The following is a 115343-nucleotide window of genomic DNA, read 5'->3' as shown; positions in this document are numbered from 1 at the left end:
AATGTAATTAGTGGATATACGCATAACGATCTCCTAGACCGCGTTGATAAGCGTATCAAATATCGTGTTGGAGACGACGATAATCTGAGACGCTGCCTGATAAGCCTGCTGATACTTAATGAGATCCGCCGCTTCTTCATCAAGATTGACACCGGACACACTGTCGAAGCGTTGTTTGGTCTGTTGCAGCAAAGCCTGCTGGGTTTCCTGACTGACTTCGGCCTGACGGGTACGGGTCGCGACATCTGACACAATAACTCCATACTGATCTGCCAGAGAGCGGGTCACCGGTGGGGGGCCGGGACTGACCTGAACCAGTGTATTGTCGGTTTGCAAATCAGCCAGGGCCAGGGCATTTTCATTATTACCGGTACCAGTATTGGTCCCGGATGAAGCGGCAATCTGACGCGGGTCGGTCAGGACCACATTGATATCCGCTGCCGAGGTACCGGTGGGGTCAAAAAAGTTACCGCCGGCATTGCCATCCAAATCAAAACCATTACTGTGCGCTGCATTAAACGCAGTCACCATTGATTCAGCCAGCAAGTCCAGTTCAGCGCGTGTGTTATCGATAATATTATTGCGGAACTGTAAGGCGCCTCCCAGGCTGCCACCGGTGATCTGGTTAGTGATATCTGTCTGAGTCGGACCAAAACCAATATTCAGACGTGGCGGATCAAAAGAACTGTCGCTGATCGTGTTGAGGTCAACCTGAGTGGTGCCAACCACCAGCCCCTGACCATTACCGACGAAGACATTCACGGTCCCGTTACTCTGCGGTACGGTAGTGACCGAGACATATTCTGAGAGCTTGTTAATCAGTTGATCCCGCTTGTCCAGCAGGTCATTGGGACTGCCTTTAGCCCCTTCCGCCTCCAGAATCGCCTGGTTCAGTTCGGCAATCCCACGGGTGATGTTGTTAATATCATCAACACCAACAGCGATATCATTATCAACATCGCTGGTCAGCTGAGTCAGCTGTGAATCCAGGGTGTTAAAGCGACTGGCCAGTAATTCACCCTGGGTCAGCATGACCTTGCGTGCAGAAATTGACGTCGGATCATTGGCGACTTCCTGCACCGCACCAAAGAACGCGTCCAGACCGCCGTTAATACCTAACTCTGAGGATCCCAGCAGATTATCAACCTGACGCGAATAAGACAAAAAGGTGTCCTGCTGCGCCTCCTGCGAAGTATAACTTCTCACCTGTGTCGCCAGAAAACTGTCATAAATACGTTCAACACTGTTGACCGTGACACCGGCACCAAGATAGAAATTGCCTTCGAAATTGGCTGGCCGCGTGACCTGCTCTGCACGCTGACGGGTGTAGCCTTCTGTGTTGATGTTACTGATGTTGTTACTGGTCGTCGACAGGGCTGTTTGTGCCGCCGACAACGCCGATGTGCCAATATTCAGAATACTCATCGCTCAGTTCCTCGTTTCAGACTCAGCATCTGTCAGAACAAATCCATATCGAGTGACATCTGCGCCAGCGTGTCACTGTTCATAATGCGTTTAATCTTATCGGCATACTGCGGGTCAGTGGCGTAGCCGGCTTTGTGTAACTGTTCAATGAAGGCATTGGGGTCACCCACATGCTGCAACGCTTTGCTATAACGCGGCTGAGTCTGTAAAAACTGCACATAATCATCAAAGCTCTGTTGATAGGAATCGTAAGCACGGAACGCCGACTGCTCATGCAAGGCTTTACCGTCACGATACTCAAGGGCATTTTTCGCCACGGTATCGCCTTCCCAACGATGCGCCTTGATATTGAACAGATTGAAGCTGCTGCCCTGTTGATCAGCCAGAATATATTTACCCCAGCCGGTTTCCAGTGCGGCCTGAGACAGAATGACTTCGGGGGCAACGCCCAGTTTTTCTGCAGCGCGTTCAGCATAAGGCCAGAGTTTTTCAACAAACTCATCAGGCGAGTTAAATCGTTTCGGCATATTGGCCATATCGAGTTCCACCACCTCATTTTCTTCCGCCTGCGGCTGCGGTCTGGCTTCCCGGATCTGTTCGATAATCTTCTCGTTAACTCGGATACCCAAGGACGGTCGCACGGTGACGGTGTCAATACTGAAGGTCTGACCCGGAATCACTTCAGCATTGTTGCCATACCGAGCGCCACCCAGCTGACGCATGATCACATCCTGCAGCCCGAGACCGCCACGCATCGACAAGTCAGAAGCGAGTTGCTGATCGGCCATGTCCTGATACATTTTGCTTTGTTCGGAATCAAACAGGCCTTCAGCCAGACTCGCTTGACGCATCGACTTGAGCATCATGTTGACAAACAGAGACTCGAACTGACCCGCGACCTGACGCAGGGTCTGCTGTTCATTCTGGCCCTGCCCCGCCTGCTGACGAAGCTGGTTCAGACCATGAAAGTCGATCGCGGACTGGGCGATTTTGGATTCCAGCGCCATGCTTAGATCACCACGAGCTCAGCACGTAAAGCACCGGCCTGTTTCAGTGCTTCCAGTATGGCAACCAGATCACCGGGCGCGGCCCCCACCTGATTCACTGCACGGACAATCTCATCCAGCGAGACACCCGGGTCAAACACGAACATCCGGCTGTCTTCTTCACTGATTTCGACATCGAAGTTAGGCGTAATCACAGTCTGTCCCTGTGACAGCGGGTTAGGCTGGCTGACCTCGGGATTCGCTGAGATAGTGACGGACAGGTTGCCGTGGGTGACCGCAGCCGGCGTGACTCTCACATGCTGGCCTATCACCACGGTACCACTGCGTGAGTTCACAACCACACGGGCCGGTGCTTCACCCGGACTCAGCTCCAGGTTTTCTACCAATGACAGGAAAGGCACACGCTGACTGGGGTCACGCGGCGCATTCACTCTGATTGAAGACGCATCCACTGAATTCGCCGTACCTTTACCCAGCGTGTGGTTGATCGCATCAGTCAGACGACTGGCGGTGGTGAAATCAGGACGATGCAGATTCAACACGATATGGTCGCCGACATTAAACGCATTCTTGACTGTCCGCTCGACGGTGGCACCGCCCGGCACCCGACCGGCACTGGGGATATTGACAGTAACCCTTGAACCGTCCGCAGCATCGGCACCAAAGCCCCCCACGACCAGATTGCCCTGCGCCATCGCATAGATATTGCCGTCAGCCCCTTTTAACGGTGTCATCAACAGACTACCGCCACGCAGGCTCTTGGCATCCCCCAATGAAGAGACGGTGACATCGATGGTTTGCCCCGGTTTTACGAACGGAGGCAGTTCAGCATGCACGGACACCGCTGCGACATTTTTACTCTTCGGGTCGGTGCCGGGTGGGATGTTAATCCCCATTTCCACCAGAAAGTTACGCAGGCTCTGGCCAGTAAACTTGGTTTTATCACCACTGCCATCCAGACCAACGACCAGACCGTAACCAATTAACTGGTTGGAGCGGACCCCGGCAATCGAAGCCAGATCCTTGACACGCTCGGCCTGAGCCAGGCCGGACAGCATCAAAAGCAAGCACGCCAATACAATTTTGATATTCATCTTACTTACCCTCAGAACGGCATCAGCGCACTGGCAAAGAAACGGCTGAGCCAGCCCATCACATTGGCGTCATTAGTGGGACCGTCTCCAACGTAAGCGATTTGCGCATCGGCAATTCTTACCGATGACACGGAATTATCTGCCTCTATATCCCGCGGACTGACAATCCCGGACAGACGGATGTATTCGTTACCTTGATTGATGGTGATAACTTTCTCACCACGGATGACCATATTGCCGTTGGCCAACACCTCAACAACGGAGACGCTGACATTGCCTGACAGCAGGTTGTTCTGTTCGCTTTCTCCCTCTCCCTCGAAATCGAGCTCAGACCCAAACCCAAAAGCCAGATTGTTATTATCTGTATTATCGAGCGGCAGTTGGCCTGGCAGGCTGAACTGGGGGCTGGCACCGAAAATAGTGGGATTGGCAATACTGGTGTTATTGCTCTTGCTGAACGTGGTTTCGTTCTCTTTCTCAGCGTCAGTTTGCTCTTCCAGTCTGACCGTCAAAATATCGCCGACACGACGAGCTCGGTAATCTTCAAACAGCGCGATGTTATTACGGACGTCAAAAATCGCCCCATCACTACGTTCTTCTATCTGTGTTGGTACCGGGCGCACGGCGGCATAGGCCGGATCGCGCTTGACGGTATTGCTGTTGCAGCCGGCCATCAGGGCCGCAGACAACAATATAAATGGCACCGTAAATTTCATCGTGACTCTCCACAAAAAAGCTTTGCAGAGTGATACTTGCAGACTTTGTGCCAGAACTTGGCAGTGAAAGAAGAAAAAAAGCCGGCCAAGAATGGCCGGCTTAAATGAGAGAGAAATTAAAGATTTTGACTAGCGTATTGCAACATCTGATCCGAGGTTGAGATGGCTTTTGAATTCATCTCGTAAGCTCTCTGAGTCTCGATCATGTTTATTAGTTCCGTCACCACATTGACGTTGGAAGTTTCCAGCGCACCACCGACAGTGGTACCAAAGCCGTCCAGACCCGGTGTACCCAGAATCGGCGGACCACTGGCTCCTGACTCTCTGAACAGGTTTTCACCGATGGGTTGCAGCCCCGTCGGGTTCACAAAATCGGCCAGATCCAGGTTGCCGACAATGGTCGGTTCAGCATCACCGGCCTGGAGCACACTGACGGTGCCGTCAGAACCGATAGTAATGCTCTGGGCATCTTCCGGAATGGTAATCCCCGGTTCCAGTGGATAACCGTTGGACATCACCATCTGGCCGGTGTTATCCAGTTGGAAAGTGCCATCACGGGTGTAGGACAGCGTGCCATCCGGCATCAGAATCTGGAAAAAGCCACGGCCCTGGATCGCGATATCCAGCGCATTCTGTGTTTGCACAATATTGCCCTGAGTATGCAGCTTCTCCGTTGCCACAGTGCGAACACCGGTCCCCACCATCAAACCCGAAGGCAGTTGGGTGCTGGCAGATGACTGGGCGCCGGGCTGACGAATGGTCTGATACAAAAGGTCCTCAAACACTGCCCGGTCCTGTTTGAACCCGGTGGTATTCACGTTGGCCAGGTTATTGGAAATCACTGACATCCGGGTTTGCTGGGCATCGAGGCCGGTTTTTGCAATCCATAAAGCCTGATTCATAATTTAACTCCTACTCTCGCCGGGCGGTAAAAATTGCCGCCTATGGCGGTTAACCATTCATCTGCATTAAACGCGCCGAAGCGGCACTGTTTTCCTGCGTGGTTTTCATCATCTTGACCTGCATTTCATACTGCCGCTGCAGTTCAATCATTTTGACCAGGGCGCCGACAGCATTGACGTTACTGCCCTCCAGCGTGCCTGAAGAGACCGTCACCGTGGCATCCAGCGGTGCATCGCCACCATCACGCATCCGCAACAGACCATCACTGTCTTTGAACACCTGTTGCAGATCCGGTTTCACCAGTTTGATACGGTCCAGCACGGCCAGCGCATTAGCGGCTTCACCGATAGGCCGGATGGAAATCGTCCCGTCACTGCCGATCTCGACTTTTTCTGCGGGTGGAATCGCAATCGGTCCGCCCTCGCCCATCACCGCGAGCCCGGTGCCGGTCACTAATTGGCCGGTTTCGGTGATCTGCAGGTCGCCGGCTCGGGTGTAACCTTCACGACCATCTTTACCCATGACGGCAATAAAGCCCTCGCCCTGCACCGAAATATCCAGTTCCCGGCCGGTGGATTGCACCGAACCCTGCTGATAATCCGTGCCTGGTCGCTCAGTCATCGAATAAACCCGGGTCGGCAACCCCTCACCAAACACCGGCATACTGCGGAACTGTTCAAAGTCCGCACGAAAACCGGTGGTGTTGATATTAGCCAGATTGTTGGCATTGGTCGCCTGTGCCTGCATGGTCTGCTGAGCGGCGTTCATGGCGATAAAAAGACTACGGTCCATAGCAAGTGCCTCTGATAACGAAAAGACTGGCAGTCAAAAAAAAAGTGCTGTATTACCTGATGCAGTTTTCGTTCCAGTTTGCTGAAAACCCCGCTCATTATTTGAGCGGGGTTATAGCCGAACTTAACGCAGATTAATAATGGTCTGGGTGATGGCGTTGTTGGTCTCAATCGCTTTCGAGTTGGCCTGGAAGTTACGCTGGGCGGTAATCAGCCCAACAAGCTCCTTGGTCAGATCCACGTTTGAGGTTTCCAGCGCCCCTGCCTGCACTTCACCGAAGCTACCGGTAGAAGCTTCACCGGCTATGACCGGACCGGAGTCGGTGGTTTCTTTCCAGGCGGTACTGCCGATTTTATTCAGTGCCTGCGGGTTGGCAAAGTCGCCCAGGGCAATTTTGCCGATGGGTACAGCCTGACCATTACTGTAGGTGGCACGAATCAGCCCTTCTTCACTCACATCCACCCCGGTCAGCCGACCAGTCGGGAAACCATTCACAGTCAATGCTCCGACATTAAATGCCCCGGAGTTCTGGGTTGAACCATCCAGAGACAGGGTAATTGTCTGGGTTTCGGCACCGCTGGCCCATTCAGAAGCGGTGGTATCGGTAAAACTCAGCGTAATCGGATCCAACGCAGCAGTCGCGGGGTTGGCATCTACCGTATCAAGGGTTCCATCAGCATTAAAACTGACGCGTACATCGGTTTCCAATGCGAATGGCGTACCCGGTGTACCACCTTTGACTTCACCGCCGTCTATATAAGCGGCCATCTGCCACTGATTATCACCCACTGCCGGTGTGCCTGCATTGGAATCAATGTGTTGATAATAAGTCGTGACCACATGCTCATTACCCAGTGAGTCATAGACGGTGGCTGAGGTCGAGAAGCTGTAAGAGTCAGGATCATTGGGATCGATCGCCAGAATGCCCCCCGCACCATCGTCAATACCTGGCGAAGTCGATGGCAGGTTGGTAGCAATGCCCAGGTTAGTTGTCGCTTCCGGTGCCCCCACTGACGGTGGCAATTGAATCGGACCGGTGGCATTCATACTGGTCGCAGAAATCTGACCGGAACTGTCGACCGGAAAAGCCCGCAGATACCAGCCTTCATTGGAGACGATATATCCGTCTTTGTTGACACCGAACTCACCCGCACGGGTATAGATGACTTCACCACTATCCAGTTCCGGTGCCATGGCAAAGAATCCCTCACCGCTGATGGCCAAGTCTAAAGCGTTATCAGTAAACTCCAGGTTCCCCTGACTGAACTGTTGTGCCACTTTCTGTAGAACGGCACCGTTACCGATCGCTGTGCTGCTGGTTGTGCCGAAGGCTGAGATAGCAAAAACATCACCGAACTCTGCACGGGACTGTTTAAAACCGGTCGTATTCACGTTGGCAATATTGTTGGATTTAACATTCAGGTCCGCTGTGGCTGCGTTCAAACCGCTTAATGCTGTGCTAAAAGACATAGTGATGTCCTCCTTAGATAATTTCTTGTACTTCGCTGAACGGCACGGAACCGATACCTGCGAGATTGACTGTTAGACCCTGGCTACCTGAGCCGACCAGAACGCTGGAAACTTTGGCAATCGTGGCGGTGGCAAAAGCGGTGTTTTCACCGTCAACCGTTCCGGTTGCCTTGAACTGATAGATACCTTCCGGCATCGCATTACCGTTATCGTCAAAACCATCCCAACTGAAGTTGGTATAGCCGGAAGCACCGCCCATCTCGATCGTTTTCACTGCAACACCGGCCTCGTTATAAACCGTCACTTTGAGGTCTGAAACCGGCTCAGCTACGTTAATCTGGCCGGTCAGCCCACTGTCCGGCGACATATAGCCGATGGAAGATGGCACCAGAACAGAACGCCCCACCAGAGAAGAGCCCTGCAAGGCCTGATCAGATTGCATCGCCTTGGCAAAGCTGGAGAAAGAATCCTGGAGATCAGCGATGCCGCTGACCGTTCCGAATGAGGCAATCTGCCCCAGAAAATCGCCACTTTCCATGGGTTTCAGCGGATCCTGGTTTTTAAGTTGGGTGGTCATCAGCGACATGAAGTCTTCCAACGCCAGCTCACCGGTATCCTTGGCTTCATTGCCGGTGCTGGACGTTTGACCATTAAGAAAGGCATATGGGTTATCACCTACTCCGTTGACTGCCATGATCATTTACTCCTGTGCTTGTTTACCGGCCCAACTGCAAAGTACGCAGCAGGAGCTGTTTGGATGTGTTGGCGATCTCAACATTGTTCTGGTACGAACGTGAGGCAGACATCATATTGGCCATCTCAGTGATTGGATCGACATTGGAATGGAACACGTAACCATCCTCGTTGGCGAGTGGATGGGTGGGGTTATATTCAGTTCTCACCGGCGCCTGACTCTCAGTCACGCCATGAACCTGTACCGAACCTTTTTTGTAGCCTTCCTGTGCTTCATCCAGCACAGCCGAAAAGACCGGCTGGCGGGCGCGATAAACTTCATTCACGCTACTACTCACACTATCGGCATTGGCGAGATTACTGGCGGTCGTATTGAGTCGCAATGACTGGGCGCTCATGCCGGTACCGGCAATATCAAAAATATTAAACAGAGACATCTTTACTCTCCTTTAAGCGCCTTGGTCAGGCTACTGAACTTGCCACCCAGCCACTCAAGGCTGGCCTGGTACTGGACTGCGTTCTGCATGAACTGTGCCTGTTCTATTTGTTCATCCACCGTATTTCCATCCAGTGAATCCTGCATTGCAATACGGTATTGAATCGGCGCCATCAGCCCTTCACTGCCACCACCACCGGTAAATGGCATGTGATTCTGGTGAGTGGTTTTCATCATCGATGCATTACCGCTGTCCATGGCGTTGTTTAATGCTGACCTGAAATCAATATCCTGTGCCTTGAAATTAGGCGTATCGGCATTAGCCAGATTGGCTGCAAGCAATTCAGCTCGTTGCGAACGCACCCTCACAGCATCGGCATGAATTCCCAGCGCAGAATCGAAATTGATTGGCATGTCACACTCCACAAACGGTTTCTTCAACTGGGTAATAGCAGTTTGCGTGCCAACCATCCAAGCTATTGATTTATCATCGGTTCACATCAAAAGCGGCAAGCATCAGGCGGCACAGCGGCAAGCATTGCCACCCCCGTCACTGCCGGCTTGTTGCACTAAAGGTCACGATATCGGGAGTCGATACATTAAAATAGAGAACTAGCTCTCAAAATTATTCTGCTAGTTGCTTGACTCAAAAAGCTTTTGAGCATAAGAATTGAATCATCGGAGGAGTACCAGTGATCAGGACAACGCGCAGCGGCGGGTTCACGCTAATTGAACTCATGATAACCCTATCTGTGGTGGCCATTTTGGCCGCTATTGCTGCGCCCAGTTTTTCACAAATGCTTCGTGACCACAGAATTACGACCCGGGCCAACGACCTGTTAGCTGAGTTCCAGATGGCAAGGAGTGAAGCAATAAAACGGGGCGTTCAAGTCACCATGATGAATCGCGGCAACGCATCTGAATGGGAAAGCGGCTGGGATATATTCACTGACTGGGATCGCGATGAAGCCATTGCAGACGTTGGCAATGACTGTGGCGTGGAAGGACAGGACTGCTGGTTAAGACGTCAGGCAGCACTCGAAAACGGCTTCACAGTCAGAACGGGGGGCACCTTTGCCAATTGGATTGCATTCAGTCCGACGGGGGAAGTTCGCGGTTCAGGCGGCTTTGGTAACGATACTTTTCTGGTTTGTATTACTGGCTCAGCTGATGGCAAAGAACTTGTCGTCAACAGCTCAGGGAGTGCGAGAGTTAGAAATGGGGATGGCGATTGTTAACTTGCAGAAATAAATTTGAACGCGGCTTCACCCTGCTTGAGGTCATGGTCGCCGTCTTTGTTTTGAGTATTGGCCTGCTCGGCCTGGCTCACCTCCAGGTGGTCACGTTGAAAGCAACGCAAAGCGCCGACTTCAAAACACAGGCCACCATTCTTGCGATGGATATGTTCAGTCGGATGCGAGCCAATCAGGATGCGGCTTATGGCAACAACTATGCGATTGGTCTGGCAGATGCGGTACCCGGCACCACCAGTCTTGCTGATCGCGACATCACCGAATGGCGTAACAATATCAGCAATCAACTTCCCGGCGGCCAGGGCGCAATTGCCTGCCCCGGTTTCGTCAATCTCAATACCTTTATCTGCACTGTTACCATTGCCTGGTCTGATGTTCAGACCGGCACAGCAGCGGACACCGAGTACAATCAGCGTGCGACCACCACGCTGACAATGGAGACAGCCATATGAAACGACAAAAGGGGCTATCTCTGGTCGAATTGATGGTCGCCATGGTCCTTGGCCTTGTGGTAATCGGGGCTGTGATTGAACTTTTTATCAGCTCACGTCAGCTCTACCGGGTCCAGGATGTGAAAGCCCGTATGCAGGAAGATGGACGCTATGCACTACACTATATAGGTGAGTTTCTCAGCCGAGGCGGTTACAGAGGCTGTGAGTCTGTTTCTCAACAGCAATCGGATGACTACGATAATGCTATTGCCCTAAATGACGGTACGGAACAGGGCAGAAAAGGCTTTCTGAATGTTTTGACTTCGGAATCAGATTATTTCTGGCAGCTACAAAGCCCCGTCATTGGTCATGAAGCCACCGGCAACAATAGCTGGACACCGGCAAAACCTGGCGACATTACTGACGCTGTCTCCGACAGTGACATTCTGACGATCAGAACCGTCGGTAGCTTTTATCTGCATGTACAGTCCCATGATGCAGATAACTTTTCGGCACCACTTCAAATAGGCCCGGATAATGGCCTTAGTGAATGTGACCCTGCCACGGAAGATACTTGTGCCAACATCATGATGGTCAGTACTTGCGATGCGGTCGCTGTTTTTCAAGTTACAAATGAAGACGCGTCTGAGACCGGTGTGCTCGAGCATGCTACAGGAATAGGCACACCCGGTAATTCCAGAGCTGATTTGGGTGGCAACTTTGAGGGTGGCTGGGTCAACACGATTGCCTCACAATCCTTTTACGTTCGCAATAATCCTGAAGGTATCCCCTCTTTATACCAGAAAACACTGGATAACGATCCTGAAGCACTTCTTGAGGGGGTCGAACAACTTCAGGTTACCTACGGGGTGGACTCGGATGGTGACCTCTCTGCAGAAGAATACCGTACAGCAGACCAAATAACCGGAAATATCAGTTGGACCGATGTAATCAGTGTTCGTATAAGTATGGTGATGATAAATATTAACCCTGATAATGATGACACCGACACTAACCTTGCTCTGGGTGATGGTCAGTACTTCCTGGAGGGTGTACAGGTGACGCCTGATGATGGCCGCCTGCGTCGAGTCTACACTCAAACTTTCATGCTTAAGAACAGAGCATCATGAATCAATACCGCTTTAAAGCTCAACATGGGGCAGCATTAATCGTCAGCCTGATTATTTTATTGCTGATGACCTTGATAGGTATTTTTGCGATGCGAACCAGCGTCATGGAAGAGCGAATGGCATCAAATCAGCGTGATCGAGAGCTGGCAACCCAGGCAGCAGAAGTGGCTTTGCGTGATGCTGAAAATGCTATCACTCAACTCACCACCGAACCGGTGGCCACCGCAGCTGGCAGTGATAACAATATACGAACATACAACTCTATGGATCCTGATCCCAGTAATGCCAATCCCTGGTGGATGGAACGCAATGCCGCATGGTGGGCAGCCAACGGTGTTGCTGCCACACGCCCTGATAATGTCGCCACGGCCCCACGCTACATCATCGAAGAAATAGTCATGGGTACAGAATCTGAACTAAGCGGTGTTCCACAGGATGGTGGCTTTAAAACTTACTACCGGGTCACCGCCAGAGGCACAGGGGGCTCAGATTTAGCCAGGGTGCTGCTGCAGACCACTGTGATCAAGAGGTACTAATCATGAATAAACTCACATCGCTCACGGTCGCAGGCTTGTTATTCACCACCCACCAGATTGCCTCAGCAGCCTCTCTTGATATCAGTAACGTTCCACTTTATCTGGGGGGAAGCGTCGAACCGAATATCATGTTCACACTGGATGACTCAGGTTCAATGCAGTTTGAAGTAATGCCGGATGAGATTCGTAACTTTGCCTACTACATGTTCCCACGACCTTCCGGTCTCTATGGCGCGAGTGTTTACACGAACCAGGTTCCCAATTTTGATGATGACAACATTCACAATTACTATCTGAGATCAGCAGAGAACAACAAAGTCTTCTACAACCCGGACATTGACTACGTGCCATGGAGCACCGCAGACGGTGGTAGCAGGGGTAACGCTAACCCTTACGCAGCATATTACAACCCTGAAGATACATCGCGTGGCAGCATGAACCTGCTCTCTGCTCAAACACAGTATGCCTGCTGGTACCGGGATGATGATAATTTAACCCAGGCATCCGGTGACCCCTGTTATGGCAACCACTCCTTCTGGCCTATCACCTACTACAATTACGATGGCAGTGGCAGTCGTTACAGTCGGAGTAACTATGATCGTGTCCAAATAACCAATAGCACACCTTCAAGTGCGACATTCACCAGCCCCGGCGGTATCACCCGTAACAGAGATCAGGAAATTCAGAATTTTGCCAACTGGTTTCAGTATTACCGCTCAAGGGTACTGATGGCCAGAGCGGGTGTTGGTCAGGCCTTTGCGACTCAGGGCACCAATATGCGGGTGGGATTTGCTGCCATCAACCAGGGCGGTAAGACTGTTGACGGAGTCTGGAGCAGCAGTGCGGTCATTGACGGTGTGCGTGGCTTTTCAGGTACACCTCGAGGTGACTTTTTCGATCGCCTTTATGGACATACGATTGATGCCAATGGCACACCGCTTCGCTCTGCAGCCAAAAATGTCGGCGAGTACTTTGAACGCGATGACGACCGGGGACCATGGGGAAATGTCCCGGGCAGCAACGATCCCAGCGCACACCTGACTTGTCGCCAGAGTTACCATATTCTCACCACCGACGGCTATTGGAATGGCGGTAGTCCAAGCGTAGGTAACAGTGACAACACGGCTGGGCCCGTCATATCCGGTCCGAATCAAGCTGATTATCAATACCTGCCGACAGCACCCTATGCTGACAGTCACAGTAATACGCTCGCTGATGTTGCGATGGACTACTGGAAACGTGACTTAAGACCTAACCTTGATAATGAAGTCACGACAAACCAACTCGATCCAGCCTTCTGGCAGCACATGGTCACATTCACTGTCGGTCTGGGTGTGAATGGTACCCTCGATCCGGATAGCGACTATGCTGACCTGGCAGCCGGGAACATCAACTGGCCTCAGCCCGGAGATGACCGAGAGGAAAATATTGATGATATGTGGCATGCCGCCATCAATGGACGCGGTTCATTCTTCAGCGCGGCCGACCCCAACACTTTCGCTGATTCTCTTGGCTCGATTCTATCTAATATCAACTCCAGAGAGTCATCAGCAGCGGCTGTAGCACTCAATTCCGGTTCGGCTTCATCCGGTTCCAGAATCTATCAGGCACGATTCAATAGTGGGGACTGGACCGGTCAACTATTGGCATATGGCATCAACAATGATGCGACCCTCACCGGAGAACTCTGGGATGCGGGTACGCTGATACCCAACCCTGGACAAAGGAAGATTATCACTTCTAATAACAATACAGGACAACCTTTCCGCTGGGCATCATTGAACGCTTCTCAAAAAGCAACGCTAAATAATAGCAGTACTTTACTGAGTTATCTTCGTGGTAATGCATCAAATGAATTAAGCAATGGCGGTAGTTACAGAAACAGAACCCGTAAACTGGGCGACATTATCAACTCTGCTCCTACCTACTCAGGAGCTCCCTCATCCCGTCATCCGAATGGCTGGGGAACAGGCCAGCCTGAGAATAATGTTCCGTATTCATCATTTGTGCTGGCCAATAAGAATCGCACCCCATTGATTTTTGTTGGTGCAAACGATGGCATGCTACACGCTTTCAATGCGACTTCGGGGGTTGAAGAGTTTGCTTATATCCCCTCGACCCTTTTCGAAAAATTACCGGCCCTCTCAGACCCGGATTATAGCCATCGGTATTATGTCGATGGCAGCCCCACTGTTATCGATGCCTTCTTCAGCGATAACACATGGAGAACCGTACTGGTTTCTAGCTTAGGCGCGGGTGGCCAAGGTATTTTTGCACTGGATGTGACTGACCGAAGTGCATTTGCATCTGAAGCCGGGGGGGCAGCAAAAGTATTGTGGGAATTTGATGATGACAACGACCGTGATATGGGCTTCACGATTGGACAGGCCAGCATTGTCAGACTGAACAATGGTCAATGGGCTGCGCTTTTCAGTGGGGGCTATGATAACAACGATGACAATGGTCTTGATGGTAATAACACCGATGACAGTCTGACAGGCAATGCCGTCATGTACCTGGTAAACATCCAGACTGGGGCGCTTATCAAGAAATTTGATACGCTGGCAGGGACTGCGGATGACCCCACTGGTAACAATCGTCCTAACGGTCTTTCATCACCCTCAGCGATTGATATCAATAATGATGGCAGTGTCGATGCCGTTTATGCCGGTGATCTATTCGGCAATGTATGGAGTATCGACCTGACGGGCAATGATCCTAATGCCTGGGACTTCAAGTATAAATCCGGTAGCGACCCTGTTCCTTTGTTTACAGCCTGTTACGGAAACAGCTGTTCCGGTAGTAATGTGCAGCCTATAACCACCCGTATTGAGGTCGTTAAACACCCGCGGGAAAGTGGTTATCTGTTATTGTTTGGCACCGGCAAATATTTTGAAGTCGGTGACAACGCCACATCCGGACAAGTCACTCAATCTTTTTATGGTATTTGGGACAAGCGTCAAAGCACGCTGACCCCGTTTGGTCGTTCAACACTGCAGGAACAGAAAATTATTCAGGAGAGTGTTTCCAATAACACGGAATATCGCGTGACTAGTAACAATGCGGTCGATTGGAATACAGAAAATGGCTGGTATCTGGATTTGTATAACCAGCAAAGCGGGAACACCACTAACTATGGTGAGCGTCAGGTAAGCAACTCGGTCATACGTAACGGCAGGGTCATCTTCACCACGTTAATCCCGTCTGATGACCCCTGTGATGCAGGCGGTACCGGCTGGTTAATGGAGGTGAATTACGCCTCTGGCTCACGCCTGTCCTATTCACCTTTTGATGTGAATGGTGATAACAGTTTTGGTGTCAGTGACTACATTAATGTCGGTGACATTGATGGTGATGGGAATGATGATTATGTGCCGAGCTCCGGCAAAAAGTCCAAGGTCGGCATTATAGCCCGCCCAAGCATCATGGATGACCCGTCAGGCCAGCGTGAGCTCAAATTCAACAGCGGTGCTGACGGTAATATTGAAGTCACCGTTGAGAATCCCGGACCTGGCACCGGTGCCAGGCAGTCGTGGCGGCAACTGGATTACTAAATCGGGAGTTCATCATGAAAAATAAACTCTTTATCCTCGGTTTAATGATAGCCTCATCTGCTGCTGCAGAGCCCTATCAGCATGAGGGAGTTATCACTAAAGAGCCTGAGGCTGGCAATACCATTATCATCTCTAACCAGACTTACCACATCGACTCGGAAACCCGTGTGCATGGCATCATCGCTGGTAATGAACTCGGACCTCAGCCCCAACTTGGCAGTAAGGTCGGGTTTAATTTAGATCTTCGTGATGAGACTCATTACATTACTGACATCTGGCCATTGGAAAATAATGAATAATAAATTCAACAAATTGCAGTCTGGTTTCAATCTGGTTGAGTTGATGATTGTGGTTGTAATCATCGGCATCATCGCCGCTATAGCCTATCCCTCCTACCTGGAACAGGTCAGGGAAACGCGCCGCGCCAATGCTCAGGCAGATATGCAGGAGCTGGCCAGTTACCTTGAACGTTTTTATGGTGAAAACTTTACTTACCAGGGAGCCGGTGGTGGCAATCAACCCTTCGGTCAGTCACCCAAGACCGGACAAGCTTATTACAATTTGAACCTCAACAATCTTTCAGCTACCGGATTTGATGTTCAGGCGGTGCCACAAGGCTCACAAGCTGATGATAGTTGCGGCACCATGGTTTTGGATGAGACGGGTGCCGGTACCCCTGCTGGTTGCTGGAATTAGTAAGCAGACCGCTAAACCTCAGCCAGTGACAACCTTATAACAACGCCAGGCTCTTGCTACGACAACCAGTGCTGAGCATTAATATGGCTTCAATAAGCCAGACATGACTAAGGTTGATAAAAGAAAGGCCGGCTAAAAAGCCGGCCTCAATGTTTTAACCCCGATAGTTATCAGCTTTCATCAGTCTGAATGGCGCCATTGGCCAACAGTTGACCGATGATCTCAGCCTGCGTTGCCCCGGTGACACCCAGATCAGTGAAGCTGGTGTTTTGAAGCGTGATGGTCTGGTTCACAGCACCACTGCCATCCGTGCTGACACTGATCACCACATCAGCCCCCACTTCCTGAACGTTGAGGTAATCAAGGATATTGCCGCCGTTGACCTCATCGCTGCCGGATAACTGGTAACTCTCACCATCCAGAATATCCCTGAGGTCTATGGCATCAGACTCTCCACTGGTATTGAAGTCAGTAATGATGTCCATCGCTGGTTGTGCCGCAGTACCCTCATCACCGGCTCTCCAGAGGAAAATATCATCCCCATCACCGCCAGTCAGCAGGTCATTTCCACCGCCACCTTGCAGGATATCGTTACCGTCGCCGCCATCCAGCATGTCATCAACAGCAGGCTCTGCCACCGGCGAGCCAACAGCAGTGGCATCACTCGTATCACTGTTACCACTTCCAGGGCCATCGGTGTAATTACCATTGATCGTCTCACCATCACTGAAGCTGATGCTGTAGGGGATAGATTCGTCACCAAAGTCTCCACCCTCGTCGATATCATTACCATCGGTATCAATACCAAAACGCAGAGTTTCACCCGCAACGAAACTACCTGGGACGAAAGTGATGACCAGTTCTGTCGTATCACCCGCTGTCACTGTGTTGATATCGGCCAACAGCACCGTGGATTCATTGCCGATGGTAAAGGGATAACTACTACCACCGGATTGGTCAAAGAAACCCTCACTGGAAATATCAATTCTGATTTCAGTGATATAAAGTCCCGCGCCTGAGGCAAAGGCGAAACCAAACTGGTTACTGTTGCCGAATGTTGAGCCGGATCGCACATCAAGATTGACCTGGCGGGCAACGGGGCTGGTACCGGTCGTGCCATCTCCCCCAATCAGGATATCGTCGCCGGCTCCGCCATTGAGTATTTCAGCGCCATCGCCACCAATCAGGATTTCATCCAGATAATCGCCCTGGATGGTATCACCGGACTGCCGTTCAACTGACACATTTGCGTCATCTGAGCGACTGCCCGCGGTATTGGTGTAATCAAAGCTGCCGCCGTCACTATCATTGTCATCAAACATAACAGAGCCGGGGTTATCAGTTACGCTGCCGTCATTCGCATTGGACACTGCCGATATGACCTGGCTGTCACTATCCGGCCCGCTATCATTGGCCAGCAATGCCCAGTCGGGAATGTCTACCGGGTCCTGATTGGTGAGCACAAAGTCATCGCGGACAATCATCGGACCCGCAGCCGGATCGATGGTCACCGTCAGTGTGCTGGAGGCCATATCGCCGTCATAGTCGCTGATGGTAAAGCCAAAGATTTCCTGCACCACAGTAGGCACCGCATCCGGTCCAAGATACTCATAATCACCGCTGACCATATCAACGACGAGGGTACCGCCTTCTGGGGTACTGATAGTCCAGGTATTGCTGACAGCGTTGAACGTGCCGTTTGCAGCACCACCGCTGACCGACTGGGTGTCAGTCGGCTCATCATATAGGTAGCTCACCCCACCTACAGTGACCGAATAGACCCAGCCCTCATCGGCACCCGCTTCCCCTTTAATCAGATTGCCGGAAAGTGGCGGTACATCAATGGTACCAATCAACGTTGCCTGCAGATCAGCAAAGTCAGAGACCACGATTGAGTCAGTATTAACCGCTTCCACACCATCATAAGCAATCGGGTCGAGTTCATCTTCATCGACACCGGTTCCCATTCCCAACGAGAAGGACTTGATATTGTTGGCTTCAAGGAAACGTATCCAGTCACTTTCCTCATCGGACTGAATACCATCTCCGCCCCCTAGATCATTGTCTCCGCCCGGAATGGTTGCAGGGTTGCTAACACTGTTTTCGTTAGGCTCACCATCGGACATGAAATAGGAAATGTTCTGCGCTCCGGGAATTTCGCCAGACTGGGCGAAGGCATTTATCGCGTCATTCAGGGCATCGTCATAGTTGGTATTGCCACTTGCCGACAAGTCGAGAATTATGGATTTGGCCTGATCAACCGTCACCCATCCACCACCTGGATTAGCGGCACTGGAGGCAAAGGTGATGATATTCACCATCACATCGCCATAGGCATCATACTGATCCAGCAGCTCCAGGCTGGATTTGATCATGACTTCCAGCCTTGTCATACCCTGGAAGTTGGCCGGATCATTCATACTGCCGGATACGTCCAGAATCAGCATCAGGTTAGTATCGATTTCAAGCGTCGCTTCACCGCTATTGGTCTCAGGCGTCGCCAGCGGCAGGTCATCATCTATACTGACATTAAAACTGGTCAGCCCCTCACTGCCGTCATTATCCTGCACCGTGACATTGACACTGAAACCGACATTGTTTTCATTATTAGCATCCGGATGTTTTACCGCTTGCAATAATGTCACGTCATAGTCTGCGCCAGTCGCATTGATATTGGTCAGTGAGACAGTAAACACATGGTTTGCGGCATCACTGCTGTCCGTGCCAGAAACATAGCCAATCAATGTATTGCTGCCACTGTCCCAGGTGGTATCAACGGCATCGCCGTCATGTGTCATCAGACCCGTTGTATCACCGGTTGTGGACAAACTGACACTGTCAAAACCATCTGCACCGACGCTGTAGCTGATAGTGCCACTGCTCACAGGGTTGTCATCACCGGTGGCACTGTCATTATTACCCAGCGGCAGATCATCCTCATCGACGAGCGCATTGCTCGCGCTGAGTTCGGTAACACCGGTATCGGTAATACTGACGGTAACCTGTCTGGTGACACTGTCATTGTCTTTGTCGGTCACTGTGTAGCTAAAGACATCATCGACAGGATCGCCATTGGTATTAGCCACATTGGCAGGCGGAGTGTAAATCAACTGACCGCTGCCGTTAATGAACAGCGTGCCCAGGCCGCCAGTGAAGCTGATTGCCTGCAGGCTGCTGTTCAGGCCGTCTGCGCCACCTGCGATGCCCAGTGTTGCAGCGGCATCGGCAGCAACCACATTATTACTACTGCCTTCGGTGTAGTTACCACCGATGTAGTCCTGAGCTGATGGCAGATCATCCGATACCTGCACATTAACCATTCCGGTCGCGGTATCACCATCGATATCGGTGGCGACCACGCCCACACTGCCCAGTGCCTGTAGGTCATCCGCAGTGAAGCTTGGATGACTGTCATAGTTATCATTGAGCGTGGCTTTAACCGTCGCGGTATCGCCTACGACATTCAGGTCGAGGGTAACGATATCCACCCCGCCATCACGACCCACGATCTGGTTATCACTCACCCGGATCCAGTCGAGGCTGCTGTCCAGACCGGTCAAGTCAGTGGCAAACACAATGCTGGCAATGGCATCACTGCCGGCGGTGAAGACGATATCGTCTGAGTCTTCCACCGGTACGGCCGGGTTAGAGCCATCGGCCAGGTTTTCATCATCCACGGTGAGGGTGATGGGATCACCGGCCATCGGGCCGGCACCATCAGTAATGGTAATGGTGTGATCGTCACTGGCGATATCGTTATCCGCATCGGTGACTTCCACGCTGAAGGTGAGGCTTTGCGGATCGTCCTGATCCAGACTGTTCGGATCAAAAGTCCAGCTGCCGTCTGCATTGACCCGCAGCGTACCCTGAGCCAGGTTGATATCTGTGTCCAGCGCATACGCATCGCTGCCGACTTTGACCACGGTACTGGCCGCACCATCAGCGCCGGCACTGGCATTATCCCAGGTGCCGTCAATCGGGCTGGCCGCATCCTCAGCCACGGTATCAGTACCACTGACGGTCATATCCGGCACGTCGTCAGAGACTTCAACATTGACCGTTCCGGTCGCGGTGTCACCATCGATATCGGTGGCGACGACGCCGACATTGCCCAGTGCCTTTAAGTCATCCTCGGTAAAGCTCGGATGACTGTCGTAGTTATCATTGAGCGTCGCTTTAACGGTGGAGGTTGTACCGACAACGTTCAGGTCGAGGATCACGATATCCACGCCGTCATCACGGCCTACGATCTGGTTGTCATTCACCCGCGTCCAGTCGAGGCTGCTGTCCAGACCGCTCAGATCGGTGGCAAACACAATCGTGGCAATGGCGTCGCTGCCGGTGGTAAAGACGATATCGTCTGAGTCTTCCACCGGTACGGCCGGGTTGGAGCCATCGGCCAGGTTTTCATCATCGACGGTGAGGGTAATCGGATCACCGGCCATCGGGCCTTCACCATCAGCAATAGTGATCGGCTGATTGGCCTCTGCAGGATCACCATCGGCATCTTTAATGCGATAGTCAAAACCGGCATCCACATCACCTTCGGAGTTATCAACACTGTCAGCCGAGGTAAAAGTCCAGCTTCCGTCTGCATTAAAACTATAGCTGCCGACACCGGCCACATCAAAGCCATAGTCGCCATCGCCAAGGTCGCTGCCACTATCAATAGCAACAAAGCCACTGCCAAGGTTGACGTGAGTCAGTGTTATGGTTTCGTCAGCACCGGCGATATCGTTATCCAGTACATTGCCATTGATGGCTGGATCGCCTTCCGTCAGGTTGCGCGGTGTTTCATCATTGGCCACGGGCACATCATTCTGAACACTGATAGTGAATGCACCAGCGGATAAACCGTCCAGCGTGGCTGTGTCACCATCGGCATCTTCCACCGTGGCAGTCACGACCGATGAGAAATCAATGAATGCAACCGAACCACCGTCAGTGACCAACATGGTGCCCGTATCGCCGTCAGCATCAACATGATCCAACTGGTCATCCAGATCAAAAGCCCAACTGCCATCGGCATTCACAGTCAGGGTAAAGACGACAGTATCGCCCGCCATGGCCGTCAGTACATTACCGCTGGCAGAATAGGTCACGGCAACATCGTTGGAATACAGAGCAGGCAGACCACTGGTATCAGCGAGCAAGCCAAAGGTCAGGGAAGCCGGCTCATCGGCACCCTCAGTGACATTCACCAGGCTGGTCAATGAACCGGCAACACCACTGGCGCTATCATCATCAGTGGTCTGCCCCGCATCTAGAATACCTTGTGAACTATCGCTGGGTTCCACCGTGGTGGATAAGGCGTCTTCCACCACCATAGCGGAAACTGGATTAAAATCGCCCTCAACAGCAACAATACTGGGCACATCATCCTGAACCTGAATGGCGAAGACTTCAGTGTCGTCATCACTCCAGACGAGTTCATCACCATCGGCATCGGTCACTTTCAGCAACTGAGTGAAATCAATATTGCCAACCGTGGAAACATCATACCCGCCATCACCGGTCAGCAAGGTGAAGTTTTCCCCTTCACCCGCGGCATGATCCAGTTGATCATCCAGATCAAATTTCCAGTGACCATTGCTATAAACGGTCAGAGTAAACACCACGCGGTCGCCGGCCATGGCAGTCAAAACGGATTCACCCGCACCATTGCTGACGCTGTAGGTCACTGACTCACCTTGTGAGTACAGGCCCGGCAATAAGTCATTCACTGCTACATTGTCATCAATCAGACTGAATTTGGCTGGCGCATCGGCACCGACAGATATCAAACTGGTCAACGAACCGGCAGTATAACCGTCGGTTTCATCTTCCATCAGCGAACCACCATTGCGGTTGCCTTCTGACTGATCACCCTCATCACCCAGCGCTGTGGACATACCCTCTTCATGCACCTGGGCAATAATCTGCGCCATTTCCTCATCATCTTCAGCGCGCACCGGCACATCATCATCGACATTCACGCGCAGCAAACCATTGGCACTGTCACCGTCGCTATCAGTGATGGTGTAGCTCAAATCAACAAAGAGGTTGTTTTCTGTATCACCCGGCGCATGATCCAGCGGACCATGCAGGCTAAAACTGTAGTTCAGCGCATCCAGTTCGGCAGTGAAAATAATTTCTGCCATTTCACCATATTCATACTCACTGAACTGAAGCTGGGAAAAATCGCCGCCGTCGTCATAGTCATACCCGGATTTTAGGATATATCCGACCAGCTTCGAGCCGTCAGCAGACACCCAGATCAACACCGGCTCGCCACCGGAAGTCAGTCCCGAAGGCTGAGCAGCCTCAGGCTGAAAAACGACATTACCCGGCCCATCCGGCCCAAATCCGGCATTCAAAGTGCCCGACTGGGTCGTGGATGAATTGGGGGGTAAGTCGTCGCCGGATGCTTCATCGTTGTTGCCGAATTTAAATGGATAATTCCAGCCGTAACCGGTATCCAGTTCAAAAGCCGCGAGAATGGCAGATGGGCCGACAAAACTGAACAGAACTTCCGCCCCCAGATCGTCTTCATCCACAAATACCTCGGTGCCATCGGTGAACGGGGCGCCGCCTTCTTCTTCAATAAAAATCAGGTCTTCTTCCGGCAGATCGTATTCATTCGTGACACCAATGGTGTCAAAGCCGGCTTCAGGTGTAACGGCAGGATTGAGATAATCGACAAACACCGCTTCGTGCCCTTCATTGCCACCTTCTACACCAGCACCCGCTGCCGTGGCTTCTGCTGTTTCAGTCGGATCCTCGCCTTCCAGCAAAGCCTGCTGAATCGCAGCAACATCAGCCGGCACCGTCTCACCGTCTTCGCTTGCTGCCGTCGCGGTGGCAGGATCAAATATATCTTTATCCAGCATGGCCTGAGTGTTTCTGCCCAGATCCATCACACTGCCATCGGTGAATTGAATTTCAATCGCAGCATTTGGCCCGGTCGCAATGAGATCATCGGCGAAAACACGGTCACCCGCTTGTAGCGTTCTGATTGCACCATCCGCAGCAGTCGCTGTGACTGCACCTGTTGTTGCTTTTACTACACCAATTTGAATAGCCATATCCTCGCCTCCTTAAAAGCTAATGACTTGATGGGCTGTAGTCAGCAGTCCATTTGTTTGTTATCTGGCTACCCGCATTGGCGGCAACCGGGAATAACGCATCACGCCGCTGATCTCGGCGTGAAAATAAAAATTGTGCCTTCCTCTGTCAGGACACATCACTGTTATCACCTGCATTCAGTATTCGTGTCAGCAGTGATTGGGCTGCCATATCATCGGTTGCAACGACATCCGTTAGGTTGATTAACTGCACCAGCCCTTCAGCATTACTGACTTGAATCTGAAGATGCCCCTCATACTCCACGCCGGCAATGTGATTGTCGGCCTGACTCAACACATCTGTCAGATCGAGAGAACTCAACTCAGACTGTCCAAACCCCGCGAGATCATGCTGCCATGAGCCGTTTTGTTCAGCAGGATTAGCGTTATTTTGAAGCGGCTCATTACCGCTCAGAATGACGTCGCCATCAGCATCCACCAGGATACTCACGTCACCGCTGTGGCCCGACAGGTTCAGGTCAAAGAAGTCCGTGTTGAGCAGAAGTTGTGAATCGTGGCCCAGATCCATCACGCTGCCATCGAGAAAACGGATTTCAATAGCGCCGTCCGGGCCAGACAGGATGAGATCGTTGGCATAAGCGCTGTCGCCAACTTTGAGAATTCTGAGTGAACCGTCAGTTGAAAATGCGGTGACGGTACCCATCAGCAGATTAACTACACCAATTTCAGTCGCCATGATTTCCCCTCCTCAAAGACAAAAACATGGTCAAAAATTAACCGTTAAGTCTGTTATGCGCTTCTTTGAAGGAGTCGGCTATAGTACCTTGGTACAATGTAATAAAGACGTTACAAATTTTGTAAACAATTGTTTACACTGACTTAAATTTTGGCTGAGTCGATATCAGGCTTTATAGATACGAAGCCTTCGGCCATGGCGGATATAGTCTGTTTCCAGAATTTTCTGCTGGCTGAAACTGACCTTGGCCAGGGTTTCATAGTCTTGCAGTGAGCGTTGCGTTCCCAGACCATAATGCGCTATCTGTTTAAGTGCATCAGGATTATGCGGCTTCCGGCCTGCTAGCAGATACTGAATCCTGTCGACACTCAGCCATTCCAACTGCTCCGCCTGTGTGTGATCATCCCAGTGACGGGGACGGCCGGTCTGTTTTTCATAGTTGTGATACGCCAATACATCGTTGGGGGCATAAAAATCCCAGCCATGGGTCCATAGCCTGGCTGAGAGCGTAATTTCCTCGCCAAAAAAATACAGGTAGGGATCATAAGGCACCTGTTTCAGCGCCAATGCCGGTGCATAGAGAAAGTTCCCGGAAACAAAGGCTGAAGACAGCGGCTTTGAAGGCCTGTTTTTATAGGGGAATATATCTGACTGATACACCAGTGTGCCGTGCGCATTAAAGCGGCCGGGTTTTAACCGCGTAATGGCTTTTTCCGCCAACTGGTCAGGTGGCACGTAGCCCAGTGGGTAGTGACTGATAATCGTCTTATCGCCCTCACATTGCTGCCACATTTCAAACAGTCGGCGATCCCACGCCGGCTCAAAACGCATATGACTATCAATCTGCAGCACAAAAGCTTCATCGCCGGACAATGTCTGATACAGGTGACTCCTGGCCCAACACACGCCCCGGCTACTGGCAGCATCTATCACGACTTCCTGAACTTGCGGATGCGCTGGCGCACGACAGGCCTCATCCCCCGGCATAAGCTGAGACAGCACGCCCACCCGAATCAGCTCCGGTCTGGCAGCCCGCCTGAACAGGTCGCTGATGGTGGCCGTAATTTCCCGGTCACGATAATTCGCAATCGCTACAAACAGAGTGGGTGGGTTCTGGCTCATCGTCTCTCAACTCGTTTTCTGTTCACTCAGCATACAAAAAGGCCCGCGGTATGCCTACCGCGGGCCTTTTGTTTTAAGAACGCTGACCGGTAACAATGTGTTGTTACCGGCCACCAGCATGATTAGCTGGGATCAACGTCCAGATTATCACCACCCAACAGGTTCTGGATGATTTGCAGGTCAGAGATTGTGCCTCCCTGAGTTAAATCGACACCCTGCAGAACGATTTGCTGTGTCGAATCACCACCAGAGGTGGGTGATACGTTGATCACAGTATCCGTACCATCAGACTCGAAACTCAGGTAATTGGTGAGGTCATTCGCATTGTCACTCTCACCAACCAGGAGATCGGCAAGATCCAGCACATCACCTTCGCCAGCGTTAAAGTCGGTGACGAAGTCGACAGCAGGTTCGCTGCTTGTGCCGTCATCGCCTGACTCCCACTTGAAGATATCAGCACCATCACCCCCTGTCAGGATGTCGTTACCGGCACCGCCAATCAGCGTGTCGTCACCGTCATTCCCCATCAGGTTGTCATTGCCGGCACCACCCATCAGTGTGTCAGCCTGGTCGGAACCGATAAGGACATCATCGCCGTCCAGTGCATTGACAGTACCTCCGGCAGCATCTGCTACAGCGACATTATCGTTATCATCCACCACATAGTTATGGTCGTTGATATCAATAGTCAGCGTCGCAGTATCTTCACTACCATCTGCATCAGTCACCGTGTAGGTAAAGCTGTCGCTCATCCCCGCAGGCAGGTCTTCAACATTTGGTGTGTAGGTGTAGTCACCGTTTTCATCGATGGTTAATGTGCCATACAGCCCATCGATATTGGTGCTACCACTGACCGCATCCCCATTCACCTCAGTCACAGACAGGCCACCATCAGCCCCCGCATCATCATTGGCTAAGACATTGCCGGTAGCGGCAGCCAATGCGGCGAGTGCAGCGGTATTGACTGTGGTTGAGTAGGTATTTTGAGTGAAGTCAAACGCGTTGACTCTCAAATTACTCATAGAGGCTCTTAAATTGCCATCCCAAGTATTGTCACTGCCATACAAGCGGACATAATACTGACCACTCTCATCGATTCCGTTGAAACTGACTGTTTGGTCATAATTAATACCAACATTCTCTACCAACTGGTCACTTCCTCCATCCACAACTTTATACAGTTGAGCGAGAATTTGATCACCTGACCTGTAACCTGAAATATCAATGTCTATCAAAATACTTGCTTGATGGTCATTATCGGCGTCGATGTCGATATTGTTGGTTGTTGATGCATCAGACCACCAGCCTGGGTTTATATTCTGATTGATATTGTAAGAATCTTGGTCAGGTGTATCACTCCAGTTTTCAGTCGTAACAGTGGCAAAGTCAGTCCCATTAATTGACCATGTCGCTTCATCTACATCATCCACATCATTTACAGCTGTTGGCACACTATCCTGTGTAGTAACAACCAGATTACTGTTGGATTGATCGCCATCAGCATCCTGGATGGTGTAGTTGATAACGGCACTAACATCGGTATTGGTGTCAGATAAGCCGGTGAACTCATAGCTACCGTCACTGTTGATGACAACCTCACCGGCCACCGTATTAAAGGTTGCTGAGGTGGTGGTGCCACTGAAGGTCACGGTATTGCCGTCGTAGGTCACATCAACCAGGGCTGGTGTACCAAAGCCATCGGCACCGGCATCATCGTTAGCCAGCACATTACCCGTGACAGGGTTCGGAGTGGCCGTGACCGTCGAGGTTAAGGTATCAGCCAAGTCTTCCACATTATCCAGAATAATGACATTGTCATCATCTGAACCTGAGTGTGTTGAACTACCTTCACCTTCGGTCCAGGCAATCGGTTCCAAGAAGCCAGCTCCAGTGCTATCCAGTCCGTTGTAACCAACGGCATAGGAATTATCGAAGTTGTTGGCTTCAAGGAAGTCTATCCAGGCACTTTCTTCACCACCGATAATGCCGTAGCTACCTGTACCATTGGTCTCGTTTGGTTCACCATCCGAGATGAACATAGACACTAACTGATCACCGCCAGCAGGTGGTGCCGTAAAGTTATCGGTGACAGCTTCCAATGCAGCATCATAGTCCGTGCCGTATGTACCGGTACCGGATGAACTCAGGCCATTGATGGCTGCCATCGCATCACCCAGGTCGGTGTACCAGCCACCATTGGCACCTGAATCATGGAACTCACCGCCTTCAGCAAACGAAGTGATGAACACAGAATGGACCGAGCCACTATTGAACAGGTTTTGCAGTGAGGCCTTCATCGAGGCCAGCTGACTGCTGGACACACTGGCTGAGGTATCAATCATCAATACCAGATCTGAGCCCAGTGTTTCGCTAGAGCCCTCTTCAGCCTGTGCGTTGTCGGCAACAGCTGTTGGTACATCATCAATGATTTGCACTGACAGCGTATCGTTGGCGACATCACCATCGACATCACTCAAACTAACAGCCAGGTTCTCAAACACACCATTTTCACCATTATTGGCAGGGCCATGGTTTAAGGTATTGTCTGCCAGCTCATAGGTATAAGTGATCTCACCCGTATTGGCATCATAGCCAGTCACAGACAGCGTATTACCCAGCGCCGTGGTGAAGCTGGTTGTGCTGAATGTGCCATCAGTGATGACTGCATGACCATCAATTGTCAGGTCATCAATGGCATCGCCACTGCTGATGGTGAATGTACCTTCCTGCGTGGTGGATTCTTTAGTTGTGTCTGACCCCGTAGGCAGATCATCCTCATCCACCGTGACATCACCACCATTAGCGGCTGGCGTCAGGTCAGTGATTTCAGGATCGTAATTTACATCGACTGAAGTTTCACCCGCAGTCTGCAGATCTTCGTACTCACTGCCGCCAGACGCAATACCACTAATACTATTGGTGATAGCCGATTGATTAGTAATCTCAGCATCAGTGTAAGTGCGGGTGAACGAACCTGAGGTATCGCCAGCAGAGATAGTGACCTGCTCACCATTAGCCAGGGTGAAGACAAGATCGGCATCCGGGTCGATATCGCCAGGGCCACCACTCAATGTGATGGTGTAGGTGATATCACCACCGTCTTCACTCACTTCTGTGGTTGAAGTGGTCAGTGTGGCAGTCACAGTATCGCTAGTGTCGCTGACCGTTACCGTGGCTTCATCAGAGGTATCCAAAGAAGAGTACTGGCCACCCGAGGTACCCGTAATTTCTACTGAGTAGCTTTCACCATCAAGATAGACATCATCACCCTGAATAGAGAATGGTGTGGAGTCTGCACTGGTATGACCTACAGGGATAGTGATTGTGGCACCATTGCTCAGACTAATCACCAGTGGGCTTCCGGTAACAGGATTTTCAACACTACCGGTAATGATTGCGGTGCCATCACCTTCATTGACACTGACATCACCCAGCGTCACTACATCAGACACCAATGGCTCAAGCAGCGTTACTGTCGCAGGTTCACTCACTTCACCATCCGGATCGACCAGGGTGTATTCAAACTCATCACCACCGTCAGCATCCTGAGCAGGTGTATAGGTGTAGCTACCATCCAGGTTGATGACCAGCGTACCGTTATCAAGCTCAATCTCGGTACCGTCTTCAGTGATGATGGTTTCATCACCATTAACAATGATTGAGTTGATAGACAGGTTGATGACAGGTGTGTCGTTGTCGTAATCACGACCCGACGCGGCACCACCATTATCGTCATCATCAGTGATGATATTACCGCTTGTTACACCGTCCACCTGGTAGGTGTTGTCGGCTGCGACAGGCGCGACTGGCTCAAGCTGACCTTCTTGAGGTTCACTGTTGCCATTCAGCGTCAATGTGGCTGAAGCGCTGTCACCATCACCATCAACGATGGTATAGCCGAACTCATCCTGATAAGCGTTATCCTGCGAGTTGAACACTTCATAGGAAGTGACATTCACAAAGAAGTCGGAATCATCAGAGGCCGCACTGCCATCATCGCTGTATGGCACACCTTCGAATACCAGTGTACTGAATGCACCAATATCGCTGATAGTAAATGAACCCACGTTATTGTTGCTGTAGGTTGCATCTGTGTTGCCTGCGTATGGGTCTGTTGCATCGTTGTCGCTGACAATACCACTGCCGATACGGTTACCATCAGCATCAAACGCATGCCAGCGCATAGCTTCACCGCCGTTCTCGTTATTAAACAGATTCGAGAACTGGACAGTGGCAGCAGTGACATCACCAGCAAATTTGAATGCCAGCGCTTCGCTTTCGCTGCCAGACTGATTAATTTGCTCAGGGACTGACGTGTTGGCACCCGATGTACCAGCAACACCAAAGCCCGGCGCGTTGCCACCTGTGCTCACGGTGCCTGAGCCGGTATCGCTGAATTTACCATCAGCAGTCAGGAACGACTCACCCAGGTTAAAGGCGGTCATATTGCTGCCAGTGTTAGTCCAGCCTTCTACCGTTTGGGTATTTTGCGGCAGACTGTCAGGATCGGCGGTGTAGGTATAGCTACCATCTGAATGCATGGTCAGCGTACCGTAGTCACCTTCAATCTCGACCGAGCCATCGGCTGGGACTTCTACTGTGGTATCACCAAATGAGACCGAAGTGACACTGCCAGCGCCATCGGCGCCGTAGCTATCGACGCCAGCTTCACCGTCAGTGCTGTCAGCCGTGACAACGTTGCCTTCGGCAGTGCCATTGTCGATGGAATCGACATCATCGGCAGCCACTGGACCGTCATCTTCAAAGGCAAACAACACACCGACATCAATGCTGCCGTCAGCGCTATCGCCATCAGCGTCAGTGACAGTGCCTGTCAAGGCAATCGCACCGGCATTCAGTGTGGCCGGAGAATTTGCTTCATCCGGATCTGTGGCATCGTCGTGCTCAACCGCACGCAGTTGAGTGAGCGTGACCACACCTTCATCGTCAACACTGGCTGTGAAAACAACCAGGTCCATGTTGTCATCGGTTGTGATGTAACCTTCGACGACACCATCGCCGTTAACACGCAGTTCAACATCTTTGCCACTCAGTGTATCTACCAGACCGGTTTCAACATCTGTATCAACGGACAAAGCGTAATCGACATCACCTGGACCATCTGCACCGAAGTCAGCAGTAAAGCTGCCTGACAGATCCAGCGTCGCTGTGGCGTTGCTTGGGTCACCATTGCCGATATCGGTTTCATCAACTGTGATGGCACCGAGCTGGTTAATGCTGACATTGATGTTAACGTCATTGAAGTCGTTATCACCGCCAATGATGTCTTCCCAGTTCTGGTTACCTGTTGCAACATTATCTTCCACTGCTTCAGCATTACCCGGGTTCAGGTCAGCGTTATCGAACAGGACACTCGTACCCTGTCCAGTCAGTGGCTCACCATCCAGCAAGACTTGCCAGTTACCCTCACCATCCTGCTCAAAGGTAACAGCATCACCATTGTTCAGGTCATTCAGGTCAGCACCATCAGGAATAATGAAGAAGCCGATATCAGATGGGTCGGTCACTTCTACAGTGATTTCATCAGACTCGTTATCTTTCACATTCGCCCAGATGATTTCACCGCTGACCGGTTCACCATTTTCACCTTTGATGTAGAAACCATAGGTGTTGTTGTAACCGGCGTCACCGCCTTCATTGGTCACAGTCAGCAGGTAAGGCTGTGCTGGCTGTTGTGCTTCAATGGTTGGCGCATCATCTTCAAAGTTGAAGCTGACACCACCCAGATCCAGCGTTGCTTCAGCGCTGTCTTCATCAGCATCAGTAATGGTTTTCACCAAGGTCAGCAGCTCTGAATCCAGCACCATACCCTGACTGTCGTCCGGGTTAGTGGTATCTGCATGCCAGATATTTTCATGCTGTGTCAGTGTGACTTCACCGGTTTCAGCATCAACGCTGATAGTGAAGTAATCGACACCGCCAACTGAGCCGACGATATCATCACCGACCTGGTTCAGCAGAATTTCTGCGCCCTGTCCGAAGCCATCGCCGTCACCGGCATCGGTATCAGTGTTGTCTACAGCATAGAGACCTGAAGCAATATCTTCTCCGCTCAGGTTCAGACTGTAGCTTTCACTGTCAGCATCAGCAGGGCCGTCAGCACCGAATGCACCGGTGAAGAAGCCACTGAAGTCGAAGCTGGCCGTAGTTGAAGCACCGGCTTCACCGTTACCATCAGTCAGTGCAGATTCATCAACAGTCAGGCTCGCTACTGCGTCCAGACTGATATTGTCGATGTAGGCACCCAGCGTATTTGCAGCCCCTTGACCTTCAAAGCTCAAGGTTTGTGCACTGCTAGTATCCAGACCAGTGAAGGTCAGGGTGATTGTTGTCCAACCACCAGCACTGCTTGTTTGTGATGCAGTCACACCGGCAGGCAAGGAACCAAAGTCAATAACACCAGCTCCGTCGACATTGATGTTGACAGTTTGATCACCCAGCGACACGCTCATGTCACTGCCATCCACATCGCTTGGACGTGGTTGGAAATCAAAGCTCAGCGTAGCTTCAGAGGTCGGTAATTCAACCTCGGTAGACAGTTGCGTCAGGGTGCTACCACCATCGCCATTACTGTCGTGGGCATCCAGTTCCGCATGGACATCACCATCAGAAGCACTGGCGCCACCGGCGTTACCGGATTGAATTTCAATACCCGCAGCGTTAACAGTCCATTCGATACCGTTGTTACCGATGATGGTACCGCTACCTTCACCCACCACGGTCCAGTTGTTGCCGGACAGATCAGGCGCAAAGTCTTCAAACGACTCTGTCAGCAGGTTGATTTGCTGGCTGGTAATAACCGGTGTGTCATCATCAATTAACAGGGTCAGGTGACCATCAGCAGTATCTCCATCACCATCGGTGACGGTGAAGCCCAGTGTAAACGCAGCTTCGTTTTCATTGTCACCCGCGGTATGCAGCAGGTTGCTGGTTTGGGTGTAGTTATACTCACCGGTGTTGGCATCCAGGGTGATCTCTGCGACTTGCACCGGAACACCATTTTGCATCTGAGTGATGATCAGAGAGCCATCACCATTGACGCTGAAACTGATACCGGCTGTAGCATCATCGACAGAGCTGTTATCTACGTTCCAGGCAACAGTGCCGCCATCAGCGCCAGTAGAGAACTGCAGCGTTTTGCTCTGGTTGTATTCTTTACTGTCTGTGCCAGCACCGTCATTGGTATTGGTGCCTTCACCCGGATTGCCATTGAGGCCAGCAACCGTGTCATCATCACTGATGATGCGCATAGTGTTGACTTCATAAGGTTCTACCGTTGGCGTGTCGTCATCGACATTGATTTGCAATGAACCGGTTTCAGTGTCGTCATCATTATCCGTGACCAGGTAACCCACATTGAAAACCTGATTGTTTTCATCGTTATTACCATCATCTTGATGGTCGATTGGCGCGTTCTGTGTAACAGAGTACTCACCGGTTTCAGGGTTCAGGCTCAGTGTGAGAACGGTTTCACCGCCTTGCTTGATGAGCAGGTCGTCACCGCTGGTTTCATAGGTGAAGCCACTCGGTGCACCTGATGTTTGCCAGCTAATGCTGCCACCATCTGCGCCAAAGCTGTGCGACAAAGTACCAGTCACATTAGAAGCATCTGCATCGTCAGCGGGTCCGCCGGGGTTACCACCTTGCAGGGCATCGTCATCCAGAAGCACAGTGTCGTTGGTACCAACTTCCGGAGAATCATCGATAACCTTGATGTAGAAGTCCTGATTCAGCGTGATTGTGTCACCGTCAAAGTCTTCCGCATTCACAATGCCAGAGAGGTCGATATAAAGCAGGTTCTCTTCAATCACACTGTCAGCATGATCCAACGGGCCTACCAGTGTGAAGGTATAGTCGCCATTGCTTTCCAGTGACAATGTGAAGACAGGCGTCTGTCCTGCTGTTGCAGTCAGCGTATTACCATTCAGTGAATAGGTTAATGGCTCACCATCAGAAGTCAGGTTCTGAGCAATCAGTGATGTGTAATCACCGGACAAGGAGAAAGTTGCCCCTTCATCGGCACCGACTGACACTTGATCTGCAAGTGAACCTGTTGCGACAGCAGTATCAGGCCAGACATCGTATCCTTCCTGATTACCTGCAGGCAGGGCTTCTTCTTCAACAACACCGATATCAGGCAGACCGGTTTGCTCAGGTACATCATCAGTGACATCAATCGTGAAGCCGCTGTCCAGTGTGATTGTGTCTTCATCACTGTCAGTGGCCTGAATCACTGAAGACAGATCCAGTGGCAGGTTGTTTTCACCGTTACCCGCCGCATGATCGAGCTGATCATACAGACTGAAGGTGAAGTCGCCGTTATCATCCAGTTCCAGGGTAAATACTGCTCTGCCATCAGCAGAGGCAATCAGGATATCACCCTGAACTTCAAAGCTCAGTTCGTCACCTTTCGAGGTCAGCCCCTGGGCTTCCAGGCCAGCAAAATCACTGCTCAGGCTGAATGTGCCATTTTCATCGGCACCGAAGCTGACCAGTGAAGCCACAGAACCCGAAGTGGTAGCCGGGCCACCCCCATTGAAGATATTGAAGAAGTCAGTGGTGTAGCCAAAGATAGTGACAGGCTCACCGGTGTAAGAGCCATCATCCCCATTATCGAAGGGATCATTACCTGTTGAGCTGTCGGTAACAATGTCGTCTTCATCCACCGTGACAGTAACGCTTTCTCCAGTAGCCACTGGCATATCATCAACAATCTTGATGAAGAAATCATTATCAAGCGTGATTGTGTCACCATCAAAGTCGGTGGCTTCAACGATTGAAGAGAAATTAATCACTTCAAGGTTTTCACCCTGTAGCGGAGAGTGATCCAGCGCACCTTTCAGCATAAAGGTGTAATCACCGTTACTTTCCAGCGTCAAAGTGAAGACTTCGCCGGACTCTGTAGAGGCCGTCAAGGTGTCGCCATTCACTTCGTAGCTGACAGGTTCGCCATCAGATGTCAGCTCTGGCAAGCCGGACAGATCGGTGGCAAAACCAAAGGTCAGTCCTTCATCAGCACCGACAGACACCTGGTCTGCAAGTGAACCCGTTGCGACAGCGGTATCAGGCCAGACATCATAGCCTTCCTGATTACCTGCAGGCAGGGCTTCTTCTTCGACAATGCCGACGTCTGGGAAGATACCATCTTGTTCAGGCACATCATCAGTCACATCAATCGTGAAGCCGCTGTCCAGTGTAATGGTGTCGTTATCATTGTCAGTAGCCAGAATGATAGAGGACAGGTCTATTGTCAGGTTGTTTTCACCCTCTCCTGACATATGATCAATCTGATCATAAAGCTTGAAGGTGAATTCACCATTTTCATTCAGCTCGAGCGTGAATACCGCTCTGCCATCCGCAGAGGCAATCAGGGTATCGCCCTGAACTTCAAAGCTCAGTTCATCGCCTTTGGAAGTCAGTTCCTGAGCTTCCAGACCGGCAAAATTATCACCGAGGCTGAAGGTGCCTTCCTCATCAGCACCAAAGCTGACCAGTGAAGACACAGAACCGCTAGTGGTAGCCGGGCCACCGCCATTGAAGATATTGAAGAAGTCAGTGGTGTAACCAAAGATAGTAACCGGTTCACCCGTGTAGGAACCGTCACTACCGTTATCGAACGGATCATTACCCGTTGAGCTGTCGGTAACAATGTCATCTTCATCCACAGTCATATTGACCGTTTCTTCAGTTGCGACCGGGATGTCATCCTGAATGGAGATGGTGAACATACCCGCATCATCTTCAGTGATGACCAGTTGGTCGCCATCAAAGTCACGGATTTGCAGCAGTTGAGTGAAATCGATGCTGTCGACAGAACCATTTGGCTCACCGGTTTCAGGATCAAGTGTAATCAGGCTGAAGTTTTCTTCAGCGGTTTCACCAGCAACATGATCCAGTTGATCATTGAGATCAAAGGTCCAGCTGCCATCTGCGTTGATGGTCAGGGTGAACACTTCACGTGCATCTTCACCGTCACCAGCCGAAGCCACAAGCACAGATTGATAACCATTATTAGTGACAGCATAGCTGACCGCTTCGCCTTTAGATGAGAGGGTAGGCAGTGAGTCTATACCAGCCTGGAACAGAGCCTGTTCTGCTTCATTTTCAGAGGATTGCAACAGACCAAACGAGCCAGGACCATCTGCACCCATGTTAATGATGCTATTGAGGTCACCGCTGGCTACATCAGCGTTGGACGTTACTGTGCCGAGGGTATCGAAACCCACGACGACTGGGTTGCCGTTCAGCGTCAAATCAGAGACTGATAGGCTGGAATCTGCAATTTGATCGCCCACATTCATCTGACCGAAGCCGATAGTGACGACACCATCAGCTGTGACTTCGTAGGTAAACGGATTTGAGGCGAGGTTACCGCCATTGCTGTCAGCCAGTTCGAAAACTTCACCATTGATAACGACGAAAGCAAAGTCGTTATAGGTACCGCCATCATTATCATCAAATGACCAATTAAAGCTGATGATGTCACCCGCTTCAGCATTGAAAGTTGTTTTGGAAGCTGAGCCGTTATAAGCAGTGCCATCCCCCCCGTTGCTGTCAACCGCAGGCTCCAGCGCACCGGCTGACAGGCCCAGGAAACTCTCGATATCAGATTGATCAGCATCGCTGTCATCAGAGGTAATGGTCATGGTCACCACGCTATTCGGGTTGCCATCAGAGAGATCGCCATCTTCGAAAGACAGGCCATCTTCAAGCACAGTGCCGGTTTGGGTCGCCAGACCTTCTTCTTCATCACCCGTACGAACCGGGCTGTCATCATCGACATTGATTTGCAGGGTACCGGTGGCGCTGTCGCCATCCGCATCGGTGATGGTGAAGCCGAGGTTGAGGAACATATTGTTCTCAAATACAAACTCACCGTTGGCGTAATCAGGGGCTTCGTGATCGAACTGGCCGAAGATACCAACCAGGAAGCTACCGCCATCAACGTTAGGCGTCAGTTGCGCGGTAAAGATGATTTCTGCCATTTCCGGCATATCATCTCCAGTACCTTCACAACCGTCAAAGGCTTGCTGTTGCTGGGCAAGTTGTGTAGGGGGTTCCTGACCACCTTCGGATTGGCCGTCAACAATATAGCCAATCACGGTCAGGCCATCTGCAGAGACCCAGTATTTAACTTGCTGGCCTTCTGAGGTAACAGGGTTGCCTTCACTGTCAGTGACGTCAGCGCCACTGGTGACATTAAAGACAATGGGGTTGGTTTCGCTGGGGCCGTCGGTGCCGAAGTTGGCAATCAGACTGCCACCCAGGAAATGGCCATCAGGAGAACCGGTGTCATCACCCAGTTCAGTGCGTTCGTCGCCCACACCAGCGGGGGAATCAAAACCAAAGTTGTAAACGCCATGTTCGGAATTCAGATAAGCGATAAATTCGGCACTGACACCACTGAGGTCGATATCACCTCCGGTGATCAGATCATCTTCATCCAGCAAGACTGTGGTGATACCTGCTGTTGGCACACCGTCAATCAGTTGTTCATCTTCAACTTCATCAATGGTGTTGTTAACACCAATCGTTTCAAAACCGGCATCCGGCGTGACTTCTGGATTCAGGTAGTCGACGAAAACCGCATCGTGGCCTTCATTACCACCTGCGACACCGGCACCGGCTGCAGTCGCTTCGCCGGCCTCAGTGGGGTCTTCACCTTCCAAAATGGCCTGTTGAATAGCGGCCACATCATCTGGAACCTCTTGACCTTCGGCTTCAGCAACATCGGTAGCTTCGGGGTCAAACACAGCCGTATCGAGCATGGCCTGACTGTCTCTGCCCAGGTCCATGACGCTACCGTCTGCAAATTCAATCTCTACTGCGCCGCTGGGGCCAGTACTGATAACTTCATTAGCATAGACGCGGTCGCCTGCCTGAAGCGTTCTAATCGATCCATCTGCCGCGGTAGCGGTTACTGTTCCAACAATTGCCTTAATCACGCCGATTTGTGTTGCCATGATTGTTCCCCTTGTTTTTCATCCATTAAGTAAGAGCGCTGTCCTGCTCCTGTTGATGCGCTCTATAGCCAGTCTCAACTGGCACTTTTACGCAATTCGAGGTCCATTCTCAGGGATTTCAAGGGGGGAAACTATTGTACTAAGGTACTAATTTGGCAAAAAACCGACAGAAAAAACGAATATTAAACTCAAAATAAACGGATTTAGCGATTATTACTCAAACTACTGACCACGTTGGTCATGTCTTATCGTTTATTGACCAGTTTCGGTCTGGTTTTACTTGTCGCGTGTTGGCTGGCCAGTTGGTTGAGCACGGTAGTGACCAATTTACGAGACAACCAGGCTTCACCGTCGTACATAACGCGAACAGCCCGGACGATAGCGTGACGCTGCTGATGCAGCATAAACCCTTTGCAGCTGAAGCCGGTCGCTTCCAGCCTGGCGTAGTCAGCTTCATGCTCAGTGATAATCAAGGTTTTGATATCCGGTGCACGCAGATAGGTGTGCATACAGAGTTCATCGGCTGATAACTGCCCGCCGACATCGGATACAATCAGGATATCAGGCCGAATGTCACAGACAGCCTTCAGCATAACATCTGTCTCAGCAGTGGCGATCACGTGCAGCGCAATGCCGGGCTGACTCTCCAGCAAGGCTTTTTCTTTAGCGGTGTCTTTACCGATGAGACAGACTTTTATCATGCGTAGGCTCTCAAAACATTGGTCAGCAAGCGCCACTGCTGCTCCCAGCCCGTCAACGGACTATGCCGATAACTGCTGCGCACATATTGCTGCATGTGACCTTCTATAATAATCAGGAGGAAGTTGGCGGTCTCATTAACCGGCCGACCACCGGCTTCGGTCAAGCTGAGTTCCCGCTCACGCAGTATTTGTCGGAACTGCGTTTCAAGCCTATCAAAAAACTGACTGACCCGCTGGCGAAGTCGTTCGGTTTCGCCCGTCAATGCCGCACCGACCAGCACGCTGGTAATGCCCGGATTTTTGGCACTGAAACCGAGAAGCAGTGTCATGATCTTTTCAATCCGCGACAAGGCGTTCTGATCTTCTTCCATAATCCGTCTGATCAAGCCAAATACCGTATCTTCAGCAAAGCCTATCAGTCCTTCAAACATTCTCGCCTTGCTGGGAAAGTGTCGATATAGCGCCGCTTCAGAGACACTCAAACTGGCTGCCAGTTTTGCAGTAGTAATGCGTTCACCGGGGTGTTGTTCAAGCTGACTGGCCAGGGCTTCCAGGATCTGCTGGCGACGAGAGCTTTTTGTTTCAGCTCGAGTCGGTTCTACATTGTCATTCATCGTGCGCCCCCGCGAATCAGGGTGCCAACCCCTTCATCAGTAAACAGTTCCAGCAATACCGCATGCTGTACCCGGCCATCAATGATATGCGCAGTGGTCACCCCTGCCTGAACCGCATCAAGGGCACAGCCGATTTTCGGCAACATACCACCATATATAACCCCATCATCAATTAACTCATTGACTTGTCTGGCATTCAAGCCGGTCAGCAATTTGCCGTCAGCATCCAGTAGTCCGGCCGTGTTTGTCAATAAAATGAGTTTTTCCGCCTGCAGCACTTCGGCAATTTTACCGGCGACCAAATCCGCATTGATGTTGTATGACTCACCATCACTACCAACCCCGATAGGGGCGATAACGGGAATAAAATCACTGTGTATCAGCATGTCGATCACACTGGTATCGATACTGGAGACTTTACCGACATGGCCCAGATCGATCATTTCAGGTGCTTTGACTGCAGGGTCGTCACTAGCTTGTGAGACATGGAGCTTCTCAGCATAAATCAGGCTACCGTCTTTACCCGTCAGTCCGACAGCACGACCACCATGACTGTTAATCAGGTTGACGATGCTTTTGTTGACCTGACCGCCCAATACCATTTCCACAATGTCCATGGTCTCGCTGTCGGTCACCCGCATGCCATTGATAAACTCACTCTGTTTGCCGACCCGTTGTAACAGATCTCCGATCTGCGGACCACCGCCATGAACGATAACCGGATTCAAACCAACCGCTTTCATCAACACCACATCTCGGGCAAAGCTGTTTTTAAGGTCCTCATCGACCATCGCGTTACCGCCGTACTTGATCACCAGCGTTTTGCCCGAAAAGCGCTGGATGTATGGCAGCGCCTCAGTCAGGACCTGAGCGATGTGGGTGGCACGTTGTGTATTCAGACTCATCTAAAATTCATACCATCAAAATTTAAATCGGGAGCGGGGAGAAATCTGCTGCAGCGTCTCCAGGAAAGACTGTTTTATCGCATCCAGTCTCTGCCTGCTCTGGGCTTCAAAACGCAAGGAAATCGCCGGCATTGTATTCGAGGCTCTCAATAAGCCCCAACCATCGGCAAAGTCGATGCGGACACCATCAATGGTGGTTACCGTTGCCTGATCAGCGTCGTACTCCTCGGCAAAGCGCGCAACAATAGCATGAACGTCTGTTTCAGTCATACGTACAATAATTTCCGGCGTCGACTGATATTCAGGGATGGCAGCAAAAACCTCAGCGCTGGCGCCTGTTGCAGATGACAGTAGCTCAACCAGTCGACAAGCCGCATACATCCCATCATCAAAACCATACCAGCGGTCTTTGAAGAAAAAGTGGCCTGTCATCTCGCCAGCCAGTATGGCACCGGTGCGCTGCATTTCCGCTTTGATCACTGAGTGTCCTGAGGCCACCATTTCTTCCTGGCCACCGGCCTCACGGACCACATCCGAAATCAACTTGCTGCATTTCACATCGAACAAAACCGTGGCGCCCGGCTGTCGGGCCAGCAAGTCCCGGGCGAACAGAGCAAGTAAGCGGTCCGGCCAGATTATTTTGCCCTCGTTGTCCACCACACCAAGCCGATCTGCATCACCATCAACAGCAATGCCCAGATCCGCCTTGTTGGATTTGACCATCTGCTGCAGGGCGACCAGATTCTCGGGCTGGCCCGGATCGGGATGATGATTAGGAAAACGGCCATCGACTTCGCAGAATAGCTCAATCACTTTGCAGCCAATGCCGCGCAACAACCGGGGCAAAAATTGACCCGCAATGCTGTTACCACAATCAACCACCACTGACAGTTGGCCCTGGGGTCTGATTTCCTCCTGAACTTTTTGCAGGTAGCTGTTGAAATACTCAACCTGTTGCAGCATCCCCTTACCAGTACTGAAACGTCCCTCTTTGATACGTTGATACACAGCCTGGATCTCATCGCCCAGCAGGGCTTTACCGTTAATGACCAGTTTCAGGCCGTTGAAATCTGTCGGGTTATGACTGCCGGTGATGATAACGCCAGAGCGCACGTCGCTGATGACATTGGCATAGTAGATTAACGGTGTCGGTACCTGACCGAGCTCATAAACATTACAGCCTGTACTGAGCACACCACGAATAAAGGCCTTGGTCAGGGGAGCACTGCTCAGCCTGGCGTCACAACCGACATTCAGATCAGCGATATTGCTCTCCACCAGCATGCTGCCAACAGCCCGGCCTAACTGGCGCATCACGGGGACGGTCAATTGCTCTCCCACCACACCACGGATGTCATATTTTCTGAAAATGGCCTGATGCGGTAACACATCATCAGCCCCGTCACTTTTGGCCGTGGCCGTATCCTGCGCATTCAGTTCGGCTGATAAAGTCTGTTCGGCCTGGGTTAGCTCGTCATCCGGCTGGTCTTCAATGAAATCCAGGGTTTGTGTTTCATCTTCAGGTTCAAGATTGTCAATATCAATCGTTTCAATGCTGCTATCAAAATCCACCAGTTCATCTTGTTGACGGGTTTCATATTCATCTGACTGCGTTTTGTTACGTGCTTCAAGGCTGGCCTGACGTGCGTCATCCGGAGAAATCTGGTCATATTCGATAACATCATCACGCAGCCGGGTTTCCGTCTCGTCTACATCAATGAGCCCATCGACTTCCGGCTCTGGCTCTGCATAAGCAGGGTTCGCACTGGCATACTCATCCTCAACAGATGCATGGCTTTCCGGCGAACTCTCCTCGCCGGGAGCCGTTTCTGCTGAAGCATCGGTATTTTCCTCAACTGTCAGGGTCGGTTCGGAATCGACTCTCACCGGCTGTTTATTTCTCTGGGGAATACCAATCTGATAAATCGTCTGGCTGATATAGCCGAGTTCAGTATTTATCACCGGGTAAAAGTTACGCATTTTCAGCTGCTGCAGGTCTGACAGTTGTTCTTCTAAAATCTCGCTGTCATGCCGGAGGGTCCTGTTATACCACCACTCTCTGATTAACCAGGCAATAGCGATGAGGAATAAGATGGAGAGCGGAAATGACCAGTTGTGTGAAGCATTCGCAGCACCAGTCCAGAGCCTGAACTGCCATTGACTGCCGGCGACTGACTGCACTTTATGCGGTGTTCCCTGCTTGAGGCTGACATCGCCGGATGATTTGAGCGCTTTCGCTGAATCCTGCCCTTGTACCATTTCCAGGTAGATGCCACTGACCGGGTTCTCTATCATTCCATCCAGCAAGACTTTTGGCTCAAAAGCAAGCATGAGTTTGAGAGGCTGAGGTCGGCTGGTTGAATTCAGCGCAGTGGCGAGCAGGATATGTGCTGGATCAGGCGCCTTATTGATTAACACCAAATCTGCGTTCGGATTCTCATCCAGACTGCGCATCACATCAAGTGAAACGTAGCTGAGTGGCATACAGTCCGACTCAGGCGTCAGTAACTCCTGCTCAAAAATACAGGCATGCTGAAGTCCGGGGACCAGTTGCTTGAGCTGTTGTTGCCACTCAGCAGGACTCAATCCTTCGCCGGAGAGCATTGCCCGGGTCGAGGGCGAGGCCACGATAGATTGAAGCCAGTCACGGTAAACACTGACCTGATGCGCCAGTCGACTTTGATTTGCCAGTAACAGCGACTCACCATACTGTCGAAGTTGTTTGTTTCTTGAGGTATCTTCAGCACTAATCTGGCTGACGAACAGCATGAACATTAAAACCAGGGTGACCAGTAACAGCATCACACTGAATGGTCGTGCCCGCAGCTTCATAGCGAGGCTCTCAAACTTTGTCATGCCATGCCCCCTTCTCCCTGAGACTGATTCTATTGTCTGCCCGTATGCCCGAAGCCACCACTGCCACGTTCGGAAGTGGTGAACTCATCGACTTGCTCAAAGCCAACCTGAACCACCGGTACAAAGACCATCTGAGCGACCCGCTCGCCAATACTGATCTCAAATGCGGTGTCGCCGCGGTTCCAGCAAGAAACAAATACCTGCCCCTGATAATCGCTGTCAATCAGACCGACCAGGTTACCGAGCACAATACCGTGTTTGTGGCCCAGTCCCGAGCGTGGCAGCAACATCGCAGCCAGGCTGGCATCATCAATATGAATCGCCAGTCCGGTAGGAATTAAGATTGTTTCGCCAGGATTAAGCGTCACGGGTTCATCCAGACAGGCACGCAAATCAAGCCCCGCGGAGCCGGTGGTCGCATAGTTAGGTAGTTCAATCGAATCGCCCAGTCGGGAATCAAGAATTTTGAGTTGAATTTTTTGCATCGAATTGTCTTATGATTAGAGTCATTAAATCCCTCGCCAACTGGGCCTTTGGCGCCTGTGGCAGAAGCGCTTCGCCATCAGGCCAGAAGACCTGTAGCGCGTTGTCATCGACCGCAAAGCCCTGTCCTTCACCGACCTGGTTGGCAGCGATCATATCCAGATTTTTACGCATCAGCTTATCACGGGCGTAGTCAGCCACGTGGCGGGTTTCTGCCGCAAAACCAACTACAAAAGTCTGCTGACTCATATCACTGGCCACGGCGGAGACGATATCGGTCGTCGGCTCCAGTTCGAGCAGGAGGCGATCATGGGTGGTTTTTTTGATTTTCTCAGTTTCCCGGCTTTGCGGGCGGAAGTCTGATACCGCAGCACAACTGATGAAAATATCGCTCCCGACAACGGCACGCATGACGGCCTCATGCATCTGATCCGCCGTTTCGACATCGACACGGCGAACACCACTGGGTGACGGCAAGTGTACCGGCCCGGCCACAAGCGTGACCTCTGCACCAGCCTCTTTAGCGGCCTGTGCCAGCGCAAACCCCATTTTGCCTGAGCTGCGGTTGCCGATAAACCGGACCGGGTCAATCGGCTCATAGGTTGGGCCAGCCGTAATCAGCACATGCCGTCCAACCAGCCCGCCCGGCACTACCAGCCGCTTCATCTCGGCCACGATATCCAGCGGTTCCAGCAAGCGGCCTTCGCCCTGTTCGCCACAAGCCTGGTCACCACTGGCAGGTCCGATGATCTGCACGCCGCGCTGCCGAAGCTGAGCGAGATTGTTCTGCGTCTGGGCATTTGCCCACATTTTATTATTCATCGCCGGTGCCACCGCAATGGGAGATTCGGTGGCAAGACAGAGCGCCGTCAGTAAGTCATCACCTCGTCCTTGAGCCAGTCTGGCAATGGTATCGGCACTGCCGGGGGCAATCAGCACCCAATCCGCCCAGCGGGCCAGCGCAATATGCCCCATGGCAGACTCCTGATCCGCATCCAGCAGTTCTATGGCGACCGGATGACCGCTCAGTGTCTGCAGGGTCAACGCTGTGATAAATTCAGTTGCCCCGCGGGTCATCACAACACGGATTTCAGCACCTTCATCACGAAGACGACGAATCAGATCTGCACTTTTATAAGCGGCTATACTGCCGCTGACAGCCAGCACGATGTGTTTGCCAGCCAGGGGGCTGAGATTCATGATTTTGCTTTTCCCATCGCCAATTGCTTCAGCGTCATATTGCCGATCACCTCTGCCTGGGCATCGCTGATGGATTTCAACAGTCCATTTACCCCGTCATCAGCAAGACTTTTCAGCGTGTAATTACCATTTTCCTCCGTGGTTCTGAGGCAATTTAAAATGGCAGCAACACGAATCAGATCGACATCCTGTGCCGGTACATAGCGGGTTTCATCGCCTGCCACTTCCACCAGCAGGCCGCCTTTTTCCATGGTTGTGAGTAAATCCTGAATCGCATTATTGGTCAGGCCGGTCTGTTCCTCGAGTTCCTGTACGGTCAGTGGCGGTTGATTTTTACAGAAACGCTTGGCGATCACCGTGATCAACCACAGCCCTTCTTTTTCCCGTAAACGCGGGCTCAGCACCAGCGGCTTGCCAGCCAGCTTCACCAGCTTGGGATGTTGCAGATAAAAGGCCACTTGAGAGCCTGTCAGCAGAATAAACCAGGCAAGGTAGAGCCAAATCATGAAAAAGAACAGGATCGCAAAACTGGAATATATCGCGGTGTAATTCGACGAAGAGGCCACAAACGAAGCAAACAGAGTACCAATTGAAATCCACAAGACCCCGGCCACAGTTGCGCCTATCAGGGCGGGTGTCAGCTTGACCTTGGTGTTGGGAATAAATTTATAAAGAAATGTAAAAGCCAGGATGATCATCACATAAGGCAGTAGCTTGGTACCGATCACTATCAAGGTGCCAAACGGCTCAATGCCGCGAAGCGACTGCACGACCTCATGGTTAAGCACCGTCGCCGCCACACCCAATGCTGAGAACACCAGCACGGGCCCAATCATGATGACACTCAGGTAATCGGTAAAGCGACGGGTGATCGAACGGGAGCGTTTAACCCGCCAGACGAAATTGAAGGCATTTTCGATTTTCTGCACCAGTGCGATGATCGTATAGAACAACATTGCCAGGCCCACCGAGCCCAACACACCGACTTTGATGTTTTGAACAAAGCCGATGATATTCGAGGTAATCTCCGGTCCCCGTTCCCCCAGGGGCTCAAGCAGCCCCAGCAAGACCGGTTCCATCTGATTGTGAACACCGAAAGCCTTGAGCACGGAAAAGGCAACGGCTATCAGTGGTACCAGTGAGAGCAACGTGGTGAAAACCAGACTCATGGCACGCAGATTCAGTTCACCCGCTGCCAGCTCACGGCCCATAATGTAGCTGACCCTGAGAAAATTAAGCCACAGCTTGTAGAGTGGGTTGGTCTCGGGCGGGATATCCTGCCACAAACCGGTTTTAAAGAAATACTTGAGCTGGATAAATTTGGCTTCCAGTTGTTTCTGGTAGTGTTGCATCATCAGTTCAGACCGGATTATCGATATCAATGAAATGATGACGGATATTGAAGCGCTGCGCCAGATCTTCGCCCAGTGCCTGTACGCCGTAACGTTCGGTAGCGTGATGCCCGGCAGCGATATAATGAATGCCCAGTTCGCGCGCCATATGCGTGGTCGGTTCGGAAATCTCGCCACTCAAAAATGCATCCAGCCCCAAATCCGCCGCCTGCTGCAAAAATCCCTGCGCGGCGCCGGTGCACCAGCCGATAGCACTGATCGGTCGCTCATGCCCTTTAATCACCAATGGTTCACGGCCTAATGTATGGCTTACATGGATGGCAAAATCAGTCAGTGACTGAGGTTCAGTAAGCACGCCGCAAAGCCCAATTGCCGGGTCGCCGGTACCGGAAATACGACCATCAATTTCCAATCCTAATCTGAGTGCCAGTTGCGCGTTGTTACCCAATGTCTGGTGCGCATCCAACGGCAGGTGGTAGGCAATCAGATTGATATCATTCTCTAATAAACGTTTGAGCCGGCGTTGCTTCATTCCCACAATTCGTGGGTCTTCACCGCGCCAGAAATAACCGTGATGCACCAGCACCGCATCAGCGCCTGCTTCTATCGCGGCGTCGATAAAAGCCTCGCTGGCGGTCACACCGGAAATCAGTGTCTGGATTTGGCTCTTACCCGCTACCTGCAGACCATTGGGGCAGTAATCCTTGAAGCGCCCCGGCTCCAGGGTCTCATCAATGTAGGCGAGAAGCTCTGTTCGGGTTATCATCCAATTAATTCCTGTCCTGTAATGCGTTGTCATTGATTGGCACATGATGACGCCAGCCTGCCCCTCCGCCACTGGCGTCCGGGGTATGGGACGCAGATCGTCCCCTGAACAGTCGCCACTATAGCAAAACGGAGACAAAAGCGATGGAAGCGGTCAATATTATCGCGCTCAGCATGGGTGCTGCCTGGGCCAGTGGCATTAACCTCTACGCCACCATCTTTATGCTGGGCTACATGGGGCTGACCGGCAATATCGTGTTACCGGATGAGTTGCAGGTACTCAGTGATCCCCTGGTGATGACGGCAGCAGGCTTTATGTACTGCGTGGAATTTTTTGCTGACAAAATGCCCGGTGTCGACACCGGCTGGGACAGTCTGCATACCTTTATCCGCATCCCGGCTGGCGCGATGCTTGCTGCCAGCGCTGTTGGCGATGTGACACCGGCGGTGGAACTCAGCGCTGCCCTGCTCGGCGGCACATTGGCTTCAGGCAGTCATGCCACCAAGGCGGGAAGTCGTCTGTTGATCAACACCTCGCCGGAGCCTGTAACTAACTGGGGCGCCTCGATTAGTGAAGACTTACTGGTGATTGCCGGTTTGTGGACAGCGCTGAATCATCCGGTGCTGTTTTTAATCGCCCTGGCTGTATTCATTATTCTGATGATTTGGCTGCTGCCAAGGTTGTGGCGCTTGATTAAAGCACTGTTCCGCCAAATTGGCAGCTGGCTGGGCCTGTGCGAACCGCCGTCGCCAAAGCCAACGGTATCAGCAGATAATCCGGCGCGGATTGAAAACAGCCCGGATAAGCATTTATGAGAGTTGATCTTTACGACGGTAAACCGTACTGAATGGGGTGCGTGTTAATTCAAAGGCATCGCTGTAACCGCTGATTGTCTCCGAAGCCCCCAGAAACAGGTACCCCCCCTTGTTCAAAGACAGCGCCATACGTTTAAGAATATCCTTCTTGCGCTCAGCGGAAAAATAAATCAGCACATTACGGCAGAAAATCACATCGAACTTACCCAGGGTTGAAAACCCCTGCAGCAGATTCTGTTCACGGAAGCTGACCCGGTTGCGAACTTCATCAATGACCCGCCAGCGCTCGTCGACCTTGGTAAAAAATTGCTGCCGGCGTGAGTCGGATAAGCCCCTGCCCAGCGCCACATTTTCATACTCGGCTTTTTTAGCCTGAACCAGCATAGAAGCGGAAATATCAGTGGCAATGATCTGACTGCCTGTCAATTTGGACCCCGGATTCTTGCGCAGGTACTCACTCAGTATCATGCTGATGGTGTAGGGTTCCTGACCCGATGAGCAGGCTGCAGACCATACCCGCAAAGCGCCATGAGCACGTTGGTCTAACTCTGGCAACACAATCTGCCCCAGTGTTTCGAAGGGCTGAACGTCACGAAACCATGACGTTTCATTGGTGGTCATGGCATCGATCACTGCATCACGCAAATGACGGGGCTGTCCTTTTTCAATCGCTGACATTAATGCCGTCAAGTTGACGATATTTTCTTCTCTCATCAAGCGGGTCAAGCGGCTGACAATCAGGTATTGTTTACCCTCACCCAGCAAAATACCGCAGGCCTGCTCCAGGAATTCCCGGAAGCGCTGATAATCAAAACTGCTGATTTCTTGGGTTTGCTGCATGTCGGCCTGGCAAAAAAGTCAGTGAATATATAGCAATTATCGGACAGAATGCTTAAACATTTACCTTAATATTAGATACATTGACGAACATATGAAAAAACAATCACATCACTCGAAAGTCAGAAATGTGCTGGTCACAGGCTGTTCCAGTGGTATCGGGCTGCGTGCCACCGATATGCTGCAGGCCCATGGTTTTAATGTCGTTGCTACCGTACGTAAGCCTGAAGACATGCAGATGCTGGAAAAGCGCAATGTCAAGGTCATTCTAATGGATTTGGCTGATGAAAACAGCATCAATCTGGGCTTTGAACAAGCACTGAGTTTACTGAACGGTCGACTGGATGGTCTTTTTAATAATGCGGCTTTCGGCCAACCCGGTGCCGTCGAGGACCTGAGTCGTCAGGCACTGCGTGAGCAATTTGAAACCAATGTCTTTGGCACCCAGCAATTGACGAACCTCGCTATCGCCCAGATGCGCAAGCAGGGATTTGGCCGGATTGTTTACAACAGTTCCGTACTCGGCTTTGTCTCCATGGCTTATCGTGGTGCCTACAATGCGAGCAAATATGCCATTGAAGGACTGGCGGATACGCTGCGCCTGGAACTCGCCGGGACCGATATTTTCGTTAGTCTGATCGAACCCGGCCCCATTACCAGCCGCTTCCGTGCCAATGCGTTTGCCCGCTATGAAAAGCATATTGATATCAACAACAGTGCGCACTTCGAAACCTACGAAGCCATGGAAGCCCGACTACAGAAAGAGGGCCCCGCAGCCCCTTTTACACTGCCGCCTGATGCGGTTGTAGCCAAATGCCTGCACGCTTTCGAATCTAAACGACCAAAGATTCGCTATTATGTGACTTTCCCCACCTATCTCTTTGCCACGCTCAAACGCTTACTGCCCCAGGCTGCGCTTGACTGGTTTTTGAGAAAAGTGTCTGATAACGAAAAACGCGGCTGACAGCACTTTTTTTCAAGTTTGTGATTGACCGAAGGCGGATAATGAAATAATGCGATCTATTTCGCGTAACAGTCTGCGGTGGTTTGCCGCGGTCAATATGTTTAGCAGCGTATTGGTCGCGGGCCTGGTGGCGCTGATCGTCTTTGCTTATCTTTTCCGCACCCAGGCCCTGCCCGACCATTCCAACCTATACAGCGCCATGATTTATTACGGTCTTGCCGCTGTAGTACTCATTATCCTGGCCCTGCTTTTCGCCGTTCGTCATTACCAGGCACTGTCAAAGCCGCTGAATAATCTTGACCAGATTACACAAGCCTTGCCGCTGCTCTCAGCCAAGAAATACGACGAAGCAAAGCAGATATTCCAGGCGACTGAAAATCACACCCGCTTATCAGAAATCGGCGAGCTTCTGACTGTCTCCACAGAACTTTCAAGCGTGCTGGAAAAACTGGACCAAAGTGTGGGCAAACGTTCAAAAATGCTGCACGCCGCTAATGAGCAGCTTCGCGGTGAACGCGACTTTGTCAAAAACTTACTGGATACAGCGCAGTTGATCATCTTCACTGTGGATGATGACTTCAAAATCACCATGTTTAATGACTTCGGCGAGAAATTGACTGGCTTTGCTGAAGCCGAGGTCATCGACTCTGATGTTGCCCGATTTTTCCCTGCCGGCAACTGGACCGAGGCCCAGACACTATTCCGGGAACTGGCTGCAGGTAACATGCAGATTGCTCAGCAGGAGTCGGAATTGATCGATAAGCAAGGTCACATCCGCAATATTTCCTGGTTACATTCCCGTATCGAAAATAACGTGAATCATGCCGTACTGATGTCGGTTGGTCTCGATATGACGGACAAAAAAGAAGCAGAAAAACGTATCGTCTGGATGGCGGAACACGACCCTCTGACGGACTTGTGTAACCGGCGTAAATTCATAGAAGAATTTGAAAAATCGTTGCGTACGGCAATGCGCTATACCCACAGCAACTCGCTGTTACTGCTCGATCTGGACCAGTTTAAGGATATCAACGATATCAGTGGTCACCGGGCCGGGGATGAGCTGCTCAAGCTGGTAGCGAAATGCCTCAAGCAAGTGGTCCGTTACACCGATCTGGTGGCGCGACTGGGCGGTGATGAGTTTGCGGTACTGATGCCGGAAACTGACGAACCGGGTGCGATTACCCTGGCAAATAAAATCCTGCAGCAACTTAATAAGATTCAACTGGAATACGGGACCGTCAAACACAAAGTCACCGGCAGTATCGGTGTGGTCGGTTTTCCACTGCATGATGCCACCATTCACGAGTTGATGGGGTTTGCCGATCTGGCCATGTACAAAGCCAAATCTGCCGGAAAAAACACTTATCACGTCTTTTCCGCAGATGATCAAACCCGGGAACAGTTGGAAACCCGGGTTTTCTGGAAACACAAAATCGAAGAGGCGCTGGAAAATAATCATTTTGTGCTGCATTACCAGCCGATTCTCAATATCGAACACAACACGATTCAGCACTATGAAGTCTTGATCAGAATGCGGGATCCGGGCAGCGGTGAGATGCGCATGCCGGGCAAGTTTATCGAGATTGCTGAGGAGGTCGGTCTGATTCAGAGCATCGACCAGTTTGTTATCCAGCACGCAATCAGCCAGCTCAGTAAACTCCATAAAGACGGCAAGGACGTCAAATTTGCCATCAACCTGTCGGGCTCGATGGTCGATGCGCCGGTCCTGCTGCCATTTCTTAAACGTGTCATCAAAAAATACGAAGTCGATCCAACGAAGCTGATTTTTGAGGTAACCGAAACTGCCGCGGTGTCCAATCTACAACAGGCGAAGCTGATGATGACCGCCATCAAAGCACTGGGCTGCCAGTTCTCGCTGGATGACTTCGGGGTGGGGTTTGCCTCATTCAGTTATATGCGCCAGTTGCCTATCGATATCATCAAAATCGATGGCATCTTTATTAAAGATTTGGATAAAAATGCGGATGATCAGTTGTTTGTTAAGGCACTGATTGATGTTGCCAAAGGCCTGGGGCGTAAGACCATCGCTGAGTTTGTTGAAAACAGGGACATACTGACGCTGCTGCGCCAATATGGTGTCGATTATGCACAGGGCTACCATATCGGTCGTCCTGAAGGTCGTATTTTGCCTGACGTTGAATGGCAACCCATGGAAGAAGAAGCGCGTATTACCATTGTTGATGAGCCGGATAACAACGACGCGTCATAATCGTGCATCAACAGTGATGCAACACATCAAATTGGTGCAATGGGGCGCTCACCCAAAACCTCAAAACACAACAAAGCATTGTTTTTATTAATTTTTTAAATTTGGCATAGTATATGCCCATTATCAACGAGCAGCGTTTCTGATTGCGTTTCTTATTGATGATGGGAGTTTCTGATGTCTTATGTAAAACCCAATGAGTTTGTCAAAACCATGGTGGATGCGGGTGAGTCCAAATTGTTCATGCACCCGCGGGATGTATTAATCCGCGCCTTTATGGCCGGCGCGATTCTGGCGATTGCCGTTGCCCTGGCGGTCACTGCCGCGGTGCAGACCGGTTACCCGATAGTCGGGGCCCTGATTTTCCCGGTGGGCTTTTGTATCCTGAATCTGCTTGGTTTTGATCTGTTAACCGGGGTCTTTGCACTGGTCCCACTGGCGCTGTTTGATAAACGTCCCGGTGCCACCATGTCCGGTATGTTCAAGAACTGGGGCCTGGTCGCCCTGGGTAATCTGTTAGGGGCCCTGTTCTCCGCGACCTTGATTGCTATTTCCTTTACCTATGCCTTCACTGCAGAGCCGACGGCCGTGGGTAAGGCCTTTGCCGGTGCCGCTGAAGCACGCACGCTGGGATTTGCCGAATATGGTGCGGCCGGCTGGTTCACCGTATTTGTCAAAGGCATTCTGTGTAACTGGATGGTCTCCATCGGTGTCGTCGGTGCCATGTATTCGAAAACAGTCGGCGGCAAGGTTATCGCTATGTGGATGCCGATTCTCATCTTCTTCGGCCTGGTATTCGAACATGCTGTGGTCAATATGTATCTGTTCCCGCTGGGCATGATGATGGGTGCACCGATCACTGTCGGTGACTGGTTGTTCTGGAATGAGATTCCGGTCATTCTCGGCAACCTCGTTGGGGGTCTGCTACTGACTGGCAGCGTACTGTATGCCACTCACCTGAGACCGGGCCAGTTACGTAAACCGGCTGTAAAAACTGATTCTGCTGACGCAGTGAAAGCCTAAACCGTTCACCTTCTCTGCCGGCGCTGACTCAGCGCCGGCTTCTCTCGCTAATTAGGAGTCAACATGGATAAAGTCGCCATGACCGAGGCCATTATTGTGGCCAAGAAAAGTAAAAACCTGAGCTGGGAACAAATCGGTGAAGCCATTGGCATGTCCCCGGTCTGGACCACCTCAGCCTGCCTGGGTATGAACAGCATGCCGGAAGATAAAGCCACCGCGCTGTGCCAGTTTATGGAGTTGCCAGCGGAAGTCAGTCAGGCCTTACAGGATTACCCGACCAAGGTCTGGGATCAGGCTGTGCCGACTGATCCCCTGATTTATCGCCTGTATGAAATTGTCGGCGTTTATGGTCCGACTCTGAAAGAAGTGATTCAGGAAAAATTCGGCGACGGCATTATGAGCGCGATTGATTTTAATATGTCGGTTGAGCGTAAGGCCGATCCCAAAGGCGATCGCGTCGTTCTCACTATGGATGGCAAATTCCTGCCCTATAAGGCCTGGTAAAAAAAGGGCGCTCAGAACTCGGCTGAGCGCCCCTGTGTAACCGGTACTGCCCCGCAAAAGCGGGGCTTTTTTAGTGCAGTACCAATTCCTTAAACACCAATTTGTCGCCTTCCACATCAACGTTGACGGTATCACCAGCCTTGAACTTGGCTGACAACAGATCCTGTGCCAGCGGGTTTTCAATCTCGTGCTGAATCACCCGTTTCAAGGGCCGTGCCCCGTATACCGGGTCAAAGCCTTCTGCGGCAATCAAGTCCAGAGCTTCTTCACTCAACTGCAGCTTGATGTCCCGCTCGCCCAGACGGGCCCGCAGATGGGCCAGTTGAATATCGGCAATCGCCCGGATCTGATCCTGCTGCAGCGGATGGAATACCACCACATCATCAACCCGGTTGATAAACTCAGGACGGAAATGCTGACCAACGATCTCCATCACCGCTGACTTCATTTCTTCATAATGCTCCTCACCGGCCATTTCCTGAATCACGCTGGAACCCAGGTTGGAAGTCATCACAATCACCGTGTTACGGAAATCCACGGTTCGGCCCTGACCATCAGTCAGACGACCGTCATCCAGCACCTGAAGCAAAACGTTAAAGACATCCGGATGCGCTTTTTCTACCTCATCCAGCAGAATCACCGAGTAGGGTTTGCGGCGCACGGCTTCGGTCAGATACCCCCCTTCCTCATAGCCTACGTACCCCGGCGGAGCCCCAACCAGACGGGCGACCGAGTGTTTCTCCATAAATTCGGACATATCAATCCGGATCATCGACTCTTCGGTATCAAACAGAAAAGTCGCCAAAGCTTTACACAGCTCGGTTTTACCGACACCGGTCGGTCCCAGGAACAGGAAGGAACCGTTAGGCCGGTTGGGGTCGGATAAGCCGGCACGACTACGGCGAATCGCATTAGCGACCGAACTGACCGCTTCATCCTGGCCGATAACCCGCAGGTGCAGAGCCTCGTCCATTTTCAACAGTTTTTCCCGCTCACCTTCCAGCATTTTAGAGACTGGAATACCGGTCCATTTGGACACGACTTCAGCAATCTCCTCCTCACCGACTTTGTTACGCAGCAGGGTAAACTCCTGCATTTCGGCTTCGGTGGCGATATCGAGCTGCTTTTCCAGCTCCGGAATACGGCCATACTGTAATTTCGCCATTTTCTCGTAGTCGGCATTGCGATTGGCAGACTCCAGTTCCTGACGGGCTTTTTCCAGCTCTTCCTTCACATGCTGACTGCCATGCAACGCAGCTTTTTCCGACTTCCAGACTTCTTCCAGGTCGGTATATTCGCGGGCCAGCTTTTTCATCTCGCTTTCCAGCGTGTCCAGTCGTTTTTTCGACGCGTCATCACTCTCTTTCTGCAATGCCACCCGTTCAATCTTGAGCTGAATCAAGCGACGTTCCAGTCGATCCAATGATTCCGGCTTGGAGTCAATTTCCATACGGATGCGGCTGGCCGCTTCATCAATCAGATCGATGGCTTTATCCGGCAGTTTGCGGTCGGTAATGTAGCGATTGGACAGCGTGGCCGCCGCCACAATCGCCGGGTCGGTAATATCGACCCCATGGTGGAGTTCATAGCGTTCACTCAGGCCGCGCAGAATACCAATGGTGGATTCAACGGTCGGTTCACCCACCATGACTTTCTGGAATCGACGTTCCAGTGCCGCATCTTTTTCCACATACTGACGGTATTCATCCAGCGTGGTGGCGCCGATACAGTGCAGTTCACCGCGAGCCAGCGCGGGTTTGAGCATATTGCCGGCATCCATCGCACCTTCGGCTTTACCGGCACCGACCATGGTGTGAATCTCATCAATAAACAGAATAATCTGACCTTCCTGTTTCGACAGGTCATTGAGCACCGCTTTCAGACGCTCCTCAAATTCACCGCGGAATTTGGCGCCGGCAATCAATGAGCCCATATCCAGCACCAGTACCCGTTTATGCTTCATGCCGTCCGGCACTTCACCATTGACGATACGCTGTGCCAGACCTTCCACAATCGCGGTTTTACCGACACCGGGCTCACCGATCAGCACAGGATTGTTTTTGGTCCGGCGCTGTAACACCTGAATGGTGCGGCGGATTTCATCATCACGGCCGATGACCGGATCCAGTTTGCCTTCTTCAGCGCGGGCAGTCAGATCAATAGTAAATTTCTCCAGCGCCTGGCGCTGTTCTTCGGCATTCGGATCAGTCACGCGTTCTCCCCCACGCATTTTATCGATAGCAGCTTCAAGGTTGGCCTTGGTGGCGCCATGTTCACGCAGCAGTTCTCCCGCTTTGTTTTTATCGTCCACCAGCGCCAGCAAAAGCAGCTCACTGGAAATATATTGGTCATTACGTTTTTGTGCCAGCTTATCCGTCTGGTTCAGCAAACGACTGACATCCTGCGAGACGTGTATATCACCGCCAGCCCCCTCTACGGTTGGCATCCGCGACAGTTGCTGTTCCAGTTCCGCCTGATAGGCGGGCACATTAACCCCGCTTTGCTGCAAAATCGGTTTCACGCTGCCATTCTGCTGTTGTAGCAAGGCCAGCATCAGATGTACCGGTTCAATAAATTGATGATCGCGACCGACGGCCATACTCTGTGCCGCTGCCAGCGCTTCCTGGAATTTGCTGGTTAATTTATCGATCTGCATGAACAATTTCCCTTCAAAAAGTGTGTTATCTGGGAAATGGGGGAGAACATTCCGGATTTCAAGACTGAAATCAGTGAGATAAATCAGCTGGTGTTTCGATTGCTGAGCGAATCTGCTCCAGACTGGATTTGGAAGCCGTGTCTTTTACCTGCAGGGCAGGATGCAACGTCAGCGTCACGCGGTCGGCTATAAATGGAGCCAGAAAAACCTGGCCTTCAGCGCGGACACCATCTATGCGCACCGGATGAACCGGCGCGCCGGTCCAGGCTGCGAGACGAACCACCCCACCCTTGATGGGTCTGGGCGGATCGCTGTCGAGATGAATCTTGCCGTGTGGAAACAGGGCGATGACTTCACCCTGCTCTAAAGCCCGTCTGGCGGTGCGCAGAGCCTGTTCAGGCCGGCCTTTACGATCCACCGGAATACAACCCGCCAGTTTAAATATCCAGTGTAAAACCGGACGCTGATATTCCTCGGTCGCAATCAAAAAGCGTAACGGCCGGCGGCTGGCCGCGATCAGCAGCAAAGGATCCAGGCCGGACACGTGATTGGCCACCACGATGGCCGGGCCGCTCGCAGGCAAATCGAGCTTGTGCTCAGGTTTGAGGCCGTGCAGATAGCGACATATCAGGCGGGTCCAGCCATCCAGCCAGTTCACATGGGCCCCGCCCCAGTCAGCACGGGCATGAAACAAGCCAATACCCACAACCAGACTGACGCTCAGTCCTGCAAGCCACCAGCCCATATCAAGCCTGGAACGGGGCAGGGTCTCCCATGCCGATACGTACAACTTCCGGCAAGTCGTCGATAAACTCGACAACCGTGGTTGGTTCCGCGCCGCAGGCACCGCCGTCGATAATCAAATCGACCTGTTTACCGATGGCATCTTCGATATCCATCGCTTCTGTCATCGGCAAATCATCTCCAGGCAGTATCAGGGTCGAACTCATCAGAGGCTCGTCGAGTTCTTCCAGCAAGGCCAGTGCAATGGGATGGGTTGGGATCCTGAGACCTATCGATTTCTTTTTAGCGTGCTGGAGACGACGCGGAACCTCTTTGGTGGCCGGCAGAATAAAGGTATAGGGACCGGGCGTGTAGGCCTTCAGCAAACGAAACACGGCATTATTGAATCTCGCGTAGGTCGACAATTCCGACAGATCGCGGCAAACCAGGGTGAAATTGTGATCCGCATCGAGCTCACGCAATCGTCGGATCCGCTCCATCGCGTTTTTATCGCCAATGTAACAGCCGAGCGCATAGCCGGAGTCGGTGGGATAGACCACCAGACCACCATCACGGATGATTTTGCAGGCCTGCTTAATCAGACGTAGCTGCGGGTTTTCAGGGTGGATCTGGAAATACTGACTCATGTCTCTCTCTTTTTCTTGTTGTTTGCCTGGCTGGCAGCCTGTACGCTCAGTGCCACTGTGTCCATATGGGTGTGACGAAAGGCGGCAATGTCGTCATTTTGCCCAGTTCGATCCAGTTATTATCAGGACTATGAAAATCTGAGCCACAGGAAGCCAGTAAGCCAAAGTCTTCCGCCAGTCTGGCCATCACCCGGACTTCTTCAGGATGCTGATTGCCGGATGAGACTTCAATCGCCTCGCCGCCCAGTGACTTGAATTCGTCGACCAGTCGCCGGCGCTTGCTGTTAGTCATTTTATAACGGGCTGGATGGGCGATCACCGCCTGGCCACCGGCAGCACGAATCCAGCCGACAGCTTCCTCCAGCGTTGCCCAGTTACCTGTGACATAGCCGGGTTTGTTTTTGACCAGATAACGATTGAACACATCTTTCATATCTCTGGCATGCCCCTGTTCAACCAGAAAGCGGGCAAAGTGGACGCGTCCCAGCATGGTTTCCGAGGCATACTTTGCGGCGCCTTCCAGCGCGCCGGGAATACCGGCTTTATTGAGGTGCTCAGCGATTTTCCTGGCACGCTCGCGACGATAGTCACGCAGAGCGCTGAGACCCGATTGCAAAGTCTCATTGAGCGGATCCAGTTGCAGGCCGACAATATGGACCGTGGCGCCGTGCCAACTCACCGAGACTTCGACACCGGGAATCAGATTGAGACCATGGTGTTGCGCTGCGACGGTCGCCTCATCCAGCCCCTCCGTGCCATCATGGTCGGTCAGTGCCAGGTGGGTCACACCCTGCTCACTGGCTCGGGCAACCAATTCAGTCGGAGACAGGGCGCCGTCAGAAGCCGTCGAGTGTGTATGTAAGTCGTATTGGGTCATACCTCATATTTTACGATAGAATGTTTTTGTACCCTAATTATCTGAATTTTCGATGAAACTATTTTTTGATTTTTTACCCATTGTGCTGTTCTTTGTCGCTTACAAACTGGGTGGCGGCGTCTACAGTTTCAATGGTGAAACTTATGAGATAGAAGGCATTTACGCGGCAACAGCGGTGATGATTGCTGCCACCTTATTCCAGGTCAGCTATACCTGGCTGCGCCACCGAAGAGTTGAACGTGCCCACCTTATCACCCTGGTGCTGGTTGTACTGCTGGGTGGACTGACTTTGTGGCTACAAAACCCCGATTTCATCAAGTGGAAACCCACTGCGGTTAATTGGCTGTTCGCACTGGTCTTTATCGGGGCTTACCTGTTTACAGACAAATCCCTGCTCGAACGCATGATGGCCGAGCACATCCAGTTACCGATCAAAGTCTGGGCAAGACTCAACCTGGCCTGGATTGTGTTTTTTATTGGCTCCGGTGTCGCCAACCTGTATGTGGCGTTTAACTTTGATGAGGCCACCTGGGTGAATTTCAAACTATTCGGAATGCTGGGGCTGACACTGGTGTTTGTGATTGCTCAATCGATTTACCTGGCGCGCCACGCCGTTGAAATTTCCAAGTAGGAACGCTTTTTATGCCTATGCTTTATGCCATTATCAGCGAAGACCAAGCTGACAGCCTGTCCCGCCGACTCGAGGCAAGGCCCGCTCACCTAGCACGCTTAAAAGCGCTACAGGATGAGGGCCGCTTGATACTGGCCGGCCCACATCCCGCCGTAGATAGTGAAGACCCGGGCCAGGCGGGTTTCAGCGGTAGCCTGGTTGTCGCCGAATTTACCGATCTGGCTGCCGCTGAAGCCTGGGCCAACGCCGACCCGTATATGGCGGCGAATGTTTACGCCAAGGTCACCGTCAAACCCTTTAAAAAAGTTTTACCATGAGCACCGTCAACGCAATTGAACAAGCACTGCAAACACTGGGCCCGGAACTGATTGAAATTGAAGATGACAGTGCCAGTCACGCTGGCCATGCCGGCAACACTGGGGGTGGTCACTATAATCTGCTGATTGTCAGCGACGCTTTCGAAGGCTTATCGCTGATCCAGCGGCACAAGCTGGTCTTCGCAGAAGTGGGCGATTTGATGCAAAGCCAGATCCACGCCCTCAGTATCCGCGCTAAAACCCCGGCCGAATTTCACCGGAGCTGACCAGCCACATGGCCGAACTTCCAGACCGCAAGCAGCAAAACCAGGCATTTCTGCAGGAGTTGGAAAGACAACGGCTTAACAAGGACTGTCTGCGTATCATCGACCTCCGCGGTAAAGTCGCCGGCGAGTGCCAGGCCTATGAGTTCGGTGGACGTGTGCATCACCTTGATGACCGTGCTTATCTGCTGGTCAAACAGCTGATGAGTCGCTTTGATGGCCGATACACCATCGGTGTATACGAAGCATTGTTTAAAGCACTGAAACAACTGGCCCCCGCAGAGGACGCTGTGGTCAATGTCGAGCCGCGGCCAAAGATTTTGTCACTGGATAAATCCATTCAGCGCGCTGAAACCCGCATTGTCTACACGACACCTATCGCGCTTCGTCTTGACGATGTGCTTTATCACGGCCATACGATTGATATGGCAGTCAACGCGATTCGTGTTTCTCTGCGTCGCAGCTACACCCTGCAGTTAGAGGATGAAGTGGCGGTCACTTTTATTGATTTTGCAGAGCAGAATGAAGGCAGTCTGATGAGTCAGTTGCCGTACCGGGTGATCAAGCTGGATCATGATGCCAGCTACACCACCGCAGTATTGAGCCGCATCCGTGACGGCGAGGATGCATTCGCTGAATGGATGCAGCAGTGGCTGGAAGCACAGGCCGGCCATCGGCAACAGGATATAGATAATGACATTCTCAATTTGCAGGCCGGCTTCTATCAACGTTTGTGGTTAGCTGAGCTGAGTTGCCCTCTGCTGTGGCTGGCTGAAGGAAACAGCCCGGAACCGCTATCCGCCTTTCACCTGATGCCATCAGCCCGGTCGCAATTAGCTGGCTGGCAGACATTACAAGCTGACTGGTTGCAAAAGCTGCCCTTGATGGCTTTGGCGAAAGGCGCTGGCACGATCCTGGCCGCTTTTGATAACGCAGTCAGTTTCAGTGCCCCACTGGCGCAGACAGACTCGGTGAAAAAGCTCATTAACTGGCACCTGGCTCAGCCTCTCAGTCGTCTGCTGTTACTGAATGCGACTGAAGTCAGCATCGACAAAACGGCTGCCCAGTATGCTGCAGAGGTAATAGCCGAGGAGGATCCAGAGGAGAGTCGCCAATGTCTCTATCGTGCTGGCCGCACACAACGACGGGTCATGGTCACCGATTTGCAGCCGGCAATGCAGCATCTTCAACCCACGGAGACGGTGACTGCAGCTCAACTCAATCCTTTGCAAACACTGAAACCGATCATTGATAGCCTCAACCTGACCCCAGACACGCTGGATAGCTATATTCAGCGCGACAAACCGCGTTTTTACATCCATACTCCGGTGACGGTCAGTGTCGGAGCGCAGCAATGGTCGGTAACAACCCTGGATGCCTCTGCCGATGGCCTGGCTGTCAGTCTGCCGGCAGACTGCGGCATTAAACTGCATCAGCGACTCCTGATTGATTTCACCCGTTGGCAGACACTGACCGACAAAGTGAAATTGTCAGCGGTTCCCTATGAAGTCAGAAACTCGCTTTATTGGCAGGGTACGCTGCGTCTGGGCCTGCAACGGATAAAAAGCAATTGTCCGGAAAGTCTGAATCAGTTCTTCAACTGGGTAATCAAAAAGAATCAGCAAAAACTCAATGCTAACCAGGATCACAAGATCAAGACTGCCCAGAACCGGCTCTACAGTCAGGCGCTGCTTCCAACACTGGAAAGCATACCGTTATTCATAGGAACAGACACCGATGGCCAGCGCCAGATTCAACTGGTTGGTGAGACCCGACGTAACCAGGCGGCATCTTTGCGGGGATTGTGGCAAGCACTGAACGCCGAGCCGCTCCGGCTCACCGAGCAATTGAAGCAACTCAACACTAGTGAATGTGGACTGATTCAGTCGACCCTATACGCCTATGCCGATAATCATGATAGCTGGATGCTGGCATTTGAGACAGACTTTCAGACGTCGCGCGACAAAGCCGTATTTATCCAGCGTGGGCTGGCTGCCACGCGTTTCAAGGTCTTCATCAGCCAGTTAACACCGGTTAAAAGTCAGGATACGGAGCAGCAGGCTGATTTAATGGCGAAACTCCTTCAGTGGCGGCCGCAACGTGCCCATAAAGTCGCCGCCATCCGCCAGCAGTTGAGTCATTTACAGGGCCTGCTGCAACTGACCGATATCACCGCCTCAATAAGCGCATTTTACCGCGCCTAGGCAGCAGCAATCATCATTTTATCCAGCAGCACCGAGCCACAACGGGTGTTGCCTCTGACGTCGACATCGCTGCCAACCGCCTGCAGCCCCATAAACATCTCCTGCAGGTTGCTGGCGATGGTAAATTCATCGACCGGGTATTGAATTTCACCGTTCTCAACCCAAAACCCGGCCGCCCCCTGGGAATAATCGCCATTGACGATATTGACCCCCATGCCCATGGTTTCGGTGACGATGATGCCCTTGTGCAGGCGTTTTACCAGCGAATCAAAATCGTCATCACAGGTACTGTCGATGGTCAGGTTATGCACGCCACCCGCATTGGCCGTGGTTTTGAGGCCCAGCCTGCGAGCGGCATAACTGTCCAGAACATAATCCTGCAAGATTCCATCGCTGATAATATCGCGATTACGGGTGGCGACGCCCTCTGCATCAAATGTCGCGCTGCCCAGGGCTTTGGCTAAATGAGGCTGCTCGTGGATATGAAGGTAATCCGGGAAAATCTGTTCGCCTTTTTTATCCACCAGAAAGGAAGCATTGCGGTACAACGCACCACCACGAATTGCTGCGATGAATTGACCAAACAGTGACGGCGCCACCTCGGCTGCGAAGATTACCGGATAGCTGCCGGTTTTGACTTCACCGGCGCCCAGTCTGGCAAGGGTACGCTGCGCTGCTCTGAGGCCGACATGGGCTACATTGTCGAGATCCGCGACATCACGTGTCATGTCATACCAGAAGTCCCGTTGCATGCCACGACCGTCTTTCGCAATCAGGCTGGCAGAGACGCTGTGGCGGGTACTGTTTGTGATCCCCATAAAACCATGGCTGTTGGCGTAAATACGTTTACCGCCATGGCTGCTGACGGTAGCCCCCTCCGAGTTACTGATTCGGTCATCAGCATCCAGTCCCGCTGCCTCACACTCGGTCGCCAGCTCAATGGCCTGTTCCACACTCAAATCCCACGGGTGATAGAGCGACAAGTCTGGAAATTCGGTCGCCATTAACTCAGGATCGGCCAGACCGGCGGCCGCATCCGCCTGGGTATGGCGGGCGATGTTGCAGGCGGCTTCCACCGCTTCACGGATGGCGGGCAGACTCAGATCAGAGGTACTGGATGAAGCTTTGCTCTGGCCGAAAAAAACCGTAATCCCCAGCCCGGTATCGTTATTATGTTCGAGGGTTTCGACCTCCCGCTGACGCACTGTCACTGACAGTCCCTTACTCTGGCTTAGGCCTACTTCAGCGGCACTGGCACCACGCTTTTTGGCCTCTTCCAGCGCGATCTGTGCTGCTTGTTCCAAATCCGGTTTTGTCAGTTCACGGCTCATAAGATCAGTTCAACTTCCTCGGTTTGTCCGTCTTTCAGATAAAAGCCGCGCATTTCCAGCACGCCTTTGGTGTTCAGCGAAATAATCAGATACAGGGCATCACTGTAGTTAGTATCTTCAATATCGATTTGTGAAGGCACAGCCGGGCTGCTGGGGTGTGAATGATAAATCGCAAACAGCTGCTGCCCTTTTTCTTTCATTTGCTTGAACGCAGCCAGTTGTTCACTGGCATTCAGTGCGAACAGTACACTGGCATCGGTGGCGACGTTTTCAATCGGGTAGCATTCACATTGCTGGCCTTTTTTCCCCACCAGGCCACAGACTTCCTGAGCCGGTGATAATTGCGCCTGATGCAAAAGCTGGTTTGCCAGCGTTCTGGGAATTTGAATGGTTGTTTTTGTCATTGTGTTACTCAGCATTTTGACATACCGGACAGGTCGGATCCTGCCTCATTTTGATTTCGCGCCAGCCCATGTTGAGCGCATCCAGAATCAATAAACGCCCGGCCAGACTATCTCCCAGTCCCATCAGCAGCTTGACAGTTTCTACTGCCTGCACACCACCGATGACCGACAGGATGGGCGACAGGATACCACTCTCGGAGCAGGTTTCTTCCAATTCACCCTTGTCTTCATACAGACAGCGATAACAGGGCATACCCGGCTGACGTGGATCATACACTGTGACTTGGCCTTCAAACCGAATGGCTGCGCCCGACACCAGTGGCAGGCATTGTTGCTGACTGACTTCGTTGAGCAAAAACCGGGTGGCAAAATTGTCACTGCAGTCGACCAGCACATCAACATCCGCGGTGGCTTCCAGCAGTGCGGTTTTATCCAGTCGTTGTTGAATTAACCTCAACTCAACATCGGAATTGATGGCTTTGAGACGCGCCGCCGCCGAGCTGACTTTGGGTTGGCCGATCTCTGCTTCACTGTGGACAACCTGGCGTTGCAGATTGGACATTTCGACAACATCATCATCCACCAGCGTTAACCGACCGACGCCAGCCGCAGTCAGGTAGGTGGACACCGGTGATCCGAGTCCGCCCAGACCAACGATCATCACATGTGCATCCAACAGTCTCTGCTGACCTTGAATATCGACTTGAGGCAGCAGAATATGGCGGCTGTAGCGTAACAATTGATCGTCGTTCATCAGCGTTTCTATTGATTTAAAACCACATTATAACGGTTGCCCGAAACAGAAGACATGTCAGCCCACTTCAGGGCGCTGTGCCATCACCGCACGGTTATTACCGCCAAAGTCCTGATGCGCACTGATTGCTTCAAAGCCGGTCAGTTGCAGACAATACTGAACCTGGGAAGATTGGTCGTGGCCATGCTCGATCAGCAGCCAGCCACCCGGCTTGAGTCGATCATAGGCCTGCCCGGCGATGCAGCGGATATCGTCCAGCCCCTCTTCGCCTGACACCAGTGCGCTACGCGGCTCAAAACGCACATCGCCCTGCAACAGATGCGGGTCATCGGCACGGATATAGGGTGGATTGGAGACAATCAGATCGAAACAGCCAGGCTGAAAACCTTCAAGCCAGGACATTTGCAGGAAACTGACATTGTGCAAATCATGCTTGTGCGCATTCCTCCTCGCCAATGTCACAGCAGCAAACTGCAAGTCGGTAGCAACGATAGTCACATTCGGCTTCTCGCAGGCCAGAGACAAAGCAATGGCACCGGTACCGGTACCCAGATCGGCCACGGTCATACCCGCCTCTAATTTGGCCAGTGATAAAGACACCAGTAATTCGGTATCGGGTCGCGGAATTAGCGTGGAATCATCGACATCCAGGTCCAGACTCCAGAAGCCGCGGCTGCCGGTAAGATGGGCGACCGGTTCTCCCTGACCTCGCCGGGCAATCAAATCGACAAACTGCTGCCACTGTGACTCGGTAAGCTCTGCTTCCGGCGTGGTCATTAATCGGGTTGGATGACAGGCCAGCACATAACAGAGCAGGAACTGGACATCAACATCGGGACTCAGCGAGCCTGACAGCGCGGCGTGACCGTAGGCCCGGGCTTCCTGGATAGTCGGCATCATCCGGATATTAGATCAGCGCCAGGATGATAGCCACGACGGCCAGCAGTCCCGCACCGATGGCGATATTGCGCTGCAGTGTCAGTTGGGATGTCAGTGATTCACTGTCCTGCGTCTGTTGTTCGTTTTCCGCCTGTTTTGCCTGCCAGTGCTGTGCAATCACTTCCGGCACCCGCTGGTCGAGTTGCTGTTGTATCTGGCTATTGATATCAGCCTGTAATGCGTGCCTGAGCTCCTGTTCCAGTTGTTCGCGGATCTGGTTTTGTTGCTGCAGCAGCCAGCCGGCGGCTTCATCACGCAAAACCCGATTGAGTTTGTCGTTCAGGCCGAAATTATTCAGTGCGGAATCAATCGCCGACTGGGCCAGCTCTGAAATACGCTGCTCGGTGGTCGCCGAAAAGCGCTGACTGAGCTCGCCAAACTGCTGTTGGACTGAGTCGCTCAACTGCCGACTCAGTTCAGTGAGTTTATCCAGCCCGGTTTGCGACTCTGACGCCTGTTGCTGTTGCGCCAGTTGCTGTTGTATTTCAGCCAGCGAAGCATTCAGCTTTTGCTCGAGTTCCGGTTGCAGTTGCGCCCGCAACTCGGCAACCAGGCTGTCTGTCGGTATTTTCTCTGCTGGCGTTGATGCCGACGCCTTTGACACAGTGGGTGCAGGCGCAATATCAGCCAGCAATGCCTCAACCGCCTCCGCAGCCGGCGGTTTCGCCAGCACCGCAGTGGCGCCGCTTGCCAGGGCCTGTTTCAGCTCTTCCTCTGTTTCTTTGCCGGTACAGATAATCACGGGTATGCCTGTCCAGTCAGGGTTTTCCTTGATTTGACGGGTGGCTGTCAGACCATCGATACCGCCCATCATCACGTCCATAAAAATGATGTCAGGCAAAGCGTCTGTTTCCTGCAGCCATTGCATGGCCTCTTCTGCACTGCCTCTCTCGGTCAGGGTGAAACCATGACTCTGCAACAGTTTGCTCAGGGTCAATCTGGCGACTTTGGAATCATCAACAAGCAACGCGGATTTTGTCTGCATGATAGTCCTCTGTGGTCGGATCAACTGACGCGGTAGGCATCGAGGCTGATCGATTCAACTTTTTTACCCAGCATGACGATATGTCCACGATAGCGCTGTTGCATATCACTGGCAAACTCGAAGAAATAAGTACGCTGCAGACTGACACGGCCGGCACGGTTACGTTTGAGGCGGATCTTCTGCCACGCCACCGTATCATTCAGAAAGCTGACCCCGGCATTGCCGCAATAAGCCCGGGCAGCCGTTGTGGCGCGTTCAGCGACGCCCCGGCTGTCCCACCACAACCAGGCTATGATAGCCAGTAACAGAAACAGAAAGGTGCTTTCATTCATGCCAGGTCCCCCCACAAGGTCTGAACCACCGCCAGTGCGGCAGTAGCGGCAGTCTCAGTACGAAGAATGCGGGGACCGAACTGCAGGGCGGTAAAGTCGTTTGATTGTGCCAGTTGAATTTCAGAGTCTGATAAGCCGCCTTCAGGCCCTATTAACAAGGTAAGCGTTGAGGGCTTGTTCAGATCATGAAACCCGGTTGAGGCTTCCGGATCCAGTACCAGCCTGAGATCGTCAGAAACCTGAGTTAATGCTTGCTCCAGCGAAGTGACTTGTGCAAGTTCAGGCAGATAACTGCGCCCACTTTGCTCGCAGGCACTGACCAACACCCCCAGCCAGTGCGCCATTCTTTTCTGGGCACGTTCATGGCTGAGCTGAACATTGCAACGCTCGGTTACCACCGGGACGATCGTTCTGACTCCCAATTCCACCGCTTTCTGGATCGCAAAGTCCATGCGTTCACCACGGGAAATACCCTGAAGCAGGGTGATCTGCAGCGGCGACTCGCTGACTTGACTCAGTTCTTCCCCCAGACTTGCCTGCGAACGCCTTTTTTCCACTTCTGTCAGCTTGGCTTCAAATTCCCTGCCCTTGCCGTCAAACAGACGTATCATTGCTCCCGGTTTGAGCCGTAATACCTGAACAGCATGGCGATGCACCGCATCAGGCAAATCAAAAAGAGCTTGTTCAGAATCGAGTTGGGGACAGTAAAATCGTGGCACTCGCATGCAAATCGCAATCAAATATCATCTTAACAGTCCCGCAGTTTACCCTGTGCCCGCCTCAGATTGAATTAAATTCTCAAGGCGCTGTTATACTCACCGTATGGAAATTGACCGGCAACAGTTACAGAATATCGTCAGAGAGGTGGCGCAAGAGACGCTGTTGCCGCTTTATCACAACGTCCAGCGCGAATACAAAAAAGACGGCAGTATCATCACCCGCGCCGATAAGGCCGTGCAGCAGGCATTAACCCAGCGATTAGCCACTGTTTGTCCGGAAGTTCTGTTGCTGGGCGAGGAAATGCCGACTGAAGCACAACAGTCCCTGCTCGATTCGGGCAAACCTTTATGGTGTCTCGACCCGGTTGATGGCACCAGTAATTTTGCCACCGGCTTACCCTTTTTTTCGATCTCGCTGGCATTGATAGAGTCCGGTGAAGTCAAAGCCGGTATCGTACTGGACCCGGTCCGGAATGAGCTGTTTTCCGCTGTTCAGGGTCAGGGTGCCTGGCTCAATGATTCACCGCTGCAGACAGAAGAAACCGGCCTGCCGCTCAAACGCAGTATCGCTTTTGTCGACTTTAAGCGGCTGCCCAAATCCCTCGCCAGCCGTATTGTCAGTGACAGACCCTATGGCTCCCAGCGAAACCTCGGCTCTATCGCGCTGGAACTGTGCTGGCTGGCCGCCGGACGCGGTCATATTTATCTGCATGGCAGCCAGCATATATGGGATTATGCGGCCGCCGATCTTATCCTCGCCGAGGCGGGCGGTTACGCCCAAACCCTGCAGGGGGATGCCCCCTTCAGTCATTCCCTGCAAACCCGTTCAACCTATGCCGCCGTCGATCACGCGCTTTTCAAACAATGGCAGCACTATCTGGCTGAGGCAGTTGAATGACAGTAAACGCATTCATACAACCCGACTGGCCGGCCCCGACCCCGATCAAAGCTTTATCGACCACCCGTCTCGGTGGCATCAGTCAGCCTCCCTATGACAGCCTGAATCTTGGCCTGCATGTGAATGATGATCATGACAAGGTGCTCAACAACCGCCGGTGGCTGACCCGGTCTGCCGGACTCCCTTCCTCGCCTTTGTGGCTGGAGCAGGTCCATGGCACCCGGGTGATTGATGCCAATGACTGGCACGCAGGCATTGAGGCCGACGCCCTATTCAGCCGCCAGGCCGGGCAGGTCTGTCCGGTAATGACGGCAGACTGTCTACCGGTATTGTTTTGTGATGATGACGGCAAGATGGTGGCAGCGGCCCATGCCGGCTGGCGCGGCCTGCTCAATGGCGTGCTGGAAAATACGGTGTCACAGTTTTCCTGCTCTGCGAACAAAATCCTGGCCTGGTTAGGCCCCGCTATTGGCCCGCAACAATTTGAAGTCGGCAGCGAGGTCTTTGACGCGTTCTGCTCACACTCGGCAGCGGCCGGGCAGGCATTCCGCCCGCACCGCAGCGGTCATTATCTGGCCGATATTTATCTGCTTGCCCGCCAGCGCTTGAACCGGCTGGGCGTTGACAAAATCTATGGTGGTGAGCATTGCACCGTAGCCGAAGCCGATCAATTCTTCTCTTATCGCCGCGATGGTGAGACCGGCAGAATGGCCTCACTTATCTGGATTGAGCATAAATAAGGTATCATTATCCGCTTAATTTTTTAGTAGGTGGTTATGGATTTACTTATCTGGATTATCGGCTTCAGTCTGCTCGGCGGACTGTTGAGCGTGGCGATCGCATCGTCCTTTCTGATGCTGTCAGAGAAGCATCGCGGCATCGCGGTTCCGCACCTGGTCAGCTTCGCTATTGGCGCACTGTTGGGGGCCTCTTTTCTGGGCCTGTTACCGCACGCCATTGAACACACTTACGCTGTAGATGCCCATGAAATCGGCCTGACCCTGCTGCTGGGTCTGCTGCTGTTTTTCGTATTGGAGAAAATGGTGCTCTGGCGTCACTGCCACAGTCACCATGGCGATGAGCATATCCCCGAACTGGACCGCCCCGACCATCATGGTGGCCACCACCATGAAGCGGCTGGCCCTTTGATTCTCGTTGGCGACACCATCCATAACTTTGTTGACGGCATTCTGATTGCGGCTGCCTTTATGACCGATATTCATCTGGGTATCGTCACCGCGCTCGCTATCGCCGCACACGAGATTCCCCAGGAGCTGGGTGACTTTGTGATTCTGCTGCACAGTGGCTTCACCCGCCGCAAAGCCCTGTATTTCAATATACTTTCCAGCCTGGGCACAGTCGCCGGCGCCTTGCTGGCCTATTTCACGCTGGGTGATATGCAGCACCTGCTGCCTTATATCCTGGTCATTGCCGCCTCCAGCTTTATCTATGTCGCCGTGGCCGACTTGATTCCGGGCCTGCATACCCGCATCAAGCCGCGTGAAACACTGCAGCAAATCGTGCTGATTGCGCTGGGGGTCATATTTATTTTCATTACCCACAGCACGCTGCACTGAGAGCCGATGCCTCAACAGCGGATAAACAAAATTCTGATTGTCGGCCCATCCTGGGTCGGCGATATGGTGATGGCGCAGTCATTATTTAAGGCGCTGAAGTCAGACAACCCATCGCTGCAGATTGATGTGCTGGCGATGGCGTGGACCAGACCTTTGTTGCAGCGCATGCCTGAGGTCAGTAATGCGATAGCCATGCCGCTGAGCCATGGTGTGTTCGGCTGGTCGATGCGCAGAAAACTGGGTAAAGAATTGGCCAGGCACAACTATGATCAGGCCATCGTGCTACCCAACTCCTGGAAATCGGCATTGATTCCCTGGTTTGCCGGTATTCCGATCCGCACCGGCTGGCGGGGTGAGATGCGTTATGGGCTGCTCAACGATATCCGCAAACTGGATAAACAAGCGTTACCCATGATGGTCCAGCGCTTTGTCTCCCTGGCCTATCCCGCCACAGAATCTCACGCCGCCCCCAGTTACCAGGCACCAATGATGGAACCCTTTCCGGTCAGCGATGATATCAATCCGTATCTTAAACCCGATCAAAAGCGCCTGATTCTCTGTCCCGGCGCTGAGTTCGGCCCGGCTAAACAATGGCCACCCGAATATTACGCAGAAGTTGCCAACAACTTGCTTGACCAGGGCTGGCAGGTAATAGTACTGGGCTCCAAAGCCGATCAAAAAACCGCGGCCCAGATCGAGAGCGCTATCGCCCAGGCGCATCAGTCTGAATTTGTGAACCTGACTGGGCAGACACAACTTGAACAAGCGATTGACCTGTTAGGTACCGCTGACTGGGTCATTTCCAACGACTCCGGCCTAATGCACATCGCCGCAGCACTGCAACGTCCGCTGGTCGCTATCTATGGTCCCACCTCAACCGCTTTCACTCCGCCACTTGCGGACAATGCCCATATCGTGCAGATTGATATTGAGTGCAGTCCCTGTTTTGAGCGGGAATGTCCACTCGGGCATCATCGTTGTATGCGGGACCTGACTGTTGACTCTGTCAAACAAGTCATAACCAGCTAGTAACTCCACTCTCAGTTTAGAACACGCAATGGAAGCACCTGATAATCAAACGACATTTCAAAAGTACTGGGATATGACCACCGAATGGTTTGAACCCCCCAACAGAGAACGCGGTGGGTGGAGCGGTGTCATAAAGACGGATGTCAGTATCAATGGCCAGCAGATTCCCGCCTTCATCAAGCGTCAGGAAAACTACACGACGCACTCCCTCAGGTTTCTGTTATTCAATCAGCCAACTTACGAGAGAGAGTTCTGTAACATCCGGCTGTTACAAAAAAAGCATATTCCCACTCTTGATCCCCTGTTTTTCGGTAAAGAGGGTAAAAAGGCCGTCTTGGTCACCAAGTCACTTGAAGGCTTCGCGCCGCTGTCATCGCAAATCATTAAAGCCCTGCCGAACCTCGAACAGTACGCCTTAATGAGCGTGATTGCAGAGACATTATCTCAATTGCACCGGCATCGACTGGTTCACAATTGCCTTTATCCAAAACATATTTTTGTAAAAAAAGAGCAAGCCTGGTGCGTCAAGTTAATCGACCTGGAAAAAATGCGAACGACGCTGTCAAAAGGTCTCGCCCGAAAGCGTGATTTCGACGCTTTATTCCGAAAGAGATACGGTGTCTGGAATGTACGTTTGATAACACAGTTCATCAGAAGCTATTATTCTGAGAAGCACCTGTCACCGTCTTCCAAAAAAATGGTCAGGCAACTTGCAACTCGCATTTGATTAAATCAGTTCCGCTGTTAATGCTTCCTTGTTGAGAATCTTCTGCAAGTTGACAGCGATTAATGCAGAAGGCGCGTTAATATCACCGACATGATATTGGGCAAATTGTCTTGTTTTCTGTTGGAAGTGTTCCAATTCAGTCGCGATCGCCTTAAACCTGAGTTCGAGCTCTGAAGGCTGGTTTAAAATTCTGCCTAAATATTGTTCGTAGCAAAAATAATCTTCATTGTCAGCCGTACTCACCAGCAATGGGACAATGCCAAGTATCGAGACATCCAATATGGCATTGGTATAGCCACATATCGCCACTGCAGCCTGGTGAGACGCCCCAAGGTCCTCAATCAGTCGGAACCGTGCTGGCTCAAGCTGCTGAGTAAGCGAGTGCCATAGCTGTTTATTGCTTCTGGGGTGGGGCTTGAAAAGCAATGTCATTCGAGGATTCGCATTAACAAAGCTTATCGCGGACTGGTAGACCTGTCTGATCTCATCCTTCTCTTCATGCCCAGGGCCACTACCCAATAAAAGCACCGTATTGGCATTACGTTCCACTGCTGTGGGGATTTGGCTTGTATTCAGTCTGGAGAAAACCGCTCTTGCCCCTGTCTGCACGCAGTAGGTGTCTCTACCATACAAAAAAGCTCGTTGCTTCAGATTGTCGATCGAGCTTTTACCGTAAAGGAAATAATAGTCGTAATCTACCAGACTGAACTTACGGTAATTTCTGGTAGGGATACTATGCGCAATGTGTACAACCTTAATTCCCCGATCGTTGGCCATTGTCCTCAGAACTGGAGAAGTTTCTGCACCGTTGGATTCGGTGACAACAATTTTGGGTTGATAAAAGTCAAGCAGGTATTGAACATACGAAGCAAGCACATAAAAATTAATTGATGTATGACTGAGCGAAGTTCGGCGCAGGAAGCGCTTTGAGATCGCCTCCGTGGGTTTGGCTTGTAAGATACTTTTATGCGTGATCGTGGCGGGGAAATGCGCCGTTATGTCATCAAAGGTTAATGTTTTTACTGAACGCCTCAGGAAGAGTATATCAATCGGTTCAGGCGTTATTTCCACCGAACTGTCTTTGAGCCTCGCCTGTAAACTCATCAACCCATAGCGGCACCAGCGGGTGATGAAACTCGCTGTTGATTGTTGCCGCTGCCACTTCAAGTATCCCTGGAAAGTGCTGAAGCTTGTTTTCCGTGAGCTCATCTGTTTTCAAGATTTTTTCTGCAAACGATAAGGAATGCCGGCAACCAGTAGTAGAACCAAAAAGTGGAAGGCCTTGTTACAAACATACCACCATCTATAGAAATCATCAGACAGCCGTAGATAAACCATATAGTCAATAAACGACTATATAGTTTGTCTGACTTATCACTAACACCTCTATAGATAACATACAGCGTCAACGATAAGAAAAGTAACAGGCCCACGAGGCCTCCGACCTGTAATGACTGCATAAAGGTATTGTGAGGCTTTGAGAAAAGTTTTTCGTGGCTGGGAATAGACAGACGATCTTCCGGGTTCCAGCCACTACCAAAGATCAGGTGCTCCTTAGCGACATCCCAGGAAGCGATAATCAGATCAAGTCGATAATTTGGCGACGTCACTCTATCGACCACTTTCTCACCAATGAATAATGCCGCCAACAATCCAGCGCATAGAGCAAGAGCAACAAAGACGCTATCGCGGGATTTATAGCTTGGTGTCACGGCGAACATCAGCAGGAAGACAGACACGATAAAGAATAAATTAGCACCACGACTCCTTGTGATAACCAATAAACAAATCATCATCCCTGTTGCAACGAGCAGAAAAGCCGCCTGTCGGGGATCGGAACTCTGCCTGTAATAGAAAATCGCTGAGAGACTTGCGATGCCGAGAAAAAAGCCCGTTTCTATGGGATTGTCTGTCAGACCGAGGAAAGAAGAGTGCGTAAACCTATTGGAAAAATCATACCCCGGCCACTGCATAAACAGACTTAACAGACTGATAACGACCCCGGACACAATCACAGTTATCAACACCCAGCGAGTAACCTGAGTAAAATCATGGCGTCTGAGGATATGCGACATACAAATATAAAATATCAGTATGTAGACACTGTGTTTTACGCTTTTCTCAAAATAATCACCGGGGTCTGTGGACCAGAGAGTACTGCTTGAGTAATAAGCAAGTACTAAAAGCAGCCCCCATAAAAACGGATCGTTGTGAAAAAATTGCCGCCTCTCCGTCACCAGAAAATAGAGGAACAACACCCCGAACATGACATAGAAGACCTGCTCTTTACTCTCAGTCAGCAAGTAGAAACTACTCACAAACACTAACAACGGCAGCAAGGTGGCCTTCTGGATGACTGGGGCTAATGGCATAAAAGAAGTCTGGTGGCTATGAGATAAAATAGTTGACGCGGCATTATAACTTGATCACCGCGCTTGATGTTAGAATTACCCCACCTTACGCGACCTAACCTGTGCAAGTATTGAATTGAAAAGGTAATACGAATAAATGATTGTTTTAGGCCTGTCCGGCGCCGTGAATCACGACGCTTCCGCTGCTTTATATATTGATGGCAAACTGGTTGCCGCTGCTGAAGAGGAACGCTTTCTTCGGGACAAACATGCCAAAGGCAAAATGCCTTATGAAGCCACCAAGTTCTGTCTGGACTATGCAGGCATCAAACCGGAACAGGTCGATATCGTCGCTTTTCCCTATGCCGAGATCGGTCTCAAGTCTCCCGCCCGCTGGCATTATGCCAAGCGTCACTGGTATGCGCCTGATCGCGCGCTGACAGCCTTATTCAGCGGTAACCGCCGTTACTGGCGCAATCACCGCAACGTGATGAAGCTGTTGGATGATCTGGGAATCGGTGCGAAACGGGTCAAATTTATGCCGGTCGAACATCACCTGGCTCACGCCAGCAGTGCCTATCACCTGAGCGGCTTCAAAGAAAAAACAGCTATCATCGGCATTGATGGCAAAGGTGAATACGCCACCACCTTTTTTGGTTATGGTGAGAATGGCAAGATTCATAAAATCAAAGAGTTTTACGACCCTGACTCCCTGGGCGGAGTATACGGCGCGCTGACCGAGTACCTGGGTTTTGAGATGCTAGACGGCGAGTTCAAAGTGATGGGCATGGCGCCCTACGGTGATCCCAAACGCTTTGATTTCTCTCGACTCATCGACTGCAAAGAGGGCGATTTCAAGGTCAATAACAAGCTGGTCAATACGGTTGGCTGGCGTCGTTACAAGAAAAACGGTAAAGGCTACTTCTTCAGCCCCAAACTAATTGACTGGTTGGGACCGATGCGTGAAGGCGATGAAAAAGACGAGCCCTACATCGACTACGCAGCCAGTATTCAGGACTTGCTGGAGAAAACCGCGCTTCAGCTTATCGAGTATTATCTTGGCGATATCATTCGTGAGACCGGTAAAGTGGCTTATGCCGGCGGTGTCGCACTCAACGTCAAATTGAATCAGCGCATTATCGCCATGCCTGGCGTCAAGGAGTTGTTTGTTCAACCAGCTGCCAGCGATGCCGGTACCGCTATTGGTGCCGCCAGTTATGCCTCCCAGGCAGCTGGCGTACCCGTCGAAAAGATGGAACACGTCTACCTTGGCCCGCAATACACGACTGAAGAGTGCATGGATGCCTGCGATAACTACAGCCAGCCAGTGAAATGGCAACGCATGAGCGATGTGCCAGCGGAAACGGCTAAAATTCTTGCTGATGGTAACCCGGTTTCCTGGTTTCAGGGGCGGATGGAATTTGGGCCGCGTGCGCTGGGTAACCGCAGTATTCTGGGTAGCCCCAGCCATAGTGGTGTGGCTGATCGCATCAATGCCCAGATCAAATATCGTGAACGCTGGCGTCCCTTCTGCCCGAGCATGCTCGACACGGTGGCGCCGGAAATTCTGCAGACTGATCACCCCAGTCCTTATATGACCTTTACCTTTGATGTCGCGGAAAGCTGGAAAGATCGCATTCCCGAGGTGGTACATGAGGATGGCACAGCGCGGGCACAAATTGTCACCGAGAAAACCAATCCACGTTATTACGCCCTGCTTCAGGAGATGGAAAAACTGACTGGTAACGGGGTGGTATTGAATACCTCGCTGAACCGTCGTGGTGAACCGATGGTTTGCAGCCCGACTGATGCCCTCAATATGTTCTTCGGCTCAGATCTGCAATATCTGGTGATGGAAGATATTTTGGTCACCAAGCAATGAAGCTATTAACACTCAACGACAGCTATCTCATTGCGCGGGGTTGGCACAGACAGTGTTACCAGCATCCTGATCATGAAGATCGCTGCATCAAAATAGTGGTTAATGGTGATGACACTGAAACCAAGCGCGAACAAGCTTACTATCGCCTGCTGGAAAAACGGTTGCAGGATTGGCGCTCAGTGCCTCGCTTCCATGGCAATGTTGACACTACGCTCGGACAAGGTGCCGTTTTTGATCTGGTCCGTGACTATGATGGAAAAATATCGAAGACTTTGGCTGATTACATTGAGCAGGAGCGTGAGTTTAATCAATACGCTCCTGTATTGATGACGGCGATGTTCAACTTGATTGACTATCAGTTGAAGCATAATGTGCTGACCATGTCACTCAAACCCAAGAACCTGCTGTTTCAGGTCTTGGCTGACGGTGATGGTGTGATGCATATCATCGACAACCTGGGGAACTCAGACTGGATACCGCTATGCACGTATAGTCACTTTTTTGGCCAACAAAAAATCCGCCGGAAATGGAAGAAATTCCTGACCATGCTGGAGAAAAGGCATCTTAACAGACCCGATCTTATGTATATGTTCAAAAGCCTGGAAACGAGCCTTTAGCTTCAGGCCTAGTTCTCTATCTTATGCCATTGGGGTTCATTTCCTGCCATCGCCAGGCATCGCTGACCATATCCTCAAGATCTTTTTCGGCACGCCAATCCAGCAAATTGGCAGCGAGACTGACATCGGCATAACTCACGGCGACATCACCCGGCCTTCTATCGACGATATCATACGGCACTGGCCTTCCAGATATCTGTTCAAAGGCGCTGACCACCTCGAGTACGCTGTAACCCACTCCCGTGCCCAGGTTGATAGCCCGACAACAGGGAAGCTCAACCTGAGAGTCAAGCCATCTCAATGCCTCGAGATGGCCCTGGGCCAGGTCTGAAACATGGATATAATCTCTAACCCCCGTACCGTCTGCAGTAGGATAATCGCCACCAAACACGGAAAGTCGCTCCCTTTTGCCAATAGCAACCTGGCTGACATAGGGCATCAAGTTATTGGGTATTGAACGCGGGTCCTCGCCGATTAACCCACTTTCATCAGCTCCCGCAGGATTAAAGTACCTCAGCAGGGCAACTTTAAATTTTTCAGGACTGGCTTTGCTAATGTCCTGAAGCATTTGCTCAATCATCAACTTAGTTTGGCCGTAAGGATTGGTGACAGCGGTCTGGGCCTGTTCGTTGACAGGCATGGTTTCGGTATCACCATATACAGTGGCCGACGAGCTGAATACCAGTTTATCTACGGAAAACGCCTGCATGACCTCGATAAGAACCAGGCTGGATTCGATATTATTCTGATAGTACATCAGTGGTTTTTGACAAGACTCACCCACCGCCTTATGACCGGCGAGATGGATGACCGCATCTGGCCGGTGTGTGTTAAAAATAGCCTGAAGCGCTTTTTTATCACGGCAATCAGCCTTGAAAAAACTGGGCTCTGTGCCTGTTATCCGGGCAATACGCTGAATCACGAACTCAGAACTATTGCTCAGATTATCGACAATCACCACCTGCAAACCCGCTCTCAGTAAGCTAACAGCAATATGAGAACCGATGTAACCAGTACCACCGGTTACTAACACTGTGTTAATCACTGTTTTTCCTCATGTTTTCACCAGCCATACGTCGAATAATCTGCGCTGCTTTCTCCGGCATGCTGTATAGGTCTTCTGTTTTCGCATACTCAAGTGCCTGCATCGACCACTGCGCCAGGGCTGCTGGCTCCAGCATGTTAGCTAGCTGTTCTGCTGTCAGTGCTGCGTTATCAGGCTGCTTGATAACTTCTCCCGCCTGGGCTTTGACCACATGTTTGGTATAACCACAAACATCGGAAACCAACACCGGCAAACCCGCAACAATAGCTTCAAGAATCACTGTGCCCGTATTTTCTTTACGGGCCGGATGCAACAACAAATCCGCCGCTAATAAAAACGCCGGCACATCAGTACGGCCGCCCAGAAACATGACCTGTTCAGAGACACCTAACTTCTCTGCCTGTTTCTTCAGTGCCTTGGTATCACCGTCACCGATGACATGGAGTTTCGCCTTACCTCGATGACTATCCGGTAGGGCTGCAAGTGCAGCAATGCTACGGTCGACCCCCTTGGTCTTATAGCCTGTGCCCACCATCAAAAGCACCCATTCATCAGCTCGGACACCGAGTTCACGCCGCTTTTGCATTCGTATCTGTTCAGCATCATCCGGCCGTTTACGGTTGGGATCAATCCCGGGTGGCAGAGAAATCAACCGCTGTTCAGGGGTATTGTAATGCTGTTTAAAAAGCGCTTTTTGAACGTCAGAAATCATCAGCGATACCGTGTTGCTGCTGCTCCCGAAAACAGATTCCTCACAATCAGCATAAAACGCAACCCGTCCAGTATATTTGAGCAAACCATACAGCGGCTGAGATGCAGCGCGAGCAATATAGCAAGGATCAGCAGCATAATAGAGATCTAGCCCGGGCATTTTATTGAAGCCAATAACCAGATCATAGCCCCCCTGCTGCAATGTCGGTCTGACTGTATCAATAAAGTGCTGAAGACGTGCATGATTGGTGATACCGCTAACCGGCACGACATGGACATGCATATGCTCGGGATATTCCCCCTGCCACTCCATCACGAAAACATCGACATGATCACCTGGTGTCAGACTGTGCTGCATAATTCGCATGAAATCACGGGCTAAACCACCAAAAGGAAAGTACTTATAAAGACAGACCGCTAATTTCATTACTGCGCCAGATTCTCAATCATTAGTTTGAAGCGTGAATATAAAGCTTTACCCTGCCAGTTACGCAAAAAGCGTTTCTGGTCCCGGGCGAATGCCCGTCTGAATAACCACGCACAGCGATGCTGAGTCATCGCATCCAGGTCGATAAGTTCGATTTCTCCTACCTCAGACATTAACAGATTACTTGCTTTCAAATCGCCGTGACTGAGCTGATAATCTCGCATCAAGCTGAAAATCCGGTGAAGCTGATTCAGTTCTGCTGTTGAGGGAGAAGTTGCCCGGTAAACCTCAGAAATCTCTCTGGCACCCTGTCGATATTCCGTGATCAGATAGGCTTGTTTTCTGAATGGTCCGAAACGTTTCTCTACAAAACCGAGCACCGTCGGTGTGGGGATACCCAGTAGTGCCAGCAGGTTGCCCTGTCGCCAGGCATTGGCAGCGCGACTGGGGCGCCAGAAACGTTTAAGGAAATGCCAGTGTGATTTAATGTTGTAGCGTTTGATCACCACCTGCCGTTCCGCCATTTCTGTCACAACGACTGTGGCACTGTTACCCTGCTTCAGCTTCTCACCCTGTTCCACGAAAGTGTTGATATTACGAATGGCGTGATCACCGATTTGGTCAAAGAATGCGCGTTTGACAGCATATTCCAGATGATTGTCTTTGTCGTAGGCTGTCATCGTACAGGGGCGGAAACATTTGCTCAGGTAATTATCTTTGCGTTTTTGCCAGGCCTTATTGAGCAGAGACTTGAATTGTTCCCGCTCTGCCTGACCGTATACCCAGCCTCTGGCTTGGTAATACAGATTCAGTTTAGTCAGAATCAGTTGCTGTTGTTCCGGGACAAACTGGGCCAGCAGTCTTGCAATATTATTAAGACTTTTTTTGGTGTTCAGAGACACTCCAGGTTGCCCCCTGACTGAAGCCAAGTCAATCAGAACCAGTCCGCGAGGGGTCATGAGCATGTTGTCAGTATGAATATCATGCTGGTATATACCTGCCTGGTGACAGCTTACCATCAGCTGCAACAGAGCCGGAACCATCTGTGCCTGGTTGGCGCCAACCAGCTTGAAAGGACTGGCATCAGCGATAAATTCATAAGCCACGGCCAGACAGCCGGCAAAGTCATCGCTGATCAGCTTTTCAGCCGGGACCCGGATACCGGCAGCTTTACAGGCTTTATAACCATGCTGTTCGCGTGACAGCTCACGCCAGCCTTTTTTATTCGGCGCAAACAGTTTCAGTAATAAAGGAGCACCCTGGTGCAATGCTCTGACCACCAGTCTCTGGCCCGGCAACCAGCGGAGAACGCGTTCGCAATGGTATTGCTCGCCGTCCACTTCCAGTACAAATCCCTCAGGAACTTGTTCACCAGCCAGAAACTGCTTCACAGGGTCATTCATGACGCATTGTGCCTGTGCCATTTTTCCAACAGCCTTTGCGCCCGTGCCTCCACTTTGCGCCAGAAATCACCTTGTTGATTCAAGGCCTGCCGTAAGTCGAGGCCGGAATAATATTGAATAAAACGAAACTTATCCCGCTGGCTGAGTTTGACTTCATGCGCGGAGAAATACAGAGAGCCCAGATCTTTGACCAGCCAGCGAGTCGGAACACGACGGCGAATCTGGGTACGATGCAAATCAATCAGAAACGGCTCGGTATATTCGCTGATTTGATTATGTTCAGCGAAATCCTCGGTTAACAGCACGTGACAAAGATAATAGTCACGGTGATTAATGCCGGCCTGATGCATCTTGCGACTCATCTCTGCCAGTTTGCGAATCAGTATCTGTTTGCTGCGGAAACTGGGCCTACGCTGTTGCCACTGTCGCCCGACATGCTCAAGACTCATGGTGCCGGTGAGTTCGTCGGTAATAACAAAGGATTCGCGACGAGCCGGATTCAGTCCACGCTCTCCATATCCTGCCAGTGTCATTGTACCAATGCCCAGCTCATGTAGCCGCTGTACCGCCTGCCATTCGTTGCGGGCACTGATTATCGGTATTCTGAACTGGAGCAGGTTCTTAATAATTTCTCCCCAGCCAACTCCGGCATGATATTTCAGGAAATAACTTCGTCCCTGTTGCTCAAAGCGAAGTGTACGCCGCCCCTCTTTGTCGCGGAAGACATCACCCGGCAATGTCTTCAGCAAACTGAACACGTCTTTATCCTGCCACGCCTCAGCCAGTTCTTTACGAAGGTAAAAAGCTTTTTTCATGGCTGGCACCAAGTCTCTATTTTGTCCGCGCAGAATAATGCCCGTGAGGCCGCTGAAACCAGTGGGTTGGATTCTGTTCTGGGTAGTGCTTCGGGCTGCTTACTGTAGGTATTAAGCGCCTCGACCAGAGCTTTAATGCAGTTTTTTTCGTCGATTATCTGCGAGAAAGGTGACTGCTTAGCCAGAGGCGCATAACCACAGATATCACTGATCAGCATCGGTAACCGGGCAGCAGCAGCCTCAGCCAGCACCATCCCGGCGGCTTCTTTTCGCGCTGGATGCACTAGTAAGTCTGCGGCGAAATAAAATGGTGCCAGTTCGGTCTGTCCGCCCCAGAAGCGGTAGTTGAGACCCGTCAATTGCTGTAAGCGGGGTTCATAGTTGGCTTGTTTACCATTGCCGACAATCCATAATTCGAATTGACTACGGGCAACAAAGCGCAATGCTGATAGCGCCTCGATAACGCGATCCAGTCCCTTGATGTTGAAGTCTGCCGCGACAAACAGCAATAAAATCCGGTTTTCGGCCTGTTGCGTTTGCTGGCGAAAGACACGGCCTGATTCCAATCGTGCCTGGGTGAAATGAAATTTTTCTTCAACACTGACCGGTAAAACCGCCTGATTATCCTGCTTAAGTTCAAAGTTCTCCAGGTACTGCTGGCGTTGATGCTCGGTCAGAAAAAAAACCTTGAGCGCGGGATTGCTGAATAACGCTTTCTCAATCGCCGCATAAGTGCGATAACGCGGCAATAGCTTGTTCAGACCTTTAAAACGGTTAGCCGTAAAGCAGGGATCAGCCGCGAAATACGCATCCAGTCCAGCCAGCTTGGTGAACCCGATAATGGCGTCAAACAGGCCCCGCTTTTTCAAAGAGACAACATAGTCGGACAAGGCCTTGATGCGACCTTGGTGGGTCGTCTGGTTGTTACCCAACTCATATAGCGTCCAGTCTTTATTGATATCACCCTGCGTTTTCAGCGTGATCATCGATATCTGATGTCCTCTTTTGGCCATCTCAGTCACAACAGCAATAAAATCCCGTTGCGCGCCACCCTTGGGAAGAAATTCCGTGATGGCAAAAGCTAGGTGCATGGTCTGGATAATCTCCGGTTGAAAAAAGCAGCGCTGACACTAACAACTTGAACCGCATTACTCTAAAATGAGTCTGTCCTACAACAAGCCGGGTTGCGGTCCACAGACAGACGCAATAGTACCACCTGACAGATACAGAGGTAAGCCGTGTCATTCAAAGCCACCATTCAACGTCATCAGGAGATGATTTCAGGCCTGTTCGAACTGGAGCCTCAGGTCAATCAACTGATGCAGCGGGTAAAGGATTGCCTGCTGGCGGGTAATAAAGTCTTGTTTTTCGGTAATGGCGGCAGCGCCTCAGATGCTCAGCATCTGGCGGCAGAATTTATTGTCCGTTATCACCGTGATCGCAAAGCCTACGGTGCTATCGCCCTGACCACTGACACCTCGATCCTCACTGCGCATAGCAATGACTACAGTTTTGAAACCGTCTTCGACCGGCAAATCGAGGGCCTGGGCAAGCCCGGTGATATCGCGATTGGTTTGTCGACTTCCGGCAACAGCGCCAATGTGATTAATGGCATTAAAACCGCACAACAGAATGCTATCTGGACCTGCGCCTTCACCGGCGCAGAGGGCGGCAAACTTAAAACCATTGCCGATGACTGCATCTGCGTGCCGAGCAAGGAAACTGCCCGCGTTCAGGAAGGCCATATCCTGATCGGTCACTGGCTGTGCGAAGCCCTGGACGAGGCCCTCGCTGATTCATGAGTCGACAGCAGCTCACTACCGATGTCGTGATTATCGGGGCCGGCATTGCCGGTCTTTGGCTGCATCGAAGACTGAATGATCTCGGCTTTCATGCCCTGTTGCTGGAAAACGGTGAAATCGGCCGGGGTCAGACGCTGAGTTCACAGGGCATTATTCACGGCGGCAGTAAGTACGCACTCAATGGCATTCTCTCCAGGGCGGCTCAGGTTATCAGCAGCATGCCGGCACGCTGGAAAGCCTGTCTGGAAGGGCAGGGTGAGATCGACTTATCCGGCGTCAAAAAGCTCACCGAGCATCAACTGCTGTGGTCCAAGGACCGCCTGTCCTCAAAAATGGTGTCCTTTTTCGCCAGCAAAGCATTGCGCAGCCGCATGCAGCCGGTGAAAAAAGAAAACCGCCCGGCTATCTTCACTGACAAAGCATTTAAAGGCGCTTTGTATCAGTTGGATGAACCGGTGCTGGACGTCGTCAGTCTGATCGATGAACTGGTCAAACCCTGGCAGCAACGCATGCTCGCGGTGCCCCCGAATGCAGACTATCAATGGCAACCCAGTTCCGGCCCTGTCTCAACTCTAGCCATTGGCGATCAGTACGAAATCCAGGCGCAGCAGTTTGTGCTGACCGCCGGCGAGGGTAATGAAAAACTGTTGCAAGGCTTGTCTCAGGTCCAACCGCAAATGCAGCGACGACCGCTGCAGATGGTCCTGTGCAAAAGTAAGGGCTTACAAAATCCCTTACCGTTGATCTACGCGCACAGCTTGGGTAGTGGTTCAAAACCTATCGCAACCATCTCCAGTCATAAAGACCAGCACGACAATGTAGTCTGGTATATCGGCGGCAATATTGCCGAGGAAGGCGTCAATAAAAGCCATGAAGAGTTGGTTACTGAAGCCAGAGAATTACTGGCCGATATTCTGCCCTGGGTCAGTCTGCCGGAACTGGAATGGGCGACCCACCCAGTCAATCGCGCTGAACCCAAGCAATCCAGTCTCAGCCGTCCGGACACAGCTTTTATCAGCAGTCGCGATAACCTGCATGTCTGCTGGCCGACCAAACTGGCGCTGGCACCGGATCTGGCTGATCAGATGCTGGCAGCACTCGAATCAGCCAAGCTGAAAGCCGGCGAGCACCATAATCCGGACTTTCCACATCCCGGCATTGCAGCACCACTGTGGGATCGGGCATTTGCATGAACACACTGACTGAGCGCAGAGAGATTGCTGATACTGGGGTGGCCGTCTCACCTTTAGGGCTGGGTACTGTGAAGCTGGGACGGGACAAAGCGGTCAAATACCCAACCGGCTTTAAAATACCCGGTGATACAGAGGCGCTCAATCTGCTGGCCCTGGCCTGGGATTTGGGCATCAACCTGATTGATACCGCACCGGCCTACGGTAATAGTGAAACTCGACTGGGGCAGCTATTGCCCAAAATTCCGCATGACTGGGTCATCGCGACCAAGGCAGGCGAATATTTCGACCCGCAAACGGGCGAATCACGTTATGACTTCAGTCCTGAATCCATTACCCAAAGCGTTGAAAATAGTCTCAAACAGCTTAATCGAGACGTGCTGGATATCGTTTTGATTCACTCTGACGGTAATGATAGAGAAGTCATTGAACAGCATGGTGCGCTGGACACCCTCAATACCTTAAAACAGCGTGGGCTGATTCGTGCCACAGGCATGTCGACCAAGACGGTCGAAGGCGGCCTGCTGGCCCTGGAACAGTCAGACCTGGCGATGGTAATGCATAACCTGGAATATAAGCAGGAGCAGGCGGTGTTGGATAAAGCCGCTGAAAACAACAAGGGCATTTTTATCAAAAAAGCGCTGGGCAGCGGTCATTTGGCGCATGGCTCCGACAACACCGATATTGTGCAGGCGAATTTTGATTTTATCTTCCGTGAGCCCGCCGTCAGCAGCGTAATCATCGGTACCATTAACCCGACACACCTTGAGGATAATGTATCTAAAGCAATGAATGCTCTAAAAAAGCTTAATCCATAGATTTCGCAGATAAACGCAGATGAAACTCACGACCTTTTAGTCGATCTCATACAAGCCCATATAACAGGTTCGGTTCAGGGCGTTGACTAATACAACGTTATTTTTGGTAAATAATAGAATCAGCGTAAATCGGTGTAATCAGCGGATAAATAGGCTTTTTTATTATTTATCCACTAGGCTTTTGAAGTGTTGATTTTATTCACAATCGCTGTGGTGGAGCAGTTTTCCACCAGCCCCATCACTTTCACTTCACCGCCGTAGCCTTCGACGATTTCCCAGCCGACCACACCTTTTTTGTCGTAGTCACCGCCTTTGACCAGTACATCGGGCTGAATCAGGCGTAATAATTCTTCCGGGGTATCGCCCGGAAAGCAGGTCACCCAGTCGACATCAGCGAGCCCTGCCAGCACAGTAAGACGACGCTCGGCGGTATTTATCGGCCGGCCTTCGCCTTTCAGTTTGGTCACTGACTCATCGGTGTTGATAGCCACAACCAACCTGTCACCCAGTTTTCTGGCCTGCTGCAGATAAGTCACATGGCCGGCATGCAGAATATCGAAACAGCCATTGGTAAAGACGATTTTTTCGCCGCGCTGCTTGGCTTGATCGACGGCGATTTTAAGCTGTTCCACGGTGACGGCACCGGCAAAGCTGTGATCAGTAGCATTAGCACCCTGATGGCGCTCATACTCGGCTTTGAGTTCGGGACCGCTCACAGTGGACGTGCCCAGTTTACTCACAACAATACTGGCCGCCACATTAGCCAGTGTGACTGCATATTCCAGGTCCGCACCCGCCGCCAGTGCCGAGGCCAGGGTTGATATCACGGTATCACCGGCGCCGGTGACATCAGCAACTTCCTTGGCAATCGCCGGCAGATGAAACTCGGGCTGATCGGCCCGAATCAGGGTCATACCCTGTTCACTGCGGGTAATCAGGATCGCCTTGATATCAAGCTGTTTAATCAGGGTCTGGGCTTTACTGATGAGATCCTGTTCTGAGACCACCGGGCCCACCACCGCTTCGAATTCGCTCATATTGGGCGTCATCAGATCGGCGCCGCGATATTTATTGAAATCACTGCCCTTGGGGTCCACCAGCACAGGAAGTTTTTTCTGCCGGGCCTGCGTAATCCAGAACTGTGGCTCAGATAAAGTACCCTTGTTGTAATCCGACAGCACCAGCACCTGCGCCTGCTCAGTGATCTGGTCCACCAGAGCCTGCAATTGCTGGGGCAAAGCTGCTTCAAAACGTTTTTCGAAATCCAGCCGGATAAGCTGCTGGTGACTGCTGATCACCCGGGACTTGATAATGGTGCCGGCCTCAGTCGTCTGGTGAAACAGACAGTTCACACCAACTGCATTGAGGCGCTGCTTAAGCACGGCCGCGGCTTCATCTTCACCGGTCAGGCCGCTGATAGTGCAATTGGCCCCCAACGAGGCAATATTCATCGCCACATTGCCGGCACCACCAGGTAAATCTTCCAGCCGGTCCACATTCACCACAGGTACCGGCGCTTCCGGTGAGATCCGGCTGGCTTTGCCGAAATAAAAACGGTCCAGCATCAGGTCACCAACGACGGCAACACGGGCAAGATGAAATTCAGGAAAAGAATGTTTCATATTAGATTTTATGAGGCCAACTGCCAGTGAATAATGGCGTTATTGTGCTTGTAAAAGGCTTTCGAGTCTATGCCAGACCTGGTCGACTTCCATGCCTGCCATGCACACAGGTTCACCGTCTTTCGAGTCTGGCAGCGGACAGCGGCGTTTATAGCAGGGGGAGCAGGTCATGCCGGTAATCAGGTGATGCTGCTGCTGTCCGTAAGTCCCGATCAGGTGGGTATCGGTGGAACCATACAGGGTAATCGCCGGTTTACCCAGCACGGCTGCCATATGCGCCAGGCCGGTATCACTGGCCAGTACCGCTTCAGCTCTCTGCATCAGGGCGGCAACATCATTCAGGGGCAACCTGGGTAACGCCTGCGCTTCATTGCTGACCGAGGCGATCTGCCGGGCACGCTGATATTCTTCGTCGTTGCCGCAGGGCAGCAGACATTGATAACCGGCTTCGGCGGCTTTCAACACCAGCGACTGCCAGTGTTTGACTGGCCACAATTTGGTCAGCCAGCTGGCGTTATGTACCAGCATCAGGTAGGGCCTGACGAGATCAAAGTCGAGTTGGGGTGGCTGACAGTGCGCGAGGTCAACACCATAATCTGCCGCCGTGTCAGGCACGGTATAACCCAATGCTGTCGCCAGGATCTGACGCATTCTTTCTACCGCGTGCTGATTGGGATTGACATTGATTGGATGACGATACGCCAGATGTGCCGGTTTTTCCCGGCAACTGTATTTATCAAGGCCATAAACCGGGCCTTTTCTGAGCAGGCTGACCAGGGCGCTTTTCAGATTATTCTGCATATCGACGACGACATCGTAGTCATCCGCATTCAGCGCTTTGTAAAAGCCGGTCAGTTCACCTTGTTTCAGACTACCCACCCAACTCTTGCGCCAACGACGATGAGATGTCGTAATCACATTTCTGACTCGTGGATGCCATTTGGGCACAGCCGCAAAGGCTTTATCGACCACCCAGTCAAATTCAATATCGGGATAAACCTTAGCTGCATCAGTGAGCGCTGGCAGGGCATGCATCAGGTCACCCATGGATGTCAGTTTAATAATGAGAACGCGCATAACGCTTCAGTCAAGATCTAGACTGAGAGGATGATCGCGGTGATGCATCAGAATGTTGAAAAAGGCATCCGGGTTTTTAATCTGTGTCAGCTCGCCTTCACGTGGGAATAACTGATCCTGCAGACGTGACAGCCAGAAACGTAATGCAGCGGCTCTGAGCACCAGATTCCAATTCGCAATTTCGGATTCAGTCAGTGCACGTTTTGCCAGATAATGCCGCATCAGCGCCTGATAACGGCTTTGTTCCGGCAGGCCCGATTCATCGACACACCAGTCATTGACCGCGACAGCCAGGTCATACAGCAGATATTCGTCGCTGGCATAATAGAAATCGATAATGCCTTTAAGCTCATCGCCGTCAAACAGCGCGTTATCACGGAATAAATCAGAATGCGTGACACCCCAGGGCAAATCCAGTTCTTCATAGCCAGCCTGAAACGCCAGTTCATTTTTGAGAATGGTGGCCTGCTCGTCATTTAATTTCGGCAATAACGTCATCGCTGTCTGCCGACGCCATTCATGACCACGCTCACTGGCACGACGGGATTTAAACTCCAGCCCGGCCAGATGCATTTCTGCCAGAATGTCACCGATTGCAGCACATTGCGCTGATGTCGCCAGCGACTCCACGCCACGCCCATCCAGACGTAACACCAGTGCAGCCGGTTTACCGCAGAGTTTTTTCAGGTAATGACCCTCACGGTCAGCCGCGGGGTGCGCTGAGGGAATACCATGCTGATAGTAGAAAGTCATCACATCCAGGAAATAGGCGAGTTCACCGAAGTCGTGATGCTCGAACAGCGTCAGCACAAACTCCCCTTCGGTCGTGGTGACAAAGTAGTTGGTGTTTTCGATACCGGCACTGATGCCCTGATAAGACACCAGATCGCCGACGGCATACTCTCCCAGAAACGCGATCAGGTCGTCGCGTCCGACTTCAGTATAAACTGACATGAAAACTGCTCAGATTAGTGGATGCTTACCACTCCAACAGGATCCAGTTGGGGACCAACAGACCGGAATCCAGTTCGAATTGTCTTGACTCAAGAGAACCGTCACCATCGGTATCAGTCAGGTAATAAGGTTTCCCGACCGAAGGCGTCACTTTAATCATATAAAGCTTGCCATTCATTCGATATTCTTCAATGGTGCGATCTTCTTTTTGAATGATATTAACTTCGGGCTCGATACTGTCACCGCTTTGCAATGGCTCAGGAAGCACCGGCGGCTTCTCCATCACCGATTCGGTGTCCTCTGCCCGGACAGTCACTGTCATTAACAGGGCAAGTGCGCATACAATAGCGATTTTGTTCAACATGAGAATGCTCCGTGTCATTTCGGGGTTAAGATAGCATTTCCGCTGCCCGGAGAAAAGCAGTCAGTTCTCAGAAAAACGGTGCCACAACGCTTATGACTCAATCTGTTCCTCTCGTTCTCGTCGATGGTTCGTCTTACCTGTACCGTGCCTACCATGCGATGTACAAAGCGGATCTCAGAAATTCGGCTGGCGAACCTACTGGGGCCATCCGGGGTGTCACGGCGATGTTGCGGCGTTTACTGGCTGACTATCCCGACAGTCATATCGCAGTCGTATTCGATGCCAAGGGCAAAACCTTTCGCGATGACATTTATGAGCAGTACAAAGCCAACCGGCCGCCGATGCCGGATGATTTAAGGCCACAGGTGGAACCCATTTACGACATCATCAAGGCCATGGGGCTGCCATTACTCTGCGTAGATGGCGTCGAAGCCGATGACGTTATCGGAACACTGGCCAGACAGGCGACTGAAAAAGGCATGGATGTTGTGGTCAGCACCGGCGACAAAGATATGGCGCAACTGGTCAATCAGCATGTGACTCTGGTTAACACCATGACCGAGACCAAAATGGATATTGAAGGTGTTAAGGAAAAGTTCGGCCTGCCACCGGAACATATTATCGACTTCCTGGCACTGATGGGCGACAAGGTTGATAACATTCCCGGTGTGCCCGGTGTCGGCGAAAAAACCGCCCTGTCTCTATTGCAGAACCTGGGTAGCCTCAAAGAAATTTATGCCAATCTGGAGGCCGTCCGGGAACTGGATTTTCGCGGCGCCAAAAAGATGCCGGAAAAACTGGCAGAGAATAAAAATATGGCAGAGCTCAGCTATGAGCTGGCCACGATAAAATGCGATGTTGAACTCGATATCGAAGTCGAACAACTTAAACATCAACCTCAAGACCGTGAAGCACTGCTGACCCTGTTTAAACAGTTCGAATTCCGTAGCTGGATAGCTGAGTTGGAGTCGGGCAGTGCCGATCAAACTGTCACTTCGGGCTCGGCGGTGATCAACAATGACACCATCGCCAAACAGGACTATCAGTGCATTCTGGATAAAAAAGATTGGCTGACATGGCTGAAAAAACTGCAGGATGCCGATCTGTTTGCCTTTGACACTGAGACTACCAGCCTCATCTATCTCGATGCCCGTATTGTGGGTGTTTCCTTCGCCGTGAAACCCGGCGAGGCCGCTTATCTGCCTCTGAATCACGACTATGCCGGCGCACCGCAACAGCTGGATTACGAGGAGGTGATGAAGGACCTAAAGCCTCTACTGGAAGATCCCACCAAACTCAAAGTGGGCCAGAACCTGAAATATGATCGCCACGTGCTACTGAACCATGGCATTGATCTGAAAGGCATCGCCCATGACACCATGCTGGAATCCTATGTGCTCGACAGCACCGCCACACGTCATGATATGGATTCTTTGGCGAAAAAATATCTCGACCGAGACACGATTCACTTTGAAGATATTGCCGGTAAAGGCAAAAAGCAGCTGACCTTCAATCAAATTGGTATTGAAGAAGCGGCCAACTATGCTGCTGAAGATGCCGACATAACGCTGCAACTGCATCATGTGTTATGGCCCCAAATGCAGGCTATTCCACCGCTGGTGAAGGTTTACTCCGAACTGGAAATGCCCCTGTTGCCGGTCCTCAACACGCTGGAACGTAATGGCGTCAATATCGACATCTGGATGTTGCAGCAGCAAAGTGACAATATGGCTCGCCAGATTGAAGAACTGGAAAAGCAGGCCCATGAAGTGGCCGGACAAGCTTTTAACCTCGGTTCTCCCAAACAACTTCAGGAAATTCTTTACGACAAGCAGAACCTGCCGGTAAAAAAGAAAACCCCGAAAGGCGCCCCTTCTACCGCCGAAGAAGTCCTGCAGGAACTCGCCGATGAAGGCTATGAACTGCCGCAAATCATCATCAACTACCGCGGCCTGAGCAAGCTGAAATCGACCTATACCGATAAGCTGCCGCAGATGGTCAACAAAACCACGGGGCGAGTACACACGTCCTACCATCAGGCTGTCACCGCGACCGGTCGACTCTCCTCCTCGGATCCCAATCTGCAGAATATTCCCATCCGCAGTGAAAATGGCCGTCGCATCCGTGAAGCCTTCGTCGCCAGTGAGGGTTATGTGCTGCTGGCCGCCGACTATTCACAAATCGAACTGCGCATCATGGCGCACCTGTCCGGCGATGAGAGCCTGCTGCAGGCCTTTGCCAAGGGCGAAGATATTCATCGCCACACTGCTTCGGAAATCTTCGGCATGGCGCTGGACGAAGTCAGCAGCGATCAGCGCCGCAGCGCCAAAGCGATTAACTTCGGCCTGATTTACGGCATGTCCGCTCATGGTCTTTCCAGACAACTGGGTATTGAGCGCCACCAGGCGGCGGACTATATGAACACTTATTTCGAGCGCTATCCCGGCGTCCGTGATTACATGGACAACACCCGCGAGCAGGCTAAGAAACAGGGCTATGTGGAAACCATTTTCGGCCGTCGCCTGTACTTACCGGAAATCAACTCCAAAAACGGCATGCGCCGCCAATATGCCGAACGAACCGCCATCAATGCGCCGATGCAGGGCAGCGCTGCCGATATCATCAAACGCGCCATGATAGATATTCACAGTTGGTTATCAGGCGCCGATACCGGTATTCGCATGATCATGCAGGTGCATGACGAACTGGTGTTTGAAGTGCCCAAGGATCAGTTGGATATGGCGAAGACCACTATCGAGCAGTTTATGATGAATGCGGCGGATTTGAAGGTGCCGTTAGAGGTTGGACTTGGGACTGGGGATAATTGGGAGCAGGCGCATTAATTCTTGTGGGTTGGTTTGAAAAACCAAACCCAACCTTGCGTCTTGAGACAAGCCCGATTAGGTTTCGCCTTAATGGCGAGTCAGGGATTTGCGCGGCCAAATCCCTAACAACCTTAGACTACTCCACCGTGTTGGCCTACGGCTCTACTGCGTTGCTCGACTAACCCGGGAATTGGCTAAAACTCGCTAGGCTCAAAAATTTGTCTGGAAAAAATTTGGACGCCGGAGGCGCCCGAAGGCTGAGTGACATGGATGTCACGAATCAGACACTAGCCAATTCTTATCCAGATTAACCTGCGCTACTCGTCAGCACAAAAGGGGAATGAAAAGCGGGCTCTGGAAACAACGTTATGGATGAGCTGCACCCTCTCCCTTGACGGGAGAGGGCTGGGGTGAGGGTGTCCCGCCCTTATGCGAAGCCGAGCATCGCAAAGCAGTTTGGATGAAACACGACGAGTGTCTGAGCGTAGCGAGTTTTCGTCGTGTTCCAAACTGATTGAGAAGCGCAGGGAACCCGCAGGGCGAGCATTGGGCTGCCCTTTTGTTTGGTTCGTTTATTTTAGGCAAGTAAAATAAATGAACTCGGGCTTCAGCCCCAAAATCTGGGCCTGGATTGCTTCACCGCGTTCGCAATGACGACTTAAACCCCAAAATTCTTTGTGCCCTCTGTGCCTCTGTGATTTACACAGCGCATCAGGAATCAGACCGCTTCTTGGCGCGTGGATGCGCCGAATCATAAACCTTCGCCAGATGCTGAAAATCCACATGGGTATAGATCTGCGTGGTACTGATATCCGCATGCCCCAACAATTCCTGCACCGCTCGTAAATCCCCACTAGACTCCAGCATATGCGAAGCAAACGCATGCCTTAGGCGATGCGGATGCACATGGTCTGAAATCCCGTGTTTCTTACCCCAGAAACTCAGACGTTTCTGAATCGAACGCACACCAAGACGCCGACCCTGCTGGGTGATAAAGACGGCAGGCTGGTCAAAAAAGCCGGTCTGATCACGTTTTTCCAGCCAGTCCTGCAGCGCTTTAATCGCCTGTGAACCGACCGGGCAAACCCGGTCTTTCTGCCCTTTACCGGTGACATGCACCAGCTGATCGCCAAAATCGATATCACGCAGGTTGAGTTCAGCCAGTTCCGCCAGGCGTAGGCCGGAAGAATAAAACAATTCCATGATGGCGCGGTCACGCGTGGCAACAAAGGTATTGGGCTGAGTGTGATCGAGCAAAGCATTCATCTGATCGACATCGAGAGTCGAAGGCAGACGTTTCTCGGCTTTGGGCGCCTGCACGGCCTGGGCCGGATTATTGTCTGCCAGCCCCTGCCTGATCAGATACTGATAAAAAGAACGAATGGCTGAGAGCATGCGCTGAATGCTACGGCTGGAAAGCCCTTTGCGATGCAGAAAAGCCGAGAACTGACGTAGATCTCTTGTTTTGAGTGCAGACCAGCTCTCAAGCTCATCACGCTGACAGTATTCAGTGAGTTGTTGCAGATCACAGCGGTAATTTTTGACCGTATGGGCAGAGAGACGACGTTGCAGCGCCAGATAGTCGAGGAAGTCGTCTACCGTGCTGGTCAGCTTGTCAGCCATCGTTATGGGTGTGATAACGAAGCACACGCATAAACACTTCGCCCAAAAAGCTCAGATAATCGGTCGCCATATCGGCATGGAATCGGTTGGGATCTTCACTGCCAATCGCAAGCAAGCCAGCGCAGGGTTCATGACCTAACGGCAGACAAGCGACGGACTGAACACGGTCAGCTTTGTTATTGAACAGCAGCGCTTTCTGTGCTTTGGTCAAACGGCCACAGATGGGCTTTTGCTTGTTAAATAGATTATCGAAGCTACGCAGTTTGGTATCGTCAGCGTGCAGTTGGCCAACATTAGTGTTGGTCTCGGGCAATGGGAATGGTTTATCGCCATAAAACAATCTGACCGCGACATCATCAGCAGAAAACTCCTGCTGCAGCTCTTCCATCAGCGTATTCATCAGACTACTGAGATCGACAGCATCCAGGAGGCTCAGGCACAGCGCATGTACCCGCTGCTGGAGTTCAGCATTACTGTGTGCATTCTCAATCAGCGCCCGCAACTGCTCGTTGAGCTGTTTGTTTTTTTCTTTGAGCCTTTGCTGTTGCTTCTGTGCAAGAGAAACCGTGCCTTCCGGCGATTGATGCAGTTCCAGTATTTCAAGCAACTCCGGGTGTTCCAGAAAGGTATCTGGATGTGATTGCAGATAGGCTTCCAGTTCAGCCAGGGTTATTTGTTTTCCAGCGTTGCCCACGCTATTTCTCCATCAAATACATGTTCTGCCGGCCCGGTCATCCACACAGCGCTGTTTTCGTCGGGCCAGCTTATTTGCAGTTCGCCACCAGGCAACGACACGGTCACTTGATTGGACAGCAAACCTCGACGGATACCACTGACCACCGCCGCGCAGGCACCGGTACCACAGGCCGAGGTTTCCCCCGAACCACGCTCATACACCCGCAAGCGAATGTGATTAGCATCCTGCAACTGCATAAAGCCGACATTGACCCGCTCCGGAAACTGTTCGTGCGACTCCATCAGCGGCCCGATTTCCTGCACCGGTGCCGTGTCGACATTATCCACCAGCATCACCGCATGCGGATTGCCCATCGACACCACGCCCACTTCTTTTTTGCCGTGTTCGGGCACAGACACCATATAAGTTGTCGCCTGTTCTTCAGCAAAAAACGGAATACGCCGTGGTTCAAACTGGGGTTTACCCATATCCACGGTCACAGAGCCATCCACTTGAATGGTGGGATAAATCAGGCCGGAAGCGGTGACAACAGCAATCGTGTCTTTGTCGCTAAGCCCTTTTTCGCGAACAAAACGGGCAAAACAGCGTGCACCATTGCCGCATTGAGAGACTTCACCCCCATCCGCGTTAAAAATGCGGTATCTGAAGTCCGCATCATCAGAGTCTGAAGCTTCCACCAGCAAAACCTGATCGCAGCCCACACCAAAATGCCGATCAGCCAGAAAACGGATCTGGCTATCGCTCAGAGTCACTTGCTGATCGATGGCATTGATGACAATGAAATCATTGCCCAGGCCATGCATCTTGCTGAATTCGAGGCTGCTCATGACGGTAATACGTGCTCTCCGGCGAACAAATTCTGAACCATCTCACGTTCCCGTACCACATGGATATTTTTACCATCCACCATAATCTCGGCGGCGCGAGGACGTGAGTTGTAATTGGAACTCATAGTGAAACCATAGGCACCGGCAGAACGGATCGCCAACAGGTCGCCCTGCTCGATGGCCAGTTCCCGATCTTTACCCAGGAAGTCGCCGGTTTCACAGATAGGTCCCACAATATCATAGACCGCGGGTTTGGCCTGGGTTTCCAGTTGAACCGGCACAATTTGCTGCCATGACTGATATAAAGCGGGACGCAATAAATCATTCATTGCGGCATCGACAATCGCAAACTGCTTGGCTTCAGTGGGTTTAATAAACTCGACCTTAGTCAACAGGATGCCGGCATTACCGGCAATGGCACGGCCAGGTTCCAGTAGAATTTCCAACTCACGTTCTGCCAGCAGTGGTTTCAGCGCTGCCGCATATTCAGCCGGGCTTGGCGGGGTTTCATCGCGATAATGAATACCCAGGCCGCCCCCGATATCCAGATGTTTTATTTGAATCCCGTCTTCAGCCAACTCATCAATCAGTGCCAGCACGCGTTTCAACGCATCCACAAAAGGCGACACCGAGGTCAGCTGGGAACCGATATGGCAATCGACACCGACCACAGACAGGTTGGCCATGTCTTTAGCCGACTGGTAGACGGCCCTGGCCTGTTCGATATCAATACCAAATTTGTTTTCTTTGAGACCGGTTGAGATATAAGGATGCGTTTGCGCATCCACATCGGGATTAACCCGGATCGAAACCGGCGCCTGTCTGTTCAGGCGCGCTGCTACCTCATTGATTCGGCTGAGCTCAGGAATCGACTCCACATTGAAACAGCGGATATTCTGTGTCAGCGCATATTCGATTTCAGCTTCGGTTTTACCGACACCGGAAAACACGGTTTTTGCAGCTTCGCCACCAGCGGCAATGACTCTCGCCAGTTCACCGGCCGAGACGATATCAAAGCCAGAGCCCTGTTTCGCCAGTACATTTAACACGGCCAGGTTTGAGTTCGCCTTGACGGCATAACAGACCAGGTGTGGCAGTTCAGCGAATGCATCATCAAAAGCCTGCCAATGCTGCTCCAGTGTTTTGCGCGAGTAAATGTAAGTCGGCGTGCCGTGTTGCTGCGCAATGTCAATGACTGCGACCTGCTCGGCAAACAGGCTGCCAGCTTGATACTGAAAATAATCCATCGTTGGTTTTAACCTGCCATGACCGATTGCAAATTACCTTCCGGCAGGTACAAGTCGCCTTTCTGTCCACAGGCACTGACAGCCAGCATCAAACAGAGCATTAACGCCAGCAGGCTATGGCGTTGAAAAGTTCGCATAATTCATTCCCCAAAAATTTACGGCAGTATATACAGGAAAGACCGGCACGTCTTGATACAGAAACTAGAATTTCTTGTTTAACTTACATACTATTAGCCTTTAATAGCAGTGCTTATGTTAAGGAATCGCAAATAGTCATGGCAAATATGGCAACCCCGATGCGACTGAGCGGTCTGGCAAGACGTCTGGTCAACGAAGGTCTGTTGAATGAAGAACAGGCGCTTTCTGCACAGTCCGCCGCCAAAGAAGCCAAACAGCCTTTTGTTACCTACCTTGTTAATCACAAAATTCTGGGCAGCGCTGATATTGCCGCGATCGCCTCGCAGGAATTCGGTGTGCCGCTGTTTGATATCGAATCGATGAATCTCGATATGTCAGCAACCGAATTAATACAGGAAAAGCTGATTCGGCAACATAATGCTTTGCCACTGTTTAAACGAGGCAAAAGACTCTATGTAGCCGTATCCGACCCCACCAACCTTCAAGCCCTGGACGAATTTCAATTTAACACGGCGCTGAACACCTATCCGGTGCTGGTGGATGAACAGAAGTTATCCGCGATCATGGAAAAGGCGCTGGATAAGGCCGATCAGAAGCTGGACCAGTTTGAGGATGCTGATCTCGATGATATCGATTTGGGGCCGGATGAAGATCGCACTGAGGACCTGACCGAGGCTAATATTGACGATACGCCGGTAGTGCGCTTCATCAACGGTATTCTGACCACGGCGATCAAATCAGGGGCATCCGATATCCACTTCGAGCCCTACGAGAAGAAATACCGGGTGCGCATGCGGATTGACGGTATTCTTCATGAAATGAAAGGTGCGCCGGTGGCGCTGGGTGGCCGCATTGCCGCGCGTCTCAAGGTACTGTCCCGGTTAAATATCGCTGAACGCCGTGTTCCCCAGGACGGCCGTATGCGCCTGAAACTGTCCAAAACCAAAGCCATCGATTTCCGTGTCAACACCTGCCCGACGCTGTTCGGTGAGAAAATCGTATTGCGGATTCTGGACCCGACCAGTGCGCAGTTAGGTATTGACGCACTGGGTTACGAAGAAGACCAGAAACAAATCTTCCTTGAGACCATGCATAAGCCCTACGGCATGATTCTGGTTACGGGGCCGACAGGCAGCGGTAAGACTGTATCGCTTTATACCGCGCTCAACATTCTCAATACCGGCGACAGAAATATATCAACCGCCGAAGATCCCGCTGAAATCAGCCTGCCCGGTGTGAATCAGGTTAACGTGCATCCGGCTATCGGACTTGGCTTTACCGAGTGTCTTCGTGCTTTCCTGCGTCAGGATCCGGATATCATCATGGTGGGTGAGATTCGTGATCTTGAGACTGCTGAGATTGCGATCAAAGCGGCTCAAACCGGTCACATGGTCTTTTCCACGCTGCACACCAATGACGCACCACAGACGCTGACACGGCTTGCCAATATGGGGGTACCGGCATTCAATATCGCCTCGGCAGTGTCACTGATCATCGCTCAGCGTCTGGCCAGAAGATTATGCAGCAAGTGCAAGGCGGCTGAAGATTTACCTAACGATGTGTTACTGGAGGAAGGCTTTACCCAACAACAGATTGATGCGGGCGTTACCGTCTATAAAGCTGTTGGTTGTGATAGCTGTACTGAAGGTTACAAAGGACGTGTTGGTATCTATCAGGTAATGCCCGTATCCGATGCAATGGGGCGCATCATCATGGAAGGCGGTAACTCAATGCAGCTGGCCGATCAGGCAGAAGAAGAAGGCATTGATGATCTGCGCAAATCAGGTCTGAAGAAAGTCGCTGCGGGGCTGACCAGCCTGGAAGAAATCAACCGTGTGATCAAGGAGTAGCGGGTGGCACAAGCGCAAGCAGGCAAGGCGAAGAAGGTCAAGGTCCCTGATATCTACATCTGGCAGGGTACCAACAAACAGGGTCGGAGAGTGAAGGGCCAGGTCACGGGTGAAAACGTCAACCAGGTCAGGGCCGAACTGCGTCGACAAGGTATCGCGCCACTCAAAGTCAAGAAAAAACCCAAAGACCTGTTTGCCCCGCGCAAACCGAAAATCAAACCCGGTGATATCGCTATTTTCAGTCGTCAACTAGCGACCATGATGTCTTCCGGTGTCCCCCTGATGCAGTCTCTGCAAATCATTGGCGAAGGCCACGAAAACGCCAGCATGCAGGAGATGGTACTCAAAATAAAAGCGGATGTTGAGTCCGGTACCAGTCTCTCTGACTCACTGGCCAAATTTCCACTGCATTTTGATGACCTCTACGTGAATCTGGTCAATGCCGGTGAGCAATCCGGTACCCTCGAATCCCTGCTACATGAAATTGCCACTTATCAGGAAAAAACCGAGGCACTGAAAGCCAAAATAAAAAAAGCGCTGGTATATCCAACCGCCATCATTGTGGTGGCCTTTATTGTCACCGCGATTCTGATGATCTTCGTGATTCCACAGTTCCAATCGCTGTTCCAGGGGTTCGGTGCTGATCTGCCGGGACTCACCAAACTGGTTATCCGCATTTCAGAAGTCTTTCAGGAAAAATGGTGGTTAATCTTCGGTGTCATCATCGGGATTGTCATGGGCTTTATGGCAGCCAGAAAGCGCTCTCGTAAAGTACAGCACTTCCTGGACAGGCTGTTGTTGAAACTGCCGGTTATAGGCGCAGTCATGACCAAAGCTGCTATTGCCCGTTTTTCCCGGACTTTCTCTACTATGTTCAAGGCCGGTGTGCCCATGGTGGAAGCCATGACCTCGGTCGCCGGAGCGACCGGTAATATCGTCTATGGTGAAGCAACACTGGTTATGCGGGATGATGTTGCCACCGGCACTCAGTTGAACAAAGCCATGACCGACACCGAGCTGTTTCCCAATATGGTGATTCAAATGACCGCGATTGGTGAAGAGTCAGGTTCTCTTGACTCCATGCTTGCCAAAGTGGCTGACTTCTTTGAACGCGAAGTGGATGATGCAGTCGATAATATGACGGCGCTGATGGAGCCCATCATCATGGTGTTCCTCGGGGGGATTGTCGGTACGCTGGTCATTGCTATGTACCTGCCTATCTTCAAGCTCGGCGCAGCCATTTGATGCAGGTCATTCCGTTTCTTAACGCATCACCATTGGCGTGGATGATGGTTTGCCTGGTGCTGGGTCTGCTGGTTGGCAGTTTTCTGAATGTGGTGATTTACCGCTTGCCGGTCATGATGCAACGCGAGTGGGAAAACGAGTGTGCCGCGTTTTCCGGACAGACTGCGGACGAGCAACCGGTTTTTAACCTGTCGACGCCCCGCTCCCGCTGCCCACACTGCCAGCATGCTATTACCGCCCTTGAGAATATCCCGGTCTTCAGCTATCTGTTTCTTAGGGGGCGTTGCCGGGGCTGTGGCGCCGGTATTTCGATACGTTACCCCATCATTGAAGCGCTGACGGGTTTAATGTCAGCGGTCGTGGCCTGGCATTTTGGCTTCAACTGGAGCTGTTTTGGTGCCCTGCTACTGAGCTGGTCACTGATTACATTGACGTTTATTGATATCGATCAGCAGCTGCTACCCGATAAAATCACGCTCCCCCTGCTCTGGCTGGGCCTTGTTTTCAATCTGTTTGCCACATTTACCGATATCACCAGCAGCGTGATTGGTGCCATTGCCGGCTATCTGGTGTTGTGGAGTATTTATCACCTGTTTCGTCTGATTACCGGTAAAGAGGGGATGGGCTATGGTGACTTTAAATTGCTGGCGGCCCTGGGCGCCTGGATGGGCTGGCAGTACTTGCCAATGATTGTGCTGTTATCCTCCCTGGTCGGCGCGGTGATTGGTATCAGCCTGGTGCTGTTCAAGCATCATCAACGTGATATCCCCATCCCGTTTGGCCCCTACCTGGCAGCAGCCGGCTGGATTGCCCTTATCTGGGGGGACAGCCTGAATCGTTTCTACCTGGGCAGTGTCGGACTGGGCTGATGAGCTTTAAAGTAGGACTGACCGGTGGGGTTGCCAGTGGCAAGTCGACGGTCTCTGACTTGTTTCAACGCCTTGGCGTCACCGTCATTGATGCGGATCTTATTGCCAGAAGCCTGCTTGACACCGGTACAAGCTGTTACCAACAGGTCATTGCACACTTTGGTGCTGAGGTACTGCAGCACAATGGAGAAATTAATCGTGCCTGGCTGCGCTCCCGAATCTTCAGCGACAGCCAGGCCAAACAGGCTTTGGAAAACATCATCCACCCGGAGGTCAGACGACAGATGCTGTCGGCGGCCGATAACTGCAAGACGCCTTACTGTCTTCTCTCTGTCCCGCTGCTGATCGAAGCGCAGATGCTGGACCTCGTGGATCGAATTCTGGTCGTTGATGTTGACGAAAAGACTCAGCTCTCCCGCCTGCTGACACGTGATGGTATCAATATTAACGAAGCCCATACTATGTTGGAAAATCAGTGCCAGCGTGCCGATCGACTGAGTGTCGCGGATGACATCATTGATAACAGCCAGTCAGTCAGTTCGCTGATGCCCCAGGTCGAACAGTTACATCAGCGCTATCTGGAATTGGCGCAAAACATTAACTGAGTTGCTTGGCCGGGCCCAGTCATGGACAATAAGGCCATTATTCCCTGTCTTAATATTTGGAAACCGTGTCAGACACTATTATTTTCGAGCAGCCACTGAACGAGCGCATCCGCACTTTCCTGCGGCTGGAATTTCTGTTCAAACGTGTCGACAATGCCCTGACCGGCCAATCCGAAATGCATCATCGTGATGCCCTGGATGCCATGCTCAATATGTTGAGCGTGTTCGAGCGCAGTGATCTCAAACAGGAATTGATGAAAGAGATTGAACGGCTTACCGCTAACCTCTCCGCGCTGGAAAACACACCCGGCGTTGATCGAGAGGCGCTCGACGCGTTACTGGCTGATCTGGATCAAAATCTGGATGCACTGCATATACAGAAAAGCGGAATCGGTCAGACCCTGCGTGAAAATGAATTTCTTTACGGCATACGGCAACGTTCCAGTATTCCCGGCGGGACCTGCGAGTTTGATTTACCTGCCTATCATTTCTGGCTGCAACATACCGACCCGGTCGAGCGTAGCGAACAATGTCAGTCCTGGCTGAATGAGTTCAACTCGGTGCGAAATGCCGTGAACATGAGCCTGCGACTCATTCGTGGCAGTGTCGGCTTCCGTGACGAGACCGCTGAGGACGGCTTTTTTCAACGTAGTCTTGATAGCAACCAACCTTTTCAGTTGATTCGGGTGCAAATCCCCAACAGTGTCAGCTATTTTCCGGAAGTCAGCGGCGGCAAGCATCGTTTTACTGTCCGCTTTATGGAATTTGATATCAACCAGCGTCCACAGCAGGCGCATGAGCCCGTCGCTTTCAGGCTCAGTTGCTGTGCAATGTAATCATGGTCACAACAGTCAATTGCCCGCAATGCGGAAAAAGCGTCCCCTGGCAGGACGATCAGAAATGGAAACCTTTTTGCAGTGAACGCTGCAAGCTGATTGACCTTGGCGAATGGGCCTCTGAAGGCCATCGTATTGCCGGTGATCCGGTTATCGACCCGGATCAGGACCCGGATGCCTATCACTAGTTTTCGGCTTGTTTCAGGGCTTCGATAATCGCCAGATTGGCCGCCGGAAAGTCTTCCGCCTGTAGCTCTTCAATGGCTTGCCAGCGCAAGGCCTGTCCTTCTCTGCCGCTAGGTTCACCACTGAATCGTGACACCAGCCATACATCGAGACTGACCTGCTTGTCCCCATAATCGTAGTCAATCCGGACAAAAGGCGTTGCCTGTTCCACCATAACGCCGAGTTCTTCCTGAACTTCACGTTTCAAGGCTTCCAGCATGGTTTCTTCCGGCTCACGCTTGCCGCCGGGGAATTCCCAAAGACCGCCCTGATGTTGGTGAGGCTGACGCCAGCTGGTCAAGACTTTTTGTTCTTCACTGAGCATCACTGCCACAGCGACTTCAATTTGCTTCATGCGGCAGGCTCTTTCAATACAAAGATCGCACCGCAATAGGGGCAGCGGACTTCTCCGCTATCTTCAATCGGTAAATAGACCCGGGGATGTGCATTCCAGGCCGGCATATCAGGCATAGGGCAGGAGAGCGGCAAATCCTTGTGGGTGACTTCATAACGCTGCTCAGTACACGCGGGTCGTTGTTCAGCCATGCCGCCTCCAGCCGGTTAGATAGGTAATGCCAACATTCTGTCCAGTGCCAGTTTAGCTTCTCTGGCAATCTGGCTGTCAACCGAGACCTGGTTAACCACATGCCCCTCCACCAGGTTTTCCAACACCCAAAGCAAGTGCTGCGGGTCGGTACGGAACATGGTCGAACACATGCAGACCGTGGGCGACATAAAGTGCACCGATTTACCCTCCGGCTGGAAACGCTCGTTCAATCGATTGACCAGATTCAGTTCAGTACCCACCAGCCAACGGGTACCCGGTTCACTGTTAGCGATGGTATTGACGATATATTCGGTTGAGCCGACGTAATCCGATTTCTGGCAGACTTCAAAGCTGCACTCGGGGTGCGAGATCACCTGAGTTTCCGGATATTTTTCCAGGAAGTTATCAATCTGTACCGGCTGGAACATCTGATGTACCGAGCAGAAGCCTTTCCACAGAATCATCTTAGCATTGCGTAATGCTTCCGGAGTCAGGCCACCCATGGGCTTATCGAAATCCCAGACTACCATTTCCTCCAGCGGAATCCCCATCTTGTAACCGGTATTACGGCCCAGATGCTGATCAGGGAAAAACAGAATTTTCTCGCGCTGGTTAAAGGCCCAGTCGAGCACATGGGGGGCGTTTGTAGAAGTACAGACGATGCCACCATGCTTACCGCAAAAAGATTTTAGATCGGCGGCAGAGTTGATATAGGTAATCGGGGTCACCAGCTCATCGGGGTCGAAGACTTGTTTCATCTCTTCCCAGGCACGGTCAACATTGACCCGGTTGGCCATATCGGCCATTGAGCAGCCAGCCGCCATATCCGGCAGGATCGCCACCTGATCCGGCCGTGACAGAATATCTGCCACTTCAGCCATAAAATGCACACCACAGAAAACGATGTATTTGGCATCGGAATCTGCTGCATTACGGGACAATTTCAACGAATCGCCGGAAAAGTCCGCATGCTTGAACACTTCATTTCGTTGGTAGTGATGACCCAGGATAATCAGGTCATCACCCAGTTTCTTTTTGGCCTCGATGATCCGGTCTTCGCAGGTTTCATCATCCAGCGAAAAATACTCATCAAACGGGATTTCTCTTTCGGCCACAATCATCTTTGTCTCCCTGTTACTGGGTGTCTGCGTTAGGCAATTTTCGCAGGCGAATGTTCAGCTCGCGAAGCTGCTCGTCGGCAATTTCACTGGGTGCATCTGTCAGCAGGCAACTCGCAGACTGAGTTTTGGGGAAGGCCATCACATCACGAATCGACGCAGAACCGGTCATCAGCATCACCAGTCGATCCAGACCGAAGGCCAGACCGCCGTGAGGCGGACAGCCGTATTTCAGCGCTTCCAGCAGGAAGCCGAATTTATCTTTGGCTTCTTCCTCACCAATCCCCAGCAGTTCAAAGACTTTTTTCTGCACCTCAGTCTGATGGATACGAATCGAGCCACCACCCAGTTCGGTACCATTCAGGACCATATCATAGGCACGCGACAGGCAGTGCTCCGGGTCTTTATCCAGCAGTTCGATGTCCGATTCTCTCGGCGCAGTGAACGGGTGATGCAGCGCATACCAGCGGTTGGTTTTGTCATCCCATTCAAACATTGGAAAAGCGACGACCCACAGTGGGCGCCAGCCTTTTTCGACCATGTCCAGATCATGACCCAGTTTGACGCGCAATGCGCCCAGCGCTTCGTTGACGATGGTCGCTTTGTCCGCCCCAAAGAACACCAGATCACCGGTTTGTGCCCCTACCCGCTGCATGATGGCATCGACCACTTCATCCGGCAGGAATTTCAGGATCGGTGACTGCAGCCCCTCACGGCCGGCTTCCAGATCGTTAACCTTGATATAAGCGAGACCTTTCGCACCGTAAATACCAACAAACTTGGTGTAGTCATCGATTTCTTTACGGGTCAGTTCATTGCCACCCGGCACTTTCAATGCAGCGACACGACCTCGCTCATCATTGGCGGGACCGGAAAAGACCTTGAAGTCGACCGACTTCATCAGATCGCTGACTTCCACCAGTTCCAATGGAATACGCAGATCCGGTTTGTCGCTACCAAAACGCGCCATCGCTTCTGCATAGGTCATGCGTGGGAACGGGTTGGGTAAAGCTTCTTCAAGGACATTAGCAAACAGGCTGCGAATCAATTCTTCCATCAGTGACATGAATGCTTCTTCGTCGACAAATGAAGTCTCGATATCCAACTGGGTAAATTCCGGCTGACGATCAGCACGCAGGTCTTCATCACGGAAACAGCGAACGACCTGATAGTAGCGATCCATGCCCGACATCATCAGCAGTTGTTTGAACAGTTGCGGGGACTGCGGCAGCGCGAAAAACTCGCCTGGATGGGTGCGGCTCGGGACCAGGTAGTCACGGGCGCCTTCCGGCGTTGCCTTTGTCAGGATTGGGGTTTCGATATCCAGGAAGCCATGATCATCCAGGAAGTTACGCAGGTGCCGTGTGATCTGGGCCCGCATCCGCAAACGCTGTTGCATTTCCGGGCGACGCAGGTCGATGTAACGGTGACGCAGGCGAATGTCTTCATTGACGTCGAGCAGTTCATTGAGTGGGAACGGCGGTGTTTCAGCGGTATTCAGAATCTCCACATGCTTGGCAATGATTTCAATCTTGCCACTTCTCAGATCGGGATTGTCACTGCCGGCAGGCCGCAGATTGACCCGGCCTTCGATTTTCAATACGTATTCACTGCGAACACGCTCAGCGACCGCAAAGCTGTCCTCATCTTCAGGATTACAGACAACCTGGACCAGACCTTCACGATCTCTCAGATCGATAAAGATAACGCCCCCGTGGTCACGACGGCGATGCATCCATCCAACGATGGTGACTGATTGCCCCTCCAGTGTTTCGTTAACTTCGCCGCAATAATGGCTACGCATAAACATTCCCAATCTTATATCTTGTTTGTGAACCTGTTCCGCAGCTAACGCGGAACCCTTATTGTTGTCTGGCGGCCTGCTCTTTAAGCATTGCCTCTTTCTGCCAGTCAGGTACTACTGTACCCATCGAGATAATCATTTTCAGACCCTGTTCAACCGGCATATCCAGATAGATCACCTCATGCTCGGGTATCATCAGCACAAAGCCGGAGGTCGGGTTAGGTGTCGTGGGAACAAAGACCCCGATCACATCTGATTCAGTTTTTTGCTGTACTTCACCCAGTTGGTCCGTGGTCATAAACCCCAGACTCCAGATACCACGGCGGGGATACTCCACCAGCAATACCCGTCGGAACGATTTGGCATCCGTCGCCAGTACCGCTTCCATAATCTGTTTTACGCCGGCATATAAGGTTCTTACCAGCGGAATCCGGGACAGCAATGACTCCCAGGCACTCACCAGGCGTCGGCCAAGCAGGTTGGCAACGATCATACCGGTTGCCAGCACCAGAATCACTGCCAGCACAACGCCTAGACCAGGTATGTGAAAGCCCAGCAGATTGTCCGGTTGATAGGCTTCCGGCAATAACAACAGGGTATTATCCAGGAAGCCGACGATAGCACGAATGACCAGAAATGTGATGCCCAGCGGCATCCATACCAGTAATCCGGCGATCAGATATTTACGCATTGAATAGCGCTATTTGTTCGCTAGTGGCAGCCGCAACCCGTTCCACAGGCAGCGGCTTCAGGCTTTTTTGCGCTGTCTGCCGAGCTGCCACTTTCTGCCAGATTTCGTTTGCTACCGGTTTTAAAGTCGGTTTCATACCAACCCTGCCCTTTCAACCTGAAACCAGCGGCTGAGACCAGCTTGCGTAACTCCGGTGCTTCGCACGCAGGACAGTGAACCAAAGGCTCATCGCTGATTTTCTGCAGCGCCTCAAACTCATGGTTACAGGCGTCACAACGATATTCGTAAAGCGGCATGCTATTTTCCTCATACTAGCTATCAAGTCACTGCCAAAATATGGCCTTGGCGCTGCTTTTCAAGTACTCAACCGGTTAATTATAACCAAAAATTTCCGGTGCCGCCGAAAGCCTTTACCAGCGACCTGGTGATTCCGCTACACTGCGGATTCTGAAAACACAGCAAGACTGGCATGCGATTCGTAGCCTGCTCCCCTACATCTGGCAATTCAAAGGCCATGTATTGTTTGCGCTTGGCCTGTTGCTGCTGGCCAAACTGGCCAACGTCGGCGTCCCCCTGGCATTGAAACAGGCGGTTGATGCCCTTGCTCCGCAGCAGCAGGATGTCATCTGCCTGCCGGTGATGATGCTGGTTGCATACGGGGTGTTGCGACTGGCGAACAGTCTTTTCAGTGACCTGCGGGATGCACTATTTGCCGAAGTAATTTTCCGGTCGATACGCCGCATAGCGTACCTCGATTTTCAGCCATCTTCACCGCCTCTCGCTGCGATTTCACTTACAGTGGCAAACTGGGGGAATTTCCCGGGACATTGAACGTGGCAGTCGAGACATCAGCTTTCTGCACAATTTCATGAGCTTCAATATCGTGCCAACGCTGGTTATTGCTCACCGTTTGTCCACTATATTATTGATACCGATAGCATCCCGGTCATGGAGCAGGGGCCAATTTGTGAATGTGGCAGTTGATCTCAACTTCTTCAACAAGGCGGACTTTACGCTTCGATGTGAGCACTACAGCAAGATGAAACCCGCTTTGGCATGACGGCTAAATAAGTCATATGCCACACCCTCACAGGGATTCTTTTTGGACTTTTTTGTCAGGCTCAGGTTAGTATGTCGCGCGGTCTCGGACTGAACTAAGTCATACACAACAACGATATACAGATTTAGTTTTGTTCAGTTTCGGTTCAGTTTGGCTATGACAAACTGGCACCGCACTGAGGCAAATAACCTATAAAACGAGAGGATTAATAATGAAATATGGCAAATCACTTATTGTTGCCGCGCTGAGCGCAGCGACTCTGATGTCAACTGCAGTTACGGCTGAAGATCATGTTGTTACTGCTTCTGTCACAGCATTCAAACCCATGGTTGTTATCGCTCAACCGGGTGATACTGTCTCCTGGACCAACATGAACGGTCACATCGCCAACACTAAGTTCGTGACTGCTGACGGTGAAGTTGAGTTTATTCCTGAGGGTGCTTCTGGCTGGACTTCTGCGATGGGTGAAAACTTCACCACCGAGCCACTGACTGTTGAGGGTGTTTACCTCTACAAATGTGACCCGCACTGGGGTGCAGGCATGGGTGGTGCCATCGTTGTCGGTGAACCTACCAACCTGGAAGCTATTAAAGCGACCGACCCGAAAGGCGCTCTGGGCCGTCTGGTCAGAAAAACTGATAAAGCACTGAAATAATACTGTCGCTACAATCGGTTTAATCGAAAGCCCGCCTGATTTCAGGCGGGCTTTTTTGATCCTATTCCCCCCACGTTATGCTAAAATTAAAGGGTTTATAAACTCGGTTATCAATTATTCACCTTGTGAAACTTTATTTAATTTAATTAAAATCACAGGGTCATCAAATTTAAGAATGCTGGGGGAAATCCTTCAATGAGTCAGTCAATCGATACCGGCAAACGGCGCTTCCTCACGGCTGCTGCCAGTGTTGTCGGTGGTGCCGGTGCAGCTGCCGTCGCCGTTCCTTTCGTATCATCCATGTTACCCAGTGCCAAAGCTGAAGCTGCTGGCGCACCTGTTGAAGTTGATATCAGCAAGCTGGAATCAGGTCAGCTTCTCACTGTTGAGTGGCGGGGCAAACCGGTATGGATTTTCCGCCGTAGCCCTGAAGCCCTGACCAACCTGGAAACACTCGATGATGCGCTCCGTGACCCCAACAGTCAGGTCGTTTCGCAGCAGCCAGAATACTGCCAGAATGACACTCGCTCGATTCGCGATGAACTGATGGTACTGGTCGGTATCTGTACTCACTTGGGTTGTTCACCGACTTACCGGCCCGATTTGGCTCCCGCTGACCTCGGTGCCGACTGGAAAGGTGGCTTTTTCTGCCCATGTCATGGTTCGCGTTTTGACCTGGCTGGCCGGGTTTATCAGGGTGTTCCGGCCCCCATCAACCTGCAAGTCCCCCCCTACCACTTCCAGGGTGACAACCTGGTCGTCGTCGGTGAAGATGCACAAGGAGCTGCCTGATGTCTAGCTTTATGAATTGGCTGGATGCCCGCTTCCCGGCATCCAAAATGTGGAAAGAACATCTTTCTGAATATTACGCTCCGAAGAACTTCAACTTCTGGTATTTCTTTGGTTCACTCGCCCTCCTGGTCCTGGTGCTGCAAATTGTCACCGGTATTTTCCTGACCATGAACTACAAGCCGGATGCGGAGCTGGCATTCGCCTCGGTCGAGTACATCATGCGTGATGTGCAATGGGGCTGGCTGATTCGCTACATGCACTCCACCGGTGCCTCGGCTTTCTTTGTCGTCGTCTACCTGCACATGTTCCGTGGCCTGATCTACGGTTCCTACAAACAGCCCCGTGAACTGGTCTGGATCTTCGGCATGCTGATTTATCTGACTTTGATGGCGGAAGCCTTTATGGGTTACCTGCTGCCATGGGGTCAGATGTCTTACTGGGGTGCCCAGGTCATCATTTCCCTGTTCGGTGCCATTCCCGTCGTTGGCGAACAATTGGCCCTGTGGATTCGTGGTGACTTTGTCGTGGCTGATGCGACGCTCAACCGTTTCTTTGCTTTCCATGTGATTGCTTTGCCGCTGGTATTGCTGGGTCTGGTTGTGGCCCATATCATCGCGTTGCACGAAGTCGGCTCAAATAACCCCGACGGTGTTGATATCAAGAAAAACAAGGATGCCAATGGCAAGCCTGTTGACGGGATTCCCTTCCACCCCTATTACACTGTTAAAGACATTGTCGGTGTGGTGGTTTTCCTGTTCATCTTCGCCCTGGTACTGTTCTACGCACCGGAAGGTGGTGGCTGGTTCCTGGAAAAAGACAACTTTGTCCCGGCTGACCCACTGAAAACACCCGAGCATATTGTGCCGCTTTGGTACTTCACACCTTTCTACGCCATATTGCGGGCAGTGCCTGACAAACTCATGGGTGTGTTAGCCATGGGTGGCGCTATTGTCTTTCTATTCCTGTTGCCCTGGCTGGACCGCAGCCCGGTCAGGTCCATCCGCTATCGTGGCCCTTATTTCAAGATTGCGTTGGTGCTGTTCATCATCAGCTTCCTGGCACTCGGTTATCTGGGTACGCAGCCTGCCACGACCATTTACACCATGGCGGCGCGTGTTTTCTCTGTGATTTATTTTGCGTTCTTTATCTTCATGCCGATCTACACCAAGCTCGACAAGGATAAACCGGTGCCAGAAAGGGTGACATTCCAATGAGATCATTAGTAACTGCATGTTTTTTTATGTTGTTCTCGGTTCAGGTGATGGCCGCCTCCGGCGATGTCCAACTTGACCACGTTGAGATCGATATCACTGATCAGGCTTCGTTGCAGCGAGGCGCTCAGACTTTTGTCAATTACTGTCTGAGCTGCCACGCCGCATCGTTCATGCGCTACAACCGTATGGCCAAGGATCTGGGCCTGACTGATGATCAGGTAAAAGACAACCTGATGTTTGCCTCGGATAAAATTGGCGACACGATGACAATCGCCATGCGTGCCGAAGATGCTGAGAAATGGTTTGGTGTGACACCACCGGACCTGTCTGTGATTGCCCGTGCCCGGGGAACTGACTGGCTCTATACTTACCTGCGAACATTTTATCTGGACGACTCCCGCCCGATGGGTACTAACAACGTCGCCTTTAAGGATGTTGGTATGCCGCATGTGCTGTGGGAACAGCAGGGCTACCTTGCCAAGAATGAAAACGGGGAACTGGTTCAGGAAGTCAAAGGTGATCTCAGCCAGCACCAATATAACGAAATGATCCACGATCTGGTCAATTTCCTGGCCTATATCAGCGAACCTTCCAAACTGGAGAGAATGGCACTGGCGAAATGGGTACTGCTGTATCTGATTATCTTCTTCCTGGTGGCGTATCCGCTGAAAAAAGCGTTCTGGAAAAATGTTCATTGATGCGTCAGGACGACACAGCGGCGAATTATTCCCGGGAGTCTGCCGATGAATAATCGCCGCTCGATGATGACTGTCTACTCTGACCCGGCTTGCCCATTCAGCCATCAGATGCGAATCGTCATTCAGGAAAAAGAAATTGAAGCTGAGATTACAGATCTGACACCCGGCGAGTGGCCGGAAGAGGTAGCAGCAGCCAACCCGTATGGTATCGGACCTACCTTATTTGATCGGGATCTGGTGTTATTCGACAGCCGGGTGATTGTTGATTATTTTGATGAGCGTTTTCCACACCCGCCGCTGATGCCAGTTGACCCTGTTGCCCGAGCCAAAGCACGGTTGATGCTCCATCGCATTGACAAGGACTGGTATTCACTGTGGGATGCACTCGCCGGACGTGAGCGCGGTAAGGGTGCCAAGGCGCGGAAAATCATTCAGGAAGATCTGACCGTACTATCACCGCTTTTTGAAAGCTCAAGCTTTTTCATGAGTAACGAGTTTTCATTGCTGGATTGCACACTAGCGCCCCTGTTATGGCGATTGCCGGCGCTTAATATCAAACTGCCCGACAGTGCGAAAGCAGTGGAAAATTACGCCAACCGGATATTCGAACGTGACAGCTTTCAGGCAAGTCTGAGTGATATAGAAAGAGCAATGCGTTAATTCACATGACCTCACAAAAACCCTATCTCATTCGAGCCATTCATGAATGGCTACTGGACAATCAATCCACGCCCTATGTGTTGGTCAATACCCGGCATGAAGGTGTCCAGGTGCCTCAGGACTTTGTTAAAGATGGCCGCATAGTGCTGAATATTGCACCGGATGCGATTCGTGAGTTGCTGATCGATAACGAATGGATCAGCTTCTCTGCCAGGTTTGCCGGTAAAGCCATGGATGTATTCATCCCAATTACAGCTGTCCAGGCTATATACGGCAAGGAAAACAATGAAGGCATGTTCTTCCCTGAAGAAGAAACACCTCCGCCCACCAGTCCGCCGCCTCAGGATCAGGGCCCCGGCACTAAAGGCGGTCGTCCCAGTCTCAAAGTGGTTAAATAAAAGCTAAAGCTGATATTTTTCCATTCGATAGCGCATCGCCATCCGTGTCAAACCCAGTTCCCGGGCAGCACGTGATACATTACCGTTGGTGCGCTCCAGCGCCTTCTCAAGCAGTAACTTTTCAACCTGCTCCAGCGTCATACTGCTAAGTTGGGATAATTCATGACTCTGTCCCGCCGCCGGGTATTGTTTCTGGCTTTGCAGCATCAACTGTTCAGGCGTAATTTGCCCTTGTTGGGAGAGCATTACCGCACGCTCCACCACATGCTGAAGCTCGCGAACGTTGCCCGGCCAGTGATACTCACGCAGCGCAGTTATAGCTGACTGTGAAAATGAGGGTGACAGCAAACCATATCGCCTTGACACCGCCTCGACGAAATATTCTGCCAGCGGCTCAATATCCTCCGCCCTCTCTCTCAGAGGCGGCAAGTCTATCCCCAGCACATTGAGTCGAAAGTAGAGATCGGAGCGAAAACGACCTTCAGCCACCATCTTCTTCAAATCACGATTGGTCGCCGCGACGACATGGGCTTTCACGGCATGTTCACGAGTGGAACCAAGCCGCCGCACCAGACGCCTTTCAAGCACATTAAGCAATTTGGCCTGCAATTCCAGCGGCAACTCACCCACTTCGTCAAGGAACAGTGTACCGTCCTCTGCTACCTCTATCAGGCCTGGTTTGGCCTGATGCGCATTGGTGAAAGCGCCACGCTCATAGCCGAATAACTCGGCCTCTATAAGCTCGGAAGGTAGCGCAGCACAATCGACATGGACATAAGGCCGATTTCGCCAGTTACCCAACTCATGATAGAGTCGCGCCAACACATCTTTACCCGTACCGGTCTCACCGTTAATTAGAATCACCGGGTGTTCATCACGGCTTTTATCTACCAGCGCTGTAATATGCTCAAGTTGTTGTCGCAAATTCAGCATGAGCTGACTGCGGCCAATCATTTTGACGGGTTCATTGCCATGCGTCTCACGCACCTGGGAATAATCAAGCTGGCGGCTAAGCTTCTGGGTTTGCAGGACCTTGGACAAGGTCAATACCAGTTCGTCCAGATCAAGTGGCTTTTTAAGGTAGTCAGTGGCACCGAGCTTCATCGCAGCCACGGCGTCTTCCAGATCACCATAAGCAGTCACCACGACGACAGGTAAATCCTTACTACTGTTATCGCTGCGGATATCGCGGAGTAAATCAAGTCCATTGCCATCAGGTAACCTGACATCAAGCAGTAAGATATCAACAGGCTCTGTTAAAAGTGCTTCACGACCTGCAGCGAGTGATTCCTGTCGGGTGACACGGTGTCCTTCCCGTTCCAGCCGTCTTAACACGGATTTGGCAAACAGCGTTTCATCCTCGATAAGCAAAACATTCAGCATGGTTTATTCCTGTAGCTCGTCGTGCTGTTTCGGCAGACGGATATATACCCGGGTAGGTTTGCCCGGCTCGCTATCGTAAATCAACTCGCCATCATGCTGCTTAATCACTTTGAGTGCAAATGGTATACCCAGTCCACATCCCATTCGCTTGGCTTCGCCATCGGTGACTTGTTCTGCAACCGGGTCAAAACGCATCCCGCTGCCCTGGTCATAGATACACAACTCAGCCTGAGTCTTACTTTCTCGATAAATAAATTGGATTTTGGCTCCGGCAGGAGAAGCCTCAATCGCATTTTGTGCCAGATTGAAAACGGTTTGCTCCATGAGATTGGTATCAATGGCAAGCAGACTCGCCCTGATGTCCCAGCCTGATTTTTCAATCTGCATATTTTTATCCGCCAACTGCAGCTGGATTAGCAGAATCACATTATCTACTACCTGCTGTAATGTTTCGTTGGTGAAATGGGGTTTATTCGGGTGTAAATAAGTCAACAGTGAGGTGACCCAACGTTCAAGCCGGTCTACAGCAATGATAATATCGCGCAGGACATCCTGAATCTCCGGCTCAGAATGCTCGTCCAGGGTGACCTGAGCTGCAGCTCTGATTCCTGATAATGGGTTACGAATATTGTGTGCGACCAGGGGCACAAGCTCACCCATCGCAGCTTGCTTGCGGGCGTCAACCAGTTTGTCACGATTGCTGGCGAGTTCATCAGCCATAGTGTTGATAGCCTCTGCCAGTTTGATCAGATCATCAACGCCACGACTGGCAATCTGATGGTTGAGATTACCTTTACTGATAAGACGGGCACCGTGCATAACCGCATCCAGTGGTCTGACCAGATTATTTCTGACAAAGCGTCTTGATACCAGCAATAATGTGGCTGCCAGCAGCACGGGCAAGGGTAGCAGCAGCATCAATTGTGACATCCAGCGCTGACGATTCTCTGCCAATGCGCTCTGTTTATCCTTTAATAGTCGGTCAAAACGGCTGAATGCAGATTCAATCCGGGCAAAAGTGTGTTGCTCAAGCTGGTAGTCAAGTAGATTCTTCTGTTCCTCACTAAGACTGCCTGAGCGCAATAGTTCCCGGGTCTGCTGCTGATAATCACTGTAAGCAGTTTCAATCTCGCTAATCACCGCTGTTTCATTGCCTTGTTCAGCCAGGATGCGTAGGTCGGCAAGGCCATTGTGGATGCGTCGAGAATAGAAATTATATTCATCAAGTGCATGCTGATCATCGAGAAACGCGGCGTCAAAGACTTCTTTCAGTTGGCGATAGAGTTCACCACGAATCGACTGGACATGACTATTCATTGCCGTTAAGCGTAATGATTCCTCTGCACTTTTTTGCCAGGCAAATCCCCAGACTACTGCGACCGTAGCCGTAATCAGAATGAGAAAAACAAAACTGAGCTCATGCAAAAGCAATGAGCCCTGAATACTGTGCAGTCTGGGTAAACGCTTCATACAAAAAAAACGGGCACTATGGCCCGTTCATGTCTATTACCGAAAGCTCGATACATCAAGCGCCTTCGTTGAAACCGGCAAAAGTAATCGACTCGTCCAGCAATGTCGGCTCACCTTCAGACCAACTCTCCCCATCAGGGACAACAGTGCGGATCTGGTAAATTTCGCCCGGAATCGCTTCAGACATTGTAAAGATGTAATATTTGCCTGCATAAAGCTTGTAGCGCTGGTTTTTAGGGTCGTCAACATAGGGTTGTACTATGTATTGCGTCCCTTTTACTGTTTCGCCGTTGTAATTGATATCGACTTCTTTTTTTTGCGCACCTTCGGCAAAAGCCCAGCGAATCTTACGCTGGAAATAACGCCACTCGCCACCGGTCAAACGTTTCATTTCATGGATGTCATATTCCAGGAATAAAACAAATACACCGTTGCCGCGCTGGTTCTCCATTGCCTCATAAGGACGATTGTACTTACCGGTGAAAAACTCAAATGCCAGGTCGCGCCGTCCGGTGTTACGGATATTGGAGACAGCCACTTTAATCGTATCCTCTCGGGAATCATCGACCACGCTGTCTTTTGTATACTCATAGGTCAAAACGCCCGGCTTCTGAATATTGTCGAGGTGGGCGGAATCGAACAGGACATTATTCACTTCAGAAAAACCCGGTGCCGCTGAAACGGCCGCTATCGCAGCCAGCATCCAGCCACTAAACAGGGTAATGACGATTTTTTTCACAATCTGTTACCTCTTTCTCTCGTCTATGATGATGTTATGCTTAGGTCACTTCCCAGTTTACACAAAGCCTTATGTTATACCGATACAAGAATCGTTTTTCTTCCCTAGCCCTGATTGTGACCATTTTGTTATCGATTGGTTGTCAGTCACAATCAGAAAACCGGACTTATGAGCGAGAAAGTCCCTACAGCTTCCAGGACACAATCCTGAACCTGGATATCGCTATTTCCGAGTATAACTACCGTATTATACATCGGAGTCACATCGGTCAGGCAGTCCGTGATCGCGGCGATGAAGACTTCCCGCTGTCAACAATAACCAGCTTCTGCAATATTACCTATGCCAAGGAAATGATGGAAATCAACCCACTGCTGATTAATGATATGCCCTGCAATATTGCCGTTAGAGAAACAGGCGAGGGTAGCGTGATTGTAGGTACTAGGTTGATGCAGGAGGCTGTGCCTGATCCTGCACAGAAGGCATTCGCAGAGAAGATTAATGCCAACCTGAAAAGCATAATCGGGGCTACGGTGGAGTAGCCCCGATTGTGGAAAATGACTTAATCGTCATCGTCCTCTTTACGTGGTTTTTTCTTAGGATAGGGATTTACATTTTCCAGTGAAGGAAAATGATATTCTGCAATGATTGCATTGATATCGTCACGACGCTTATCGATGAACTTGTTCAGCAACTCATTCCACTTCTTATCCTGGTAACGCGTGCCCATACTAAAGCTGAAAATCATCGCTTCACCCAGTTCATTCAGTGGTTGCACCGTCATTGGCACATCAGACACGCTGGCATAATAGCCGGCAATCGGCCCCCACAGGAATGCGACATCAATGTCACCGTTGGCCAGGGCATCCTCAACGATACGGCCAGCATTGACGCGTACATCACCTGGCATCATCTGGAAATACTCAATTTGATTTCCCAGGCCCAGATCAATCAGCTTCTTGGTGGCAACACCGCGGTCAAACAAACCAATGCGCAGTGGCTCACCTTCTTTACTGACTTTAGCGACGTCTTCCATTGTTTTCAGCTCATAATCTTCACCTGAGCGATAAACCATGGCCTCAATCGAACTCCAGTATGGTTTGGTCGGTTTGAGAAAGTCAGTATGCTCTGGAATACTCATTGCCAGGTCACACAGGAAACGACCGGTCTCTGGATCTGTTTTCTTAATCGTATTACGGGAGAAGCCAATACGCTGAGGGAACCAGTAGTACTCCACCGGAATGCCCAACTCCTCACCTAACAGCTCCGCGATCTTGTTATCAAAGCCCTGCCTTTCTTTATTGGAATAGGGCAGGTTAAATCCGTCAGCACAAACCCTGACAGCTTCCTGACCTGGTAGTGGTTTTAAGTCTTCTGCGTGGGCTGTTACCGAGCCCAGTAATAAACCGGATAATAGAATTGTCCAGCGCTGGAAATGCGTCATTCTCTCTTCCTTTATTAGCTTCTAAAAAACGTCAGACTGTTAACCTATCATATTTGTTTCACAAATACTGATGGGAAAAACTCCCGACTCAACTCCGAATTCCTAATCCCAATTATTATTTTTGCCACGTCTGGCAGCACTGAGTTGGTTTTCTGGATGATCCGCATAAAAAAAGACCCGACATCTTTCGATGCCGGGCCTTTTGTCAGACTTGTTCGATTAATGACTTAATCGAATTGGGTCTTGGTCTTACAGGCTGAATACGCTCAGCACACCACCCAGGTTAGTCCAGCTAGACAGTGA

At 51.5% G+C, this 115343-nt stretch carries 102 protein-coding genes (1 of these 102 running past the window's edge); 41 read left to right on the top strand and 61 right to left on the bottom strand.

Going from position 1 to position 115343, the window contains the following annotated elements; genetic code table 11:
- The 11 genes from flgL to flgB form a co-directional block, all read right to left on the bottom strand.
- Positions 1 to 24 carry the 5' end (the start) of a flagellar hook-associated protein FlgL gene (gene flgL, locus OMQ46_RS15175; RefSeq protein ID WP_266238269.1) on the bottom strand. It extends 882 nt beyond the left edge of the window, so only the first 24 of its 906 coding nucleotides appear in the window; its start codon is at positions 22 to 24; its stop codon lies off the left edge, out of view.
- A gap of 9 nt (positions 25 to 33) precedes the next feature.
- Entirely contained in the window at positions 34 to 1425 is a 1392-nt protein-coding gene (flgK, locus tag OMQ46_RS15170; protein ID WP_266238267.1) for a flagellar hook-associated protein FlgK, read from the bottom strand.
- 32 nt (positions 1426 to 1457) lie between these two features.
- Positions 1458 to 2432, bottom strand: coding sequence for a flagellar assembly peptidoglycan hydrolase FlgJ (gene flgJ, locus OMQ46_RS15165; protein ID WP_266238265.1), 975 nt, complete (start codon positions 2430 to 2432; stop codon positions 1458 to 1460).
- Between the two features lie 2 nt (positions 2433 to 2434).
- Positions 2435 to 3526 (bottom strand): flagellar basal body P-ring protein FlgI, encoded by a 1092-nt coding sequence (locus tag OMQ46_RS15160; RefSeq protein ID WP_266238263.1) that lies wholly within the window; start codon positions 3524 to 3526, stop codon positions 2435 to 2437.
- An 11-nt stretch (positions 3527 to 3537) separates the two neighbouring features.
- On the bottom strand, positions 3538 to 4242 hold the full coding sequence (locus tag OMQ46_RS15155) for a flagellar basal body L-ring protein FlgH (protein ID WP_266238261.1): 705 nt from the start codon (positions 4240 to 4242) through the stop codon (positions 3538 to 3540).
- A 116-nt stretch (positions 4243 to 4358) separates the two neighbouring features.
- Complete coding sequence (gene flgG, locus OMQ46_RS15150) at positions 4359 to 5144, bottom strand: flagellar basal-body rod protein FlgG (RefSeq protein ID WP_266238260.1); 786 nt, start codon at positions 5142 to 5144, stop codon at positions 4359 to 4361.
- Positions 5145 to 5193: 49 nt separating this feature from the next.
- Complete coding sequence (gene flgF, locus OMQ46_RS15145) at positions 5194 to 5937, bottom strand: flagellar basal-body rod protein FlgF (protein WP_266238259.1); 744 nt, start codon at positions 5935 to 5937, stop codon at positions 5194 to 5196.
- 123 nt (positions 5938 to 6060) lie between these two features.
- The gene (gene flgE / locus OMQ46_RS15140) at positions 6061 to 7407 is read right to left on the bottom strand and encodes a flagellar hook protein FlgE (protein WP_266238257.1); all 1347 of its coding nucleotides are present in this window, start codon (positions 7405 to 7407) and stop codon (positions 6061 to 6063) included.
- Between the two features lie 13 nt (positions 7408 to 7420).
- On the bottom strand, positions 7421 to 8101 hold the full coding sequence (locus tag OMQ46_RS15135) for a flagellar hook assembly protein FlgD (RefSeq protein ID WP_266238255.1): 681 nt from the start codon (positions 8099 to 8101) through the stop codon (positions 7421 to 7423).
- 22 nt (positions 8102 to 8123) lie between these two features.
- A complete protein-coding gene (flgC, locus tag OMQ46_RS15130; protein ID WP_266238253.1) occupies positions 8124 to 8537 on the bottom strand; it encodes a flagellar basal body rod protein FlgC in 414 nt (137 codons plus the stop codon).
- A 2-nt stretch (positions 8538 to 8539) separates the two neighbouring features.
- Complete coding sequence (gene flgB / locus OMQ46_RS15125; RefSeq protein ID WP_266238251.1) at positions 8540 to 8950, bottom strand: flagellar basal body rod protein FlgB; 411 nt, start codon at positions 8948 to 8950, stop codon at positions 8540 to 8542.
- A 278-nt stretch (positions 8951 to 9228) separates the two neighbouring features.
- Here flgB and OMQ46_RS15120 point away from each other — a divergent pair, with 278 nt between their 5' ends.
- From OMQ46_RS15120 to OMQ46_RS15085, 7 genes are read left to right on the top strand one after another with little or no spacing between them, the layout of a single operon-like run.
- Complete coding sequence (locus OMQ46_RS15120) at positions 9229 to 9774, top strand: GspH/FimT family pseudopilin (RefSeq protein ID WP_266238249.1); 546 nt, start codon at positions 9229 to 9231, stop codon at positions 9772 to 9774.
- The gene (pilV, locus tag OMQ46_RS15115; protein ID WP_266238247.1) at positions 9768 to 10241 is read left to right on the top strand and encodes a type IV pilus modification protein PilV; all 474 of its coding nucleotides are present in this window, start codon (positions 9768 to 9770) and stop codon (positions 10239 to 10241) included. Before OMQ46_RS15120 ends, pilV begins: the two co-directional genes overlap by 7 nt.
- Positions 10238 to 11350, top strand: coding sequence for a PilW family protein (locus OMQ46_RS15110; RefSeq protein ID WP_266238245.1), 1113 nt, complete (start codon positions 10238 to 10240; stop codon positions 11348 to 11350). Before pilV ends, OMQ46_RS15110 begins: the two co-directional genes overlap by 4 nt.
- A complete protein-coding gene (locus tag OMQ46_RS15105; protein WP_266238243.1) occupies positions 11347 to 11886 on the top strand; it encodes a pilus assembly PilX family protein in 540 nt (179 codons plus the stop codon). The genes OMQ46_RS15110 and OMQ46_RS15105 overlap by 4 nt, the downstream gene beginning before the upstream one ends.
- Before the next feature lie 2 nt (positions 11887 to 11888).
- Positions 11889 to 15440 (top strand): pilus assembly protein, encoded by a 3552-nt coding sequence (locus tag OMQ46_RS15100; RefSeq protein ID WP_266238241.1) that lies wholly within the window; start codon positions 11889 to 11891, stop codon positions 15438 to 15440.
- A gap of 14 nt (positions 15441 to 15454) precedes the next feature.
- Entirely contained in the window at positions 15455 to 15739 is a 285-nt protein-coding gene (locus tag OMQ46_RS15095) for a hypothetical protein (RefSeq protein WP_266238240.1), read from the top strand.
- Complete coding sequence (locus OMQ46_RS15085) at positions 15732 to 16136, top strand: type IV pilin protein (RefSeq protein WP_323135167.1); 405 nt, start codon at positions 15732 to 15734, stop codon at positions 16134 to 16136. Before OMQ46_RS15095 ends, OMQ46_RS15085 begins: the two co-directional genes overlap by 8 nt.
- Before the next feature lie 170 nt (positions 16137 to 16306).
- Here OMQ46_RS15085 and OMQ46_RS15080 read toward each other — a convergent pair whose 3' ends face one another.
- From OMQ46_RS15080 to OMQ46_RS15025, 12 genes are all read right to left on the bottom strand, one after another.
- The gene (locus tag OMQ46_RS15080) at positions 16307 to 23200 is read right to left on the bottom strand and encodes a retention module-containing protein (RefSeq protein WP_266238238.1); all 6894 of its coding nucleotides are present in this window, start codon (positions 23198 to 23200) and stop codon (positions 16307 to 16309) included.
- Between the two features lie 148 nt (positions 23201 to 23348).
- Positions 23349 to 23936, bottom strand: a complete 588-nt coding sequence (locus tag OMQ46_RS15075) for a hypothetical protein (protein ID WP_266238236.1) — start codon at positions 23934 to 23936, stop codon at positions 23349 to 23351.
- A 165-nt stretch (positions 23937 to 24101) separates the two neighbouring features.
- A complete protein-coding gene (locus tag OMQ46_RS15070) occupies positions 24102 to 25058 on the bottom strand; it encodes a GlcNAc-transferase family protein (protein ID WP_266238235.1) in 957 nt (318 codons plus the stop codon).
- Positions 25059 to 25180: 122 nt separating this feature from the next.
- The gene (locus OMQ46_RS15065) at positions 25181 to 37042 is read right to left on the bottom strand and encodes a retention module-containing protein (RefSeq protein WP_266238233.1); all 11862 of its coding nucleotides are present in this window, start codon (positions 37040 to 37042) and stop codon (positions 25181 to 25183) included.
- A gap of 245 nt (positions 37043 to 37287) precedes the next feature.
- Entirely contained in the window at positions 37288 to 37743 is a 456-nt protein-coding gene (locus OMQ46_RS15060) for a hypothetical protein (RefSeq protein WP_266238231.1), read from the bottom strand.
- Positions 37740 to 38357, bottom strand: coding sequence for a nucleoid occlusion factor SlmA (slmA, locus tag OMQ46_RS15055; RefSeq protein ID WP_266238229.1), 618 nt, complete (start codon positions 38355 to 38357; stop codon positions 37740 to 37742). Before slmA ends, OMQ46_RS15060 begins: the two co-directional genes overlap by 4 nt.
- Complete coding sequence (gene argB / locus OMQ46_RS15050) at positions 38354 to 39262, bottom strand: acetylglutamate kinase (protein WP_266238228.1); 909 nt, start codon at positions 39260 to 39262, stop codon at positions 38354 to 38356. The genes slmA and argB overlap by 4 nt, the downstream gene beginning before the upstream one ends.
- A 15-nt stretch (positions 39263 to 39277) precedes the next feature.
- Entirely contained in the window at positions 39278 to 42118 is a 2841-nt protein-coding gene (locus OMQ46_RS15045; RefSeq protein WP_266238227.1) for a phosphomannomutase/phosphoglucomutase, read from the bottom strand.
- A gap of 29 nt (positions 42119 to 42147) precedes the next feature.
- Positions 42148 to 42603 carry a dUTP diphosphatase gene (gene dut / locus OMQ46_RS15040; protein WP_266238226.1) on the bottom strand — a complete coding sequence of 152 codons (456 nt, stop codon included), beginning with the start codon at positions 42601 to 42603 and terminating at the stop codon, positions 42148 to 42150.
- Positions 42575 to 43801, bottom strand: a complete 1227-nt coding sequence (coaBC, locus tag OMQ46_RS15035) for a bifunctional phosphopantothenoylcysteine decarboxylase/phosphopantothenate--cysteine ligase CoaBC (protein ID WP_266238225.1) — start codon at positions 43799 to 43801, stop codon at positions 42575 to 42577. Before coaBC ends, dut begins: the two co-directional genes overlap by 29 nt.
- Entirely contained in the window at positions 43798 to 45156 is a 1359-nt protein-coding gene (locus OMQ46_RS15030; protein ID WP_266238224.1) for a YhjD/YihY/BrkB family envelope integrity protein, read from the bottom strand. The genes coaBC and OMQ46_RS15030 overlap by 4 nt, the downstream gene beginning before the upstream one ends.
- 4 nt (positions 45157 to 45160) lie before the next feature.
- Positions 45161 to 45919 (bottom strand): Nif3-like dinuclear metal center hexameric protein, encoded by a 759-nt coding sequence (locus OMQ46_RS15025; RefSeq protein WP_266238223.1) that lies wholly within the window; start codon positions 45917 to 45919, stop codon positions 45161 to 45163.
- A 143-nt stretch (positions 45920 to 46062) separates the two neighbouring features.
- Between OMQ46_RS15025 and OMQ46_RS15020 the strand changes: the two genes are divergently transcribed.
- Positions 46063 to 46734, top strand: coding sequence for a DUF4126 domain-containing protein (locus OMQ46_RS15020; RefSeq protein WP_266238222.1), 672 nt, complete (start codon positions 46063 to 46065; stop codon positions 46732 to 46734).
- Here OMQ46_RS15020 and OMQ46_RS15015 read toward each other — a convergent pair.
- A complete protein-coding gene (locus OMQ46_RS15015; protein WP_266238221.1) occupies positions 46729 to 47574 on the bottom strand; it encodes a CheR family methyltransferase in 846 nt (281 codons plus the stop codon). The two genes, OMQ46_RS15020 and OMQ46_RS15015, sit on opposite strands and share 6 nt — an antisense overlap.
- A 91-nt stretch (positions 47575 to 47665) precedes the next feature.
- On the opposite strand from OMQ46_RS15015, the gene OMQ46_RS15010 reads away from it, so the two are divergent.
- The 4 genes from OMQ46_RS15010 (at position 47666) to cynS (ending at position 52292) form a co-directional block, all read left to right on the top strand.
- Positions 47666 to 48535 carry an SDR family NAD(P)-dependent oxidoreductase gene (locus tag OMQ46_RS15010; protein ID WP_266238220.1) on the top strand — a complete coding sequence of 290 codons (870 nt, stop codon included), beginning with the start codon at positions 47666 to 47668 and terminating at the stop codon, positions 48533 to 48535.
- A gap of 49 nt (positions 48536 to 48584) precedes the next feature.
- The gene (locus tag OMQ46_RS15005; RefSeq protein WP_266238219.1) at positions 48585 to 50768 is read left to right on the top strand and encodes a putative bifunctional diguanylate cyclase/phosphodiesterase; all 2184 of its coding nucleotides are present in this window, start codon (positions 48585 to 48587) and stop codon (positions 50766 to 50768) included.
- A 174-nt stretch (positions 50769 to 50942) separates the two neighbouring features.
- Positions 50943 to 51788 carry a formate/nitrite transporter family protein gene (locus OMQ46_RS15000; RefSeq protein WP_266238218.1) on the top strand — a complete coding sequence of 282 codons (846 nt, stop codon included), beginning with the start codon at positions 50943 to 50945 and terminating at the stop codon, positions 51786 to 51788.
- 63 nt (positions 51789 to 51851) lie between these two features.
- Positions 51852 to 52292, top strand: coding sequence for a cyanase (gene cynS, locus OMQ46_RS14995; RefSeq protein WP_266238217.1), 441 nt, complete (start codon positions 51852 to 51854; stop codon positions 52290 to 52292).
- Positions 52293 to 52362: 70 nt separating this feature from the next.
- Here cynS and clpB read toward each other — a convergent pair whose 3' ends face one another.
- From clpB to OMQ46_RS14975, 4 genes are all read right to left on the bottom strand, one after another.
- Positions 52363 to 54948: an ATP-dependent chaperone ClpB gene (clpB, locus tag OMQ46_RS14990; protein WP_266238216.1), complete on the bottom strand. Its 2586-nt coding sequence runs from the start codon at positions 54946 to 54948 to the stop codon at positions 52363 to 52365.
- Positions 54949 to 55018: 70 nt separating this feature from the next.
- Entirely contained in the window at positions 55019 to 55693 is a 675-nt protein-coding gene (locus tag OMQ46_RS14985) for a lysophospholipid acyltransferase family protein (protein ID WP_266238215.1), read from the bottom strand.
- A gap of 1 nt (position 55694) precedes the next feature.
- On the bottom strand, positions 55695 to 56318 hold the full coding sequence (locus OMQ46_RS14980) for an L-threonylcarbamoyladenylate synthase (protein WP_266238214.1): 624 nt from the start codon (positions 56316 to 56318) through the stop codon (positions 55695 to 55697).
- 46 nt (positions 56319 to 56364) lie between these two features.
- Entirely contained in the window at positions 56365 to 57195 is an 831-nt protein-coding gene (locus OMQ46_RS14975; protein ID WP_266238213.1) for a PHP domain-containing protein, read from the bottom strand.
- A gap of 52 nt (positions 57196 to 57247) precedes the next feature.
- On the opposite strand from OMQ46_RS14975, the gene OMQ46_RS14970 reads away from it, so the two are divergent.
- Genes OMQ46_RS14970 through OMQ46_RS14955 form a run of 4 tightly spaced genes read left to right on the top strand, consistent with a single transcriptional unit; the run spans position 57248 to position 60610 of the window.
- On the top strand, positions 57248 to 57826 hold the full coding sequence (locus tag OMQ46_RS14970; RefSeq protein WP_266238212.1) for a septation protein A: 579 nt from the start codon (positions 57248 to 57250) through the stop codon (positions 57824 to 57826).
- A gap of 17 nt (positions 57827 to 57843) precedes the next feature.
- Entirely contained in the window at positions 57844 to 58143 is a 300-nt protein-coding gene (locus OMQ46_RS14965) for a YciI family protein (protein WP_266238417.1), read from the top strand.
- A complete protein-coding gene (locus OMQ46_RS14960; RefSeq protein ID WP_266238211.1) occupies positions 58140 to 58409 on the top strand; it encodes a BolA family protein in 270 nt (89 codons plus the stop codon). Before OMQ46_RS14965 ends, OMQ46_RS14960 begins: the two co-directional genes overlap by 4 nt.
- A gap of 8 nt (positions 58410 to 58417) precedes the next feature.
- Positions 58418 to 60610, top strand: coding sequence for a PilZ domain-containing protein (locus OMQ46_RS14955; protein WP_266238210.1), 2193 nt, complete (start codon positions 58418 to 58420; stop codon positions 60608 to 60610).
- Here the strand turns inward: OMQ46_RS14955 and pmbA are convergent.
- From pmbA to OMQ46_RS14920, 7 genes are read right to left on the bottom strand one after another with little or no spacing between them, the layout of a single operon-like run.
- Positions 60607 to 61941, bottom strand: a complete 1335-nt coding sequence (gene pmbA, locus OMQ46_RS14950) for a metalloprotease PmbA (RefSeq protein ID WP_266238209.1) — start codon at positions 61939 to 61941, stop codon at positions 60607 to 60609. The two genes, OMQ46_RS14955 and pmbA, sit on opposite strands and share 4 nt — an antisense overlap.
- Positions 61938 to 62345: a M67 family metallopeptidase gene (locus OMQ46_RS14945; RefSeq protein ID WP_266238208.1), complete on the bottom strand. Its 408-nt coding sequence runs from the start codon at positions 62343 to 62345 to the stop codon at positions 61938 to 61940. The genes pmbA and OMQ46_RS14945 overlap by 4 nt, the downstream gene beginning before the upstream one ends.
- 4 nt (positions 62346 to 62349) lie before the next feature.
- Positions 62350 to 63099 (bottom strand): HesA/MoeB/ThiF family protein, encoded by a 750-nt coding sequence (locus OMQ46_RS14940; RefSeq protein ID WP_266238207.1) that lies wholly within the window; start codon positions 63097 to 63099, stop codon positions 62350 to 62352.
- Positions 63100 to 63156: 57 nt separating this feature from the next.
- Positions 63157 to 63999: a peptide chain release factor N(5)-glutamine methyltransferase gene (prmC, locus tag OMQ46_RS14935; RefSeq protein ID WP_266238206.1), complete on the bottom strand. Its 843-nt coding sequence runs from the start codon at positions 63997 to 63999 to the stop codon at positions 63157 to 63159.
- A 7-nt stretch (positions 64000 to 64006) separates the two neighbouring features.
- Positions 64007 to 65023: a response regulator gene (locus tag OMQ46_RS14930; protein ID WP_266238205.1), complete on the bottom strand. Its 1017-nt coding sequence runs from the start codon at positions 65021 to 65023 to the stop codon at positions 64007 to 64009.
- Between the two features lie 20 nt (positions 65024 to 65043).
- Positions 65044 to 65355, bottom strand: a complete 312-nt coding sequence (locus OMQ46_RS14925) for a DUF3301 domain-containing protein (protein WP_266238204.1) — start codon at positions 65353 to 65355, stop codon at positions 65044 to 65046.
- Entirely contained in the window at positions 65352 to 66080 is a 729-nt protein-coding gene (locus OMQ46_RS14920) for a 16S rRNA (uracil(1498)-N(3))-methyltransferase (RefSeq protein ID WP_266238203.1), read from the bottom strand. Before OMQ46_RS14920 ends, OMQ46_RS14925 begins: the two co-directional genes overlap by 4 nt.
- Positions 66081 to 66177: 97 nt before the next feature.
- On the opposite strand from OMQ46_RS14920, the gene OMQ46_RS14915 reads away from it, so the two are divergent.
- Genes OMQ46_RS14915 through OMQ46_RS14895 form a run of 5 tightly spaced genes read left to right on the top strand, consistent with a single transcriptional unit; the run spans position 66178 to position 70305 of the window.
- Positions 66178 to 66972 carry an inositol monophosphatase family protein gene (locus OMQ46_RS14915; RefSeq protein ID WP_266238202.1) on the top strand — a complete coding sequence of 265 codons (795 nt, stop codon included), beginning with the start codon at positions 66178 to 66180 and terminating at the stop codon, positions 66970 to 66972.
- Positions 66969 to 67712: a peptidoglycan editing factor PgeF gene (gene pgeF, locus OMQ46_RS14910; protein WP_266238201.1), complete on the top strand. Its 744-nt coding sequence runs from the start codon at positions 66969 to 66971 to the stop codon at positions 67710 to 67712. Before OMQ46_RS14915 ends, pgeF begins: the two co-directional genes overlap by 4 nt.
- 36 nt (positions 67713 to 67748) lie before the next feature.
- Complete coding sequence (locus OMQ46_RS14905) at positions 67749 to 68549, top strand: ZIP family metal transporter (protein WP_266238200.1); 801 nt, start codon at positions 67749 to 67751, stop codon at positions 68547 to 68549.
- Positions 68550 to 68555: 6 nt separating this feature from the next.
- The gene (gene waaF, locus OMQ46_RS14900) at positions 68556 to 69578 is read left to right on the top strand and encodes a lipopolysaccharide heptosyltransferase II (protein ID WP_266238199.1); all 1023 of its coding nucleotides are present in this window, start codon (positions 68556 to 68558) and stop codon (positions 69576 to 69578) included.
- Between the two features lie 28 nt (positions 69579 to 69606).
- Positions 69607 to 70305, top strand: a complete 699-nt coding sequence (locus OMQ46_RS14895) for a lipopolysaccharide kinase InaA family protein (RefSeq protein ID WP_266238198.1) — start codon at positions 69607 to 69609, stop codon at positions 70303 to 70305.
- Here the strand turns inward: OMQ46_RS14895 and OMQ46_RS14890 are convergent, their stop codons facing one another.
- Together OMQ46_RS14890 and OMQ46_RS14885 are read right to left on the bottom strand one after the other, a co-directional pair.
- Positions 70306 to 71514 carry a hypothetical protein gene (locus OMQ46_RS14890; protein WP_266238196.1) on the bottom strand — a complete coding sequence of 403 codons (1209 nt, stop codon included), beginning with the start codon at positions 71512 to 71514 and terminating at the stop codon, positions 70306 to 70308.
- Positions 71511 to 72677 (bottom strand): O-antigen ligase family protein, encoded by a 1167-nt coding sequence (locus tag OMQ46_RS14885; RefSeq protein ID WP_266238194.1) that lies wholly within the window; start codon positions 72675 to 72677, stop codon positions 71511 to 71513. The genes OMQ46_RS14890 and OMQ46_RS14885 overlap by 4 nt, the downstream gene beginning before the upstream one ends.
- Positions 72678 to 72813: 136 nt before the next feature.
- On the opposite strand from OMQ46_RS14885, the gene OMQ46_RS14880 reads away from it, so the two are divergent.
- Positions 72814 to 74538, top strand: coding sequence for a carbamoyltransferase (locus tag OMQ46_RS14880; protein WP_266238192.1), 1725 nt, complete (start codon positions 72814 to 72816; stop codon positions 74536 to 74538).
- The gene (locus OMQ46_RS14875; protein ID WP_266238190.1) at positions 74535 to 75155 is read left to right on the top strand and encodes a YrbL family protein; all 621 of its coding nucleotides are present in this window, start codon (positions 74535 to 74537) and stop codon (positions 75153 to 75155) included. The genes OMQ46_RS14880 and OMQ46_RS14875 overlap by 4 nt, the downstream gene beginning before the upstream one ends.
- A 16-nt stretch (positions 75156 to 75171) precedes the next feature.
- Here the strand turns inward: OMQ46_RS14875 and galE are convergent, their stop codons facing one another.
- The 5 genes from galE to OMQ46_RS14850 are packed head-to-tail and all read right to left on the bottom strand — an operon-like array spanning position 75172 to position 80647.
- A complete protein-coding gene (galE, locus tag OMQ46_RS14870) occupies positions 75172 to 76200 on the bottom strand; it encodes a UDP-glucose 4-epimerase GalE (protein ID WP_266238188.1) in 1029 nt (342 codons plus the stop codon).
- Positions 76193 to 77338: a glycosyltransferase family 4 protein gene (locus tag OMQ46_RS14865; RefSeq protein ID WP_266238186.1), complete on the bottom strand. Its 1146-nt coding sequence runs from the start codon at positions 77336 to 77338 to the stop codon at positions 76193 to 76195. Before OMQ46_RS14865 ends, galE begins: the two co-directional genes overlap by 8 nt.
- Positions 77338 to 78762 carry a lipopolysaccharide kinase InaA family protein gene (locus OMQ46_RS14860; protein ID WP_266238184.1) on the bottom strand — a complete coding sequence of 475 codons (1425 nt, stop codon included), beginning with the start codon at positions 78760 to 78762 and terminating at the stop codon, positions 77338 to 77340. The genes OMQ46_RS14865 and OMQ46_RS14860 overlap by 1 nt, the downstream gene beginning before the upstream one ends.
- Positions 78738 to 79556, bottom strand: coding sequence for a lipopolysaccharide core heptose(I) kinase RfaP (rfaP, locus tag OMQ46_RS14855; RefSeq protein ID WP_266238183.1), 819 nt, complete (start codon positions 79554 to 79556; stop codon positions 78738 to 78740). Before rfaP ends, OMQ46_RS14860 begins: the two co-directional genes overlap by 25 nt.
- Positions 79553 to 80647: a glycosyltransferase family 4 protein gene (locus OMQ46_RS14850; RefSeq protein ID WP_266238181.1), complete on the bottom strand. Its 1095-nt coding sequence runs from the start codon at positions 80645 to 80647 to the stop codon at positions 79553 to 79555. The genes rfaP and OMQ46_RS14850 overlap by 4 nt, the downstream gene beginning before the upstream one ends.
- A 147-nt stretch (positions 80648 to 80794) precedes the next feature.
- Between OMQ46_RS14850 and OMQ46_RS14845 the strand changes: the two genes are divergently transcribed.
- The 3 genes from OMQ46_RS14845 to OMQ46_RS14835 are packed head-to-tail and all read left to right on the top strand — an operon-like array spanning position 80795 to position 83366.
- Entirely contained in the window at positions 80795 to 81358 is a 564-nt protein-coding gene (locus tag OMQ46_RS14845) for a D-sedoheptulose-7-phosphate isomerase (protein ID WP_266238179.1), read from the top strand.
- A complete protein-coding gene (locus OMQ46_RS14840; protein WP_266238177.1) occupies positions 81355 to 82551 on the top strand; it encodes an FAD-dependent oxidoreductase in 1197 nt (398 codons plus the stop codon). The genes OMQ46_RS14845 and OMQ46_RS14840 overlap by 4 nt, the downstream gene beginning before the upstream one ends.
- Entirely contained in the window at positions 82548 to 83366 is an 819-nt protein-coding gene (locus tag OMQ46_RS14835) for an aldo/keto reductase (protein ID WP_266238175.1), read from the top strand. Before OMQ46_RS14840 ends, OMQ46_RS14835 begins: the two co-directional genes overlap by 4 nt.
- 173 nt (positions 83367 to 83539) lie before the next feature.
- Here OMQ46_RS14835 and hldE read toward each other — a convergent pair whose 3' ends face one another.
- The 4 genes from hldE to OMQ46_RS14815 are packed head-to-tail and all read right to left on the bottom strand — an operon-like array spanning position 83540 to position 87383.
- Positions 83540 to 84988 (bottom strand): bifunctional D-glycero-beta-D-manno-heptose-7-phosphate kinase/D-glycero-beta-D-manno-heptose 1-phosphate adenylyltransferase HldE, encoded by a 1449-nt coding sequence (gene hldE / locus OMQ46_RS14830; protein WP_266238173.1) that lies wholly within the window; start codon positions 84986 to 84988, stop codon positions 83540 to 83542.
- Positions 84989 to 85027: 39 nt separating this feature from the next.
- Positions 85028 to 86065, bottom strand: a complete 1038-nt coding sequence (gene waaC, locus OMQ46_RS14825; protein ID WP_266238171.1) for a lipopolysaccharide heptosyltransferase I — start codon at positions 86063 to 86065, stop codon at positions 85028 to 85030.
- A 6-nt stretch (positions 86066 to 86071) separates the two neighbouring features.
- Positions 86072 to 87019 carry a homoserine kinase gene (locus OMQ46_RS14820; protein WP_266238169.1) on the bottom strand — a complete coding sequence of 316 codons (948 nt, stop codon included), beginning with the start codon at positions 87017 to 87019 and terminating at the stop codon, positions 86072 to 86074.
- Positions 87020 to 87044: 25 nt separating this feature from the next.
- Positions 87045 to 87383 (bottom strand): DUF2782 domain-containing protein, encoded by a 339-nt coding sequence (locus OMQ46_RS14815; protein WP_266238168.1) that lies wholly within the window; start codon positions 87381 to 87383, stop codon positions 87045 to 87047.
- A 92-nt stretch (positions 87384 to 87475) separates the two neighbouring features.
- On the opposite strand from OMQ46_RS14815, the gene polA reads away from it, so the two are divergent.
- Positions 87476 to 90226 (top strand): DNA polymerase I, encoded by a 2751-nt coding sequence (polA, locus tag OMQ46_RS14810; RefSeq protein ID WP_266238167.1) that lies wholly within the window; start codon positions 87476 to 87478, stop codon positions 90224 to 90226.
- A 693-nt stretch (positions 90227 to 90919) separates the two neighbouring features.
- Here polA and xerC read toward each other — a convergent pair.
- Genes xerC through lptM form a run of 5 tightly spaced genes read right to left on the bottom strand, consistent with a single transcriptional unit; the run spans position 90920 to position 94739 of the window.
- Entirely contained in the window at positions 90920 to 91831 is a 912-nt protein-coding gene (gene xerC / locus OMQ46_RS14805) for a tyrosine recombinase XerC (RefSeq protein ID WP_266238165.1), read from the bottom strand.
- A complete protein-coding gene (locus tag OMQ46_RS14800; RefSeq protein WP_266238163.1) occupies positions 91824 to 92525 on the bottom strand; it encodes a DUF484 family protein in 702 nt (233 codons plus the stop codon). Before OMQ46_RS14800 ends, xerC begins: the two co-directional genes overlap by 8 nt.
- Positions 92501 to 93355, bottom strand: a complete 855-nt coding sequence (gene dapF / locus OMQ46_RS14795) for a diaminopimelate epimerase (RefSeq protein WP_266238161.1) — start codon at positions 93353 to 93355, stop codon at positions 92501 to 92503. Before dapF ends, OMQ46_RS14800 begins: the two co-directional genes overlap by 25 nt.
- Positions 93352 to 94602 (bottom strand): diaminopimelate decarboxylase, encoded by a 1251-nt coding sequence (gene lysA, locus OMQ46_RS14790; RefSeq protein ID WP_266238159.1) that lies wholly within the window; start codon positions 94600 to 94602, stop codon positions 93352 to 93354. The genes dapF and lysA overlap by 4 nt, the downstream gene beginning before the upstream one ends.
- A gap of 8 nt (positions 94603 to 94610) precedes the next feature.
- Positions 94611 to 94739, bottom strand: a complete 129-nt coding sequence (lptM, locus tag OMQ46_RS14785; RefSeq protein ID WP_266238157.1) for an LPS translocon maturation chaperone LptM — start codon at positions 94737 to 94739, stop codon at positions 94611 to 94613.
- Between the two features lie 138 nt (positions 94740 to 94877).
- Between lptM and pilB the strand changes: the two genes are divergently transcribed.
- From pilB to yacG, 6 genes are all read left to right on the top strand, one after another.
- Positions 94878 to 96590 carry a type IV-A pilus assembly ATPase PilB gene (pilB, locus tag OMQ46_RS14780; protein WP_266238155.1) on the top strand — a complete coding sequence of 571 codons (1713 nt, stop codon included), beginning with the start codon at positions 94878 to 94880 and terminating at the stop codon, positions 96588 to 96590.
- Positions 96591 to 96593: 3 nt separating this feature from the next.
- Complete coding sequence (locus tag OMQ46_RS14775; protein ID WP_266238153.1) at positions 96594 to 97835, top strand: type II secretion system F family protein; 1242 nt, start codon at positions 96594 to 96596, stop codon at positions 97833 to 97835.
- Positions 97835 to 98704, top strand: coding sequence for an A24 family peptidase (locus OMQ46_RS14770; protein WP_323135166.1), 870 nt, complete (start codon positions 97835 to 97837; stop codon positions 98702 to 98704). The genes OMQ46_RS14775 and OMQ46_RS14770 overlap by 1 nt, the downstream gene beginning before the upstream one ends.
- On the top strand, positions 98704 to 99309 hold the full coding sequence (gene coaE, locus OMQ46_RS14765; RefSeq protein ID WP_266238151.1) for a dephospho-CoA kinase: 606 nt from the start codon (positions 98704 to 98706) through the stop codon (positions 99307 to 99309). Before OMQ46_RS14770 ends, coaE begins: the two co-directional genes overlap by 1 nt.
- Positions 99310 to 99374: 65 nt before the next feature.
- A complete protein-coding gene (gene zapD, locus OMQ46_RS14760) occupies positions 99375 to 100145 on the top strand; it encodes a cell division protein ZapD (protein WP_266238150.1) in 771 nt (256 codons plus the stop codon).
- Positions 100146 to 100147: 2 nt separating this feature from the next.
- A complete protein-coding gene (gene yacG, locus OMQ46_RS14755; RefSeq protein ID WP_266238148.1) occupies positions 100148 to 100333 on the top strand; it encodes a DNA gyrase inhibitor YacG in 186 nt (61 codons plus the stop codon).
- Here the strand turns inward: yacG and mutT are convergent.
- From mutT to OMQ46_RS14725, 6 genes are read right to left on the bottom strand one after another with little or no spacing between them, the layout of a single operon-like run.
- Positions 100330 to 100725 (bottom strand): 8-oxo-dGTP diphosphatase MutT, encoded by a 396-nt coding sequence (gene mutT / locus OMQ46_RS14750; protein ID WP_266238146.1) that lies wholly within the window; start codon positions 100723 to 100725, stop codon positions 100330 to 100332. The two genes, yacG and mutT, sit on opposite strands and share 4 nt — an antisense overlap.
- Positions 100722 to 100916, bottom strand: a complete 195-nt coding sequence (locus OMQ46_RS14745; RefSeq protein WP_266238144.1) for a zinc-finger domain-containing protein — start codon at positions 100914 to 100916, stop codon at positions 100722 to 100724. Before OMQ46_RS14745 ends, mutT begins: the two co-directional genes overlap by 4 nt.
- A 15-nt stretch (positions 100917 to 100931) precedes the next feature.
- Complete coding sequence (nadA, locus tag OMQ46_RS14740; protein WP_266238142.1) at positions 100932 to 102038, bottom strand: quinolinate synthase NadA; 1107 nt, start codon at positions 102036 to 102038, stop codon at positions 100932 to 100934.
- Positions 102039 to 102051: 13 nt separating this feature from the next.
- Positions 102052 to 103839: an aspartate--tRNA ligase gene (aspS, locus tag OMQ46_RS14735; RefSeq protein ID WP_266238140.1), complete on the bottom strand. Its 1788-nt coding sequence runs from the start codon at positions 103837 to 103839 to the stop codon at positions 102052 to 102054.
- A 58-nt stretch (positions 103840 to 103897) separates the two neighbouring features.
- Positions 103898 to 104530: a DUF502 domain-containing protein gene (locus tag OMQ46_RS14730; protein WP_266238138.1), complete on the bottom strand. Its 633-nt coding sequence runs from the start codon at positions 104528 to 104530 to the stop codon at positions 103898 to 103900.
- Positions 104531 to 104550: 20 nt separating this feature from the next.
- Complete coding sequence (locus OMQ46_RS14725) at positions 104551 to 104826, bottom strand: FmdB family zinc ribbon protein (RefSeq protein ID WP_266238137.1); 276 nt, start codon at positions 104824 to 104826, stop codon at positions 104551 to 104553.
- A gap of 223 nt (positions 104827 to 105049) precedes the next feature.
- Between OMQ46_RS14725 and OMQ46_RS14720 the strand changes: the two genes are divergently transcribed.
- The 7 genes from OMQ46_RS14720 (at position 105050) to OMQ46_RS14690 (ending at position 110007) form a co-directional block, all read left to right on the top strand.
- Positions 105050 to 105361: a hypothetical protein gene (locus tag OMQ46_RS14720; protein WP_266238135.1), complete on the top strand. Its 312-nt coding sequence runs from the start codon at positions 105050 to 105052 to the stop codon at positions 105359 to 105361.
- Positions 105362 to 105852: 491 nt separating this feature from the next.
- Positions 105853 to 106245, top strand: a complete 393-nt coding sequence (locus tag OMQ46_RS14715; RefSeq protein WP_266238133.1) for a plastocyanin/azurin family copper-binding protein — start codon at positions 105853 to 105855, stop codon at positions 106243 to 106245.
- A gap of 195 nt (positions 106246 to 106440) precedes the next feature.
- The gene (gene petA / locus OMQ46_RS14710) at positions 106441 to 107037 is read left to right on the top strand and encodes a ubiquinol-cytochrome c reductase iron-sulfur subunit (RefSeq protein ID WP_266238131.1); all 597 of its coding nucleotides are present in this window, start codon (positions 106441 to 106443) and stop codon (positions 107035 to 107037) included.
- Positions 107034 to 108251, top strand: a complete 1218-nt coding sequence (locus tag OMQ46_RS14705) for a cytochrome b (RefSeq protein WP_266238414.1) — start codon at positions 107034 to 107036, stop codon at positions 108249 to 108251. Before petA ends, OMQ46_RS14705 begins: the two co-directional genes overlap by 4 nt.
- The gene (locus OMQ46_RS14700) at positions 108248 to 108949 is read left to right on the top strand and encodes a cytochrome c1 (protein ID WP_266238130.1); all 702 of its coding nucleotides are present in this window, start codon (positions 108248 to 108250) and stop codon (positions 108947 to 108949) included. The genes OMQ46_RS14705 and OMQ46_RS14700 overlap by 4 nt, the downstream gene beginning before the upstream one ends.
- Before the next feature lie 45 nt (positions 108950 to 108994).
- On the top strand, positions 108995 to 109609 hold the full coding sequence (locus OMQ46_RS14695; protein WP_266238128.1) for a glutathione S-transferase N-terminal domain-containing protein: 615 nt from the start codon (positions 108995 to 108997) through the stop codon (positions 109607 to 109609).
- A gap of 5 nt (positions 109610 to 109614) precedes the next feature.
- Entirely contained in the window at positions 109615 to 110007 is a 393-nt protein-coding gene (locus OMQ46_RS14690; RefSeq protein WP_266238126.1) for a ClpXP protease specificity-enhancing factor, read from the top strand.
- A gap of 3 nt (positions 110008 to 110010) precedes the next feature.
- Here OMQ46_RS14690 and OMQ46_RS14685 read toward each other — a convergent pair whose 3' ends face one another.
- Genes OMQ46_RS14685 through OMQ46_RS14675 form a run of 3 tightly spaced genes read right to left on the bottom strand, consistent with a single transcriptional unit; the run spans position 110011 to position 113599 of the window.
- Positions 110011 to 111390, bottom strand: coding sequence for a sigma-54-dependent transcriptional regulator (locus tag OMQ46_RS14685; protein WP_266238124.1), 1380 nt, complete (start codon positions 111388 to 111390; stop codon positions 110011 to 110013).
- A 3-nt stretch (positions 111391 to 111393) separates the two neighbouring features.
- Positions 111394 to 112860 carry a sensor histidine kinase gene (locus OMQ46_RS14680; protein ID WP_266238122.1) on the bottom strand — a complete coding sequence of 489 codons (1467 nt, stop codon included), beginning with the start codon at positions 112858 to 112860 and terminating at the stop codon, positions 111394 to 111396.
- Positions 112861 to 112915: 55 nt separating this feature from the next.
- Positions 112916 to 113599 (bottom strand): hypothetical protein, encoded by a 684-nt coding sequence (locus tag OMQ46_RS14675; protein WP_266238120.1) that lies wholly within the window; start codon positions 113597 to 113599, stop codon positions 112916 to 112918.
- A gap of 71 nt (positions 113600 to 113670) precedes the next feature.
- On the opposite strand from OMQ46_RS14675, the gene OMQ46_RS14670 reads away from it, so the two are divergent.
- Entirely contained in the window at positions 113671 to 114138 is a 468-nt protein-coding gene (locus OMQ46_RS14670) for a DUF302 domain-containing protein (RefSeq protein WP_266238119.1), read from the top strand.
- A 20-nt stretch (positions 114139 to 114158) separates the two neighbouring features.
- On the opposite strand, the gene OMQ46_RS14665 is transcribed toward OMQ46_RS14670, so the two are convergent.
- The gene (locus tag OMQ46_RS14665; RefSeq protein ID WP_266238118.1) at positions 114159 to 115040 is read right to left on the bottom strand and encodes a quinoprotein dehydrogenase-associated putative ABC transporter substrate-binding protein; all 882 of its coding nucleotides are present in this window, start codon (positions 115038 to 115040) and stop codon (positions 114159 to 114161) included.
- Between the last annotated feature and the right edge of the window lie 303 nt (positions 115041 to 115343).

The sequence above is a fragment of the Methylophaga sp. OBS1 genome, assembly GCF_026319365.1.
Note: the sequence above shows the minus strand (reverse complement) of the source record. Positions and strands in the feature narration are given on the sequence as shown.

What these genes read in the sequence shown, in the direction of transcription:
- flgK (WP_266238267.1), bottom strand. Translation starts at nt 1,425, where the DNA reads ATGAGTATTCTGAATATTGGCACATCGGCGTTGTCGGCGGCACAAACA.
- flgJ (WP_266238265.1), bottom strand. Translation starts at nt 2,432, where the DNA reads ATGGCGCTGGAATCCAAAATCGCCCAGTCCGCGATCGACTTTCATGGT.
- OMQ46_RS15160 (WP_266238263.1), bottom strand. Translation starts at nt 3,526, where the DNA reads ATGAATATCAAAATTGTATTGGCGTGCTTGCTTTTGATGCTGTCCGGC.
- OMQ46_RS15155 (WP_266238261.1), bottom strand. Translation starts at nt 4,242, where the DNA reads ATGAAATTTACGGTGCCATTTATATTGTTGTCTGCGGCCCTGATGGCC.
- flgG (WP_266238260.1), bottom strand. Translation starts at nt 5,144, where the DNA reads ATGAATCAGGCTTTATGGATTGCAAAAACCGGCCTCGATGCCCAGCAA.
- flgF (WP_266238259.1), bottom strand. Translation starts at nt 5,937, where the DNA reads ATGGACCGTAGTCTTTTTATCGCCATGAACGCCGCTCAGCAGACCATG.
- flgE (WP_266238257.1), bottom strand. Translation starts at nt 7,407, where the DNA reads ATGTCTTTTAGCACAGCATTAAGCGGTTTGAACGCAGCCACAGCGGAC.
- OMQ46_RS15135 (WP_266238255.1), bottom strand. Translation starts at nt 8,101, where the DNA reads ATGGCAGTCAACGGAGTAGGTGATAACCCATATGCCTTTCTTAATGGT.
- flgC (WP_266238253.1), bottom strand. Translation starts at nt 8,537, where the DNA reads ATGTCTCTGTTTAATATTTTTGATATTGCCGGTACCGGCATGAGCGCC.
- flgB (WP_266238251.1), bottom strand. Translation starts at nt 8,950, where the DNA reads ATGCCAATCAATTTCGATTCTGCGCTGGGAATTCATGCCGATGCTGTG.
- OMQ46_RS15110 (WP_266238245.1), top strand. Translation starts at nt 10,238, where the DNA reads ATGAAACGACAAAAGGGGCTATCTCTGGTCGAATTGATGGTCGCCATG.
- OMQ46_RS15105 (WP_266238243.1), top strand. Translation starts at nt 11,347, where the DNA reads ATGAATCAATACCGCTTTAAAGCTCAACATGGGGCAGCATTAATCGTC.
- OMQ46_RS15100 (WP_266238241.1), top strand. Translation starts at nt 11,889, where the DNA reads ATGAATAAACTCACATCGCTCACGGTCGCAGGCTTGTTATTCACCACC.
- OMQ46_RS15095 (WP_266238240.1), top strand. Translation starts at nt 15,455, where the DNA reads ATGAAAAATAAACTCTTTATCCTCGGTTTAATGATAGCCTCATCTGCT.
- OMQ46_RS15085 (WP_323135167.1), top strand. Translation starts at nt 15,732, where the DNA reads ATGAATAATAAATTCAACAAATTGCAGTCTGGTTTCAATCTGGTTGAG.
- OMQ46_RS15080 (WP_266238238.1), bottom strand. Translation starts at nt 23,200, where the DNA reads ATGGCTATTCAAATTGGTGTAGTAAAAGCAACAACAGGTGCAGTCACA.
- OMQ46_RS15075 (WP_266238236.1), bottom strand. Translation starts at nt 23,936, where the DNA reads ATGGCGACTGAAATTGGTGTAGTTAATCTGCTGATGGGTACCGTCACC.
- OMQ46_RS15070 (WP_266238235.1), bottom strand. Translation starts at nt 25,058, where the DNA reads ATGAGCCAGAACCCACCCACTCTGTTTGTAGCGATTGCGAATTATCGT.
- OMQ46_RS15065 (WP_266238233.1), bottom strand. Translation starts at nt 37,042, where the DNA reads ATGGCAACACAAATCGGCGTGATTAAGGCAATTGTTGGAACAGTAACC.
- OMQ46_RS15060 (WP_266238231.1), bottom strand. Translation starts at nt 37,743, where the DNA reads ATGATAAAAGTCTGTCTCATCGGTAAAGACACCGCTAAAGAAAAAGCC.
- slmA (WP_266238229.1), bottom strand. Translation starts at nt 38,357, where the DNA reads ATGAATGACAATGTAGAACCGACTCGAGCTGAAACAAAAAGCTCTCGT.
- argB (WP_266238228.1), bottom strand. Translation starts at nt 39,262, where the DNA reads ATGAGTCTGAATACACAACGTGCCACCCACATCGCTCAGGTCCTGACT.
- OMQ46_RS15045 (WP_266238227.1), bottom strand. Translation starts at nt 42,118, where the DNA reads ATGACAAAGTTTGAGAGCCTCGCTATGAAGCTGCGGGCACGACCATTC.
- dut (WP_266238226.1), bottom strand. Translation starts at nt 42,603, where the DNA reads ATGCAAAAAATTCAACTCAAAATTCTTGATTCCCGACTGGGCGATTCG.
- coaBC (WP_266238225.1), bottom strand. Translation starts at nt 43,801, where the DNA reads ATGAATCTCAGCCCCCTGGCTGGCAAACACATCGTGCTGGCTGTCAGC.
- OMQ46_RS15030 (WP_266238224.1), bottom strand. Translation starts at nt 45,156, where the DNA reads ATGATGCAACACTACCAGAAACAACTGGAAGCCAAATTTATCCAGCTC.
- OMQ46_RS15025 (WP_266238223.1), bottom strand. Translation starts at nt 45,919, where the DNA reads ATGATAACCCGAACAGAGCTTCTCGCCTACATTGATGAGACCCTGGAG.
- OMQ46_RS15020 (WP_266238222.1), top strand. Translation starts at nt 46,063, where the DNA reads ATGGAAGCGGTCAATATTATCGCGCTCAGCATGGGTGCTGCCTGGGCC.
- OMQ46_RS15015 (WP_266238221.1), bottom strand. Translation starts at nt 47,574, where the DNA reads ATGCAGCAAACCCAAGAAATCAGCAGTTTTGATTATCAGCGCTTCCGG.
- OMQ46_RS15010 (WP_266238220.1), top strand. Translation starts at nt 47,666, where the DNA reads ATGAAAAAACAATCACATCACTCGAAAGTCAGAAATGTGCTGGTCACA.
- OMQ46_RS15005 (WP_266238219.1), top strand. Translation starts at nt 48,585, where the DNA reads ATGCGATCTATTTCGCGTAACAGTCTGCGGTGGTTTGCCGCGGTCAAT.
- OMQ46_RS15000 (WP_266238218.1), top strand. Translation starts at nt 50,943, where the DNA reads ATGTCTTATGTAAAACCCAATGAGTTTGTCAAAACCATGGTGGATGCG.
- cynS (WP_266238217.1), top strand. Translation starts at nt 51,852, where the DNA reads ATGGATAAAGTCGCCATGACCGAGGCCATTATTGTGGCCAAGAAAAGT.
- clpB (WP_266238216.1), bottom strand. Translation starts at nt 54,948, where the DNA reads ATGCAGATCGATAAATTAACCAGCAAATTCCAGGAAGCGCTGGCAGCG.
- OMQ46_RS14985 (WP_266238215.1), bottom strand. Translation starts at nt 55,693, where the DNA reads ATGGGCTGGTGGCTTGCAGGACTGAGCGTCAGTCTGGTTGTGGGTATT.
- OMQ46_RS14980 (WP_266238214.1), bottom strand. Translation starts at nt 56,318, where the DNA reads ATGAGTCAGTATTTCCAGATCCACCCTGAAAACCCGCAGCTACGTCTG.
- OMQ46_RS14975 (WP_266238213.1), bottom strand. Translation starts at nt 57,195, where the DNA reads ATGACCCAATACGACTTACATACACACTCGACGGCTTCTGACGGCGCC.
- OMQ46_RS14970 (WP_266238212.1), top strand. Translation starts at nt 57,248, where the DNA reads ATGAAACTATTTTTTGATTTTTTACCCATTGTGCTGTTCTTTGTCGCT.
- OMQ46_RS14965 (WP_266238417.1), top strand. Translation starts at nt 57,844, where the DNA reads ATGCTTTATGCCATTATCAGCGAAGACCAAGCTGACAGCCTGTCCCGC.
- OMQ46_RS14960 (WP_266238211.1), top strand. Translation starts at nt 58,140, where the DNA reads ATGAGCACCGTCAACGCAATTGAACAAGCACTGCAAACACTGGGCCCG.
- OMQ46_RS14955 (WP_266238210.1), top strand. Translation starts at nt 58,418, where the DNA reads ATGGCCGAACTTCCAGACCGCAAGCAGCAAAACCAGGCATTTCTGCAG.
- pmbA (WP_266238209.1), bottom strand. Translation starts at nt 61,941, where the DNA reads ATGAGCCGTGAACTGACAAAACCGGATTTGGAACAAGCAGCACAGATC.
- OMQ46_RS14945 (WP_266238208.1), bottom strand. Translation starts at nt 62,345, where the DNA reads ATGACAAAAACAACCATTCAAATTCCCAGAACGCTGGCAAACCAGCTT.
- OMQ46_RS14940 (WP_266238207.1), bottom strand. Translation starts at nt 63,099, where the DNA reads ATGAACGACGATCAATTGTTACGCTACAGCCGCCATATTCTGCTGCCT.
- prmC (WP_266238206.1), bottom strand. Translation starts at nt 63,999, where the DNA reads ATGATGCCGACTATCCAGGAAGCCCGGGCCTACGGTCACGCCGCGCTG.
- OMQ46_RS14930 (WP_266238205.1), bottom strand. Translation starts at nt 65,023, where the DNA reads ATGCAGACAAAATCCGCGTTGCTTGTTGATGATTCCAAAGTCGCCAGA.
- OMQ46_RS14925 (WP_266238204.1), bottom strand. Translation starts at nt 65,355, where the DNA reads ATGAATGAAAGCACCTTTCTGTTTCTGTTACTGGCTATCATAGCCTGG.
- OMQ46_RS14920 (WP_266238203.1), bottom strand. Translation starts at nt 66,080, where the DNA reads ATGCGAGTGCCACGATTTTACTGTCCCCAACTCGATTCTGAACAAGCT.
- OMQ46_RS14915 (WP_266238202.1), top strand. Translation starts at nt 66,178, where the DNA reads ATGGAAATTGACCGGCAACAGTTACAGAATATCGTCAGAGAGGTGGCG.
- pgeF (WP_266238201.1), top strand. Translation starts at nt 66,969, where the DNA reads ATGACAGTAAACGCATTCATACAACCCGACTGGCCGGCCCCGACCCCG.
- OMQ46_RS14905 (WP_266238200.1), top strand. Translation starts at nt 67,749, where the DNA reads ATGGATTTACTTATCTGGATTATCGGCTTCAGTCTGCTCGGCGGACTG.
- waaF (WP_266238199.1), top strand. Translation starts at nt 68,556, where the DNA reads ATGCCTCAACAGCGGATAAACAAAATTCTGATTGTCGGCCCATCCTGG.
- OMQ46_RS14895 (WP_266238198.1), top strand. Translation starts at nt 69,607, where the DNA reads ATGGAAGCACCTGATAATCAAACGACATTTCAAAAGTACTGGGATATG.
- OMQ46_RS14890 (WP_266238196.1), bottom strand. Translation starts at nt 71,514, where the DNA reads ATGAGCTCACGGAAAACAAGCTTCAGCACTTTCCAGGGATACTTGAAG.
- OMQ46_RS14885 (WP_266238194.1), bottom strand. Translation starts at nt 72,677, where the DNA reads ATGCCATTAGCCCCAGTCATCCAGAAGGCCACCTTGCTGCCGTTGTTA.
- OMQ46_RS14880 (WP_266238192.1), top strand. Translation starts at nt 72,814, where the DNA reads ATGATTGTTTTAGGCCTGTCCGGCGCCGTGAATCACGACGCTTCCGCT.
- OMQ46_RS14875 (WP_266238190.1), top strand. Translation starts at nt 74,535, where the DNA reads ATGAAGCTATTAACACTCAACGACAGCTATCTCATTGCGCGGGGTTGG.
- OMQ46_RS14865 (WP_266238186.1), bottom strand. Translation starts at nt 77,338, where the DNA reads ATGAAATTAGCGGTCTGTCTTTATAAGTACTTTCCTTTTGGTGGTTTA.
- OMQ46_RS14860 (WP_266238184.1), bottom strand. Translation starts at nt 78,762, where the DNA reads ATGGCACAGGCACAATGCGTCATGAATGACCCTGTGAAGCAGTTTCTG.
- rfaP (WP_266238183.1), bottom strand. Translation starts at nt 79,556, where the DNA reads ATGAAAAAAGCTTTTTACCTTCGTAAAGAACTGGCTGAGGCGTGGCAG.
- OMQ46_RS14850 (WP_266238181.1), bottom strand. Translation starts at nt 80,647, where the DNA reads ATGCACCTAGCTTTTGCCATCACGGAATTTCTTCCCAAGGGTGGCGCG.
- OMQ46_RS14840 (WP_266238177.1), top strand. Translation starts at nt 81,355, where the DNA reads ATGAGTCGACAGCAGCTCACTACCGATGTCGTGATTATCGGGGCCGGC.
- OMQ46_RS14835 (WP_266238175.1), top strand. Translation starts at nt 82,548, where the DNA reads ATGAACACACTGACTGAGCGCAGAGAGATTGCTGATACTGGGGTGGCC.
- hldE (WP_266238173.1), bottom strand. Translation starts at nt 84,988, where the DNA reads ATGAAACATTCTTTTCCTGAATTTCATCTTGCCCGTGTTGCCGTCGTT.
- waaC (WP_266238171.1), bottom strand. Translation starts at nt 86,065, where the DNA reads ATGCGCGTTCTCATTATTAAACTGACATCCATGGGTGACCTGATGCAT.
- OMQ46_RS14820 (WP_266238169.1), bottom strand. Translation starts at nt 87,019, where the DNA reads ATGTCAGTTTATACTGAAGTCGGACGCGACGACCTGATCGCGTTTCTG.
- OMQ46_RS14815 (WP_266238168.1), bottom strand. Translation starts at nt 87,383, where the DNA reads ATGTTGAACAAAATCGCTATTGTATGCGCACTTGCCCTGTTAATGACA.
- polA (WP_266238167.1), top strand. Translation starts at nt 87,476, where the DNA reads ATGACTCAATCTGTTCCTCTCGTTCTCGTCGATGGTTCGTCTTACCTG.
- xerC (WP_266238165.1), bottom strand. Translation starts at nt 91,831, where the DNA reads ATGGCTGACAAGCTGACCAGCACGGTAGACGACTTCCTCGACTATCTG.
- dapF (WP_266238161.1), bottom strand. Translation starts at nt 93,355, where the DNA reads ATGAGCAGCCTCGAATTCAGCAAGATGCATGGCCTGGGCAATGATTTC.
- lysA (WP_266238159.1), bottom strand. Translation starts at nt 94,602, where the DNA reads ATGGATTATTTTCAGTATCAAGCTGGCAGCCTGTTTGCCGAGCAGGTC.
- lptM (WP_266238157.1), bottom strand. Translation starts at nt 94,739, where the DNA reads ATGCGAACTTTTCAACGCCATAGCCTGCTGGCGTTAATGCTCTGTTTG.
- pilB (WP_266238155.1), top strand. Translation starts at nt 94,878, where the DNA reads ATGGCAAATATGGCAACCCCGATGCGACTGAGCGGTCTGGCAAGACGT.
- OMQ46_RS14770 (WP_323135166.1), top strand. Translation starts at nt 97,835, where the DNA reads ATGCAGGTCATTCCGTTTCTTAACGCATCACCATTGGCGTGGATGATG.
- coaE (WP_266238151.1), top strand. Translation starts at nt 98,704, where the DNA reads ATGAGCTTTAAAGTAGGACTGACCGGTGGGGTTGCCAGTGGCAAGTCG.
- yacG (WP_266238148.1), top strand. Translation starts at nt 100,148, where the DNA reads ATGGTCACAACAGTCAATTGCCCGCAATGCGGAAAAAGCGTCCCCTGG.
- mutT (WP_266238146.1), bottom strand. Translation starts at nt 100,725, where the DNA reads ATGAAGCAAATTGAAGTCGCTGTGGCAGTGATGCTCAGTGAAGAACAA.
- OMQ46_RS14745 (WP_266238144.1), bottom strand. Translation starts at nt 100,916, where the DNA reads ATGGCTGAACAACGACCCGCGTGTACTGAGCAGCGTTATGAAGTCACC.
- nadA (WP_266238142.1), bottom strand. Translation starts at nt 102,038, where the DNA reads ATGATTGTGGCCGAAAGAGAAATCCCGTTTGATGAGTATTTTTCGCTG.
- aspS (WP_266238140.1), bottom strand. Translation starts at nt 103,839, where the DNA reads ATGCGTAGCCATTATTGCGGCGAAGTTAACGAAACACTGGAGGGGCAA.
- OMQ46_RS14730 (WP_266238138.1), bottom strand. Translation starts at nt 104,530, where the DNA reads ATGCGTAAATATCTGATCGCCGGATTACTGGTATGGATGCCGCTGGGC.
- OMQ46_RS14725 (WP_266238137.1), bottom strand. Translation starts at nt 104,826, where the DNA reads ATGCCGCTTTACGAATATCGTTGTGACGCCTGTAACCATGAGTTTGAG.
- OMQ46_RS14715 (WP_266238133.1), top strand. Translation starts at nt 105,853, where the DNA reads ATGTCAACTGCAGTTACGGCTGAAGATCATGTTGTTACTGCTTCTGTC.
- petA (WP_266238131.1), top strand. Translation starts at nt 106,441, where the DNA reads ATGAGTCAGTCAATCGATACCGGCAAACGGCGCTTCCTCACGGCTGCT.
- OMQ46_RS14700 (WP_266238130.1), top strand. Translation starts at nt 108,248, where the DNA reads ATGAGATCATTAGTAACTGCATGTTTTTTTATGTTGTTCTCGGTTCAG.
- OMQ46_RS14695 (WP_266238128.1), top strand. Translation starts at nt 108,995, where the DNA reads ATGAATAATCGCCGCTCGATGATGACTGTCTACTCTGACCCGGCTTGC.
- OMQ46_RS14690 (WP_266238126.1), top strand. Translation starts at nt 109,615, where the DNA reads ATGACCTCACAAAAACCCTATCTCATTCGAGCCATTCATGAATGGCTA.
- OMQ46_RS14685 (WP_266238124.1), bottom strand. Translation starts at nt 111,390, where the DNA reads ATGCTGAATGTTTTGCTTATCGAGGATGAAACGCTGTTTGCCAAATCC.
- OMQ46_RS14680 (WP_266238122.1), bottom strand. Translation starts at nt 112,860, where the DNA reads ATGAAGCGTTTACCCAGACTGCACAGTATTCAGGGCTCATTGCTTTTG.
- OMQ46_RS14670 (WP_266238119.1), top strand. Translation starts at nt 113,671, where the DNA reads ATGTTATACCGATACAAGAATCGTTTTTCTTCCCTAGCCCTGATTGTG.
- OMQ46_RS14665 (WP_266238118.1), bottom strand. Translation starts at nt 115,040, where the DNA reads ATGACGCATTTCCAGCGCTGGACAATTCTATTATCCGGTTTATTACTG.